This is a genomic window from Tabrizicola sp. (genome assembly GCF_016793705.1).
Taxonomy (GTDB): domain Bacteria; phylum Pseudomonadota; class Alphaproteobacteria; order Rhodobacterales; family Rhodobacteraceae; genus Tabrizicola.
The window spans coordinates 1-112255 of record NZ_JAEULO010000042.1 but is presented as its reverse complement, the minus strand read 5'-3'; the positions used below and the strand labels follow the sequence as shown (position 1 = coordinate 112255).

Below are 112255 nucleotides of genomic sequence, written 5' to 3'. Positions count from 1 at the left end.
GATCCCCCTCGGATAAAGACATCCCCTGAATAGAGCCAATGGCTCGACCGCGCAAGAATTGTTGACTACTTCGGGCTTCTTTTTGCCAGGATGCGTTGCAGCGTGCGGCGGTGCATCGACAGGCGGCGTGCGGTTTCCGAAACATTCCGGTCGCACATTTCATAGACCCGCTGGATATGCTCCCAGCGCACCCGGTCGGCCGACATCGGATTTTCCGACGGCTCCGGCAGATTGCCGCCCTTCGCCAGCAAGGCATTGGTCACGTCATTCGCATCGGCGGGCTTGGAAAGGTAGTCGACCGCTCCGATCTTCACCGCCGCCACCGCCGTTGCAATCGCGCCATAGCCGGTCAGCACGACAATCCGGCAAGAAGGCCGCTTCTCGCGCAGTGTCTCGATCACCTCAAGCCCGTTGCCGTCTTCCAGCCGCAGGTCGACCACCGCATAGGCCGGGGGCCGCGCGATTGCCTTGGCCCGTCCCTCGGCCACGCTTTGCGCGGTGTCGGTCTGGAAGCCGCGCTTCTCCATCGCCTTGGCAAGCCGTTTCAGAAAGGGCTCGTCATCATCGACAAGCAGAAGCGTCGGGTCCGGTCCCAGATCCATCGGGTCTTCGGTCATTCGTCTTTCCTGATCTTCGCAAGCCATGCCCTATGACCTAGCTTTGCCTGCCTTCACGAAACAAGCAACGCTTTCCGCCATCTTGTCGGAAGTCACTTCCTGCCGGAAGAAGTCCACAAATCCGGTGCCGGGAAGCACCAGGTAGGTGAAGGTCGAATGGTCCATGAGGTAATATTCGTCCCCGGTCTCGCGTTTCTTGAAGAAGGTCTTGTAGGCCTGCGAGGCCGCCCTGACCTGTTCGGGGCTGCCGGTGAGGGCAACGAGCTTCGGATGCATGTTATAGGCGTAATCCGCCAGCGCCTCGGGCGTGTCGCGTTCGGGGTCGATGGTGATGAAGACGGGGTTCACGTCGATGCCCTGCGCATCCAGCCTGTCCACCGCCTCGACATTGCGCGCCATGTCCAGCGGGCAGACATCGGGGCAGAAGGTATAGCCGAAATAGACGAGGCTGGGCTTGGTGATGACATCCTTGTCCGTCACCGTCTTGCCGCCGGTATCGACCAGCGTGAACGGCCCGCCGATATCGCCGCCAGCAACCTGCCCCTGGCGGCATTCGGCAAAGGCATCACCCGACTGGCTAACGAACTTGTTCCACCCCATCCATCCGACGAAAGCTGCGGCAACGATGGTCGCCACGATGGCGTAGACCTTGGTCATTCTTTCACTCCCCCGTCCTGTCGGGTCGCATTGATCTCAGATGCGCCGACCCGTAACAATGGTCAACCCGCTTGGGAAGACATCCGGTCACAGCATGGTCACCGCACTCCCCGCCCTCCAGTCCCCCGATGCCGGGGCGAACATGGTTCGCCTGCGCACGCTGATCCTGGTGCGCTGGATGGCGATTGCCGGGCAGATCGCCGCGATCCTGGTGGCAAGCCAGGCCTATGGCTTGCAACTGCCGCTTGGCCTCTGCGTGCTGGCGGTCGGGCTTTCGGTGCTGGCGAACCTGGTCCTGGGCGTGCTCTTCCCCGAGAACCGGCGGTTGAGCGAGACCGAGGCCTTCCTCACCCTGCTGTTCGACCTCTCTCAGCTGGCCTTCCTGCTGCTCCTCACCGGGGGCCTGACCAACCCCTTCGCGATCCTGCTCCTGGCCCCCGTCATCATTTCGGCCAGCGTGCTTGGCCTGCGCTCGACCATCGTACTCGGCGCGCTGGCGATCCTCGCAGTCTCGGTCGCGATGGTCTGGTATCTGCCCCTGCGCTTCGCTGACGGGACCGAACTGGTCACCCCCCGGATCTTCGGCTTCGGCTTCTGGCTCTCGATCGTGATCGGCATCCTCTTTCTCGGACTCTACTCGCGCCGGGTCGCGACCGAGATGCGGCATATGTCCGAGGCGCTGCTCGCCACCCAGATGGCGCTGGCGCGCGAACAGAAGCTGACCGACCTTGCCGGCGTCGTCGCCGCCGCCGCGCATGAGCTGGGGACACCACTGGCCACCATCAAGCTGGTCAGCGCCGAGCTGATCGACGAGCTGGAAAGCCAGCCGGACTTGCAGGAAGACGCCCGGCTGATCCGGGAACAGGCCGACCGCTGCCGCGACATCCTGCGCGACATGGGCCGGGCCGGGAAGGACGACCTCCACCTGCGGCAGGCGCCGTTGTCGGCGGTGTTGCGCGAGGCCGCAGAGCCGCATCTGGCGCGGGGCAAGCAGGTGGAGTTCACCTTCGGGCCGATCCAGGACGGGGCAGAGCCGCAGCCCACGATCCTGCGACGGCCCGAGGTCATCCACGGGTTGCGCAACCTCGTGCAGAATGCGGTGGACTTCGCCCGTTCGACCGTCTGGGTCGAGGGCGAATGGACCTCGGGCCGGATCGTCATCCGCATCACCGACGACGGCGACGGCTTTCCACCCAGCGTGATCGGGCGCATCGGCGACCCCTTCGTCCGCGCCCGCCGCCCGGAGCCCGAGGTCGAGAAGCGCCCCGGCTATGAGGGCATGGGCCTTGGCCTCTTCATCGCCAAGACGCTGTTGGAACGGTCCGGGGCCGAGCTGTCCTTCGCCAACGGCACCGACCCGTTCCTTCCGCCCGAGGACAGGCCCAGACGCTGCGGAGCGGTGGTCGAAGCCGTCTGGAATGCCGCCGACCTGGTGCCGCCGCCGTCCCCCGGTGGCCTCGGCGCGAACATCCGCATCGAGAGCTGAGGCGCGGTTAACGCGCGGTTAACCCTTGGCGGCCTAGCCTTGTGGGGTGCTTTCACTCCCGGAGGGTTCAGATGGCGGGCGATTGGATGATGGCTTTCGGGCTGGTGGTAACGGCGTTCCTGGTCGCGCTCTCCGCACTGCTGCTGCTTGCGGCCTGGCAGTCCCGCCGCCCGCAGTCGCGCCCCAGCATCTTCGACCAAGCCCCGTCGCAGGTGGCCTTCCTCTTCGACGGGGACCGCCTGCTCGATGCTTCGCCCACCGCGCGCGCGCTTTTGCCCGCAGGCGAGGACAGCCGGGCCTGGTCGCGGATGATCACGCGCTTCGGCCCGGACTTTCCCAATCTCTGCGAAAGCCTGGAAAGCCTGCCGCAGATCGGCCGGTTGCAGATTGCCTCGCGCCCCGGCACCGCGGATGCGCTGGTGCTGCGGGCCGAGCATCTCTCCGGTCTGACCCGGGTGACGCTGGAGGGCGGCCAGTCCGATGTTGCGGCGGGCCGGGGCGACGCGGCGACAGCGGCGGCCTTGCAGCAAGAGGTGATGGTGCAGCGCGCGGTCCTGTCGCGCGCGCCGGTGCTGATGTGGAAAGAAACGGCGGAGGGTGCGGTGATTTGGGCGAATCACGCCTATCTCATCCGCGCGGTAGAGCTTCTGCCCGAGGGCGACGACCTGTCCTGGCCGCTGCCAACGCTTTTCGGCCAGCCCGAAGAGCCGAAGACCCGCCTGCCCCGGCTGAAGCTTCAGATGCCGAACGGGGCGGAATGGTTCGACCTGATCCGCATGCCGCAGGGCGAGGAGGTGCTCTGCTATGCACTGACGGCGGACAAGGCGGTTCAGGCGGAAACGGCGCTGCGCGAATTCATGCAGACCCTGACCAAGACCTTCGCCGACCTGCCCATCGGCCTGGCGATCTTCGACCGCTCGCGCTGCCTTCAGATGTTCAACCCGGCGCTGGCCGACCTGACCACGCTCGCCCCGGAAATGCTGATCGCGCGCCCGACGCTGAATGCCTTCCTCGACGCGATGCGCGCCAAGGCGATGATCCCGGAACCGCGCGACTATCGCAGCTGGCGCAAGCAACTGGCCCGGCTGGAGGAGGAGGCGACGATGGGTCTCTTCGAGGAAACCTGGAGCCTGCCGGGCGGCCAGACCTACCGGGTGATCGGGCGCCCGCATCCGAACGGGGCGCTCGCCTTCATGTTCGAGGACATCTCGAACGAGATGTCGCGCACCCGCCGCTACCGGGCCGACCTTGAACTCGGCCAGTCTGTGATCGACGCGGTGGAGGATGCGGTCGCCGTCTTCTCGCAAGGCGGGCAGCTGGTGATGTCGAACCACGCCTATGCCCAGCTCTGGCAGCACGACCCGCAGGTGCTTCTGTCCGAGGCAAGCATCGCCACGCTCTGCGCCTGGTGGCGGGACCATGCCGCGCCCTCGCTCCTTTGGGACGACGCGACCGACTATGTGACCAGCGCCGGGGACCGCACCCCCTGGGAGGGGGAGGTGCGGCTTCTGGACGGGCGGCTCGTCTCGTGCCGGTTCCGCCCGCTGACCGGCGGGGCAACGCTGATCACCTTCCGGGCGCAGGCTGCGCTGGCGTTCCACACCGTGCGGGACGCAGCGCCGATGGGGCTCCTCTCGGCCTGAGGCTTGCGGCGGCCCGCCCCGCCGCTACAGTCGCCGCATGACGACTGCCGCCCCGCTTGCCCGTGACCTGCCCGACGCCGATGCGACGGAGGCCCTGGGCCGCAGGCTTGCCGGACTGGCCCGGCCCGGCGATGTGATCCTCTTGGAAGGACCTATCGGGGCCGGGAAAAGCTGCCTCGCCCGCGCCTTCATCCGCGCCCGTCTGGGGCGCGCGGAAGAGGTGCCCTCGCCGACCTTCACCCTGGTCCAGGTCTACGAGGCGGAGGGGGTGGAGATCTGGCATGCCGACCTCTACCGGCTGACCCACCCCGACGAGGTCTGGGAACTGGGCCTGGACGATGCCTTCCAGTCTGCAATCTGTCTGGTCGAATGGCCCGACCGGCTGGGCGCCCATGCCCCGCCCGAGGCGCTGCGGATCAGGCTGGACGCGGCGGGCGAGGGGCGGCGGGCGGTGATCGGTGGCGGGCGGGACGGGCTCGTGGAGGCGCTGGCCGATGGCTGAGCGGAGCGCCGAGATCAGCGGCTTCCTCGCCCGTGCCGGTTGGGGCAGGGCCGAGCGTCGCCACCTCGCGGGCGATGCCTCGGACCGGCGCTATGAACGGCTGCGGCTTGGCGGGGCGACCGCCGTCCTGATGGACAACCCGCCCGGCGGGGCCGACGATCCTGCCGCCTTCGCCAGCATGGCCCGGCACCTCTGCGCCCTCGGCCTCTCCGCCCCGGCCTTCCTGGCCGAGGACCTGCCGCTCGGCCTCATGCTTCTGGAAGACCTGGGCGACGACCTCTATGCCCGGCTTCTGGCCGCCGATCCCGGCCGCGAAGCCGAACTCTACGCCCCCGCGGTCGACGTGCTGCTGCGGCTGCATTCCGCCCCGCCGCCGCCCGGTTTGCCTGATCTGTCCGCCGGGGATTGGGCGACGGCGGCGGGCTTCGCGCTGGACTGGTACGCCTTCGCCGCCACCGGCGCCAAACCGGACGGGACCGATTTCCACGCCGCCCTCACCGCAGCACTGACCGCCCATGCCGACGGCCCCCGCGTGCTGATCCTGCGCGATTACCATGCCGAGAACCTGCTCTGGCTGCCCGGTCGCCCCGGCCTCGCCCGCGTCGGCCTCCTCGACTTCCAGCTTGGGCAACTGGGCCAGCCCGGCTATGACCTCGTCTCGCTCCTCCAGGACGCCCGCCGCGATGTCCGGGCGGAGACCGAGGCCGCAATGGTCGCCCGTTTCGCCGCCGCGACCGGGGCCGATCCGGCAACCTTCGCCGCCCACTACGCCACGCTTGGCGCGCAACGGGCGCTGCGCATCCTCGGCGTCTTCGCCCGCCTCTGCCTCGTCGCGGGCAAGCCGCAGTATCTGCGCCTGATCCCCCGCGTCTGGGGCCAGTTGCAGCAGAACCTCGCGCATCCCGCTCTCGCCTCCTTCCGCGCGATCTGCGACCGGCTGCTGCCCGAGCCCAGTCCCGAAATCCTGCACAGGATCGAACGGCAATGCCCGACTTCCCCTTCCCGCTGATGATCTTCGCTGCCGGGTTCGGCACCCGCATGGGCCGGCTCACCGCCGACCGGCCGAAGCCGCTGATCCCGGTCGCAGGCCGGGCGCTGATCGACCATGCGCTTGCCGTCGGTCAGAAGGCGGGCGTCACCCGGACGGTGGTGAACACGCACTACCTTGCCGACCAGATGGCCGCACATCTTGCCGCGCGCGGAATTGCGATCAGCCATGAGGCCGGACCCATCCTCGAAACCGGCGGAGGCCTGAAAGCGGCGCTGCCGCTCCTGGGTGACGGTCCGGTGGCGATACTGAACAGCGATGGCATCTGGACTGGGGCGAATCCGCTTCTGGAACTCGCCGCCGCCTGGGACGGTAGCCGGATGGAGGCGCTTCTCCTCCTCCTCCCCCTGGCCGACACGCTGGCGCACGGCCCGAAGGGCGATTTCCGCCTGGCCACCGACGGAAGGATTTCGCGCGGCGAGGGGGGCGAGGACCATGTCTACATCGGCGCGCAGATCCTGCATCCGGCCCGGATCAAAGCAACGCCGGACAGCGTCTTTTCCCTGAACAAACCCTGGAGCGGGATGATCGCCGCCGGGACCGCCTTCGGTCTAATCCACCAGGGCGGCTGGTGCGATGTCGGCCACCCCGAGGGGATTGCGGCGGCCGAGGCGCTCCTCCACTCTGCCCCGCATGACTGAGCCGAACCTTTTCGCCCTGCCGCCCGGCGTCGACTTTCCCGCCGAACTGGTTGAAGGCCTCATGACCCGCATGTCCGGCCAGCCGCCCGAGGCGCTGGCGCGGGTGGTGCTGATCGTGAACACACAGCGGATGCGCCGCCGGGTCACGGAATGCCTGCAGGCGAAGGGGGCGCTGCTCCTGCCCCGGCTGATGCTCGTCACCGAAGCCACCGCACTTGCGCAGCTCGCCCTGCCGCCCCCGATCTCGCCGCTGCGCCGCAGGCTGGAGCTGTCGGTGCTGCTCTACGGCCTCCTTGCCACCGGCTCCACCCAGTTCCCCCGCACCGCGCTCTACGATCTGGCCGACAGCCTGGCCGCGTTGATGGAGGAGATGCAGGGCGAGGGCGTCGACCCCGACCGCATCGCAAGGCTGGACGTGGCGAACCACTCCGCCCATTGGGCGCGGACACAGGCCTTCCTCGGGATCGTGACCGAGGCGCTGCGCGGTGAGGCTCCGGATGCCGAGGCCGTGCTGCGCCGGGCGGTGACGCAGCTGGCCGACCAGTGGTCCACCAAGCCCCCCACCGACCCGGTGATCCTGGCGGGCTCCACTGCCTCGCGCGGGACGACGGCGCTGCTGGTGCAGGCGATCGCCCGGCTACCGAACGGCGCGGTGGTCCTGCCGGGTTATGACTTCGATACCCCCGATCCGGTCTGGGCCGGCATGGACGACGCGCTGACCGCCGAGGACCACCCGCAATTCCGCTTCCGCCGGGTGATGGATCTGCTGGACTGCGGTCCGGGGGCGGTCCGGCGCTGGACCTTGGCGCAGCCGCCCGATCCGGGCCGGAACCGGCTGATCTCGCTCTCGCTCCGCCCCGCGCCGATCACCGACCAGTGGCTGACCGAGGGGCCAAAGCTGCCCGACCTGCGCCCCGCCACCGAAACGCTGACCCTGATCGAAGCGCCAGGCGAACGCGCCGAGGCCATCGCCATCGCGCTGATCCTGCGCGAGGCGGCGGAGACGGGCACCCGCGCCGCGCTGATCTCGCCCGACCGCAACCTGACCCGCCGCGTCACCGCCGCGCTCGACCGCTGGGGCATCCGCCCGGACGATTCCGCCGGGCGTCCGCTGGCGCTGTCGGCGCCGGGGCGGCTGATGCGACAGGTGGCGGCGCTCTTCGGCCAGAAGCTGACCGGCGATGCGCTGCTGGCGCTGCTCAAGCACCCGCTGGCGTTCTCCGGCCCCGGCCGTGGCCCGCACCTGATCCTGACCCGCGAGTTCGAGCTGCACCTGCGCCGCCACGGCCCCGCCTTTCCGACGGCGGAAAGCGTGCAGCGCTGGGCCGAAACCCAGACCCATGACCGCGCCGCCGACTGGGCGCGGACCGTAGCGGCGACGCTCTGCGGGCACGAGTCCATTCCGCGGCTGCCGCTGGAAGATTTCGTCGCGATGCATCTTGTCCTGACCGAAGCCCTCGCGCGGGGTTTTGCCGAAACCGGCTCCGGCGCACTGTGGGAGAAGGCTGCGGGGGAAGAGGCGCTGAAGGCCGTCGCCGAATTGCAGGCCGAAGCCGGGGCGGGGGGCGAGATGACGCCTGCCGATTATGCGGGCGTGTTCCTGGGCGTGCTCAACCGGCACGAGGTGCGCGAGACGGAAAGCGTGCATCCCGGCATCATGATCTGGGGCACTCTGGAGGCTCGGGTGCAGGGCGCCGATCTGGTGGTGCTCGGCGGCCTCAACGACGGCACCTGGCCCGCCCAGCCGTCGCCCGACCCCTGGCTGAACCGCGCGATGCGGAAGGAGGCGGGGCTTCTGCTGCCGGAACGCCGGATCGGGCTGTCGGCGCATGACTACCAGCAGGCCGTGGCGGCAAGGCGCGTGGTCCTCAGCCGGGCGAAGCGGGGGCCGGAGGCGGAAACCGTGCCCTCGCGCTGGCTGAACCGACTGGTGAACCTGATGTCCGGCTTGGCCGAGAGGAACGGCCCCGATGCGCTGCAAGCGATGCGTGACCGGGGTGACGACTGGCTGCGCAAGGCCGAAGGCTTCGACGCGGCGCCCGAGGCACCCCCGGCGCGGCGCCCCTCGCCCCGCCCGCCGGTCGCGGCCCGGCCGAGGAAGCTCTCTGTCACCGAAATCAAGACGCTGATCCGCGACCCCTATGCGATCTATGCCCGCCATGTGCTGAAGCTGAAACCGCTCGACCCGTTGCGCCCTGTCGCTGATCCCAGGCTGCGCGGCACGATGCTGCATGAAATCCTGGAGGTCTATCTGCGCAGCGGCGGCGGCGGGCGCGAGCGGCTTCTGGCGATCACCGGGAGGGTGCTGGCCGAAAGGGTGGCCTGGCCGTTGGCCCGGACGATCTGGCAGGCCCGTATCGCCAAGGCGGCGGATGCCTTCCTGGAGTTTTCCGCCACGACCGGCGGCGAGCCGGTACTGATCGAGGAGAAGGGCGCGGTCGCGCTGCCGGGACTCGACTTCACCCTGACCGGCAAACCCGACCGGATCGACCTCTTGCAGGACGGGCGGCTTTACCTGATCGACTACAAGACCGGCACGCCGCCGACCAAGCCGCAGCAGAAGCATTTCGACAAGCAGCTGTTCCTGACCGCTGCAATGGCGGAAGGTGGCGGGTTCAAGGGGCTGGACCCGGCAGAGGTGGCAAGGCTCTCCTATGTCGGGCTGAAGGCCGAACTGGCCATCGAGACGGTCGACTTGGAACCGGGCGAGGTGGCCGGGATCTGGGCCGATTTCGGCAGGCTGATGGCCAGTTATGCGCGCCCCGGCCAAGGCTACACCGCCCGCCGCGCACTGGAATCCGTCCGCGACGCCAGCGACTACGACCACCTCGCGCGCTTCGGCGAATGGGACATGACCGACGATTCCGCGCCGGAGGACCTGTCGTGACCGACGCCCTCACCCCCCAGATCACTGCCGCCGATCCCGCGCGGAACACCTGGCTTTCCGCCAATGCCGGGTCGGGCAAGACCCGCGTGCTGACCGACCGGGTGGCGCGCCTCCTCCTCGGCGGGGTGGAGCCGCAGCATATCCTCTGCCTCACCTACACCAAGGCCGCCGCCTCCGAGATGCAGAACCGGCTGTTCCGGCGGCTGGGCGAATGGGCGATGATGCCCGAGCCCGCCTTGCGCGACACGCTGGCCACGCTGGGCGAGGGTGCCTTGTCGCCCCAGCGCCTGTCCCGCGCCCGCCAGTTGTTCGCCCGCGCCATCGAGACGCCCGGGGGCTTGCGCATCCAGACCATCCACAGCTTCTGCGCCAGCCTGCTGCGCCGGTTTCCGCTGGAGGCGGGTGTGCCCCCCGGCTTCACCGAAATGGACGACCGCGTTGCCCGCCAGATGCGCGCCGAGATCGTCGAGGAAATGGCCGACGGCCCGGACGCAGCCGTGGTCCGCCGCCTGACCGAAGTGCAGGACGGCGAGGATTTCGCCAAGCTCGTCGACCAGATCGCCAGCCATCGCGCGGCTTTCGCGCACCCGATGGACCTTGCCTCGGTGCGGCGTCTGTTCGGCCTGCCTGCCGATGTCACCGACGACCATTTCGTGCGGCTTGCCTTCCGGGGTGGCGAGGACTGGCTGGTCGCCCAATGCCTGCCGCTTCTGCGCGCCGGGTCCGCTACGATGCAGGACCTTGCGGCGGCTCTGGCGGGGCTGCGGCTCGATGCGCCGGGGCGCGCCGATCTGATGGTGCTCTATGACTGCCTCCTGAAGAAGGACGGGCAGCCGAACTTCGCCAAGGTCCCGACCACCAAGGTCCGCACCGCCATGGGCGATCTGGTGCATGACTTCGACGACTTCATGCAGCGGGTATGCGAGGCGCGAGACGCGGAAAAGGCGCTCGCCGCCGCCGGGAAGACGCTGGCCCTGCACGACTTCGCCGCCGTCTTCCTGCCCGAATATGCCGCCCGCAAGGCCGCACGGGGATTCCTCGATTTCGACGACCTGATCGCCCGCGCCAAGGCGCTGTTGACCGACCCGTCGCTGGCGGCCTGGGTGCTCTACCGGCTGGATGGCGGCATCGACCATATCCTCGTCGACGAAGCCCAGGACACCAGCCCGGAGCAATGGGAACTGATCGAGGCCCTGTCCGCCGAACTGATCGCCGGCGAAGGCGCGACCACTCGCGCGCGGACGCTGTTCGTCGTCGGCGACAAGAAGCAGTCGATCTATTCCTTCCAGGGCGCCGATGTCGCCGCCTTCGACCGGATGCGCGGCCATTTCGGCAGCCGTCTGGCCGGGGGCCCGGGTCTTGCGACCAGCGCGCTGGAACATTCCTTCCGCTCCTCCCCCGCCGTGCTGGAGGTGGTCGACCGGACCTTCACCCCCGACCAGCACGCGGCGCTGGGCGGCAGCTCGCATCACCTGGCCTTCAACGCCACCCTGCCCGGCCGCGTCGACGTCTGGCCGGTGCTGGGCAAGGAGGACAAGGCCGAGCCCGGCCCCTGGTTCGAGCCGCTGGACACACCGCACCCGGAAGACCCCAACGTCGCGCTGGCGAACCGGATCGCCCGCTGGATTCAGGAGAGGGTTGAAGGACCGAATGGCAACGATCAAATCCCGCAGGCCAAGGATGGCAAGGTCACGTTCCGCCCCATCCACTATGGCGATTTCCTGATCCTGGTGCAGCGCCGGTCGGATCTCTTCCGCGAGATCATCCGCGCCTGCAAGACGCTTGGCCTGCCCATCGCCGGGGCCGACCGGCTGAAGCTGGGCGGCGAGCTGGCGGTCAAGGACCTCGCCGCGCTGCTCGCCTTCCTCGACACGCCCGAGGATGACCTCTCGCTCGCCGCTGTCCTGCGCTCCCCCCTCTGCGGCTGGTCCGAGGCCGAGCTTTTCCGCCTCGCCCATCCCCGCAAGGGCTATCTGTGGGAGGCGCTCCGCGACCATCCCGGCCACGACGATACCCGCGCCTTCCTGGACGACATGCGCGGCCAGGCCGACTTCCTGCGCCCCTACGACCTGATCGAGCGCGTCCTCCACCGCCACGACGGCCGCCGCAAGCTGATCGGGCGGCTGGGGGCCGAGGCCGAGGACGGGATCGACGAACTTCTGTCGCAGGCTTTGTCCTACGAGGCGACGGAAGTGCCCAGCCTGACAGGCTTCCTCGCCTGGATGGAGACCGACGAGGTCGAGGTGAAGCGCCAGCTGGACGGCGAAGGCCAGCGCATCCGGGTGATGACCGTCCACGGCGCCAAGGGGCTGGAGGCCGAGATCGTCATCCTGCCCGACACCTGCGACCGCACCCCGCAGGACCGCGACCAGCTGTATCGCCTGCCCGGTGGCCCGCCGGTCTGGAAGGTCGCCAGGGACGAAAGCCCCGCGCTGATCGCCGAAGAACGCGCCGCGCGGGCGGAGCGCGACGCGGCGGAACGGTTGCGCCTCCTCTACGTCGCGATGACCCGCGCGCGCTGCTGGCTGGTCGTCGCCGGGGCGGGCAAGACGACGCAAGATGCCTGCTGGCACAACCTGATTTCCGCCGGGGTGCGGGCCGCGGGGGCTGTGACCATCGAGGACGGCATCCAGCGTCATGCCTTCGGCGACTGGCCCGGCCCCGCCCCCCGCGCCCTGCCCACTGACACCCCCGTCGCCCTTCCCGTCTGGGCATCGCAACCCGCCCCCGAGCCCTTCCGCGCTCCGAAGGTGCTGTCGCCCTCCGATCTCGGCGGCGCCAAGGCCCTGCCGGGCGAGCCGCTTTACCCCGAGGCCGAGGCCCGCGCGCGCGGCACCGCGCTGCACCTGCTGCTCGAACGGCTGCCGGGCCTCGACCCCGGCCAATGGGACAGCTTCGCCGCCCCCCTCGTCCCCGATCCGCTGCACCTGACCGACGCTTTGGCAGGGGCGCGGCTGGTCCTGACGCATCCCGACCTCGCCCCCCTCTTCGGCTCCGAAACCCTCGCCGAAGTCGCCGTCACCGCGCCCTGGGGCGACCGCACGCTGGCAGGCACCATCGACCGGCTGGTCATCGCCCCCGACCGCGTGCTGATCATCGACTACAAGTCGAACGCCGTGATCCCGGATCGGCCCGAGGCGACGCCGGAAGGCATCCTCCGCCAGCTGGGCGCCTACGCGCATATGCTGGGCCAGATCTACCCCGACCGCCGGATCGAAACGGCAATCCTCTGGACCAGGGCCCCCAGCCTGATGCCCGTCGATCCCGACATCGTGAGGCAGGCCTTCCTGCGAACCACGATCCCTTGACGTTCTGGCGCCGTCTTCCTACCTTCCTTACCCGACAAATCCCGCAGGAGAACGATCATGGGCGCTGCCACCGTCGCAGTCACCGACGCCACCTTCGACACCGAGGTCCGCAAGTCCTCGATCCCGGTGGTCGTGGACTTCTGGGCCGAATGGTGCGGCCCCTGCCGCCAGATCGGCCCGGCGCTGGAAGAGCTTGCCACTCAGTATGCGGGCAAGGTGAAGATCGTGAAGGTCAACGTCGACGAGAACCCCGACAGCCCTGCGGTTCTGGGCGTTCGCGGCATCCCGGCGCTCTTCATGTTCAAGGACGGCCAGGTGATCTCGAACAAGGTCGGCGCCGCCCCCAAGGCCGCGCTGGAGAACTGGATCAAGTCGGCGATCTGATAGCCTGACACCACCCTTTGGTGCCCGGCACCCAAATCCGGGCATCATGCGCGACGCAAGAACATCCGATCCAGATCAGCTGTTCAGGATTGCTGCCCAGTTGGTCCGTCCGTGGACAACGCGCAGGATGTCCAGTTCCGTTGCGGTGAACTGGTAGATCACCATGTGAGATCGAAATGGGTAGATGCGGACCGGCGGCCGGAATTCGGGACGTTCCCGTGCGATTTCCGGTTGTGCCGCCAAGAGACTGAACAGACTTGCAAGGTCTTCAAGATAGATACGAGCCTGTCGTCGTCCCCAAAGCTCGACACCCTGCCAATACATCGCATCCATGTCGGAAATCGCGAAAGCCTTGACGATGATCTGCCGCTTCACCGACGTTCGCGTTCCGCCAGGAATGCCTGCATGTCAAAAGGCTGCGACGGCCCCGAGGCCAGCCCCTCGTCAATCAGCCCTTGAATTTCGCTGATCGCTTCGCGCCGCGCCTGATCACGGCGGATCAGGTCGCGCACATAATCGCTTACGTTGCTGTATCGCCCGTCACGGGCCTGCCCCTCGGCATAGGCCTTCATCTTGTCGGGCAGAGAGATGTTCATCGTCGCCATGTTTGAAGCTTAATGCGATGGCAAACCTTGTCAACCGCCTTCCCGCTTCCCAACCCGCCGGTTTTCCTGTAAGGCCCCCGCCATCTGAGACGTGAGGCCCGCCCCCGGGGCCCGTGCGAAGGATTTGGGGGATGGGCGGCAATGGGGCCGCCAGATATCGGGGGCACCGGCAGGGGCCGGGTCCTCAGAGGAAACGACATATGTTCAATGTGACCAAGAAATCGATCCAGTGGGGCAATGAAACGCTCACTCTGGAAACGGGGAAAGTTGCGCGCCAGGCCGATGGATCGGTGATCGCGACGCTGGGCGAGACCCAGGTGATGGCCAACGTGACCTTCGCGCGCGCCGCGAAGCCGGGCCAGGACTTCTTCCCCCTGACCGTCCACTACCAGGAAAAGTACTACGCAGCCGGCAAGATCCCCGGCGGCTTCTTCAAGCGCGAGGCGCGGCCGTCGGAGAAGGAAACGCTGGTCTCCCGCCTGATCGACCGGCCGATCCGTCCGCTGTTCGTCGACGGCTTCCGCAACGAAGTGCTGGTCATGGCGACCGTGCTGTCCTGCGACCTCGTCAATGACCCCGACATCGTGGCGATGATCGCGGCCTCGGCGGCGCTGACCGTCTCGGGCGTACCCTTCATGGGTCCGATCGGCGCGGCCCGTGTCGGCTTCGTCGACGGCCAGTATGTGCTGAACCCGGCGATGGACGACATGACCCAGCTGCGGCTGAAGCCCGAGCAACGGCTTGACCTCGTCGTCGCGGGTACCAAGGACGCCGTGATGATGGTGGAATCCGAAGCTTACGAGCTGACGGAGGAGGAAATGCTGGGCGCGGTCGTCTTTGGCCACCAGCAGATGCAGCCGGTCATCGACCTGATCATCGACTTCGCGGAGGCTTCCGCGAAAGAGCCCTTCGACTTCACCCCGCCCGACTATTCGGCGCTCTATGCCAAGGTGAAGAAGGCCGGCGAAGAGCAGATGCGCGCCGCTTTCGCGATCCGTGACAAGCAGGACCGCACCTCGGCCATCGAAGCCGCTGTCGATGCCATCAAGGCCGCGATGTCGGAGGAAGACCAGGCCGACGCGAACCTCTATCCGGCGATCAAGCAGCTGGAATCGGCGGTCCTGCGCGGCGACGTGGTCAAGCACGGCCGCCGGATCGACGGTCGCGACACCAGGACCGTCCGTCCCATCGTGGCGGAAACCGGCGTCCTGCCGCGCGCCCACGGCTCGGCCCTGTTCACCCGGGGTGAAACGCAGGGCCTTGTCGTCACCACTCTGGGGACGGGCGAGGATGAGCAGATCATCGACGCGCTGAACGGCAACTACCGCTCGAACTTCCTGCTGCACTACAACTTCCCGCCCTATTCGGTCGGCGAAGTTGGCCGCGTCGGTTCGCCCGGTCGGCGTGAGATCGGCCACGGCAAGCTCGCCTGGCGCGCGCTTCAGGCGGTGCTCCCGGCACCGACCGACTTCCCCTACACCATCCGCGTGGTGTCCGAGATCACCGAATCGAACGGCTCCTCCTCGATGGCGTCGGTCTGCGGCGGGTCGCTGTCGATGATGGATGCGGGCGTTCCGCTGAAGTCGCCGGTCGCGGGCGTCGCCATGGGCCTCGTGCTGGAAGATGACGGCGAATGGGCCGTGCTGACCGACATCCTGGGCGACGAGGACCACCTCGGCGACATGGACTTCAAGGTCGCGGGCACCGCTACGGGCATCACCTCGCTGCAGATGGACATCAAGATCGCCGGGATCACCCCCGACATCATGAAGCAGGCCCTCGCCCAGGCGAAGGACGGTCGTCTGCATATCCTCGGTGAAATGGGCAAGGCGCTGTCGGCCCCGCAGGGCTTCAGCGAATACGCGCCGAAGATCGAGACGATGCAGATCCCGACCGACAAGATCCGCGAAGTCATCGGCTCGGGCGGCAAGGTCATCCGCGAGATCGTGGAAACCTCTGGCGCCAAGGTCGACATCAACGACGACGGCGTGATCAAGATCGCCTCGAACGACCAGAAGGCCATCAAGAAGGCCCATGACATGATCTGGTCGATCGTGGCCGAGCCGGAAGAAGGCCAGATCTACACCGGCAAGGTGGTGAAGCTGGTCGACTTCGGCGCCTTCGTGAACTTCTTCGGCAAGCGCGACGGTCTGGTCCATGTGAGCCAGATCGCCAACAAGCGCCTGAACCACCCGAACGAGCTTCTGAAGGAAGGCCAGGAGGTCAAGGTCAAGCTCCTCGGCTTCGACGACCGCGGCAAGGTGCGCCTGGGGATGAAGATGGTCGACCAGGAGACCGGCGCGGAAATCACCGAGAAGAAAGAAGAATCCGCCGAAGGCTGATTGCCTTCGCTGGCGCGAACGTGAAGGCCCCGGGGGAAACCCCGGGGCCTTTTCCGTCTTGTCTCACGCCTTCTTGTGGTGCGCGTTACCTGCGTCCCCGCAAGGATCACTGAAAAAGGACAAGCGCATGACCCATCTCACCCGCCGCACCCTCGCTGCCGCTGGCCTCGCCGCCGTGCTGCCGTGGCGCGCCTTCGCCAAGACCGAAGAAGACTGGGTCATGCCCGAGGACTTCCTGCCCCGTCCCGTCCGCTTTCAGGATCCGCAGGAGCCCGGCACGATCATCGTCGACCCGGACTATTTCGCGCTCTACCTCGCCCTGACCCCGCGCCGGGGGATGCAATACAGCGTCGGGGTGGGTCGGGGAGATCTTTACGAATCCGGCTGGTTCAGCGTGGGGGCCAAGAAGGAATGGCCCAGCTGGACTCCGACCAGGGAGATGATCGCCCGCGACCCCGACCACTATGCGCAATACGCCGACGGAATGCCGGGTGGGCCGAAGAACCCGCTCGGCGCGCGGGCGCTTTACCTCTTCAGCGAGACCGGCGCCGATACCTTCCTGCGCATCCATGGCACGCCCGAGCCCTGGACCATCGGCACCGCCGTCTCGAACGGCTGCGTCAGGCTGGCGAACGAACATATCGCCGAGCTTTACGACCAGGTCGAACTCGGCGCCCCGGTGCTGCTGCTGCCGAAGGTGGAAACGGCGTGAAAAGGGGGCCCGCAGGCCCCCGATCCCTCACGCCTTGGCAAACCGCAGATAGGGCAGCTTGATGTCCAGATCGCCGTAGCGCTCTTTTGCCTGATCGTTGTTCAGCGCCAGCGCCACGATCACGTCCTGCCCGGGCACCCAGTTGGCGGGGGTCGCCAGCGGCACGCCGTCGGTCTTCTGCACCGCGTCCAGCGCGCGCAGGATCTCGGCGAAGTTGCGGCCCACCGACATGGGGTAAGTCATCGTCAGCCGCACCTTCTTGTCCGGCCCGACGATATAGACCGTCCGCACCGTGGCCGAATGGGCGGGCGTCCGTCCCTCGGTCGGCAGGTAATAGTCGGCGGGCAGCATGTCATAGGCCTTGGCGACCGTCAGGTCGCTGTCGTCGATGATCGGGAAATCGGCCGGGGCGCCGCCGAAGGCCTCGATGTCGCGCTTCCATTTCTCATGGTCGGCCTTGCCGTCGACCGACACGCCGATCACCTTGGTCTTGCGCTTTTCCCACTCGGCAGCCAGCTGCGCGACTGCCGCGAATTCCGTGGTGCAGACCGGGGTGAAGTCGCGCGGGTGGCTGAAGATGATGCCGTAGTTGTCGCCCAGCCAGTCGTGGAACCGGATCGTGCCAGCGGTGCTTTCGGCGGTGAAGTCGGGCGCGGTGTCGTTGATGCGGACGGCCATGGGAACCTCTTCGGTTGGAATCCTGTCTGGGGGCGAACATATGCCGATAGGAAAAAGGTTTCATCCCTCTGGATGGGTTGCCCGGCAAATAGGAATAGCGTTCCAGCAGACGCGGACGAAACGACAAGAACGTTCCACCCCGCTGCGGCCGCGATCAGTCGAATGTCCCCGTCACCCGACCGAACAGCATGAAGGCCCGCGCGGTGCGGGTGTCGGCCAGATCGGCCAGTTCGGCATCGGTTGCGTTCGGCTCGAAGGCCGCGAAGGTCTTGTCGAAGGCGCGCAGGAAATGATGCGCTGCGTCGCGGAACACCGGGTCCGATTTCATCCGCCCCGCCGTCAGCGCCAGCGAGGCCCGGTCGCGGATGCCCCCCAGCGCGGCGATGGACCGCCCGCGCTCGCCGCCCGCGAAGCGCCGCCACAGTTCCGGGTGGCAGAGGTCAGGTTGCAGGTCGTCCATGTAGATGCCGTCCTGGCTCAGCAGCGTCAGCACGTCCTGCGCTGCGCGGATCAGCTTCGACGAGGTCCGGTCCTCCAGCGCCAGGCGCAGGGCGCGGAAGCCCTCCTTGTCCTCGGGCGTTTCCGGGAATTGCAGCGCGCGGATGAAATCTGCGACCGACAGCGGCGGGCGGAGATCTTCGGCCGGGGTTCCCAAGGCAAGAGTCGGTTCTTCTGCGGCAGGCTCGGGACGGGGCGGGGTGAGGGCCGCCTTGCGGTCTGCCGAGGGCACCGACAGCGCGGCATCCCGGCGCGAGGTGAAGGTCGCCAGCACCGTTTCCGCCTGCTTGGTCGAGGCTGCAATCTCGTCCAGCCGCTTCTCGACCGAGGGCTTCAGGCCGTTGCCTTGCGCCTGCACATAGCTTGACCGCATCGCATCGACCGTGGCCTGCAGCCGCTTGGCCTCGGCCCGAAGTTCGCGGATCGAGCGCAGGGTAATGACAACCGCCCAGATCAGCGCGATGGGCAGGAAGACCATCAGCAGGGTCATCACCAGGCCCAGCGTCCGCGTCTCGCTGCCCGGCGGTGTGACCAGCACATAGACGAGGATCAGAAGAACCCAGCCCAGGCTGAGGCCCACGCCCGCGACTTCCATGCCGCGGCTCGGCGGATCGTTCAGCTGCGCCAGCGGACCTTTGCCCAGGCCCGCATCCCCTGTCGGCAAATCCTTGACCGGCGGTTTCACCCCGGTGCCCCCCCCGTCAGATGTAGCGGATCGACAGGATTTCGTAGGACCGGGTCCCCCCCGGCGTCTTGACCTCGACGCTGTCGGCTTCCTCCTTGCCGATCAGGGCCCTGGCCAGCGGCGAGCGCAGGTTGAGAAGCCCGTTTTCGATATCGGCCTCGACCTCGCCGACGATCTGGTAGGTCTTCTCTTCGTCGCTCTCCTCGTCGACCAGCGTCACGGTGGCGCCGAACTTGATCGGGCCGCCCAGTTTTGACGGGTCGATGACCTCGGCCAGCGACAGGGTGCCTTCCAGCTCCTTGATCCGGCCTTCGATGAAGCCCTGCTTCTCGCGCGCGGCGTGGTATTCGGCATTTTCCGACAGGTCGCCATGCTCGCGCGCCTCGGCGATGTCCCGGATGATCGCCGGACGGTCCACCGTCTTCAGCTGCTTCAGTTCAGCATCCAGCGCATCATATCCGCGCCGTGTCATCGGGATCTTTTCCATCGGTCTTCCACAGTAAAAGAAGAAGCCACGGGTCGGGGTGCGACCCATGACTTCGGAGAACTCCGTTCACCTCACCCGATGAACTGCACAAATGCAAGGGGTCATGCCGCGCCTGCGCGACGGCCTGTCGCGCGGAAGACGGAATGTTTCGCACCCGGCTGCGCCCGGGATTTGATGTTGCGTCATGGTTGACCTTGCGTCCTCCTTCCGGCAACAGGGGGCCGCAACTAGCCAGCGTTTCAGTGCCGGTATTGGCCGACCGGGGAGGGACAAGCGATGACTGCGATCCAACGCGAGAAGATGGACTATGACGTCGTCATCGTAGGCGCCGGGCCTGCGGGCCTCTCGGCGGCGATCCGGCTGAAGCAGCTGGACCCGGAGCGGTCGGTCGTGGTGCTGGAGAAAGGCTCCGAGGTCGGCGCGCATATCCTTTCCGGCGCGGTGCTGGACCCGTCGGGGCTGGATGCGCTGCTGCCCGACTGGCGGTCGATGGGCGCCCCGATCAGGACCGAGGTCAAGGAGGACAACTTCTACCTTCTCGGCCCGGCCGGCAAGGTCCGCATCCCGAACTGGCCGATGCCGCCCCTGATGTCGAACCACGGCAACTACATCGTCTCGATGGCCAACGTCTGCCGCTGGATGGCGGGCGCGGCCGAGGGGCTGGGCGTCGAGATCTTCCCCGGCATGGCCTGTTCGGAACTGGTCTACGAAGGCGACACCGTCGTCGGCGTGGTGGCTGGCGAATTCGGCCGCGACCCCGAAACCCGCGAGCCCGGGCCGTCCTATGAACCCGGCATGGAACTGCGCGGCAAGTATGTCTTCCTCTCCGAAGGCGTGCGCGGCAGCCTCGCCAAGCAGGTGATCGCGAAATACGACCTGTCGAAGGGCCACTGCCCGCAGAAATTCGGTCTTGGCATGAAGGAAATCTGGGAGATCGACCCCGCCAAGCACCGCGAGGGCACAGTCACCCACACGATGGGCTGGCCGCTCGGCAAGAACGCGGGCGGCGGCAGCTTCATCTATCACCTTGAAAACAATCAGGTCTATGTCGGCTTCGTCGTTCACCTGAACTACGAGAACCCCCACCTCTACCCCTACATGGAATTCCAGCGCTTCAAGCATCATCCGATGGTCGCGGACCTCCTGAAGGGCGGCAAACGTGTGGCCTACGGCGCCCGCGCGATCTCCGAGGGCGGCTGGCAGTCGATCCCGAAGATGGTCGCCCCTGGCGTCGCCCTCCTCGGCTGCACCGCGGGCCTCGTCAACGTCCCCCGCATCAAGGGCAACCACAACGCCATGCTCTCGGGCAAGGCCGCCGCCGAGGCCGCCCATGCCGCCATCACCGCAGGCCGCCAGGGCGACGAGCTTTCCACCTACGAGACCGAGGTCCGCAGCGGCCCGATCGGCAAGGATCTGAAGAAGGTCCGCAACGTCAAGCCGCTCTGGTCGCGCTATGGCCTTGTCGCCAGCCTGATGGGCGGCGGCCTTGATATGTGGCTGAACACCGCGGGCCTCACCGCCTTCGGAACGCTCAAGCACAAGAAATCCGACGCAGCCGCCACCGGCCTCGCCAAGGATTTCAAACCGATCGACTACCCCAAGCCCGACGGCAAGCTGTCCTTCGACCGGCTGACCAACGTCGCCTTCTCCTTCACCAACCACGACGAGAACCAGCCCGCCCACCTGGTGCTGAAGGATCCCTCCATCCCCATCGCCGTCAACCTGCCGAAATATGCCGAACCGGCGCAGCGCTATTGCCCGGCGGGCGTCTACGAGGTGCTGGGCGAAGGCCAGGACGCCACCTTCCGGATCAACTTCCAGAACTGTGTCCACTGCAAGACCTGCGACATCAAGGACCCTTCGCAGAACATCGTCTGGACCACGCCGATGGGCGGCGGCGGGCCGAACTACCCCAATATGTGACGTCCCGGCGGCACCGACTCACGAAAGCTTGTCCGAAACCGGGGGTCCCCGCCGCAAGGCCGGGTCCCTCTGCATTGCGCGCGCCCCGGCGCCGGGCTACCTTCGCTGCGACCCTTCGAGGAGAGGCCGATGCGCCAGATCATGTCCCGCACCCTGACCGCGCTGGTCCTGGCGGCAAGCCTTGCTGCGCCGCTCCGGGCGGAAGAGACCGTCGACAGCGGCGCCTATCTTGCCGCGCGCGTCGCCGAAAGCGAGAACGACTTCCGCTCTGCCGCCGCCTGGTATGCCAAGGCGATCATCGCCGATTCGCAGAACCCGCAACTTCTTGACGGGGCGATCCTGGCCGAGATCGGCGTCGGCGACTTCGCCCTTGCGATCGAGATTGCCGGGATGCGCAAGGGCCTTGCGGGCGATGCAAGCCAGTTGGCCGAACTCGCGCTGATCGCCGACCAGGCCAAGCGCGAGGATTACGCGGCTTTGATCGCCGGGGCCGAGGGCGGGCGCGACATCGGCGAGCTGGCCAATGCGCTGGTCCTCGCTTGGGCCAAGCTCGGCGAAGGGAAGATGTCCGAGGCGCTGGAGGATTTCGACGCTCTGACGAAGAAGAAGGGCTTCGAAGCCTTCGGCTACTACCACAAGGCCCTGGCGCTCGCCTCGGTCGGCGATTTCGAGGGCGCGGATGAAATCCTGTCCGGCAAGTCGGGGGGGGCCGTCACAGTGATGCGGCGCGGGGTCTTCGCCCATGCCGAGATCCTCAGCCAGCTCGAGCGCAATGCCGATGCCTTGGCACTCCTTGACAAGACATTCGGGACCGCCCCCGATCCGGTCGTGGACGCCCTCCGCCACCGCCTGGAAGCGGGCGAGCCGATCCCCTTCGACACCGTGACATCGGCCCGCGACGGGATCGCCGAGGTCTTCTTCACCATTTCGACCGCCCTGAACGGCGAGGCCGATCCGGTCTATACCCTCCTCCACCTGCGCGTGGCGGGCTACCTTCGCCCGGACCATTCCGACGTCCTGTTGATGACGGCCGACGTGCTGGAACAGCTGGGGCAGCACGATCTTGCCGCCGAAACCTATGCCGCCTTCCCGCCTGACGATCCCACCTATGTCACTGCCGAAGTCGGTCGCGCCTCGGCACTCAAGGCGCAGGGCAAGCCGGACGCAGCCATCGACGCGCTGAAGACGCTCGCTCGGGCACACGGCGACCTTCTGGGCGTGCAGTTCGCCCTGGCCGACCTCCTGCGCGCGGAAGAACGCTTCGACGAGGCCGAGGTCGCCTACTCGGCGGCCATCGAGCTTTCGGCGGAGGCCAAGGCCGAAAACTGGGTGCTCTATTTCTATCGCGGCATCTGCCACGAACAATCGAAGGACTGGGCGCCCGCCGAGGCCGATTTCCGCAAGGCGCTGTCGTTGAACGGGGCGCAGCCGCAGGTGCTGAACTATCTCGGCTATGGCCTCGTCGACCGCGGCGAAAAACTGGACGAGGCGCTGGGGATGATCGAAAAGGCCGTCGCCGCCGACCCCGAGCAGGGCTACATCATCGACAGCCTCGCCTGGGCCTATTTCAAGCTTGGCCGCTATGCCGATGCGCTGGAACCGATGGAGAAGGCCTCGCTGCTCGAACCCGTCGACCCCATCGTCACCGACCATCTGGGCGATGTCTACTGGATGAACGACCGCAAGATGGAAGCCCGTTTCCAGTGGCGCCGGGCGTTGTCTTTCGAGCCGACGGAAGCCGACAAGACCCGGATTCTGCGCAAGCTGGAGCTGGGGCTGGACGTTGTGATGACCGAGGAAGGCACCGCGAAGCCGCCGGTCAAGGCCGCCGAGAATGGCAACTGATGCAGTCAGCGAAGCCGCCTCGGCCAAGCTGAACCTCTGCCTGCACGTCACCGGTCGTCGCGGCGACGGCTATCATCTGCTCGACAGTCTGGTGGTCTTCGCCGATGTGGCGGACCGGGTCTCTGCCGCGCCGGGCCAGGGGCTTTCGCTGCGGGTGACGGGGCCGGAAGGTGCGGGCCTTGGCTCCGAACCCGACAATCTGGTCCTGCGCGCGGCCCGGTCGATGGGCGTGACCGATGCGGCGCTGCTTCTGGAAAAGCATCTGCCGGTCGCCGCAGGGATAGGTGGCGGTTCGGCGGATGCGGCGGCGGCGCTCAGGGCGCTGGCGCGATGGACGGGGCGGCCCCTACCCTCCGATGCCGAAGTCCTGCGCCTCGGTGCCGATGTTCCGGTCTGCCTTTCAGGGCGTCCCGCCCGGATGACCGGCATCGGCGAGGGGCTCACGCCATTGCCACCGCTGCCTGCGCTTTGGGTCGTGTTGGTCAACCCGCGCGTGGCTGTCCCGACCCCGCAGGTCTTTGCGGCCTTGACCCGCCGCGACAACCCGCCTCTGCCCGATCTGCCACCCTCGGCCCTTGCCTCTGCCGAAGCCTTCGCCTCATGGCTGACCAGTCACACCCGCAACGACCTCGTCGCTCCGGCCCGCTCGGCGGCCCCACTCCTGACCAAGGTGCAGTCCGCCCTGTCCGCCACCCCCGCCTGCCTCCTCGCCCGCATGTCGGGCTCCGGCGGCACCCATTTCGGCCTTTTTGCCTCCGCCGAGGCCGCCGAGACTGCGGCCCGGTCCCTGGTCTCAGCGCATCCCGGCTGGTGGATCACCGAGGGAAAAATCTCGTAGCGCGGGTGAAACGCTCCGCTCTCCGACGAAGCCACCGCTCTTCGAAAGCCCACCATTCTTCGGCGACATCCGCCGCTCTTCCCCATGAAATCGACCGTTAACCAATGCCTTTCCAAATGGTAAACGCCCACAATCAATCCATTGAAAACTCAACGATATCCAGAAATGTCCACCGTGGACACTTTCCCGCCTTCCCTCAGAAATAGCTCCTGACCAGCGCCCCTGAAACCAGCGCCCAGCCATCGGCCACCACGAAGAAGATCAGCTTGAACGGCAGCGAGACCACCGCCGGCGGGACCATCATCATCCCCATCGACATCAGGATCGCAGCGACCACGAGGTCGATGATCAGGAAGGGCAGGAAGATCATGAAGCCGATCTCGAAGGCGCGCTGGATCTCGGACAGCAGGAATGAGGGAACCAGCAGCGACAGCGGCGCGTCGGCGGGCGTGACGGCGGCGGTGGAGCGCAGGTCCTGTAGGGTCTGCAAGGTCTCCGGATCGACCCGCCCCGCCATGAAGACCCGGAACGGCGCGATGGCGGCCTGCAAGCCCGGCCCCACCTCCAGTGTTCCGTTCGTCATCGGCTCGATCCCCTTGACCCAGGCCTCGGTGAAGACCGGGTCCATCACGAACCAGGTCAGGAACAGCGAAAGGCTGATGATCAGCATGTTCGGCGGCGCCTGCTGCAAGCCCAGCGCCTGCCGCAGGATCGACAGCACCGTGACGATGAAGGGAAAGCAGGTGACCATCACCGCGAGCCCCGGCACGATGGACAGCACCGTGACCAGCAACAGAAGCTGCACCGACCGGAGCGAGAGCGACTCCCCCGCCCCGCCGCCGAGGTCGATCGACACCTGCTGCGCCAGCGCCGGCCCCGCCAGCAGCGTCAGCGCGACGGCAAGGCCGAGGCCAAGCCTCACAGCCCGCCCCGCAGGTTGGCGACCTCGGTCAGCCGCACGGCCAGCTGCCCGGCACTGTCACCCTCAAGCTCGGTCAGCTCCCCCCGCGCGATCAGCCGGTCGCCGACATACAGCTCCACCGGGTCATCCACCCGGCGGTCCAGTTGCAGGACGGCGTCCCTCGACAGCCGCAGAAGGTCGCGCACCAGGGGGCGGGCCCGGCCGACCGAGATCGTGACCTCGATCGGGACCTGGCTGAAGGGGTTGGCGTCAGTGATGTCTTCCATGATGTCTCCTCAGCTCTGGAGGGTGAAGAAGGCCCGGACCGCGATGGCGATGTCGGTCGTCACCTGGGCGAGGTCGACCTTGGTCTCGGATGTTCCCAGGCGGATGTAGACCCGGCCCTCGGGCATCGTCGGCTCTTCGTCGATGACCATCGGCAGGCCGGTTGCCTGCGACACGAGGTCCTCGACCTGTGCCCGGACGGCGGGGTTCAGGACCAGCGTCAGCGGAGCGTCGGCGAGGCTTTCCGCAAGGGGCATCACTGCGTCCAGCACTGTGGGCGCCAGCGTCTCGCGCGCGACTTCGGGCAGGAGCCGGTCGATCATTTGCAGGATCAGCGGCCGGATCGCCTGCAAGACATGGGCCCGCGCGTCCTGGAAGGTGAAGGACAGGCTTTGCAGGTTCCGCGCGAGGTCGGCCCGGATGCGGGACTGGTCGCCCTGCTGGGCCGCCACGGCATCGTCCCAGCCGGCGGAATAGCCCTGCTCGAACGAGGCGACCTTCGCCTCCTCGACCGCGGTCGCCTCGACCAGGGGCCGCATCGAGCAATCCGGGGCCGGGGCGGTATCGAAGACTTCCAGACGCAGGGCGGGCATCAGGCGGGCTCCTCCTCTTCCATCCAGCCGCGCAGGATCTCGATCGATTCGGTCTGACGCTGCTCGATCAGGCGGCGCAGGCGCGTGGCCGGGTCCTCCTCGCTGGCCTCGCCCTCGATCTGTCCACCACCGGGGCTGGCGAAGGCGCCATAGTCGAACCCGTCATCCACCACCCCGCTGATCGCCATCGCGCCCGAGGTCATCGCCGGTGGTAGGGCGAGCGGCGCCTCGGGAGCGGGCAGGGCGGCGCGATTGGCCGAGGTCAGCACGGGCCGGATAACGAACAGGCCCAGGACCAGCGCCACAAGGGCGAGGACGGCGGTCTGGATCATCGACATCAGGTCGATCTGGCCGATCTGCGGCAGGAGGCCCGCAGTGGCCTCGGTGCCTTCGGGGGCCGCGACGGGTTGGAATTCCAGCGATTTCAGGGTCAGGACATCGCCGCGTGTCTCGTCCAATCCGACGGCCGAGGCCACCAGCTCACGCAGTACCGCCAGCTCTTCCTCGGGGCGGGCCGCCCATGTCCGCGTGCCGTCGGCGGCGATGGTTGCCACCCCGTCGATCATGACCGCCACCGTCATCCGCCGCACGGCGCCCGGATTGCGCAGGATCTCGCGCGAGGTTTCGGAAACTTCATAGTTCACCCGCTCCCGGGTTTCGGAATTCTGGCTCTTGCCCTCGCCGCCCGCGCCCGCATCGCCTTCCGGAAGGTTCGAGGCGACTGTCACCGCGCCACCGGGTTCGGTGCTCGACCCGCTGCGCTCCTCGGTTTCCGAGGAAATCGCCACCCGGCCCTGCGGGTCGAGCTTCCGCTCGGTGATCGCCTCGCGTTCCGAGACGAGGTCGATGGAAACCTCGACCACCGCCTTTCCGGCGCCGACGCGGGCGGCCAGCAGACGCTCGACATTGCCCTTGATCGCGGCGGCGCGGTCGGCGGCATCGCCGGTGTCGAAGGCCTGTGCCTCTTCGCCGCCGATGAGGCCCGCGACGGTGTCGATGATCTGCACCGCGTCCGGCGTCATGCCTGCAACGGCGCTGGCCACCAGATGCCGGATCGCGCGGGCCTGCGCCTCGGTCAGCGCGCCGGACACCGTGGTCAGCGTGACCGAGGCGGTGGGCTTGGCTTCCGGCTGGAACACGCGGGTCGGTGCGCTGGCGATGTGGACCCGGGCGGCCTTGACCTCGGGCATCGCAAGGAGGGTGCGGGCGATCTCGCCCTCCTTCGCGCGCCAATAGGCGGCATTGTCCTTGGCGGTGGCGACCGACTTGCCGGTCGAGATGTCGGCCTGGGTCTTGTTCAGGTTGGCGTTGATGCCCTTCATCGTCTGCAGGGCAACCATCGCGCTGGTATTGGTCAGGATCGACGACATATTTCAGTCCTTCGCTCAGGGCCGCAGGTTTCACGGCCGGAAAGCCACGAGGCGTGGCGGTTTGGGCGTTCTGTCCGTGCCGCCGGAGGGGTCCGGCAAGCGCCGCCCCGGCATGGGACGCAAGGGCAGTGAAGCGGCAAACCAGCTAACCAATTCCTAAACGCCACCGGGGAAATGCCGGGCATTTGAAACAGATCAGACGCGTCTGGCCGGGATGCGGTCCAGGGTCGCGATTTCGGCCTTCTGCCCGCGTGCGTCATAGGTGGTGAGCGTCGGGCCACGGGCGATCTCGGTCATGCGCAGGCGCGCGGCCTTCACGCCACGGGTGGCCGCTTCCAGAAGCCGGGCGTTGCGCCGGGCCTTCATCTGCAACCGCTCGGCTTCGGCGCGGTTGGCAGGGGTGATTCGAGCTGCCTCGACCCCGGGGGTCAGCCGGGCAAGGGAGGCGAGATCGCCCGCCATCAGCGCGGCGGCGACCTGGTCGAGCAGGGTTTCAAGGGGCATTGTCTTCGGCCTTCACCATGGAGTTGAAGATCAGCTCCGCCAGCCCCAGCCCGCCTTTCTGGACGATGAGCCTGGCCTGCTCCTGGCGCAGGAACGAGGAAAACTGGGCCTCGCCCTCGCCGCCGCCGAAGCTGCCGTGCATTTCGCCCAGGCCGGAATGGGCAAGCATTTCGGAGAGGAAGGTGGCCTCCAGCTCTTCGGCCTTGGACATGAGCTGGTCGCGGTGCGAGGGGGGATGGGCGGTGATCGGCTGGATGTCCATCGGGGTCTCCCGGATCGGTCGGATTTTCCGCAACGATCCGCGAGGGGGGTAAAGAATGGGTAACTTCTCGGCGGGATAAGGGGGCGAATGCGGCAGAAGTCGTGGAATCATGCAAAGCGTCCAGACGATCCTTCCTGTGTCCATTGTCCCGGCAGGGGGGGCAGGCGATCCGGTTGCAGCGGAGGGTGCGGTCGGCCCGGCCTTCGGTGATGTGGTCGAGCAAGAGCGGGGCGAGGCGGGCACAGGGCGGGAGGCCGATTGCGCGGCGGCTGAAGTCTGGGCGGTGCCTGCCTGGGTGGCCGGGCTTGGGGCGATGGCTGAGGTCGAGGAGCGCGGCGAGGGGCTCATAGCCACTTCGGGTCGCGAAAGCGGCGCCGGTGCGGTCGGGCCGACGGACGGAGCAGGTCCGGCCAAGCCGGAGACCGGTGTCGATCTGCCTGCCTGGTCTGGGACGACCGGGTCGGCAAGGGACGGGCGGGTGACCGTAGGGACGGAGGTGGCGGTCCCGGATGGAGGGCAGGGGGTGGATGGCCCCGCAACTCGTCCGATGCGGGGGATTGGGCTATCGACTGGCCCGTTCGCGGCGGATTTGCCCGACAAACGGCAAGCCGAAGCTGCGGAAGGAATGACGCTGCCAGAAGGTGAAAGGCCTGCGCCGGGAATGTCTGGGGCAACTCCGGCGGCGGCGGGCATGCCGGGATCGGTTCCGCCGGCGCTTTCCTCGGGCAACCGGGAGATGCAGTCGGCGGCTCGTCCGTCCTTTGCGGCGGCAGATGCAGGTCACAGACCCGCCCCGACCGGTCTTGAAACTGCAGACGGGTCCGCTTCCGATCCAGCGGACGGGGCGGCTGGATTGGCGGCCCCTGCATGGGACGGGAGGGAGAGCGCAGTTTTTTCCGCAAGGACGGCGGAGCCGGGCCCGGGCAGGGCCGAGGTCGCCGGGACGCCGCCAAAAGCCGCGGCGCCGGGTCAGGGGCTTGCGACGGAAGGGCCGAAACCGGGGGAGCCCGGTGCGGCGGGGACGTCGACCGGGGCAGCTGAGGACATCAGCGTCCTGCCCAATGATCCTGAAGCGGAGAACGCCCCGGAGGGATCACCGGATCCGCTGCTGTCGGCATCGGCTTTGACCCAGAGGAAGGCCTCTCCGCCACCCGCCGCCCTAAAGCCGCCGGCAGGCGGTGCTTCCCGGACGCAGCTTGGCCCAACGATGCCCGCCGGCGATGCCACCCGGGCGCTGAATCCCGGTGTCTGGGAGTGGTTTTTCAGCGGAGTCATCGCTCCGTCCCCCACGCGAACGGATGATGTGGACGAAGCGCCAGCCATGGCTTCGATGCTGGCAGCAGTGGTCCCGTCGCTCAAGACCGTGGCCCCACTGTCTGTCGACGGGAGCGAACCGGATTCGCGTCAGGATGTTTCTGACCCGCAGCCCGCCGCGCCGCTTCCGGTGGCGCCGTCTTTCCCGAAGCCTGCGCTGCCGGGGACCGGCCTGCCGCGCCCTGCTCTAGAACCGGTCCCTATCGAAGATGTCCGGCGCGAATGGATGACCGATGCGGGCCTGCCGGGCTGGGCGGCAACCCTTCCTGCCAACCCCGGCACGACCAACGCAACTCTTTCACCGACGGTGGTCGCCCCGCAGGTTCCGCAGCTTGCCGCGCAGATTGGCGCTGCCCTGTCACAAAGCGCTGACGGGGCGACCGAACTGGCGCTTTCGCCGGAGGAACTGGGTAAGGTCCGGGTCAGGCTGAAGCCGGATGCCGCCAACCCGGACCGGCTTGTGGTGATGATCACTTTCGAGCGCCCCGAGACATTGGAGCTGTTCCGTCGTCACGCAGGCGAGCTGTCCAATGCCTTCCGGTCGGCAGGCTATGCCGGGGCCGACATCGGTTTCGGCCAGCAGGGCGGCGGACAGCCGGACCCGGACGGCCGTGAGACGACAGCAGGGCGAAGCCTTGGCAGCGTGCTCCGGCCCGATCCTGCCGGTGCCCCGCCGCCCTCGTCGCGACAGGACGGCGCGGCTTCCCTTGACCTGAGATTGTGAGGCCAGAATGGACGTCACCTCTGCCACTTCCGCGTCCTCGGCGACCGGCACTGCCGGTACGAGCGGAGCCGCGACGACGATCAGTTCCGATTTCAACACTTTCCTGCGGATGCTGACGGTGCAGATGCAGAACCAGGACCCGCTGAACCCGATCGATTCGGCGGATTACGCCGTGCAGCTCGCCACCTTTTCCGGCGTCGAGCAGCAGGTCAGGACCAATCAGTTGCTGGCCGACCTTCAGGGCCGGTTCCAGCAGCTCGGCATGGCGGAAATGGCAAGCTGGATCGGGAAGGAGGCTCGGTCGGCGGCGCCTGTCCGCTACGACGGATCGGCGGTCACCCTGTCGCCGAACCCGGCAGTGGGGGCGAACCGGGCGGTGCTGGTGGTGAAGGATGCGCAAGGCACCCTCGTCTCGCGCGAGGAGATTCCGGTCAGCGCGGAGCCTTACCAGTGGCTCGGCGCCGGGATCGACGGCAATCCCCTGCCCGCGGGCAGTTATACCATCGAGTTGGAAAGCCTGAATGGCGAGACGGTGATCGCGACGACGCCGGTCGAACACTATGCCCGGGTGATCGAGGCGAAGGGCGGGGGCACCAGCGGGACCCGGCTGGTGTTGCAGGGCGGCGCCGAGGTGCTGGCAACCAACGTCACTGCCTTGCGCGAACCGCAGGGGTGAGGGGGCAAGAATTTTCGAAAATTCTTGCCAAATTCCTTCGAAGGAATTTGGCCGCGGCGGTCAGAGCAGGCGGTCGATCAGCATCCCCGCCGCAAAGGCCGCCACCGCCAGCGTCCCCCAGAGGAGCGGCGCAAGCGTGCGTTGCGGCCTTGGCGGCAGCGTGGCGGGGTTCCCGGCGCGGATCAGTTGCGCCTCGACCAGGGCGGGAAGCTTCGGGCCGAAGCGGGCCAAGACGCGCGCGGTCTTCATCAGGTCGCGCAGCACGGCCTTCGGCCCCACATTCTCGCGGATGTAGCGCTCGACGACGGGCCGGGCGACCTGCCAGATGTTGATATGCGGGTCCAGGCTGCGCGCGACGCCCTCGACCACCACCATCGTGCGTTGCAGAAGGATCAGCTCGGTCCGCGTCTCCATCCCGAATCTCTCTGTGACTTCAAAGAGATAGGCCAGAAGTCGGGCCATCGAGATGCGGCTGGCATCCATGCCGAAGATCGGCTCGCCCACGGCCCGCAGCGCCCGGGCGAATTCGTCGATGTCGCGGTCCGCCGGCACATAGCCCGCCTCGAAATGCACCTCGGCGACGCGGCGGTAGTCCTTGCGGATGAAGCCCATCAGGATCTCGGCATAGACCCGGCGGGTGTATTCGTCGATCCGGCCCATGATGCCGAAATCATAGGCGATGACATCGCCGTTGGCCGCGACCTTCAGGTTGCCCTGATGCATGTCGGCGTGGAAGAACCCGTCGCGGAGCGCGTGGTTCAGGAAGAGTTGCAGCACTCGGGCGGCGATGACCCGGCGGTCGAGGCCGGCTGCGTCGATCAGGTCGTTCTCGTTCAGCCCGATGCCCTCGGCCCAGCCCAGCGTCATCACGTTGCGCGAGGAGAGGAACCAGACCGGCTTCGGCACCTGGAAACCCTCGTCCCTTTCCGTGTTCGCGGCGAACTCGGCCGCCGCGGAGCTTTCCAGCCGCAGGTCCAGCTCGCCCGTGACCACACCCTCGAAATGGGCGATCACGTCGACGGGGCGCAGGCGGCGGGAAAACGGCGCAAGGCGTTCGATCCAGCGGGCGGCGAGGTAAAAGGCGTCGATGTCCTTGCGGAAGGCGCGCTCGATGCCGGGGCGGAGGACCTTGACGGCGACCTCCTCGCCGGTGTCGGCCAGCCGCGCGCGGTGGACCTGGGCGATGGAGGCGGCGGCGACGGGTTCGGAGAAATCGGAGAAGAGCGTGGCGACGGGCAGCTCCAGCTCGGCCTCGATCATCGCTTTCGCGGTGTCGGTCGGGAAGGGCGGCAGCTTGTCCTGCAGGACCTTCAGCTGCTGGGCCAGTTCCTCGCCCACGATGTCGGGGCGGGTCGACAGCACCTGGCCGAACTTGATGTAGGCGGGGCCGAGGGCGGTCAGCGCCCTTGTGGCGGGGGGAAGTGCCGGGTCGCCCTTCAGGCCCAGCCATTTGAACGGCCAGCCCAGCGTCCGCGCGGCGAGGCGCAGGTGGGGGGGCGCGCGAAAGGCCTCCAGCACCACGTCCATGGCGCCGGTTCGTTCCAGCGTGGCGCCGGTGCGGATCAGGCGGATGATGTTGTGGGGACCCTTCACAGTTTCCAGCCGGAATGGAGGGCCGCGATGCCGAGGGAGAGGTTGCGGTATTTCACCTGGCCGAAGCCCGCGGCACGGATCATCGTTGCGAAGGTCTCCTGATCGGGGAACTTGCGGATCGATTCGACGAGGTATTGGTAACTGGCCCGGTCGCCTGCGATGATCTGGCCCATCACCGGGATGACGTTGAAGGAATAAAGGTCGTAGGCCTTCTGCATCAGGTCGTTCGGGATCTGGCTGAACTCCAGCACCATCAGCCGCCCGCCGGGATGCAGGACGCGGTAGGCCTCGGACAGGGCGTCGGGGATGCGGGTCACGTTCCGGATGCCGAAGGAGATGGTGTAGGTATCGAAGCTGTTGTCCGGGAAGGGCAGCGCCATCGCGTCGCCGACCACCCAGTCCAGGCTTTGCGCAAGGCTTTCGGCCTCGGCCCGCTTGCGGCCTTCGACCAGCATCGGTTCGGTCATGTCGCAGACGACGGCGGTGGCGCCCGGCGCGCGTTTCAGGAAGCGGAAGGCCACGTCGCCGGTGCCGCCCGCCACGTCCAGCAGGCGCTGGCCGGGCCGGGGGGCCAGCCAGTCCATCATCGCGTCCTTCCAGAGCCGGTGGATGCCCATCGACATCGCGTCGTTCATTACGTCGTATTTCGAGGCCACGCGGCTGAAGACGCCATGCACCATCCCGGCCTTCTCGGCCTCGGGCACGTCCTGGAAGCCGAAATGGGTGGTCTTTTCGTCCGTCATGAGGGCTTGCGGTCCTTCGCTTTGACCCCTCCTTATAGTCCGCCACCCCGCGCCCGCAATGCGCTGAACTGTCATGAGGCGATGATGCCCGAACTGCCCGAGGTCGAAACCGTGCGCCGGGGCCTGCTGCCGGTGCTGGAAGGCGCGGTCATCGCGCGGGCCGAGGTCAACCGGCCCGATCTGCGCTGGCCTTTGCCGGAGCGGATGGCGGAGCGGCTGGAGGGCCGCCGGGTCACGGCACTGCGGCGGCGGTCGAAGTACCTGCTGGCGGACCTCGATTCCGGCGAGACGCTGCTGGTGCATCTGGGCATGTCGGGGCGGATGCTGGTGTCGGGCGTCACGCTGGGGCAGTTCCACCACGACCATCCGGTGCCGCAGAAGCATGACCATGTGGTGCTGCATATGGCCTCGGGCGCTCGGATCACCTTCAACGACGCCCGCCGCTTCGGGGCGATGGATCTGATGCCGACCGACCGGGCCGCCCAACACATGCTGCTCAAGGGGCTGGGGCCGGAGCCCTTCGGGAATGACTTCAATGGGCCGTATCTTGCCGGGCGGCTGAAGGGGCGCAGGACGCCGATCAAGGCGGCCCTCTTGGACCAGCGCATCGTCGCGGGGCTGGGCAACATCTATGTGGCCGAAACGCTCTATCGCGCGCGGATCAGCCCGCTGCGGCTGGCGGGGGAGCTGACGGAAACGCAGGCGCAGGGTCTGGTCCCGGTCATCCGCGAGGTGCTGGCCGAGGCGATCGAGGCGGGCGGGTCGAGCTTGCGCGACTTCCGGCAGGCCAATGGCGAACTGGGCTATTTCTCCAAGCACTTCCAGGTCTACGACCGCGAGGGCGAACCCTGCGAAACCCCCGGCTGCAGCGGCACGATCACCCGCACGGTCCAGTCCGGCCGGTCCTCCTTCTGGTGTCCGGCCTGCCAGAGGTGACTTGCCAAGCGCCGGTTTGGTGGTAGGAGTCCCCTCTGATTGCCACCAAGGAGGCCGCCATGGCCTATGACACGCTGATCGTCGAGATCGAGGACTATGTCTCGGTGATCCGGCTGAACCGCCCCGAAGCGATGAATGCCCTGAACTCCACGCTGATGCGCGAGCTGGCGGCGGCGGTGACGGCGGCGGAAGCGAACGACCGGGTGCGCTGCATCGTGATCACCGGCTCGGAAAAGGCCTTCGCTGCCGGGGCGGATGTGAAGGAGATGGCCGAGAAAAGCTTCATCGACGTCTATTTCGACGATCTGTTCGGCCCGGAGGTCCGCGTTATTGCGAATGCCCGCAAGCCGATGATTGCGGCCGTCAGCGGCTATTGTCTTGGCGGTGGCTGCGAGCTGGCGATGCTGGCCGATTTCATCATCGCCGCCGATACGGCCAAGTTCGGCCAGCCCGAGATCAACCTCGGCATCGTTGCCGGGATGGGGGGCACCCAGCGGCTGACGCGGGCGGTGGGCAAGTCGAAGTCGATGGACATGCACCTGACGGGCCGCTTCATGGATGCCGCCGAGGCAGAGCGGTCCGGGCTGGTCAGCCGGGTGGTTCCGGCGACCCGGCTGATGGAAGAGGCGATGAAGGCCGCGCAGAAGATCGTCGAGAAATCGGCCCTGACCGCGATGGTGGTCAAGGAATGCGTGAACCGCGCGCAGGAGACCAGCCTCGCCGAGGGGCTCTTGTTCGAGCGCCGCATGTTCCACGCAGTCTTCGCCTCGGAAGACCAGAAGGAGGGCATGGCCGCCTTCCTGGAAAAGCGCCAGCCGCAATTCCGCGACCGCTGAAGGGGTCTTCTCGTGCGCCTTCGGCTTCTCGTCGGGGGTGCCCCGCGAGGAGGAACGAAGGCTCCGACGAGCTTTCCTGCGAAGGGACTTTCCTTTCCCGCCGAACTGCCCTATAGGCCAGCCCCACATGCGCGTGGGCCCGCTTAGGCAAGAATCAGACCCTTCCTTCGGGACGGGGCCTTCTGGTCTTTCGTGCGACAGAATTGAAACCGACAGACCGCAAGGAAGCCACCCATGGCCAATACTGAACAGTCCAAGAAGCGCGCCCGCCAGTCGGAAGCCCGCTACGCCGTCAACAAGGCGCGCCGCTCGCGCATCCGCACCTTCCTGCGCAAGGTCGAGGAAGCCATCGCCTCGGGCAACGGTGAAGCCGCCCAGGCTGCGCTGAAGGCCGCACAGCCGGAACTGGCGCGTGGCGTGACCAAGGGCGTGCTGCACAAGAACACCGTCGCGCGCAAGATGTCGCGCCTCGCCTCGCGCGTGAAGGCCGTCGTCAAGGCCTGATCCCCGGCGGACCGAATCCGGAACAGCGAAGGGCGCGCCCGCAGGGGCTGCGCCCTTCGGCATTTTCACACCGCTAGATTTCCCGGAAACCGGCCCTCCGTTGCCGATTTGCCAGAGTCTTCGGATTCGATTTTGGGGAATCTCTGTCAAGCGCGTTGTTCGGTTGCAGACGCCGCGCGGGGCTTGCTAGCGTGATGCTGCGATTCACTTCGTCCTGGGGGACAAGAACGGGTTGCAAAGGGAAAGCTGCTGCACGGATTGGGCGCCTGCCGCGCCAAAGGATCTGAGTTTTCCGTTTGCGATCAAAGAGCTGGAGGCAGCATCCAAGCTGCCCCACCACGCACGGCAAGGCTGCTGGTCATCCGGCAGCGTAGGTGTGCGTCGTTCCGTCCCACTGACAAGCCGTTGTTTCCCGGCGCCCGCAGGCGGCCTTGGGACGGCTTGGTCGGGGTGGCTCGTTCAACCACGGAACAGGGCAGGGCCGGGTTTCACCGGTTCGTATTTTGACAGGTCAAAGAATGACGAATGAAACCTGGGGGCAGGTTCGGGAAGAGCTGATCAAACGGGTCGGCAAGCACAATTACGCCACCTGGATCGAACCGCTGAAACTGTCGCAGCTGAAGAACGGGGTCGCGCGATTCGAGGTGCCGACGATCTTCTTCGGCGACTGGGTGCAGCGCAATTACGGCGACCATATCCGCTCGCAGCTGGCCAGCACCGGGGCCACGGTGGATCGCGTCGAATTCGCCGTGGGCGCCGCGCCCGCCCCGGCGCGTGCTGCGAAACCTGCCGCCAGGACCGTCCCCCCGCGCGCTGCGAACGAGGATCTGCCCGGCGCGCCGCTCGACGCCCGCTTCACCTTCGACAGCTTCGTCGTCGGCAAGCCGAACGAGCTGGCCCATGCCGCCGCCCGCCGGGTGGCCGAGGGCGGGCCGGTGACGTTCAATCCGCTTTTCCTCTATGGCGGCGTCGGTCTGGGGAAGACCCACCTGATGCACGCCATCGCGCATGAGCTGCAAGTCCGCCGCCCTGAATTGCGCGTGCTGTATCTCTCGGCCGAGCAATTCATGTACCGCTTCGTGCAGGCGCTGCGCGACCGTCAGGTGATGGACTTCAAGGAGTTGTTCCGCTCGGTCGACGTGCTGATGGTCGACGACGTGCAGTTCATCGCCGGCAAGGATTCGACGCAGGAGGAATTCTTCCACACCTTCAACGCCCTGGTCGATGCGAACAAGCAGATCGTCATCTCGGCCGACCGCGCGCCCGGGGAGATCAAGGATCTGGAGGAGCGCATTAAGTCGCGCCTGCAATGCGGGCTGGTGGTCGACCTGCACCCGACGGATTACGAACTTCGGCTGGGCATCCTGCAACAGAAGGTCGACTTCTATCGTTCGCAGTACAAGGGGCTGGTGCTGGCGGATGGCGTGCTGGAGTTCCTCGCCCACCGGATCACCACCAATGTCCGCGTGCTGGAAGGGGCGCTGACCCGGCTTTTCGCCTTCGCCTCGCTGGTCGGGCGCGAGATCACGCTGGACCTTGCCCAGGACTGCCTGGCCGACATCCTGCGCTCCTCGGACCGGAAGCTTTCCATCGAGGAAATCCAGCGCAAGGTGGCGGAACATTACAACGTCCGCTTGTCCGACCTGATCGGCCCGAAGCGGCTGCGCACCATCGCGCGGCCGCGTCAGGTGGCGATGTATCTGTCGAAACAGCTGACCCCGCGTTCGTTGCCCGAGATCGGCCGTCGCTTCGGGGGCCGCGACCACACCACGATCATGCATGGCGTGCGCAAGATCGAAGAGCTGATAACCACCGACAGCCAGCTTTCCGACGATCTTCAGCTTCTGCGCCGTCTTCTGCAAGGTTGAGACCGGGGCCGCCCTTGACGGCCCCGACAATCCTACGCACAGTCCACAAAACGGTTGTGACCCGGTGAAAACCGGACAAATTCGCTGTCCCTGATGGGCCGGCAGGGGGAAATGATGAAGCTCAGCATCGAACGCGCCACTTTGCTCAAGGCGCTGGCGCAGGCGCAGTCGGTGGTCGAACGCCGCAACACGATCCCGATCCTGGCGAACGTGCTGATCGAGGCCGAGGGCAATCAGGTCAGCTTCCGCGCCACCGATCTGGATATCGAGGTGGTGGACCGCGCCCCCGCGATGGTGGAACGCGCCGGGGCGACCACGGTTTCGGCGGTGATGCTGCACGAGATCGTCCGCAAGCTGCCCGACGGCGCGCTGGTGAGCCTGACCGAGGATGCCGCCTCGGGCCGGCTGACCATCATGGCGGGCCGGTCGACCTTCAGCCTGGCAACGCTGCCGAAGGAAGATTTCCCGGTCATGGCGACCAGCGAGTATTCCTCGAACTTCTCGGCCAAGGCGCCGGACCTGCGGCGGTTGTTCGACAAGGCGAAATTCGCGATCTCCACCGAGGAGACGCGCTATTACCTGAACGGCGTCTACATGCACGTCAGTCAAGGCGAAGGCGGCAAGGTGCTCCGCTGCGTCGCGACCGACGGTCATCGTCTGGCCCGCATCGACGCCTCCTTGCCCGAAGGGGCGGACGGGATGCCCGGCGTGATCGTTCCCCGGAAGACCGTAGGCGAATTGCGGAAGCTTCTGGATGACGACGAGGCGACCATTGCCGTCTCGGTTTCCGAAACGAAAGTCCGCTTTGCCACTCCGGCGATCACCCTGACCTCCAAGGTCATCGACGGCACCTTCCCGGATTACACCCGCGTGATCCCGACGGGGAACACCCGCAAGCTGGAGGTCGACGCCAGCGAATTCGCCAAGGCGGTGGATCGGGTGGCGACCGTGTCCTCGGAACGCTCCCGCGCGGTGAAGCTGTCGCTGGAGGAGGATCGGCTGGTCCTGTCGGTGAATGCGCCCGACTCTGGCGCCGCCGAGGAAGAGCTTGCCGTGGCCTATGGCGATGACCGGCTGGAGATCGGCTTCAACGCGAAATACCTGCTGGAGATCGCCAGCCAGGTCGACCGCGAGAATGCGGTCTTCCTGTTCAACTCCTCGGCCGACCCCACCCTGATGCGCGAAGGCAATGACACCTCGGCGGTCTACGTCGTCATGCCGATGCGGGTCTGACGCCCTCAATCACCCGGGCTGAAAGGGAGATCCGGTGGGCGGTCTGGCGATCGAAACCCTCGCGCTCACGCATTTCCGCAGCCACCGGCTGACGCGGCTGGCTTTCGATGGCCGTCCCGTTGCCATCACCGGCCCCAACGGCGCGGGCAAGACCAACATTCTGGAAGCCGTGTCGCTGCTCTCTCCCGGCCGTGGCCTCCGCCGCGCTGCCGCCGAGGACCTCGCCCGCCGCCCCGAAGCGGTGGGGTGGAAGATCGGCGCTTCCGTTCATGGCCTGACCGCCGCGCATGAGCTGGAAACCTGGGCCGAACCCGGCGAGGCGCGGCAGGTCCGCATCGACGGCAAGGCCGTCCCGCAGGCGGGCCTTGGCCGTGTGCTGCGTGTGCTCTGGCTGGTTCCGGCGATGGACCGGCTCTGGATCGAGGCTGCCGAAGGCCGCCGCCGCTTCCTCGACCGGCTGACGCTGAGCTTCTTCCCGGAGCATGCCGAACAAACGCTCACATATGAAAAGGCGATGCGCGACCGAAACCGGCTGATCAGGGATCAGGTGTCGGATGCGCATTGGTATGCGGCCCTTGAATCGCAGATGGCCGAGGCCGGGCAGCAGATCACCACGCACCGCCGCGCCGCCATCGCCCGCATCGCCGCCGCTGCCGACCCGGCAAGCGCCTTCCCCTCTGCCGAGCTGACGCTGACGGGGCCGGAAGGAGCCGAGGAGCCGGAGAATCTCGCCCTTGCGCTTGCCGAGGGCCGCCGACGCGACATTGCCGCCGGGCGCACGCTGGTCGGACCGCATCGCGCCGATCTGCTGGCGCGTTACATCGCCAAGGACGTGCCCGCCGACCAGTGCTCGACGGGGGAGCAAAAGGCCTTGCTGATCAGCCTGATCCTCGCCAATGCCCGCGCTCTGGCGCAGGACCTGGGCCGCGCGCCGATCCTTCTTCTGGATGAAGTCGCTGCGCATCTGGACGAAGGCCGCCGCGCCGCGCTGTATGACGAAGTCTGCGCGCTCGGCGCTCAGGCCCTGATGACCGGCACCGAGGCCGACCTCTTCGCGGCCCTTGGAGGCCGGGGCCAGACCTTCACCCTGCGCGATACCGGCACCGGATCAGAGATCACGATGGAATAACCGAATGACCGTTTCCTTTCACGAACTCCTCCTCTACGCGCTTGGGATGGCAGGCCTCTGGGCGGTGCCAGGGCCGGTCTGGGTGGCTCTGATCGCCCGCGCCTTGTCCGGCGGATTTGCCGCCGCCTGGCCGCTGGCCATCGGGGTTGCCATCGGCGATCTGGTTTGGCCGCTGACCGCGATCCTGGGCCTTTCCTGGATCGAAAGCGCCTATGGCGACTTCCTGTCGATCCTGCGCTGGGTCGCCGCTGGTATCTTCCTGATCATGGGTGTCCTGCTGATCCGCAAGCCTGCCGTCCCGCTGAACGCCGACAGCCGCCTGACCCGCCCCGGCATGTGGGCGGGGTTTTCCGTCGGCGTCGCGGCGGTGATCGGCAACCCGAAGGCGATCCTGTTCTACATGGGCGCCCTGCCCGGATTCTTCACACTGGAGCGCCTGACCGCCCCCGACATCGTCGCGATCATCGCCATTTCAGCGGCGATCCCGATGGTGGGGAACCTTGGTTTGGCGCTCTTCCTCGACAGGGCGCGGCAGCTTCTGTCCAGCCCGGAAAGCGTGCATCGGCTGAACGTCGGCTCGGGAGTTCTGCTCCTCGGCGTCGGGCTTGTCATCCCCTTCCTCTGACACCAAATCTGGTGGCCAAGGGGTGACATTCCTGCCCTGAAACGCTATAAATCGCGCGCAACGACAAGGGTTCCCCACGCATGGCCGAAGCGCCCAAGAAGCCCGCCGAATACGGCGCCGATTCCATCAAGGTTCTCAAGGGGTTGGAGGCGGTTCGCAAGCGCCCCGGCATGTATATCGGCGACACCGACGATGGCTCGGGCCTGCACCATATGGTGTATGAGGTCGTCGACAACGGGATCGACGAGGCGCTGGCCGGTCACGCGACTGCCGTGGTGGTCAAGATCCACGCCGATGACAGCATTTCCGTCTTCGACAACGGTCGCGGCATCCCGGTCGACATGCACCCCGAGGAGGGCGTTTCGGCGGCCGAGGTCATCATGACCCAGCTGCACGCGGGCGGGAAGTTCAACAACACGGATGAGGGCGGCAACGCCTACAAGGTCTCGGGCGGTCTGCATGGGGTAGGCGTGTCGGTGGTCAACGCGCTGTCGGAATGGCTGGAACTGACCGTCTGGCGCAACGACACCGAATACCGCGCCCGATTCGAGGATGGCGATTGCGTGGTGCATGTCCACGAGGTCGGCCCCGCCCCCGGCAAGCGCGGGACCGAGGTGCGCTTCCTGGCTTCGGCCAAGATCAACCGGCCCGACGGCACGTTTTCCAACCTCGACTACAGCTTCAAGACACTGGAAACCCGCCTGCGCGAGCTGGCCTTCCTGAACTCGGGCGTGCGGATCATCCTGGAGGATGAACGCCATGCCGAACCGCAGAAGGTGGAGCTGTTCTACGAAGGCGGCGTGCGGGAATTCGTGAAATACATCGACCGCTCCAAGACCAGCGTGATGCCGGAACCCATCTACATGGTGGGCGAAAAGAACGGCATCGGGGTCGAGGTCGCGATGTGGTGGAACGACAGCTACCACGAAACCGTACTTCCGTTCACAAACAACATCCCGCAGCGCGACGGCGGCACGCATCTGGCCGGGTTTCGCGGCGCGCTGACCCGGACGATCACCGGCTACGCCCAGTCCTCCGGCATCGCCAAGCGCGAGAAGGTGGATTTCACCGGCGACGATGCGCGCGAGGGGCTGACCTGCGTGCTGTCGGTCAAGGTGCCGGACCCGAAGTTCTCGTCCCAGACGAAGGACAAGCTGGTGTCGTCCGAAGTTCGCCCGGCGGTCGAGAATCTGGTGAACGAGAAATTGGCCGAATGGTTCGAGGAGAACCCCGGTCCGGCCAAGATCATCGTCGGCAAGATCATCGAGGCGGCGCTGGCCCGTGAAGCCGCCCGCAAGGCGCGGGAGCTGACCCGCCGCAAGACAGCGCTGGACGTGGCCTCGCTGCCCGGCAAGCTGGCCGATTGCCAGGAACGCGATCCCTCGAAGTCGGAGCTTTTCCTGGTCGAGGGCGACAGCGCCGGAGGCAGCGCCAAGCAGGGGCGCAGCCGCGCCAATCAGGCCGTCCTGCCGTTGCGCGGCAAGATCCTGAACGTTGAGCGCGCCCGCTTCGACCGGATGCTGTCGTCGCAGGAGATCGGCACCCTCATCACCGCGCTTGGCACCGGGATCGGGCGCGACGAATTCGACATCGGCAAGCTCCGCTACCACAAGGTCGTCATCATGACTGACGCCGATGTGGACGGCGCGCATATCCGCACGCTGCTCCTCACCTTCTTCTTCCGCCAGATGCCGGAGCTGATCGAGGGCGGCTATCTCTATATCGCCCAGCCGCCGCTGTACAAAGTCGCCCGCGGCAAGTCGGAGGTCTACCTGAAGGACCAGGCGGCGCTGGACGACTATCTGGTCGAGATGGGCACCGAAGGCGCGGTGCTGCGGCTGACCGATGGCACCGAGATCGCGGGCAACGACCTCGCCCGCGTCATCGACGGCGCGCGCCAGTTCCGCCGGGTGCTGGACGCTTTCCCGACGCATTACCCGCGCGCGATCCTGGAACAGGCGGCGCTGGCCGGGGCCTTCGATCCGGGCCGCGCCGATGACGATCTGCAGGCGGTGGCCGACACGGTCGCCCGGCGCCTGAACCTGATCGCGCCGGAGTTCGAGCGCGGCTGGCAGGGCCGCATCACCCAAGACCACGGTATTCGCCTGTCCCGGATCCTTCGGGGGGTGGAGGAGCTACGGACGCTGGACGGCGCTGTCCTCCGCTCGGGTGAGGCGCGGAAGCTGAGCCAGATCGCCGGCCAATACCGCGACATCTACCGCGATCCCGCCCGTCTTGTCCGCAAGGACCGCGAGCAGCCGATCCACGGGCCCATCGACCTGTTGAAATCCATCCTGGCCGAGGGCGAGAAGGGCCTGACCCTGCAACGCTACAAGGGTCTGGGCGAGATGAACCCCGACCAGCTTTGGGAAACCACGCTCGACCCCGAGGCGCGGACGTTGTTGCAGGTCAAGGTCGACGATCTGGCCGAGGCTGACGACATCTTCTCCAAGCTGATGGGCGACGTGGTGGAGCCGCGGCGCGACTTCATCCAGCAGAACGCGCTGTCGGTGGAGCACCTGGACTTCTAGAGCCACCCCAAGGGATGCGCCGAGAACCCGTGGCAGGCCGAGCCGTCGGGGAAGTCGATCGACCAGTTCTCCGGCGTGGTCGGGCGACCTTCCAGCACCCATCGGCCCCAGCGGGCGGCGATGATGGCTTGGATGTCCTTGCGGCGGCCAAGTATTTGCAGAGCAAGGAAAAGATAGTGGTGCATGAAGGGGCTGGCGAGCACCGGCTGACCGGGGAGCGGCCCATCGTCGAGGTTCAGCGAGCGCGCGGTGATCCGGTCGGCAAGGGCCTCGGCTTCCGCCCCCTCGACCATCCCGGTCAGGATCAGCAGCGCCAAAGCCAGCTGGCTTGCCGCCTCTCCGTCCGGGCTTTCGCGCCAGCCGTCTGCCGCCCGGTGGCCCTGCAACGCCCGTGCCAACTGGCCCGCCTCTTCGGCCCAATCCGCCGTCCGCCCGACCCGCTCCGCCATCCCCGCCGCCAGCCGCAGGGCATGGAGATAGCGCAGGTTCAAGGTCAGGTTCGGCTCCGCCCGGCTCATTGGCGACCAGTCGAGGAAAAGCCTGCGCCCCGGCGGATTGCGCAGCAGACCGTCCGGCCCCTGCTGCGCCGCCATCCGCTCCAGCATCCGCATGAGCGTTCCCCAATGCCGCTGCCAGACCGCCTCCGGTTCGACGATACCGGGATGCGTCGCGCAGGCATCCATGAGTTCGACCCAGCTGAAATTGTAGTCCGTCACCGCATAGGCCGGAACCTCGCCCGGCAGGACGCTCGGCAGAAGCCCCTCGGAATCCACCCCTTCCGCCGCCATGTCGATCGTGAAAAGGAGAGGTCTGGGATCGTCCGAGATCGCCCGCAGCGCCCAATCCTGCGCCACCGCGTCGCCCAGCCAGAGGCTTGATTCCCGCCAGACCCCATCCACGAACCCGTCCTGCAAACAGGCCAGCGTCGTGCGACGGCACATCTCTGCCACGCCGTGCAGAATGCCCTCCCGTTTCGGCAGCGGCCATTCCACCACCGGCGTCACCGGCAGGCGGGCATGGAATTTGGGCGCGGGCGACACCCCGCCGCCCTCCAGCGCGAAGATCAGATAGCGGACACCGCGGGCGGTGAAGCCCTCCACCACCTGCCGGCCGGGCCGCAAGGTGAAGCGGTCGGTCGGGCGCATCCGGCAATAGGTTGCGGGGTCCGGGAGCAGCAGATCGCCGTCCCGCAGCTTCTCGGCGTAGGAGATCAGCAGACGCTCGCCTCCCGCCGCCGTCAGTTCCGCGCCGCCCAGACAGGCCCGGCTTTCGCCGAGGTCGAAGATCCAGATCGCCGAGGTCCCGCGCGGAAGCAGGGTGGGGTCGCGGCCTGGCGCAGAAAGTGAAAACACTTTTCGTAAATCGGCATGAGGGTCTTCCGACGCGGAAACCGCCGCCCCGACGCGCACTTGCCAGGGTGCATCCAGCGCATGCCTTTCCTCAAGCGGCAGGGCGGTCGCCCGGGACCGCAGGCATTGCCAGATCGGTCCCCCGGCCCCCTGTACCACCCGTGCGGCGTCCCAGGCCGACGCGTCCGTCTCCATCCAATCCTCGGCCAGGCGCAGGTCCTGATCCTCGACTCCGGTGCCGTAGATCGACACCCGATCCACCCGCGCCGCCCATGAAGTATCTCGCCGCACTTTCCAGCCGGCGCCGGTGGACAGAACCTCCTCCCCATCCACCTCCAGCCAGCCGATCAGTCCGCAAGCACCACGATGGACATAGGCGAAATGGGAATAGCCCGGCGAATAGACCTGCACCGCGATCCGGTTCATTCCGAGCTTCAGAAACCCTGTGATCCATCGTTCATCCACGGCTATGGAGGACGGCCAGGACCGCTCCGGCCCCCGCCCGACGAACGCGCCGTTGATCCAGAGCCGATACCGGCTGTCCGCGCTCAGGCGGAAGAGGGCGCGTTCGGGAATCGCGTCCAGCACAATATCCGAACGAAAATTCAGATACGCCTCATGCAGATCGAACGGATGCGCCCCGCCGATCCAGGCCACCCCGTCCGGAACGGCCAGGCCCTCGGTCAATTCAGCGTCCCGTATTGCGCCGCGAGCTTGTTCACCAGCCGATAGGCCCGAACCAGGCGCATTGGGGGAATGTCCGGCTGGATGAAATGCCCACCGTTGAAGATGAACCCGCCGCCCGGCGCGTAGATGCCGAAGCGTTCGGTGATGTATTCGTCCAGTTCCTCGCCGTCATACTTCAGCAAGCCGTCGATCACGTCGAGCGACCCGTAGATCACGATCTTGTCGCCCCATTTCGCCTTGACCTCGCGCGGGTCGATCCCGGCACTTTCTTGCACCGGGTGCCAGGACGTGTAGCCCATCTCGATGATGTCATCGACGACCTGCAGGATATAGCCGTCGGAATGCAGATTCACCGGCATTCCCCGACTGCGGGCATGCTGTACCACCCGCATCGCATAGGGCTTGATCAGCGTCCGCCAGGATTTGGGCGAGAACAACATCGTCCCGTTCGACCCCCAGTCGTCCGAGAGCGTCATCATGTCCACCCCCGCCTCGACCATCAGGTCGACCTGGACGCAAAGCCAGTCGGCGTAGCGGTCGAAGAAGGCGGCCATTAAGTCGGGGTTGCCGCCCAGGTTCATCCAGCAATTCTCGATCCCCAGGAAGGACGACGTCCCTTCCACCATCCCCCAGCAATGCGCCAGCACGCAGCGCTTGCCCTTGTGGTCGCGGATCGCGGTGGCGATATTGGTGCCTCCGAAATCGTAGTTCCAGTCGGTGAAGTTCAGCCATTTCGGATCGCGAGGGTCCTCAAGCGGAACCTCGGCGAGCTCATGAATGTCGAACCTGCGGCCGTGCTGGTTGGGGAAGGGCATCAAACCGACGAAGACGTCGATCCCGAATTCCTCGATGAACTTCTCGCGCGGGCCATAATCGGCCTCCAGCCGCTCCAGGAACTGCTTCTGGTAGAGCCAGCAGTCGATGGGCGTGCGGTCCACCGGCTTGTGGTTGATCGTGGCCATCACCCGTTCATAACCGTTCATTCCCATTCCTCCAGAAGCAGCATCCGCCGCCAGTCCTCCAACCCCACCCCGGCGACGAATTCAGAGTGGAAACCCTCCCAATGCACCTGCTCCCATTGCGGGACGATGCCCCGGATCTCTGCCGGGCATTTGCGGATCAATTCGGCATAGGCCGATTCAAGCAGCCGATAGCCGGATGTTGCCGAGACCTTGTAACGCGGATGCGGCGCAATCAGCCCGTCTTCGACCATCGCGGCGTCCAGCACGTCGGACATCTGGTGCAGCAGGTCCAGCTTCCTCTCCCAAGGGGTCGAAAGCTTGGGCGCTTCCTCGACGATGTGGGTCAGCCGCGCACCCATCCGGGGCAGGCGGTGAAACATCACGGTCAGCCATTTGTCGTAGGGGTAGTACTGGCGGTCCAGCAGGAAGGCCATCTGCACCCCCCAGCGAAGGCTCCTCGCAAAGGTCGTGCTGGCGTAAAGTTCGTTGTTCCGCAGAAGCGCCCGCTTCAGCGCATAGACCCCCATGCCGCTGAAATACCGGCACCAATGCGCCAGCCGCCGAAGCCGCACTTCCTCCGGATAATACCCCGCAAGTGCCTGACGCACCGCCGAGAACCGGCCCGAAGGGTCATGCCAGACCTCACCGGCGGTGATGTGCATCACGTCTTCCTCGGGGATCGAAAGCCATTCCGAATGGCTGTTCGGCGGATGGTCGAGGCCGATGGTCGACCGCAGGTGATGCTCCAGCGAACCGAGCGCCACGCCCCTGGTTCGGGTATACCCCTCGCGCAGCTCGCGACCGCGCCACGCGGAGGGCAGCCCCTCGGCCAGCGAGTCCTCGATCAGCGCCCCACATGCGGTCATGACCGCCGCCGGCAGAAGCACGTTCACCCGCAGCCCGAAATGATGGTCGGTGGAATACTCGTCATCCAGCCGCAGCACTTCCGACCCATAGCCGAACACCCCCGCCGCCATCTGCGCCGTCTCCTCCGGGAAGCGCGCGGCCAGGAACGGATGCACCACCTCGTCCCAGAAGGCGTGGCTTTCGTCGATGATCGAGTGCCTTGTCATCCTCCCGGCCTCCCTTCCGGTGCGGAATCATACGATGCCGGACGACGACCCCTTCACCTCCGGCCGCTCCTGCGCCACCCGGCCGCGGTAGCCCGAGGCGCGGTAGGCCGCGATGGGATCATAGGCCCCGCCCTGCCGCATCCGCGCCTCGGCCAGGATCGGCGAGACATCGGTCAGGAACCCGGCCTTCAGCGTGCGATGCGCGGCCATGACGTCATTGGCTTCCTGCGCCTCGGCCAGCGCTTTCCGGTCCACCAGCGAGGCCTGCACATAGGCCCGCGCGATCTCCACCGCGCTGCCCATCAGGCTTTCGATCGGGTCGGTCACGTTGTGGCTCTGGTCGATCATGTAGCTGGGCGCGAATCCCTTGGCCCCGCGCAGTTCCGCCTCCACCAGCTCGTTGAAGACCAGGAACAGCCGGAACGGATCGACCGAGCCGCTGTCCAGGTCGTCATCCCCATACTTCGAATCGTTGAAGTGGAACCCGGCCAACCGCCCGACATGGACCAGCCGGGCCACGATCTGCTCGATGTTCACGTTCGGCGCGTGGTGGCCGAGGTCGACGAGGCATTTCGCCTGCGGCCCCAAGGCCTGAGCCGCCATCAACGAGGAACCCCAGTCGCTGATCACCGTCGAATAGAAGGCGGGCTCGTACATCTTGTGCTCGATGAACATCGCCATCCCGGGGGGCAGCGCCGCATAGACCTCTTCCATCGCCGAAAGGTAGTTCTCGAACATCTTCGACAGGCTCTGCTGCCCGGCGAAGTTCGTCCCGTCCCCGATCCAGACCGTCAGCGCCGGGGCGCCCAGGGCCTTGCCGATCTCGATGCATTCGAGGTTGTGCGCCACCGCCTGTGCACGGATATCCGAACGGGCGTTTGCCAACGAGCCGTAGCGGTAGGACAGAGCCTGATCCGCCTGGTCCTGGAAGGTGTTGGAGTTCACCGCATCGAACCCCAGCCCATATTGCGCCGCTTCCTGCCGCAGGGCGTTGTAGTCGGACACCTTGTCCCAGGGGATGTGCGGGGAAACCGTCCGCGTCCCCCGCGTCAGCTGCTGGATCATCCCGCAATCGGCCAGCTTGTCGTGGATATTGCGCGGCTCTCCGCGTCCGGGAAAGCGGGCAAACCGCGTGCCCCCGGTGCCCACGCCCCATGTCGGCACCGCGACCGACCACGCCATCGCACGGGCCACCACGGCTTCAATATCCACCCCGCGCCGAGTAAGCTTCCGCCCCAAGGCGCCGAATTCATCCTCATGCGCCACCCGCACGGCCTCGTTCAGCGACCCGACAAGATCCTCGGAAATCAGCATCCCCGCCCCCTCAGCGCGTAAAGGACACGGCGTTGCCCGCGTCCACGTTCAGGAAATTGCCCGTCGACTTGGCCGACAGGTCCGAGGCAAAGAAATACACCGCCTCTGCGATGTCCTCGGGGAAGACCGACCGCTGCAACAGACTGCGCTTGCGGTAATGCTCCTCCAGCTCGGAAACCGCGATCTTGTTCGAGGCTGCGCGCTGCTCGCTCCACTCACCCTTCCAGATCTTCGACCCCCGCAGCACCGCATCGGGGTTCACCACGTTGACCCTTATCCCCAAGGGCGCGCCTTCCAGCGCCATGCAGCGCGCCAGGTGGATTTCCGCCGCCTTCGCGGTGCAGTAGGCCGAAGCGCCGGGTGAGGCCGCGACCCCGTTCTTCGACGAGATGAACACCATAGAGCCGCCGATCCCCTGCGCCTTCAGGATGCGATAGCCCTCGCGACCGACCAGGAAATAGCCGGTCGACAGGATGTCCATCGTCTTGTTCCACATCGCCAACGTCGTGTCCTCGACCGGCGCGGCGCTGGTGATTCCGGCATTGTTCACCAGCACGTCCAGCCCGCCATACTCGGCCACGGTGTATTCCACCGCCGCGATCACCGCCGCCTCGGAGGTCACGTCCATCAGGACGCCCCGCACCATGTCGCGGCCATAGCGCTTGCCGAAGCCCTCCACGACCTCATCCAGCGCCGTCTGGTCGATGTCGGCCAGGACCACGTTGCAGCCCTCGCGCAGCAGGCGTTCGGCGCTTGCCGACCCGATCCCGCCCGCGCCGCCGGTGATGAAGGCCACGCGGCCTGCCATCGGTTTCGGCTTCGGCATCCGCTGGAGCTTGGCCTCTTCCAGCAGCCAGTATTCGATGTCGAAGGCCTCCTGCTCCGGCAGGCCCTGATACTTCGAGACACCCGAGGCCCCCCGCATCACGTTGATCGCGTTGACGTAGAACTCCGCCGAAATCCGCGCCGTCGCCTTGTCCTTGGCGAAGGACAGCATCCCGACGCCCGGCACCAGGTAGATCACCGCGTTCGGGTCGCGCATCGCGGGGGAGTTTGGGCGTTTGCAGCGGTCGTAGTACGCGGCATAGTCCGCCCGATACCCCGCGATAAGCCCGTCCAACGCCGCAGCATCAGCATCGGCGGGCACCACCAGCGGCTTGATCTTCGTCCGCAGGAAGTGGTCGGGACAGGAGGTCCCCATCGGCGCCAGGTCGGCAAGCGAACGGGAGTTCACGAATTCCAGCACCTCCGGCGCATCGGTGAAATGCCCCACCATATGCGCGCCCGCCGAAATCCGCCCCCGGATCAGGGGCATCAGCCGCCGTGCCGTCGCCTTCCGGTCATCGGCAGCCATCGCCGAAACCTTCTCACCCCCGAACACCGGGCGCTTGACGTTCGCATCCAGCCAGACTGCGGCCTTGTTGATCATCTCCAGCGTCAGCAGGTAGCAGTCCTTCGCCGTCCCCGCCCAGGTGAAGAGCCCATGCTGTCCCAGCACCACGCCCTTCAGCTTCGGGTTCTCCTCCGCCATCCGGCCCAGCTTGATCCCGAGGTCGATCCCCGGCCGCTGCCAGGGCAGATAGCCCAGCTCTCCGCCGAAGATTTCCTCGGTCAGCCGCACCTGATCGGCGCTGGCCGCAATCGCGATCACAGCGTCGGAATGCACATGGTCCACATGGGTGTAAGGCACGAACCCATGCAACCAGGTATCAATGGAAGGCGCGCGGGGGTTCAGGTTGAAGATCGTGTGCCCCAGTGCCTCGACCATCGCGTCTTCCTGGTCGAGCCCGCGGTACTGCGCCCGAAGCTGCATCAGCCTGGACATATACAGCGTCGCGAACCCGTCCAGCTTCATCGACCCGATGTCCCCGCCCGAGCCCTTGACCCACAAGACCTCCACCGGCTCCCCGCTCAGCGGATCGCTCGCGCTGATCTTGGCGCTGGTATTCCCCCCCCCGAAATTGGTGATTCGCAGATCCGACCCCAGCAAGTTCGACCGATAGAGCAGCTTGCCCGGCTCATCCAATGCGGCGGCGTAAGCGTCGTCCCACAGGGACTTTAGGGTGATTTCCTGGGTCATCGGTCCGACTTTGGCTGAAAGGATTTTGTCCCAAGGATAGGTGTGAAACGATCACAGTCAATCAAGAATGCGCATTCTGCGTCGCAGAGAATCTTCCGCAATGCAGCATTGCGATTGTTTGTTGACGGATATGAGCGATTCTGACAGCCTTCCGGTCATGATGCACGAACGCGAAAGATGGCAGCTGATCCTGACCCGCCTGCGGGACAAGGGGATCGTTCGCGTCGCCGATCTGGTCGGCGTGACCGGCGCCTCGGTCGCCACCCTGCGCCGCGACCTGGCGAAGCTTGAAGACTCCGGCCAGTTGAGGCGCGTCCACGGCGGCGCAGAATCGGTCGCCTCCGGCCAGACGCCCCTCACCGCACCCTCCTTCGACGCCAGCCAGACGCTGAACGCCGACCTGAAGCAGGCCGTCGCCCAAGGCGCCGCCAACCTCTGCCAGGACGGCGACTCGATCATCCTCAATGCGGGCTCGACGACCTGGTTCCTCGCGCAATGCCTGCGCCGGCACCGGATGCAGGTCCTGACCAACTCCTTCCCCATCGCGCAGGAGCTGATCGCCCATTCGGCAAACCGCGTCGTCCTGCCGGGCGGCGAGCTTTACCGCGAGGCCGGAATCATCCTTTCCCCCTTCGACGAGGACGCGATCCAGCATTTCGCCGCCTCGAAGATGTTCATGTCCTGCTATTCGATCACCCCCCTTGGCGTGATCGAAAGCGACCCGCTGATCGCCCGGGCCGAGGCGAAGCTCCTCAGCCGCACCGAGAAGCTGATCGTCGTCGCCGACAGCACCAAGTTCGAGGCGCGCGGCAACATGGTTGTCTGCCCGCTGGCCCGGGTGACGACGCTCGTCACCGACACCGGCGCGCCGCCGCACATGCTGGATCATCTCCGCCAACAGGGCGTGGAGGTGTTCCTGATCGACCCGAAGGAAGCCAAGGTCCTGACCGCAGCCTGAGGAGGGGGCGGCAGGAGAAACATAACGGGAGGAGACGAAAAGATGATGATGAAGCTGACCGGCCTTGCCCTTGCGGCTGGCCTTGCCACCCTGATGGGCTCGACCGCGATGGCCGACCCCGTCACCGCGACCCCCGGCCAGGAAGTGAACGCAGTCCTCTTGCCGAAGTTCCTCGGCATCCTGCCCTTCGACCAGGCCAACCGCGGCGCGCAGGAAGCCGCTGCCGAGCTTGGCTCGACCGGCAAGCTGGAGTTCATCGGCCCCACGCCCGAAAACTCCGCCGCCGGGCAGATCGAGATGCTGACCACCGCGACCACGCAGAAGCAGCATGTCGTGATGCTATCGAACAACGCGGGCGACCAGATCGCCCCCGCCGCCGAAGCCGCCGCCGCGGCGGGCACCAAGGTCGTGACCTGGGACAGCCCGATCCCGAACGGCGCCGGCGAGGCCTTCTTCGTGGCCCAGGTCGACTTCGGCTCGATCGGCACCGTGATGGCCGACATGGCTTATGACCTTGCCGGAGGCGCGGGCGAATTCGCCGTGCTGTCCGCCAGCCCGGATGCCGCGAACCAGAACGCCTGGATCGACGCGATGAAGAAGGTCCTGGCCGAAGACGCCAAGTACAAGGACCTGAAGCTGGTCGACGTGGTCTACGGCAACGACCAGTCCGAGGAGAGCTACAATAAGGCCCTCGGCCTCGTCGACAAATACCCTGACCTCAAGGTCATCATGGCCCCCACCACCGTCGGCATCGTCGCCGCTGCCAAGGCAATGCAGGACGAGGGGCTGTGCGAGAAAGTCAAGGTCTCGGGCCTCGGTCTGCCCGCCGAGATGGTCAGCTACTCGCTGAACGGCTGCGCCCCGCAGTTTGCCCTGTGGAGCTTCGTCGACCTTGGCTACCTGACCTACCAGGCGTCCTATGCGCTCGCCACCGGGGCGATCAAGGGCGAAGTCGGCGAGGAATTCACCGCCGGCCGCATGGGCACCTTCAAGATCGAGGAAGATCCGGGCCGCGCCGGTGCCAAGCGTATCCTGATGGGGCCGTTCACGGTCTACACCAAGGACAACGTCGAAGCCGCTGCGAACTGAGGCCGCTTCCCGTTCGGGGCCGCACGCTCCCGCGGCCCCGGTCCGTTCCTCTCACGCCAGACGCAAGTCTAAGAATTTTTTATAAAATTCTTAGACTTGCCCCTTCCCGATGGACTCCCGCCCGTGACCCAGCCAGTCCTGGAACTTCAAGGCCTGTCCAAGTCCTTCGCCGCCACCCAGGCGCTGAAGGACATGAGCCTGTCGGTCCTGCCGGGCGAGGTCCATGCCATCGTCGGCGAAAACGGCGCGGGGAAATCCACGCTGATCAAGATCATGACCGGCGTCCACCAGCCCGACACCGGCACGATCCGGGTCGAGGGCCAGCCCGTCACCCTGCGCTCGACCGAGGCCGCGCAAGAGGCCGGGATCGCCGCGATCTACCAGGAACCGATGGTCTTCCCTGACCTGAACGTCGCCGAGAACATCTTCATTTCGAACCGCGCCAAGGGCCGGATCATGCGCTGGTCCGAGATCTATCGCGAGGCGGAGGCGCTGATCGCCCCCCTTGGCGTGAAACTCGACGTCCGCCGCGCCGCCTCGGGCCTGACGCTGGCCGAACAGCAGACAGTGGAGATCGCCCGGGCGTTGTCCCTGAAGGTCAAGGTCCTGATCATGGACGAACCGACCGCCAGCCTTTCCGCCCATGAGGTCGCCCGCCTTCTGGACATCGCCCGCGCGCTGAAGGCGCAGGGGGTGGCGGTGATCTACATCTCCCATCGCCTCGACGAGATCTTCCGCATCGCCGACCGCGTCACCGTGATCCGCGACGGCCAGCACATCTCCACCAAACCCATCGCCGACGTCACCGAAGACGGCCTCGTCAAGGACATGGTCGGCCGCGCGCTCGAAAGCTTCGCCGTCAAGACCGCCGCCAATCCGCATGGCGAGACGCTGCTCTCGGTCCGTGATCTTGGCTGTGCAGGCGTCTTCAAAGATATCAGCTTCGACCTGCACAAGGGCGAAGTCCTGTGCCTCGCAGGTCTCGTCGGCGCGCGCCGCACCGATGTTGCCCTCTCCCTCTTCGGCATTGTCCCTGCGACGGAAGGGATCATTAATCTCGCCGGCCATGATGTCCGCATTGCGACCCCGCAACAGGCGATGGATCTCGGGATCGCCTATGTGTCGGAAGATCGCCGCAAGCTCGGCCTCGCCATGCCGCTGTCGATCTTCGCCAACATCTCGTTGGCCAGTCTCAAGAAACTCCTCAAACCCTTCGGCCTCATCGACGCCCGCGCCGAGGCCGCAATGGCCGAGACCTACCGCAAGCGCCTCGCCATCCGCTCGCCCGACAGCCTGATCGAGGTCGGCAAGCTCTCCGGCGGCAACCAGCAGAAGGTGATGCTGGCGAAATGGCTGGAGACGAAGCCCAAGGTCCTGATCTTCGACGAACCCACCCGCGGCATCGACGTCGGCGCCAAGGCCGAAGTCCACGCCATCATCCGCCAACTCGCCAGCGAGGGCGTCGCCATCCTCGTCATCTCCTCCGACCTGCCCGAGGTGCTGGCGCTGGCCGACCGTGTCCTCGTGATGCGCGAGGGCCGCCAGGCCGGAATCCTCCCCATCGAACAAGCCACGCAAGAGCGCGTCATCGCAATGGCCGCCGGGCAGGCCAGCATAGAGCGACCCGCCGCATGACCATGCCTCCCTCTCATATGCTTTCATCTGGCACCAAATATCCCCGCCGGAGGCATTCCGAGCGTTCTTGTGCGTCCTTCACGCACGAGACCGCGAGACAAAAGGACTTCGCGCGGAACGCGCTCCTTACAATAGACGCCCCAACCCGCGCGACGGGAGGCCAGGAATGACCACCCTCCTCACCCGCGCCTCGCCGCAGACCCTGCGCCTCCTCGCCCTCGGCCTCGCGCTCCTGGCCACGGTACTGTTCTTCGCCACCCAGATCGAGGGCTACCTCTCCCCCCGCATGTTCACCCGGATCTCGACCTCCGCCGCCGTCGTGCTGCCCATCGCCGTCGGCCAGGCCATCGTGATCATGACCCGCAACATCGACCTCTCCGCCGGTTCGGTGATGGGCGTCACCGCCTACATGACCGGGCAGCTTCTGGGCGCCATGCCCGATCTGCACCCCGTCCTCGCCGTCCTCTTCTGCATGGCGCTTGGGGCCGCTTTCGGCGCGCTGAATGGCATCATCATCGCCTTCGGCCGCGTCCCTTCCATCATCGTCACCCTCGGCACGCTGGCGCTCTATCGCAGCTTCCTCGTCGAATGGTCCGACGCCAGGACCATCACCACCGCCAGCCTGCCGCAATGGCTGGTCGACCTGCCCTCGGCCAACGCCTTCTCCCTCGGCCCCATCGACATCCGCGTCACCGTCCTCCTCGCCTTGGCCGCCTGCTTCGTCACCGGCCTCGCGCTGACCTTCTACCGCCCTGCCCGGCGCTTCTACGCCGTCGGCTCCAACCCCGATGCCGCCGTCATGGCCGGGATCAACGCCCGCCGCGTGGTCCTTACCGCCTTCATCCTCTCCGGCGCCTTCGCCGGCCTCTCCGGCTTCCTTTTCCTCGCCAAGTTCGGCAACATCACCGTCGTCGCGGGCATGGGGTTCGAGCTGAAGTCCATCGCCGCCGTGGTCGTGGGCGGGGTCTCGATCATGGGCGGCTCCGGCTCGATGATCGGCGTCCTGATCGGCGCGCTCCTCGTCGACACCATCGACAACTCGCTCACCCGCTGGGCCGTGGTCAGCGAATTCTGGCGCGACGCGCTCCTCGGTGGCCTGATCATGGCCGCCGTCACCCTCGACACGCTCGCCAACCGCCAGCTGGCCCGGCTGAGGAAAGGGGGAACGCAGTGACCAAATTCCTCACCCCCTGGGAAACCGGCCTCCTCGCCGTCTTCCTCGCCACCCTCGCGCTCAACGCCGGTTTCGCGCCCGAATTCCTGACGGTGCAGAACCAGATCAACCTGTTCCAGCTCTCCATCGAGAAGATCATCGTCGCGCTGGTCATGACCCTCGTCATCCTCAACGCCGAGATCGACCTCTCCGTCGCCTCGATCATGGGCCTCTCCGCAGCCCTCTTAGGCTATCTTGTGAACGCAGGTACGCCGGGCGGGTTCGCCATCCTCATCTGCCTCGCCGCCGGCCTGATCGCCGGAGCCGTCAACGCCATTCTCATCGCCCGTGTCGGCATTCCCTCGCTGGTCGTCACGCTGGCGATGCTGATCGGCTTCCGCGGCCTCGCGCGCGTGCTGGTCAAGGACAACTCCCTTGGCAACTTCCCGCAATGGTTCACCGACCTCGGCCAGAAGGGCCTGATCGGCCCGATCCCGCTCTCCATCCTCCTCTTCTTCGTCCTCCTGATCCTCCTCGGAACGGTGCTCCACCGCTCCGGCTTCGGCCGACAGGTCATCGTCATCGGCACCAATGCCGAGGTCGCCCGCTTCTCCGGCCTGAACGTCGCCCGCATCAAGACCACCCTCTTCCTCCTCTCCGCGCTGATCTCCGCCCTCTGCGGCCTCCTCTACGCCGCCCGCCTCGGCTCGGTCCGTGGCGACACCGCCTTCGGGTTCGAGCTGGACATCATCACGATGGTCCTCCTCGGCGGAGTCTCGATCTTCGGCGGCAAGGGCAGCATGGTGGGCGTCTTCCTCTCGATCCTGATCATCCTGAACCTGCGGAACGGCATGGGCCTGATGAACATCACCGGCCATATGCAGACAGGGGTGATCGGCATCCTGCTGATCGCCTCGGTCCTGCTGCCGAACCTCCTGAGCGACCTCCGCGCCCGCCGCAGAAAGGAAGCGTAATGCAACGCCACGCCTTCAAGATGCGCCTCAACCCCGGCATGGAGGCCGAATACACTCGCCGCCATGACGAAATCTGGCCGGAGCTGGTGCAGCTTCTGATGGATACCGGCATCTCGAACTACTCAATCCACCTCGATCGCGAGACGATGACCCTCTTCGGCTACCTCGAACGCCGCGACGATCATGCGATGGACGACCTGCCCAACCACCCGGTGATGCGGCGTTGGTGGGCCTTCATGGGCGACATCATGGCCACCAACCCCGATGGCTCCCCGGTGGCGATTCCGCTGACGGAAACCTTCCACCTGCCCTGACTGCTCCTCGTGCGCTTCGCCTCCTCCTCGCTTGCGACGAGAAGCGAAGCGCACGAGGAGCAGTCACCACCGCGCCACCGCCTCCCGCCACGCGCCGACATAGCCGGTCCACAGCGGATCACTCTCTGGCTCAACCTCCAGACCCTTCGGCCCTTCAACCGCCAAAGGCCCCGCCAACAACGCCGCTCCCAGTCCCGTCCCCGCCCCTTGTCCTGCCCCCCGCACGACCCGACCTGTCGCCGTCGCCAGCATCCGCAGGAAAGCCGCATTCCCGCCGAACGACCCCTCCACGATCAGCGGACCCTCGGCTCCCGCCAGATCCAGACACTCCGCTCCCATCAACGCCGCATAGAAGGACGCCGCCGCCATCCGCGCGCCGCCCTCAGGCTCGCCCCCGATCCAGCCGAAGCGCTTGCCCGGAAATGGCCCCGTCTCGGGGTGCAGAGACGGCATCGCCATCACCCGCCGCTCCAGCACGCCAAGCAGATCACCCTCGGACGGTTCCACGATCCGCCCACCCATGACCTCCTCCATCTCGCGCCCGCCCATGAACCGCGCCGTCGGCACCGGCTGGCCCAGAGCGTTCACGTTCACCAGCACATCCCGCGCGGGGTCCAGCTCGACTACCCGCCCGCCCAAGGCCATCACGATCATCCAGGTCCCGGTCGAGATCACCCCGCAGGGCGCCTTGGCCAGATGCGGCACCAGGGATGCGTTGGAATCGTGGATACCGCACAGCACCGGCGTCCCGACAGGCAATCCTGTTGCCGCCGCCACCTCGGGCAGGATCGGCCCCAGCACTTCCGCTGCCTTGCGGACCGGGGGGAACAGCCCCTCCCAGCCCAGCCGCGAAACCAATGACGAAAGCCGCCCCTCCCAGGGGTTCCACAGATCGGTATGACAGCCCAAGGAGGTCGCCTCGCTCGCCGCCACGCCCGACAGCCGGAACGACCAGTATTGCGCCAGCATCAGCACATGCCGGGCCCTGGAAAAATCTGCCGCAAAGGCCCGGGACAGCCAGAACAGTTGCGCCCCGACATTCAGTCCGACCGGCAGCCGGGGCGATCCCGTCTCGGCAAAACCTGGCCGCACAGCGTCATAACCGGCGGCAACCGAGTCTGGTCCGTCATGCTCGTAGTCCAGCATCGGCAGCGCCAACCCGCCGTCCGCATCGATCAGCACACAGGCCGCCCCATGCGTGGTGATCGAAACCGCATCCACCCCGCGCGCCGCGGCCAGTTTCAGACCGGACAGCGCAAACTGCCACAGCATCTCCATGTCATGATGTGGAAAGGCTCCGCTCCTGACCACCGCATTCGGCACCCGCGCCAGCACCTCCTCGGCACCCGTAGCCAGGTCCGCGACCAGCAGCTTGGCATTGGTCTTGCCGATGTCCAGAACCGCGATCCGCCGCATAAGAGCCGCCCTCCGCCCACGTTTGCGGATAGCCTATCCGATTGATTTCAGTGCGGGAAGCAAAGGATGGGCGGGAAGCAAAGGATGGTGACCCCGGATGGATTCGAACCATCGACCTGCCGCTTAGGAGGCGGCCGCTCTATCCCCTGAGCTACGGGGCCCCGTGGCGGAACCTGCGCCCGTCATGCGACGAAACGCAGCCCATTTCAACCATCCGCAAAAGAAAAGGGGAGGCAAGTTTGGCCCACTACCTCCCCCTTGGTCCGTCGCATCCAGTTTGAGAGCTTGCAGGACACGCCAGATATGGCCAGCACTTGTGGCTGTTAGCGGTAACAGTAGCAGGTGAAACCGGCTTGGACAAGCCTTCTCTTTGACGCTAACAAAGGGGAACCGATGAATTCCGGACAAGCGCCTTGACCAAACCCACGCCCGACCCGCGCCACACCCTCACCCTTCGCGACGTGTCCGAGGCGTCCGGGGTCAGCGAAATGACGGTCAGCCGGGTGTTGCGCAACCGGGGCGATGTCTCCGCCCCCACGCGCGAAAAGGTGCTGGAGGCCGCCCGCGCGCTTGGCTACGTCCCGAACAAGATCGCCGGTGCGCTGGCCTCCCAACGCGTCAATCTGGTCGGAGTGGTGATCCCTTCGTTGTCGAACATGGTCTTCCCGGAAGTGATGACCGGCATTTCCGAAACGCTGGAAGGCACCGGCCTGCAACCCGTGGTCGGCGTCACCAACTACCTGCCCGACCGGGAAGAGTCGGTGATCTACGAAATGCTCAGCTGGCGCCCATCGGGCATGATCATCGCCGGGCTCGAACATTCGACCGCCTCCCGCGCCATGCTGGCCCGCGCGGGCATCCCCATCGTCGAAATCATGGACATCGACGGCACGCCGATCAACCACGCCGTCGGCATTTCCCACCGCCGCGCCGGGCGCCAGATGGCCGAGGCGATCATCGCCGCGGGCTATCGCCGCATCGCCTTTCTCGGCACCCAGATGCCGAACGACTTCCGAGCCAAGAAGCGGCTGGAAGGCTTCGAAGAGGCGCTGTCCAAGGCGGGACTCACCCTCGTCGACCGCGAATACTATTCCGGCGGCTCGGCGCTCCTGAAGGGCCGCGAGATGACGGCGGCGGTGCTGAACCGGACGCCGGACGTCGATTTCCTGTATTATTCCAACGACATGATCGGGGCAGGGGGCCTGCTCTACTGCCTTGCCCAGGGCCTCGACGTCCCCGGCCGCATCGGCCTTGCCGGGTTCAACGGCGTGGAACTGCTGGACGGTTTGCCCCGCAAGCTTGCGACGATGGACGCCTGCCGGCTGGAGATCGGCAAGATGGCCGCGAAGATCATCGCCGAAGCGCCTGCGGGCCCACAGGTCGAGGAACTGTTCCCGACGCTGGAGGCAGGGGATACGATCCGTCGTTCGTAGGGTGCGTTACAGCACACCAGCACGCATCCTTACCGCCCGGTTAACGCCCGCAGCCAACCCATTGAGATCACGGGTCTCGCCTTCCTTGTCCTGCGTGGACAGCCAACTCCTCCCACACGATCCCCGCCCGCCGCTGCAACTCCGGCACGGCCCTTGGGTGCCCAAGGAAGCCATCGACCGGCATCAGCTCCCAGCCTTGCCCCTCGTCGCCGAAGCGGATCCGGCCGATGTCCGCGCGGGTCAGCCAGCCACCGAAGAAGACCGATTGCCGCCCCGGCTCGACCATCGACGGAAACACGCGCCGCCAGACCAGCCGGTCGGGCGAAAGCCGCAGTCCGAACTCCTCGTGAAGCTCACGCAGAAGGCAGTCCTCCGGCCCCTCGTCGCCCTCGCGCCCGCCGCCGGGCAGGTCCCAGAGCCCTGGCCAGCGCAGGTCCGGCTTCTCGTCGCGGAGATAGCTGAGGATGGCAGCCCCGCAGAACAGCGCCGCCTTGGCCCCGGTGAAGTCCACGCCGTGAAGCCTCAGGGTTTGTCGTTGATGTCGCGGTCCCAGATCTTCACCTGACCCTCGCGCACCCCCATCGTCCGGCGCAGGACCAGCCAGGCCACCACCGAGACCACCGCGAAGACCAGGATCAGTGCGGCGGGCCCGGCGGGGATGCCGATCCCGACCAGCACCCCGGTCACGACCGCCCCGATGGCGAAGCCGAGGAAGATGAAACCGGGCGCCAGGACTTCCAGCACGCCCAGGGCGAAGCCCAGGATCACCCAGGCCCACCAGGTTCCGGTCAGTGTCGCCAGCATCTTATGCCCGTCCTTTCAGCATCTTGAACGCATCGCCGAAGGCTTCCAGCGCGTTGGCGGGCACCAGGATCGTCTGCTTGCCCTGCCCCGAGGCCACTGCCTGCAAGGCCTCGACCTGCTTCAGCGCGACCTGGAACTGCGCCGCTTCCAGCCCGTTCTCCTTGATTGCCCCGGCGATCACGCTCGTCGCATAGGCTTCGGCATCCGCCGTCACCCGCCGCGCCTTGGCGGCCTGTTCGGCGGCGTAGAGATCGGCGTCCGAGGCCAGCTCGACCGAGCGTTTCTTGCCCTCGGCCTCCATCACCTGCGCCCGCCGCGCGCGCTCGGCGTTCAGCTGTTGCAGCATCGCCGCGCGGGTCGCCTCGTCCAGGTTGACGTCCAGGATTTCCGCCCGCGTGACCTCGACCCCCCAGTCGTCGACCATGGCCGTGACCTGCTCGCGCACCCGCTCGATCAGTTGCGCCCGGTTCGACTGCACCTGGTCCAGCTCCAGCTTGCCGATCTCGGACCGGACGATCCCGGCGACCGTCGTGGCGATGGCCCCATCCACGTCGCGGATGCGGTAGACGGTCTTTTCGGGTTCCGTCACCCGGTAGAACACCGAGGTCTCGACCTTGACCAGCACGTTGTCGGCGGTGATGGCGTCCTGCGAGGCGTTCGGCAGCTGGCGTTCCAGCACCGAGACCTTGTGCGCGATCCGGTCGAGGAAGGGCACCACGAAGTTGATCCCCGGCCCCAGCACGGCGCGCAGCCGACCGAAGCGTTCCACCACATGCTTCTCCGACTGCGGCACGATCCGCACACCCAGGAAGATGCAAAGGATGATGAAAAGCGCGATGGCCAGGTAGACCCCAGGCCAGCCGATGAGAAAATCTGCGTCCACGTCAACTCCTCCATTTCAAATCCGCAGCGGCCCCGCCGTCTGCGCTGACGGAAATGTGAGCCGAGATGCCGCCACGCGCAAGTCCCAAGCCCCTTTCGCCTGCGCGCGAGGGGGTAAGGTGTCCCGCCATGGACTTCCCCCCCCGGGCGGAACCGGATAGGGTCCGCGCGGTCGAACCAGAGGGAGCCCACGATGACCCAGCGCCTGCATCTCGTCTTCGGGGGCGAGCTGACGGACCCCCAGACCAACGTCTTCCGTGACGTGAGCCGGATCCATATCGTCGGCATGTTCCCGGACTACGAAAGCGCGTTCAAGGCCTGGAAAGCCGAGGCGCAGCGCACGGTCGACAATGCCCACATGCGCTACTTCATTGCCCATATCCACCGGCTGCGCGACGAGGCGAAGCCCGGCTCTCCCACCGAGGAGCTGGGCGACTGAGCCATGGCCTCCCCGCTTGGCCTGACGCTTTACAACCTGGGCCAGCGGCGCGAGCCGGGCGAGGGCGCATCCCGCCCGTCCCGTCCCGCCGGGCGGCTTCTGTGGCTGCACGCGCCGGGCGAGGGGCTGGTCAGCCCGATGCGGGCGCTGGCCCGGCGCCTGGTCGAGGAGGACGGGCTCCCGGTCCTTTTGACCGCCCCGGTCGCGATGCCGCCCCTGCCGGGGGTGATCCTGCAGCCGCCGCCGGTGGACAGCCCGGTCGATGCGCGGGCTTTCCTGGACCATTGGCGTCCCGAGATCGCACTGTTCGCCGGGGGCCAGCTGCGCCCCGCCGTGATGCATGAGGCGGGCGAGCGGCAGATCCCGATGCTTCTGGTAAATGCCAAGGCCCCAGCCTTCCTGCGCGAGCGCGACGGCTGGTATCCCGGCCTGATGCGCTCGGCGCTGGCGCGGTTCCGGGCGATCCTGGCGGTGGACGAGGCGGCGGCGCGGGCCTTCCGCAAGGGCGGCGCGGCGCTCTCCTCGGTCGCGGTGACGGGCCGGATGGAGGAGGAAGCCATCGTCCTGCCGGGGCTGGAGGCCGAACGCACGGCGCTGACCCGGCTGCTCGCCGCCCGCCCGGTCTGGTTCGCCGCGGGAGTGATCGAGGCCGAGGAGGCAGCGGTCCTGCACGCTCATCGCAAGGCGCTCCAGCATTCGCACCGGCTGCTCCTGATCCTGATGCCAGAGGACCCGGCCCGCAGCGTCCCCCTTTCCGTGCGGCTGGAAGCCGAGGGCTGGGCGGTGGCGCAGCGCGCGCAGGAAGAGGAGCCGGAGCCCGAGATCGAGGTCTTCATCGTCGACAATCCCGCCGAATACGGGCTCTGGTATCGCCTCGCCCCGGTCTCGTTCCTGGGCGGCACCCTGCTGGGCAAGGGCCCGACCCGCAGCCCGATGGAGGCGGCGGCGCTCGGCTCGGCAATCCTGCACGGACCGCGCACGGGCGTGACCGGGCCGGTGTTCGGGCGTCTCGGCGCGGCACGCGCGACACGGGCGGTGGCGTCGGCCAATGACCTGGGCGACGCACTGGGCGATCTGCTCGCGCCGGACCGCGCAGCCCGGCTGGCGCAATCGGCCTGGGAAGTGGCGAGCGACGGGGCCGAGGTGACCGAGGGCATCCTGGGCCGCCTCCGCGCGATCATGTACGGGGAAGACTGATGCGCGCGCCCGCCTTCTGGTGGCGCCCGCCCGCCCATCCGGGCCTTCTTCCGCGCCTTTTGGCCCCGCTCGGCTGGCTCTATGCCGCAGGCACCGCGCGCCGGTTGCGTCAACCGGGCTATGCCCCGCAGGTCCCGGTGATCTGCGTCGGCAACCTGACCGTCGGGGGCGCGGGCAAGACTCCGACGGTCATTGCGTTGGTCGAGCGCTTGACCGCCCGGGGCCGCAAGGTTCATGTCGTCAGCCGGGGCTATGGCGGGCGGCTGGAAGGCCCGGTGCGGGTGGTGGAGGGCCGCCATTCCGCGGGGGAGGTCGGCGACGAGCCCCTGCTCCTGTCCGCCTTCGCCCCGGTCTGGGTGGCGAAGGACCGCGCCGCCGGAGTCCGCTCCGCCGAGGCGGCCGGGGCGCAGGTGATCCTGTTGGACGACGGGTTCCAGAATCCTGCCGTGAGGTCCTTACTCTCCCTTGTCGTCGTTGATGCAGCGCGCGGCTTCGGCAACGGGCGCTGCCTTCCCGCCGGCCCCCTGCGCGAGCCCGTCGCCACCGGCCTTGCCCGCGCCGATCTCCTGCTCACCATCGGCGACGCCGCCGCCCAGACCCGGTTCGACGCCCAGTGGGACCCAACCGGCCTCCCCCGCCTGCGCGGGCAGTTGCAGCCCCTGCGGATGGGCATGGACTGGAAAGGTGAGCGCTTGCTCGCATTTGCCGGGATCGCCGACCCGTCGCGCTTCTTCGCTTCGTTGCGGGCCGAGGGGGCGGAACTGGTGCGCGGCGAGGCGCTGGGAGATCATGAGACCCTGTCGGAAACGTTGTTGCGGCGGCTTGAGATGGAAGCCGCCGCAGCAGGTGCTCAGCTTGTCACCACGGAAAAGGATGCCGCCCGCCTGCCGCCGCAGTGGCGGGCGAAGGTGCTGACACTGGTGGTGCGGCTAAAGGTCGAGGACTGGTCGGCGATGGATGCAGCCTTGACGAAGGTTGGTGTCTAAAATTTTTCTAGAAGAATTTTAGACACCCGATTTCAACACCTCATCCTGATGCTGCCCCAACCTTGGCGCAGGCCGGTCCAGTGCCAGTTCTGCGCCCGAGAAGGTCATCGGGCTGCGCACGCCCTTCATTCCTTCGGGTGTGATCTGCATCCCGCGCGCCACGACCTGCGGATCGGCGAAAACCTCGGCCAGATCGTTGATCGGTCCCGCCGGGACGCCCTCCGCCTCGCAGGCCGCCAGCAAATCCACCTTCGCCCAGGTCTTCGTTGCCGCCGTCAGCCGCGCGGTCATCTCCACCCGGTTGGCGATCCGGTCGGCGTTGGTGAGGAATTTCGGGTCCGATACCATCCCCTCCAGCCCCAGGATCCGGCACAGCCGCTGGTACTGCCCGTCGTTCCCGGTGGCCAGGATCAGCCAGCCGTCCTTGCAGTCGAACGCCGCATAGGGCGCGAGGTTCGGATGCGCGTTCCCCATCAGGCCCGGCGCCTTGCCCGAGGCCAGATAGTTCATCGCCTGGTTCGCCATCACGCTGGTCGCCACGTCGAGCAGCGCCATGTCGATCTGCTGGCCCTCGCCCGTCCGCCCGCGCTGCACCAGTGCGGCAAGGATCGCCGTTGCCGCATAGATTCCGGTGAAGATGTCGGTGACGGCGACGCCCACCTTCTGCGGCTGGCCGTCCGGCGCGCCGGTGACGCTCATCAGCCCGGACATGCCCTGGATGATGAAGTCGTACCCCGCGCGATGGGCATAGGGCCCGTCCTGCCCGAAGCCGGTGATCGAGCAATAGATCAGCCGCGGGTTCACCTTGCCCAGGCTCTCCCAATCCAGCCCGTATTTGGCCAGCCCGCCCACCTTGAAGTTCTCGATCACCACATCCGCATCCGCCACCAGCTTGCGGACGATCTCCTGCCCCTCGGCGGTGCGGAAATCGCAGGTGATCGAGCGCTTCCCCCGGTTCGCCGAGTGGAAATAGGCGGCGGTTGTCTCGCCGTGGCTTTCGATGAACGGAGGTCCCCAGCGGCGGGTGTCGTCGCCTTCGGGCGCCTCGACCTTGATCACGTCGGCGCCAAGGTCGGCCAGCGTCTGCCCGGCCCAGGGGCCAGCCAGAATCCGCGCCAGTTCGATGACGCGGACCCCCTCCAGCGGTGCAGCCATCTACTTCGCCAGCTCGGCGTCGAGGATCGGCTTCAGGTCCTCATAGGCCATGTTGGAATATTTCGTGCCGTTGACGAACAGCGTCGGCGTGCCTTCCACCCCGTCGGCCTCGAAATTGGTCTGGAACTGCTTGATCAGCGCCTCGGCATTGGCGGTGTCGTTCAGGCAGGCGTCCATCGCCGCATCTTCCAGCCCGGCAGAGCGGCCGAGGGTCTTCAGGTTCGCGACCACCTGCGCCGGATCGTCGGACCCGGCCCATTCCGCCTGCTTGGCGAACAGCATGTCCTGGATGCCGAAATACTTCATCTCGCCGCCGCAGCGGGCGATCAGCGCGGCCCAGAGGCCGTAGCGGTCGAAATAGACCTCGCGCAGGGTGAAGTGGACCTTGCCGGTGTCGATATAATCCTTCTTCAGCTGGCCGAAGACGGTGTCATGGAAATGCGCGCAATGCGGGCAGGTGAAGCTGGCATATTCCACCATCTTCACCTTGGCATCGGGCGAACCCAGCGAGAAGTCGCCGGGGCCGGCGGCAGCGGGCGTCTCGGCGGTGGTGGTTTCCTGCGCCAGCGCCGGGGTCATCGCCGCGGTGGCGGCTGCGGCAAGGGCGATCATCGCCCGGCGGTTCAGTTTCATCATGGGTAAGGGTCCTTCGTGCATTCCGGATCTCAGGATCGCGGGCGAGTTAAGATGTTTTGTGCCAGCTGTTCAAGCGCGCCGCGCAACGAAGGGTCCGTCACGCCCTCTGCCACGGCCTGCGCCCTGGCGGTGGTGGCCGGATCGGCGGGCTTCGCGGTCTTCGGTGCCGGGGTGAATTCCGCCTGCCCCTCGGCAAATCCGGTGGCCGCCGTCTGGGTCAGGTGGATATGGCTGATGGCCGAATAGCCGTAGACGGCGTTCACCCGCTCCTTCAGCTGCGGCAGTTCCATCTGCACCATCGGCGCCTCGGCGGGTTTGACCAGAAGCGTCAGCGTCGCGCCCATCCCGCCCTTGCCGTAGCCGATCTTCACCGGCCGGGTCTTCCGCGCCATCTCCTCGCCCACCGCCTCGGCCCAATGGGTGAGCAGCCGGGCCACGGCGAAGCCCCGCGATTCCCCCGCCGCGCGGACGGCGTCCTTCATCAGCCCGAAGGCCGGTTCGAACCCCCGCATCCGGTGGTCGGCACTGGGAGAGGGGAGGGGCTTGCGGCTCATCTGGGGTTCAAGGGGCTCCTGTCCTTGCCCCGCATTCTACCGCAAGGGGCCGCCCCCGCCAGAGCGAAGGCTGAAACAGGAATAAACATTGCGTCATTCGAGGGTTATCGGAGCCCCGCGCAACTCCTCTGGCCCGCCGCCGCCCGTCCGCTATCTTCGCCCCGATGCAGGACCCCGAATCCCTCTCCACGCAACTCCTCGCCTGGTACGACCGCCACGCCCGGGTGATGCCCTGGCGCGTCAGCCCGCTGGACTGCGCCGCAGGCATCCGTCCCGACCCCTATCGCGTCTGGCTGTCCGAGGTGATGCTGCAGCAGACCACGGTGGCAGCCGTGAAGGACTACTTCCACCGCTTCACCGCCCGCTGGCCCACCGTCGCCGCGCTCGCCGCTGCGCCGGACGCCGATGTCATGGGCGAATGGGCCGGCCTCGGCTACTACGCCCGCGCCCGGAATCTGCTGAAATGCGCCCGGGCCGTCGTGGCCGATCACGGGGGCCGGTTCCCGGACACCCGCGAGGGCCTGCTGACCCTTCCCGGCATCGGCCCCTACACCGCGTCCGCCATCGCCGCCATCGCCTTCGACGAACCCGCCACCGTGGTCGACGGCAATGTCGAGCGGGTGATCGCCCGCCTCCGCCTGGTCGAAACCCCGCTCCCCGCCGCCAAGGCGGAACTCACCACGCTGGCCGCCCGCCTCACCCCCGCCATCCGCCCCGGAGACTATGCGCAGGCGATCATGGACCTCGGCGCAACGATCTGCACCCCGCGCTCCCCCGCCTGCGGCATCTGCCCCTGGACCCATGCCTGCCTCGCCCGCGCCGAGGGCGTGCAGACCGACCTGCCCCGCAAATCCCCGAAACCCGAGAAACCCACCCGCCACGGCACTCTCTGGCTCGGCCACCGCGACGGGGCCATCCTCCTCGAACGCCGTCCCGACAGGGGCCTCCTCGGCGGGATGCTCGGCATTCCGGGTGACGGCTGGGACGGGCAGGGCGGCCCCGCCCCAGCTTCCGCCGACTGGCACGCAATCGGCGAGGTCCGCCACACCTTCACCCATTTCCACCTGATCCTGACCGTCCTCACCGCCCGCCTTTACGGCCCTCCAACACGCGGCGACTTCGTCCCCCGCCATGACTTCCGCTCCGGCGCCCTGCCCACCGTCATGCGCAAGGCCTGGGACCTCGCCCGGCATGAAATCGAGAGCTGAAACCTCGCCAAGCGCCTCCCCTCCCCCTCGTGGGGAGGGGTTGGGGGTGGGGGGTAACCGCGACACCCTCGCCCGTTGAGCCCGCCGCCCGTTCCGCTACACTCCCGGCCCATGAGCCCGCTCCCCAAACCCCTGCCGTTCTGGCTGTCCCTCGGCCTGCCGCCCCTCGCCGTCCTCGGCATGATCATGGGCGGCTGGACCATCGCGCTTTTGCCGCTCGTCACCTGGTGGCTCTTCACCCTTCTCGACGCGATCACCGGCCGGAACACCGACAACCCCGACCCGGCAACGCCCGAGACCGCGCTCACCGCCTACCGCGCCGTCACGCTGGTCTGGTTCCCGATCCAGTTCGCCCTCCTCGTGACGATGCTCTGGTATGTCCCCCGCGCCGCCCACCTTGCCCCCGGCGAGAAGATCGGTCTCTTCTTCGGCATGGGCGTCGTCTCCGGCACCATCGGTATCAACTACGCGCATGAGCTGATGCACCAGAAATCCCGCCTCGAACGCTGGCTGGCCGACCTCCTGCTCGCCTCGGTCCTCTATTCCCACTTCCGCTCGGAACACCTGCGCGTCCACCACATCCATGTCGGCACCCCGCGCGACCCGGTGACCGCGCGCTACAACGAGGGCTTCCACCGCTTCTTCCCCCGCGTCCTGGGGCAATGCCCGCGCTCAGCCTGGCACGCCGAGGCCGCGATGCTGGCGCGGAAGGGGCTGCCGTGGTGGCACCGGACCAACCCCTTCTGGCGCTATGCCGCGCTGCAAGCCGCCTTCCTGGCGCTGGCCCTCGCCTTGGGCGGCTGGACCGGCCTCGGCCTGTTCATGGTCCAGGCCGTCACCGCGATCTGGCAGCTGGAGCTGGTGAATTATGTCGAGCACTACGGCCTGACGCGCCGCCACCTGGGCGAGGGGAAATACGAACGCGTCCTGCCCCGCCACAGCTGGAACGCGGACCACAAGGCCTCGAACTGGCTTCTGATCAACCTCCAGCGCCATTCCGACCATCACTACAAGCCCGACCGCCGCTTTCCCGTCTTGCAGACCTATGGGCAGGACGAGGCCCCGCAGCTTCCCTACGGCTATCCGCTGATGACCATGGCCGCGATGGTGCCGCCCTTGTGGAAGCGGATCATGAATCGCCGGGTGAAGGACTGGCGCCGCCAGCACTATCCCGATATCGCCGACTGGCACCCCTACAACAAGGCGCTGAACCCGGTCGCCTGATTCCGACTCTCAAATTTCTTGAGCAAGAAATTTGCCAAAATCCTTGCTCAAGGATTTTGTCCCCGGATCAACCGTTCAGCACACCACCTCGATCAGCCGCGGACCCTTCTGCCCCATCGCCTCGGCAAAGGCCGCGTTGAACCCGGCCATGTCGCTGACCCTTACTGCCTGCACGCCATGGCCCTGCGCCAAGGCCACCCAGTCCAGCACCGGCCCCTCCACGTCGAACATCCGCGCTGCGTTGCGCCCGACCTCGTTCACCCCCATTGCCGCCAGCTCCTCGCGCAGGATCTGGTAGCCCCGGTTGGCGAAGACCACCGTGGTCACATCCAGCCGCTCCCGCGCCATGGTCCACAGCGATTGCAGCGTGTACATCCCCGATCCGTCGCCCTCCAGCACCACCACCTTGCGGTCCGGGCAGGCCACCGCCGCCCCCGTCGCGCAGGGCAGGCCAAAGCCGATGGAGCCGCCGGTGATGGTCAGCACGTCATGCCCCGGCCCCCGCCGCAGCGCGGGCGCGAGATGCGCCGAGGCGGTGATCCCCTCGTCCACCAGCACCGTATCCTCCGGCATCAGCGCCGCAATCGCCTCGCCCAGCTTCGGCAGCGTCAGCGGCCCCTCCGGCATGGCGGGCCGATCCAGCGGCACGAAATCCTCCGGTCCAAGTTCCGCTTCCCCCAGTTCCTCCGCCAGCGCTTGCAAACACCATGCGATGTCCATTTCGCGGCTGCACAATTCGATCAGCCGGGTGTCCGGGTCGTCCGGCGTGGAAGGCAGGCCGGGGTAGGCGAAGAACCCGGCAGGCCGCGCCGTGCCGCAGAGTACCAGTGCCGGCGCCCCGGCCAGCAGCGCCTGGTTGTCCGGCAGGCGGTAGGCCATCCGCTCCATCTTCACCGCCCCCGCCCCGCGCCGGAAGCGGGCGGCGAAGAAAGGCTGCATCAGCCGCGCGCCGCAAGCCTTGGTCAGGCGCTTCGCGGAAAGCCCGAGGTCGGTGTAGAGCGCCGGGCCGTCGATCATCAGGATCGCCCCCGGCTGGCGCAGGGCGCGGGCGGCCGCCGCGATTTCGTCTCGGGACGGACGACGGAGCGCCGGAGGTGGCGGCGCGACGGCAGCGCCCGGCGCCTCTTCCCACGCCGTGTTGGCGGGCAGGATCAGCGTGGCGATCTGGCCGCCCCCGGCCCGCGCCGCCTGCACGGCCTCGGCGGCGTCGCCCGCGACCTTATCTGCCGAAGCGCAGACCCGCGTCCAGTGCGAGACGGCCCGCGCCACCCCCACCGTGTCGCCCTTGAGCGGTGCCTCGAAGCGCAGATGGTAATCCGCGTGGTCGCCCATGATGTTCAGAACCCCGCTCTGCGCCTTGCGGGCATTGTGCAGGTTGGCAAAGGCATTGCCGAAGCCGGGGGCAAGGTGCAGCAGCGTCGCCGCCACCTCGCCTTTCATCCGGTAATAGCCATCCGCCGCGCCCGAGACGCCGCCCTCGAAGAGGCAGAGGATGCAGCGCAGTTCCGGGTGGCGGTCGAGTGCGGCGACGAAATGCATCTCCGATGTGCCGGGGTTGGCGAAGCAGACCTTCACGCCGGAGGCCAGCAGGGTCTGCACCAGGGTTTCCGCACCGTTCATTTCAATCCTCCTTGGTCCCGCTTGCGGCGGCGTCACGGCGGGCCAGCCGCGCCGCGCGCTGTCGTGCCCGCAGGCTGTGATAGGCTTCGATCATCGGCAGGCTCAGCCAGTAGGCAAGGACGGCGGCAAGCAAGGCCGGTCCGATGCTGCCGACCAGATAGGGCAGGAAGACCTCGTGCCCGAACTGGTCCAGCTTGTCCCAATGCGCGACGGCGGGAGTGAAAACCGCCTTTATATTGCGGGTGATCTCGTCCCCGGCCTGGCCGAAGGCGGTCATGATCTCGCCGAAGGGCAGCGAAAGCCCGTCGCCCAGGATCGCCCGGCCCAGGTCCAGCGACAGGACGGCGAGAAGCGGGATGGTGACGGGATTGCCCGCAGCCGTCCCGATCAGCGCCGCGACGACATTGCCGCGAAAGGCCCAGGCCAGGGTGGCGGCGAGCGGCAGGTGCAGCCCGAAAAGGGGGGTGCATCCGACGAAGACCCCGCAGGCAATGCCACGCGCCACCCGATGCGGCTGGTCGGAAATCCGCGTCAGTCGCAGCCGCAGATAGCTGAGCGCGCGGCTCCAGCCCCCGGGCGGCAGCACCAGGGCGCGCAGCTTCTGCGGCAGGGTAAGGGGGGTTCGCCGTCGAAAGACCATGCCCGCCGCAGTATCAGGATCGACCCCGGTTAGGGAAGCGCTGGCCCATGCCTGCCCAAGCTTCAGGACAGGAAAAAACCCCGCCGAGACATCTCGGCGGGGTAAAGGTGTCCCCCAGGCGGTCCGGGGGACAGGCGTGTTCCAATGTCAGTGCGGGCGCGCCCCGTCGGCCTCCATCTCGGCCCGGATCTGCTGCCGCAGGATGTCGATCGGGACCATCTTGCCGTCCCGCTTGAAGTGCCAGTAGGTCCAGCCGTTGCAGGAGGGCGCCCCCTCCAGCGCCGCGCCGACCTGGTGGATCGACCCCTTCACGTCGTTGCCGATCAAGGTGCCATCCGCCCGGACCTTCGCCTTGAAGCGGTTGCCCAGGGAGAACAGTTCCTCCCCCGGCCGCAGCATGCCGCGTTCGACGACCTGTCCGAAGGGCACGCGCGGTTCGGCACGTTTCGACCCGGAGACCTCCAGCGCCGAGGCATCGAAGCGGCGCACTCGCTCGATCCGTTCGGCGGCGGCCTTGCGGTAGGCGGCCTCGCGTTCGATCCCGATGAAGTCGCGGCCCAGCATCTTGGCCACCGCCCCCGTGGTCCCCGTCCCGAAGAACGGGTCCAGCACCACGTCGCCCGGGTTCGTCGTCGCCACGATCACCCGGTGCAAGAGCGCCTCGGGTTTCTGGGTCGGATGGGCCTTGTCGCCGTTCTCGTCCTTCAACCGCTCATGCCCGGTGCAAAGCGGGATCACCCAGTCCGACCGCATCTGCACGCCGTCGTTCAGCGCCTTCAAGGCTTCATAGTTGAAGGTGTATTTCGCCGCCTCGTCGCGGGAGGCCCAGATCAGCGTCTCATGCGCATTGGTCAGCCGCTTGCCCTTGAAGTTCGGCATCGGGTTCGATTTCCGCCACACGACGTCGTTCAGAAGCCAGAAGCCCTGGTTCTGCAACTCCGACCCCAGCCGGAAGACGTTGTGGTAAGAGCCGATCACCCAGATCGCCCCGTTCGGCTTCAGAAGCCGCTTCGCCGCCGCCAGCCAGTCCTTGGTGAACCCGTCATAGGCGGCGAAGCTGGAGAACTGGTCCCAGTGGTCGTCCACCGCATCGACCTTGGAATTGTCCGGCCGGTGCAGATCGCCGCGAAGCTGAAGATTGTAGGGCGGGTCGGCGAAGATCAGGTCGACGCTGCCCGCCGGGAGCGAGTTCATCACGTCCACGCAGTCGCCCGCAAGGATCTGGTTCAGCGGAAGCACCCCTTCCGCCGCGGTATTCCTGGTCGCCATTCTCTGCCTCTGTCCACGGCATCATTGTCGTGCCGTCGTTGTCAGGAATCATGAGTCAGTGGCGATTCGCCGTCAAATTCTTTTTTGAATCAAGAGCTTACAGAAATCACTTGATACAATATGTTGTGGACCGGCTTGAATGAACGCCTATGCCAAGGGGTCACGCCTAGATTTTGCAACGCCTCCAGATGCGCCCGAGTCGGGTATCCGGCGTTGGCTTCCCAGCCATAGCCGGGGTGCTGTTGCGCCAAATCCACCATGATCCGGTCGCGCGTGACCTTGGCCACGATCGAGGCCGCCGCAATCGACAGGCAGAGCGCATCGCCCCGGATGATCGCCGTCGCCCCGCAGCCCAGTCCGCGCGGGATCAGGTTGCCGTCGATCAGCGCATGATCGGCCTTCAGGCCCGCCACCGCGCGCTCCATCGCCAGATGGCTGGCGCGCAGGATGTTCAGGCTGTCGATCTCCTCGACGCTGGCATGGGCGACCGAAACCTCGGCCACCTCGACGATCTCCAGATACAACTCCTCGCGCCGCGCTGCCGTCAGCATCTTGGAATCGCGCAGGCCCTTCGGCACCCGGTCGGGGTCGAGCCGCACGGCGCAGGCGGTGACGGGACCAGCCAGGGGTCCGCGCCCCACCTCGTCCACCCCCACGACCGAGAGCGCGCCGCGCGCGCGGGCCGCCATTTCATGCGTGAAGTCGGGGAGGACGTTATCCATGCATCCCGGAGTAGCGCGGAACGCAGCGCAGAAAAAGGGGGCGGGAGCTGCTCACCCTCCCGCCCCCAGCAGGAAGCGGGGCAAGGGCCGTCCCGCTTCGGTCCAGACCGCCTCGGCGGCCCGATTGATGGGTGCTGCGTCAGCGTCCCGGAACCCGGAAGCCCGCCTCGCGCAGGCATTGCGCCGAATAGACCCGGTCGCGCTTGCCGAAGATCGTTGCGCTGTTGGCGCAATAGCGCGGCAGGCGGTAATCGAAGCCCTCCTTGCGCAGGCAGCTTTCGGGAAACAGCGTCACCGACCGCTCTGCTCCGTCGATGGAAATCGCGCAGACGGCAGGTACGCGCTTGGTCTTCACCGGCTCGGGCAGCGGCGCGGGCTTGTCCTTGTCCTTCAGCTCATGCGCGATGGCGCCGACCACCAGCGCCGCGATCAGCGCCTTGGTCAGGTCGTTCGTCTCGGCCCTGGCCGGGATCGCCGTCGCCAGCACCAGGGCCAGCGCCGCCGCACCTCCGGTGATCATGGCAGCGAGCCGTCGACCGGAGAGAGTGGTCTCGCCGATCCCGTGACCGATGATGCGGTAGGGCTTGCTTCTGAATGTGACGGACATGGTGGCCTCCTGCTGCGGGCTTCTGGCTGGAAGGTCCGCCGCCGGTGGCCGTCGGACCCGATGGCCAACCCTCGCCCCCCGCTTCCGGCGTAAGCAATATCGCCGGGTCGCTAGGCCATAGCAGCGCGGCGAATCCGACTTGCTATTCGATAGCAATGCGCCGAAATTTCGCGTGATATTGAATAACAACGCAGCCCCGCGCATTCTCCGTCGGCAATCGAGCAGCCTCCTTGCCGGAGCCAGGAAAATGAAACGACTGATCACCCTCGCCGCCCTCGCGCTGGTCCTGGCCGGACCGGCAGCGGCGGAGTGTTACGCAGACTACAAGGCCAAGCGTGACGAGCCGCTGCAACTGCACTACGGTGTCGCGCAGGTTTCGGATGCCAACTGCTCGCCCGGCGCGGCCGAAGGCGAACTGGCGCCGAGACTTGCCGCCGATGGCTGGACGCTTCTGAACGTTCTGTCCACATTCGGGCCGGAAGGTCTTGCAGAAAGGAAAGCGAGTGCCGGAGACTACTTCCTCCGTTACTGAAAGCCTCAAGGCCGGCAACCGCGTCGTCGCCTTCGGAATTGCTGCTATCGTCCTCATCCTTCTGGCTGCGGCGTTGTTCCTGTTCCTGAACCTGCCCGATGCGAACGCCTTCAACGCGCGCGTGGAGCGGTTGTTCGTCGAGAACGACGACCTGAACACACTGGCCGAGATCAAGCTCCTGGAAATCCTGGCGCAGTCGGGCACTTCGTTCTCGGAGGTGCTGGCCAGCTACCGCAGCGTGATCTTCGTGCTGCTGCTGTTCTCCACGGCATTGCTGGTGGCCGCGCTGGTCTTCCTGGTGATGATCATCGCGCTGAACCGCCGGATTTCCGCGATCCAGCGATCGGGCATCCAGGTGGCCAGCCTGATGATCAGCCGCGAGGCACGGGCGGTCTACATCAACGACCTGGAGTTCCAGTTGACCGAGGCAGCGCTGGAGACCCTGTCGGTCCTCGCCGAGGCGCGGATGGACGACGAAGTGCTGACCGGCGCGCAGATCGAGGCGGTGATCTCGGGCCGCAACGAGGCCGACTGTGACGAAGCCGCCGGGGCGACCCGGGTGAAACGCCTGCGCGACGCGCTGGGCAACCAGCTGGTCAGCGAGCTTCTGGTCAAGACCATCGCCCGGCGCGGCTACATGCTGGCGGTGGGCAAGGATACGATCAAGATGATCTGAAACGCGGAAGGCCCGGACCTTGCGGACCGGGCCTTCCGATGTAGGTGGTGAGCCGGACAGGATTCGAACCTGTGACCCGCTGATTAAAAGTCAGCTGCTCTACCAACTGAGCTACCGGCCCCACGAGGCGGCTGATTAGGCAAGGCGGGGACGGGGGTCAAGGGCAAAATCGTGCGGCTCTGGCGAATCTTGGTCGCCGGGCGTATATGCGCGGAATGATGGATACCCTGGCCAAGACCGGCCTTCCGTTCATGAAAATGCACGGCGCGGGCAATGACTTCGTGGTGATCGACTCGCGCGGGCGCGGGGCGGTGATGACGGCTGGCCTCGCGCGGGCGCTGGGCGACCGGAACCGGGGAGTGGGCTTCGACCAGCTGGCCGAGATCACCGATGCGGAAGGGGCCGACTTCGGGTTGGTATTCTGGAACAGTGACGGCTCCCAGGCGGGGGCCTGCGGGAATGCGACCCGCTGCGTCTCGGACTACATGATGCGCGATCTGGGGGCCGAAAGGGTCTCGCTGGTGACGGCGCGTGGCGGGCTCAGGGCGGAACGGGGAGGGGACGGCCGCGTCTGGGTCAACATGGGCCAGCCGCAGCTGGACTGGCAGTCGATCCCGCTGGTGCGGGACGTCGACCATCTGCACCTGCCGCTGCCGGGCGATCCGGTGGCCGTGGGGATGGGCAACCCGCATTGCGTCCATTTCGTGCAGGACGCGGAAGCTGTGGACCTTGCCACGCTGGGCCCGAAGATCGAGCATGACCCCCTCTTCCCGCAGCGCACGAACGTGGAGTTCGCCTCGCTGGTCTCGCACTGCCGGATGCGGATGCGGGTCTGGGAGCGGGGGACGGGGATCACGCTCGCCTGCGGTTCGGGCGCCTGCGCGACGGCGGTGGCGGGGCATCTGCGCGGGATGATCGGTCCGCGCGTGACGCTTGAGGCGGACGGCGGACTGCTGGAGGTCGACTGGCGCGACGACGGCGTCTGGCTGACCGGCCCGGTGGCGCGGGTGTTCGACGGGGTGCTGCCGGCCGATTACGTGGCGGCGCAGCGATGAACGTCCCGCAGAAGCCCCCGGTCTTCGCGACGCTGGGCTGCCGGCTCAACGCCTACGAGACCGAGGCGATGAAGGAGCTTGCCGCCGCTGCGGGCCTGTCGGAAGCGGTGATCGTCAACACCTGCGCGGTGACGGGCGAGGCGGTGCGGAAAGCCAAGCAGGAGATCCGGAGGCTGTCGCGGGAACATCCCGACGCTGCGATCATCGTCACCGGCTGCGCGGCGCAGATCGAGCCGGAGACCTTCGCGGCGATGCCCGAAGTGGCGCGGGTCGTCGGCAACCACGAGAAGATGCAGGCGGAGACCTGGCGCGGTATAGCGGCGCCAGACCTGATCGGCGAGACGGAGCGGGTGCAGGTCGACGACATCATGTCGGTGCGCGAGACGGCGGGGCATCTGATCGACGGCTTCGGGCGGCACCGGGCCTATGTGCAGGTCCAGAACGGCTGCGACCACCGCTGCACCTTCTGTATCATCCCTTTTGGTCGGGGCAACTCGCGGTCGGTCCCGGCGGGGGTGGTGGTGGAGCAGATCAACCGGCTGGTGGACCGCGGCTTCAACGAGGTGGTGCTGACCGGGGTGGACCTCACTTCCTGGGGGGCGGACCTGCCGGGGGAGCCGCGGCTGGGCGATCTGGTACGGCGGATATTGAAGCTGACCTCGGTGGCCCGCCTGCGGATTTCGTCGATCGATTCCATCGAGGCGGACCCGGCGCTGATCGAGGCGATCGCGACCGAGGCGCGGCTGATGCCGCACCTTCACCTGTCCTTGCAGGCGGGGGATGACCTGATCCTGAAACGGATGAAGCGGCGGCATCTGCGGGACGACGCGATCCGGTTCTGCCGGGAGGTGAAAGCCTCGCGGCCGGAGATGGTCTTCGGGGCGGACATCATCGCGGGCTTCCCGACGGAGACGGAGACGATGTTCCAGCGGAGCCTCGATCTGGTGGCGGATTGCGGGCTGACCTTCCTGCATGTCTTTCCCTTCTCGCCCCGCAAGGGGACACCCGCCGCCCGGATGCCGCAGGTCCGGGGGCCGGAGATCAAGGAGCGGGCGGCGCGGTTGCGGACGCTGGGCGACCGGGTGCTGGGCGAGCATCTGGCGGGGCAGGTGGGGCGCGTCCACCGGGTGCTGACCGAGGGGGCCCGGGTCGGACGGACCGAGGGGTTCGCCGAGGTGGCCTTCGGTGCCGACCAACCGGAGGGGGCGATCCTGGAGGTCCGGGTCACGGGCCAGGACGGGGCGCGGCTGCTGGCCTGATCTGTCCACGGTGGACAGTTTTTGATTTCTGTTTTAAATCAGCATCTTGAGATTTTTCGTTAAGGATTTGGCAAGAATTTCCTGCCGGTGTGCCCCCGGGGGACGGGCGCTTCGGAAACTGAGCGCTACGCGCAGGCCTTTTGTCTCGCCTCTGGCGCAAGCGCCAACCGGCTCGGGCGTCGGGGGTTTTCCACCCCCGAACCCCCGGAGGATATTTGGAGCCAGGTGAAAGGACGAGAGCGGGCCGAGCGCCGCGCGGTGCGGCTGTGGGTCCCCGCTTTCGCGGGGATGACAGGGTGGAGGCCTTGCGTGAAATCACGCACCCTACCGGGCGATCGTCCTGGGAAGGGTTGGTCGGTCAGGTCAGCGCGACGAGGTGGTTGTCCCATTGGGTCTCGTCGGTGGCGAGGGGGGTGAGGCCCTGGACGTCGGCGGACCAGATCGCGCCCTGGCCATCGGTGACGGTGAAGGTCCCGCCGCTGGCGGAGGCGCCGCAGAGGTCGGCGCGCAGGTGGGTGGCGACGGGGGTGCCGTCGGCGGCGAAGATCATCAGGGCGCCGCCCTTGGGCGAGGTGATCAGGATGCGGTCGGCGGTGGCGGCGATGGAGCCGGCATAGCCCTGCATGGTGAAAGCCTCGGCCGCGGCAGGCGGGCAGAGGACCGGCGCGGTGCCGGGGGTCCAGAGGCCGAGCTGTGACACGGGTTCTGCCGGATCGCCTTCCCATTGCATCGCGAAGGCGATGGTGTCGCCCTGTAGCGCGAGGTGGCGGATCGAATTCTGGCGGAGGTCGAGCAACTCGATCTGGTCGATCAGAGCACCGTCCTCGGCCAGCAGCGTCAGGTTCGGACGCATGTCCGGGATGTTCAGCTTGGTGCGGTCGACCGGGTCGGTCTGGATGCCGCCGTTCGCCACCACCAGCCTGCCATCGGGCAGGCGCTTTATCTCATGCGGGCCGATGCCGTGGCTGGGCCAGTCGGTCAGGCGGGTATAGTGCGCGGTGTCCCAGAGCCCGATGCGACCCTCCGAGGTCTCGGCCACCACCTCGGAGGTCATGAGGAGCGTGCCGTCCAGCGAATAGGCGCCGTGGCCGTTGAACTGCATCCCCTCGGGCGGGGCCAGGCGGTGGCGGGTCTCGCCGGTGGCGCAGTCGATCACCAGGGCGAAGGTGCCGGGGCGGCGGGCGAAGGCGACGGCCTCGGCCCGGACGGGATGGGCGGCGGCGGCATGACCCCGGCCCGGAAGGGCGATCCGGAAGAGGCTGGCGCCGCTGGCGGAGAGCCCGTGCAGGAAGAAATCCTCGCCCCGTTTCCCGGCGGCGAGGAAGGCGGGGGCGCCGATGTCGGCCCAGGTCAGGCGCGGGGCCAGCGTGGCGGCGAAGCTGGCGAGAAAGGTCCGGCGCTGCATCAGTCGCCGTCCTGCGAGTTGAAGCCAAGCTCGACGCCAAGCGCCGGGCCGATCTCGGCGATCGCCGCATCGCGGGTGGCGCGCACCGCCTGTTGCAGGATTTCCAGCTTCAGCCAGGCCTGCGGGTCGGTGATATGGTCCAAGAGGGGATCGTTCAGCGTCTCGGACAGGTTGATCGCGTGGTCAAAGGCGGCAAGCGTCCTCGCGCTGTCGGGGCTAAGGCTGACGGCAAGCCCGCGCAGACCTTTCAGCGACAGGGTGATGTTGGCCAGCGCGCGACCGGAAGCCTGGCCCTCGGCGAGGTCGGGGCGGGGCTTGTCGAAGGTGGCAAGCGGGCGGCCGATGCGACGGTCGGCGATGAATTCGAGACCGGTCGCCAGTTGGGTGAAGAGCGCCTGGGTCGCCTCTTCCGGCTTGAGGAAGCGGGTGTTTCCGGCCTGCCCCGCCGAAAGCAACGTGTCGCCGAAGGGGCCCCAGTCGGCGGAGAGCACCGCAGCCTGGCGGGCGAGGTCGTCGATGGTGACCTGGATCAGCGGGCAGGGATCGGCGGCGAGCGGTTTTGTCGGGAAGAGCAGGCGTTCGAGGCCGGAAAGACCGCGCGCGGCGACGGATTGCTGGGCCATGCCGTCGAGGCTGAGGCTTGCCGGGTCGGCCTTGAGCAGCGCGGTCTGTGCCTTGGCGCCCAGGCCCTTGGGGTCGGGCCAGAACAGGATGGAAAGCGCGCGGCCGTCCTCCTCGGAGGGGCCGAGATGCAGGTGCTCCACCGCCATCCAGGCGTCATAGGCGACCTGGAAGGCGGGGCGCAGCGCCTCGGGGTCGCAGCTTTCGACATCGGCGAGCCGGGCGACGGCATCGTCGAAGGCGGCATAGCCGGGGCGGGCATGGTCGGCGACAACTGCGGCGGTGTCGGCGGCGGCGGGACCGGAGAGGAGGAGCATCAGGGCCAGCGAGGGGAGCCCCCCCACCCCGGCCCTCCCCCACAAGGGGGGAGGGAGGCGCGGGATGGCGATTGTTGCGAGCGGGGGCCGGTCGGTCTGGGGCATCAAAGGCTTCCAAGGAAGGCGAGGAGCGCGTCGCGATCCTCGGGCTGCATGGCGGCGACGGCGTCGCGCTGCGATTGTGCCTCACCGCCGTGCCAGAGGATAGCCTCCAGCAGGCTGCGGGCACGCCCGTCATGCATGAATTCATTGTGACCGGAGACCTGTCCGGTCAGCCCGATGCCCCAGAGCGGCGGCGTCTTCCATTCGCTGCCCGTCGCACGGCCCTCGGGGCGGTTGTCGGCAAGGCCCGGCCCCATGTCATGCAGGAGAAGGTCGGTATAGGGCCAGATCAGCTGGAAGCTCTGCTCGGGCTGGTCCTTCAGGCGGTTGGTGACGTATTTCGGCGTATGGCAGCCCTGGCAGCTGGCAGCATAGAACAGCTCCTTGCCGCGCAGGACCTGCGGGTCGTCGACGCCGCGGCGTTCCGGCACGCCAAGGTTCCGGGCGTAGAAGGTCACGAGGTCGAGGCTTTGGCCGTCGACTTCCAGCCCGTCGCGGATGCCGGGTTCCTGGCCGTGCGGGGCGTCGATGCAGGTCGGCTCGCCCGTGGTGCAGTCGCCCCAGGGGTCGGGGTGCAGCGCGGTGGAGAGCCCCATGTCGCCCGAGAAGGCCCCGGCGGATTGCTCCCTGACCGTGGGGGCGCCGCCCTTCAGCCCGAAGCGGCCGAGCATCGGGGTGCCGAATTCGACCGAGGGCACGATCTGCGGGCGGCCGGAGATGCCGTCGCCGTCGGCATCGTCGGGGTCGGCCCTGGCGAGGATGTCGGCGGCGGGGATGGCTTCGAGAAGGCCGAGGCCGATCATCTGGGGCGCGACGCGGGGCGAGAGCATCAGGTCGGGAGACGGGGCGCCATAGGCGGGGTCGGCGAAGCTGTAGGAGGGCGCGCGCAGGTTGACGGTGGTGCCGTCGCCGAGGGTGACGGGGGTCTCTTCCCATGTCACCTCCATCCGCCCCTCGGCGGGGTGGCCGGGGGCGGCGAGGTCCTGAAGCTGGCCGCCATAGGTCGGATCGGGCGAGGTGGCGATCCAGTCGGCGATGCCTTCGGGGGCGGGGCCGCCGGGGATGGAGAGGCGGAGGAACATCGACACGCGGCTTGCGTCGGGGGTGGGCGGCGTGTGGCCGCGGCCGTCCTTCAGGTGGCAGTCCTGGCAGCCGCGGGCGTTGTAGAGCGGGCCGAGGCCGTCGGAGGCGAGGGTGGAAGACGGTGCGGCGACCCAGGTCTTGCGGAAGAGCGCATTGCCGAGCTTGAAGTCCATCTCGCGCTCGAAGGCCATGTTGCCGGAATGCTGGCTGAAGGCGTCGGCGGTGGCGATGGCGCGGACGGTGGCGGCGCCGGCTGGCTTCGCCTCGAAGGGTTCGGGCCTGGTGAAATCGGTGGGCGGGGTGAGGACGGCGGCGATCTTCGCTTCTTCCCCAGGCGTGCGGGGGATCACGGGCAGGTGTCGGTCGTCCAGGTCTTGCGCAAGGGCGGGGGCGGCGGCGAGGCAGAGGATCAGGGCAAGGCGCATGAGAGACTCCATTGCGGGGGAGTCATACGCTCGTTCCCGAGTGTTTCAATCGGAAAAAGCGGGTCGCGGTGTCGCAGGGGACCGCGAGCGGCGGGAGGTCTGCCACTTGTCGCGACGCGACGCTGCGGCATCGTCGCGGATCATGCCGCAGGGCGATGTCCATCATTCTGGGCGCAAGACAGATTCGATCGCTCAAGGTCCGCCGCCTTTTCATCGCAGAGGGTTGCGGCAGGGTCGGGAACAGGACGGAAAGGTTCACCGGCGCTCAGGCAACCAGCGCCTCGGCCTTCTTCAGGTCGACGCTGACCAGCTGGGAAACCCCCTGCTCCTGCATCGTCACGCCGAACAGGCGGTCCATCCGGGCCATGGTCACGGCGTGGTGGGTGATGATCAGGAAACGGGTCTCGGTGCGCCGGGTCATTTCGTCCAGAAGGTCGCAGAAGCGGGTGACGTTGGCGTCGTCCAGGGGCGCGTCCACCTCGTCCAGCACGCAGATCGGGGCGGGGTTCGCGAGGAAGACGCCGAAGATCAGCGCCAGCGCGGTCAGGGTCTGCTCGCCGCCGGAGAGGAGGGAAAGCGTCGCCAGTTTCTTGCCCGGTGGCTGGCAGAGGATCTCCAGTCCCGCTTCCAGCGGATCGTCGGATTCGACCAGTACCAGCCGCGCCTCGCCGCCGCCGAAAAGGTGGGTGAAGAGGGTGGAGAAGTTGGCGTTCACCTGCTCGAAGGCGGTCAGCAGGCGCTCGCGCCCTTCCTTGTTCAGGCCTGCGATCCCGGCGCGCAGCTTCTTCACCGCCTCTTCCAGGTCGGATTTCTCGGTCGCCAGCGCGTCATATTCGGCCTCGACTGCCTTCGCGTCTTCCTCGGCGCGCAGGTTGACCGCGCCCAGGGCCTCGCGCTGGCGCTTCAACCGGCTGACGTCGTGGTCTAGCGTCTCGGCATCTGGCATCTTGTCGGGGTCGGTGCGCAAGGAGGTCAGGAGTTCGTCCGGCGTCCGGTCGTCCTCCTCGGCGATCCGCTCTGCCGCCAGCGCCACGCCTTCGCGCGCCGCATCGAGCCGCGCTTCGGCACGGGCGCGGGATTCGCGCGCCTCACCCGCCAGCCGCTCCGACTCGCGTTCCGCCATCGCTGCGTCGCGCAGAGCGCCCTCGGCTTCGGCGAGCGCATCCGCCGCCTTACGCCGCCGCTCCTCCGCCGCCTCGATCGCCTCCACCAGCTCCTCCCGCTTGGCGGCGATTTCCTCGGGCGCAAGCATCGCCTCGGCCAGTTCCTCCTCGGTCTCCGCCCGGCGTTCGGTCAGTTCCTCGGTGCGGCGCGAAGCGGTTTCCAGCCGGTGCTTCCAGCCGGACAGTTCCTTCACCGCCTCCTGCCGCCGCCGGACCCGCGCTTCGCCTTCGCGGCGGACCTCGTCCTGATGCGAGCGGCGGGTCATCATGGTGATCCGCGCGGCCTCGACGGTGATCTTCGCGGCCTCGACCGCCCCGCGTGCCGCATCCAGATCGCCGAGGTCCGACACCGCCGCCTCGGCTTCCTTCAACCGGGCGCGGGCGGCCATCGCCTCGTCCTCGAAGCGGCTGACAGCGAGCTTCGCCGCCTCCAGCTTGCCCCCGGCGATGGAGCGATCCGCCTCGGCCCGTGCCAGCGCCCGGTTGGCCTCGGCCAGACGGGCATCGGCGGCACGCCGGGCATCGCGGGCGCGCTGATCGGCGATGGCCAACTCTGCCAGCCTCGCCTGCAAGGCCTCGTGCGCCTGACGCGCGCCATCGGCCCGGGCCGCGACCTCTTCCAGATCGCGCTTCAGTTGGACCAGACGGTTCAACTGCTGCAAGCGCAGGGCAGCGGCGGAGGGCGCATCCTCGGCCCCGGCGCGGAACCCGTCCCAGCGCCAGAGATCGCCCTCGACCGAAACCAGCCGCTGTCCGGGGCGCAGTGCCGTCTGAAGCTGAAAACCCTTTTCACGACTGACGAGCCCGATCTGCGACAGCCGCCGTGCCAGCACCGGCGGGGCCTTTACCCGCGCGGTCAGCGCCTCGGCGCCGGGGGGCAAGGCTTGCGGGTCGTCATAGCCCGGCAGCACCGCCCAGCCTGACCGTGCGTCGGCGCCGACCTCGGGCGCGCGCAGGTCGTCGGCCAGCGCCGCGCCCAGGGCCTTCTCATAGCCCGGCTCCACCTTGAGCCGGTCCAAGAGCTGGTGCCCGGCCTGCGCCTCGCGCTCCACCAGCCGGGCCAGCGCCGCGACTTCGGCGCGGAGCGCGTTGGCCTCGCCCTCGGCGGACGACCGCGCCGCACGGGCCTCGGCTTCGCGGCCCTGCGTCTCGGCCCGCGCGGCTTCGGCTGCCTCCAGCGCGGCTTCGGTCGCCTCGCCCTCGGCCAGCGCGGCCTCCTGTGCCTCCTCCGATGCCTCGAAGGCCTCGCCCGCCGCCTCCACCGCGTCCGCAGTCGCCGCCACCGCCTCGCGCGCCGAAGCGGCCTGCTCCTCGGCCCGGTCCAGCACCGAGCGCGAATCCGCCAGCATCCGTTGCGTCGACTGGTGCCGCGCCGCCAGCCGGGCGGCATCCTCGGTGAGTTCCGAGAGCGCGGTCTCGCGTTCGGCCAGCACCGCCCCCGCCTCGCGCGCCGCTTCCACCGCTTCGGCCAGCTTCTCGTCATGCCCGTCATGGGCGCGGGCCAGCTGTTCGATCTCCCAGTCCAGCCGCTCGATCACCTCGCCCGCGTCGCGGTTCAGGCCCGCCTCGCGCTCCATGTCGCGGCTGAGCTGGTCGATCCGGCCGCGCAGGGCGTCGATCTGCGCCAGCGCGCGGGCCTCCTGGTCGCCCAGGGCATCGCGCTGCAACACCAGTCGTTGCAGGATGGCGCTGGCGATCGCCTCCTCCTCGCGCTTCGGCGGCAGCGCATCCTCTGCCGCTTCCCGCGCCTTGCCCGCGCCCCGCGCCGCCGCCTCGGCCTGTCCCTGCGCGATCAGACGTTCCCGCAACGCCCCTTCCGCCGCCGACCGCGCCTCGTCCGCCTCGCGCCAGCGCCGCCAGAGGAGCATGCCTTCCGACTTCCGCAACTCCTCGGAAATCTCGCGGTAGCGCGCCGCCTGTTTCGCCTGCCGGGTCAGCACCGACAGCTGCTGCGCCAGTTGCTCCAGCACATCGTCGACCCGCAGAAGGTTCGCTTCGGTCCCCGCCAGTTTCAGCTCTGCCTCATGGCGCCGCGCATAAAGCCCGCTGATCCCCGCCGCCTCTTCCAGCACCCGGCGGCGGGCCTTGGGCTTGGCGTTGATCAGTTCGGAAATCTGCCCCTGCCGCACCAGCGCCGGGCTGTGCGAGCCGGTGGAGGCGTCGGCGAAGAGCATCTGCACGTCGCGCGCCCGCACGTCCTTGGCGTTGCAGCGGTAGGCCGACCCCGCGTCGCGGGTGATGCGGCGGACGATCTCGATCTGGTCGGCATCGTTGAAGCCGGAAGGGGCCAGCCGGTCCTGGTTGTCGATCACCAGAGCGACCTCGGCGAAATGCCGGGCGCCCCGTGTGGCGGCGCCGTTGAAGATCACGTCCTCCATCCCCCCGCCGCGCATCGCAGAGGGGCGGTTCTCGCCCATAACCCAGCGCAGGGCTTCCAGCAGGTTGGATTTGCCGCAGCCATTGGGGCCGACCACGCCGGTCAGCCCCTCATGGATCACCAGATCCGTGGGGTCGACAAAGCTTTTGAAGCCGTTCAGCCGCAGTTTGGTCAGGCGCACGAGGGTACTCACGAGTCGGATGTGCGATGTTCCTGCCGGGGGGCGCAGGAGTCAACCCGACCCCCCGCATCTGGGCGGCCGGCACCGGTTTATCCCCAAGATGTTGCGGCTCGCTTCCTGCTGGCGCAAATACTCTACCGGGGGTGCGGGGGTGGAAAACCTCCTCCCTTGCCGGTTGCCCCGCGCTGCGGCAGTCTGGGGGAATGACCCCTCAGCTTGCCACCGATCCCGCCGTCTGGCCCCCGATCCTTGCGCTTCTGCAGGAGGCGTTCGCCTATATGGAGGGGCGGATCGACCCGCCGTCTTCCCTGCGGGACCTGACGCCCGAGGCGCTGACCCGGCAGGCGGAGGTGGGGGAGATCTGGATCATCGGCGCCCCGGTGGCCTGTGTCTTCCTGACGCCGAAACCGGGGCGACTCTATATCGGCAAGCTGGCGGTTGCGGCCTCTCACCGGGGCCAGGGATTGTCTCGGCTTCTGATCGACCAGGCCGAGACGCGGGCGCGGGAGATGGGGATTCCGGCGCTGGAGTTGCAGACGCGGGTGGAACTGGTGGAGAACCAGGCCGCATTCCGGACCATGGGGTTCGTCGAGGTCGGTCGCACGGCGCACAAGGGCTATGACCGGCCAACCTCGATCACCTATCGCCGGGCGGTTTTCTGAAGCAGCGTGTCGAGGCGGAACTCCGGCGGAATGGCATCGCGGCCCTCCAGCACGAGGTCGGTCATCACCTCGGCCACTTTGGGGGCCATGCCGAAGCCGATCTTGAAGCCGCCATTGGCCACGAAATGCGCCACGCGGCCCGGCCAGGTACCCAGCACCGGGGCGCGGCTGGCGGCCTTCGGGCGCACACCGGCCCAGCGGGAGACGACATCCGCCCCGGCCAGGGCGGGAACGGCGGCGATGGCCTTCTCCAGCAGGCCATCCAGTTGCGCGTCCGGCCCGTCCTCGGTCCATGTGGCCTCGGAGGTAGAGCCGATGGCGACCGTCCCGTCGGCATGGGGCACGATGTGCAACCCGTCGACGAAAAGCTGCGGCCGGTCGCGGGCGTCATGGCGCAGGGACAGGGCCTGCCCCTTGACGCCCGACCCGAGCGGGGCGCCGAAGGCCTGCGACAACTCTGCCAGCCCCACGATGCCGGTGGCATGAATCACCGCGCCCACCTCGCTGTCGTCACCAAGCACAAGATCGGCGCCGGAGGCCCTGAGCGCGCCAAGCAATGCCGCCAGCCCCATCCGGGGCGACAGCCGGGCCGAGAGCGTGTCGTGGACCAGCCAGCCGGAGGGCGTCTTCGGTTCCCATGCGCTGCCGGTCGCCGGGATCACCCGCCACTCCGCCTTGCCCTGCCACAGGCTTGCTGCCTTGCCCGCGCGCCGTCTTGCCGCCTCGACGGCGCGATCATCGGCGAGGGGTTGAAGCCGACCCAGCCGAGCATAGCCCGAGGGCAGGCCGGAGGCCGCCTCGACCGCCGTCCACCAGTCACCCGCCATCAGCAGGCTTTCCAGCTGGAAGGCCTTCTTTGCGTTCCAGGCCTCGGGCACATGCGGCGACAGCGCGCCGACGAGGCCGCCCGAAGACCCTGCGCCCCAAGCGGCGGTCTCGATCACCCGCACCCGGGCACCGCGCCGCAGGCAGGCCCAGGCGATGGAGAGGCCGAAGATTCCTCCCCCGCGCACGGTAACATCCACCCTTGCCATTTGCCTGCCCCAAGCCCATCACCTTCGGCGAAAGGACTACCCCCGATGGCCAGCCCCGACCAGCCCCCTGCCCCGGCACCTGCCCTCGACTGGCGTGACGGGATGATCCCGGTCTCGCGCCGGTTCGACGACCCGTATTTCTCGCTGGAGGGGGGCCTGGACGAGACGCGGCATGTGTTCCTGGCCGGGAACGGCCTGCCGGGGCGGTTCCGCGACGGGTTCCGCATCGCCGAGCTGGGCTTTGGCACGGGCCTGAACCTTCTGGCGGTTCTACAGGCGCATCAGGGGCCGGGGCATGTCTCCTACACCAGTTTCGAGGCCTTCCCGATGCCCGCCCCTGACATCGCTCGGGCGCTTGCGGCCTTCCCCGAAATCGCCGGGCTGGCAGAGCCCTTCCTGCGGCAATGGGAAGCGGGCAAGACCACGCTGCACTTCCCCAACCTGACCGCAACGATCCTTCTCGGCGATGCGCGCGAGACGCTGGCCCGATGGGAGGGCGAGGCCGACGCCTGGTTCCTGGACGGGTTCTCTCCGGCAAAGAATCCCGAGCTTTGGTCGCCCGATCTGATGACGCAAGTCGCCCGCCACACCGCGCCAGGCGGGACCTTCGCCACCTATACCGCCGCGGGCCATGTCCGCCGCGCGCTGGCCCAGGCCGGCTTCACCGTCACCCGCGCGCCTGGCTTCGGGCGGAAGCGGCACATGACGACCGGCGTGCTGGCTGCGATCCCGCCTTGCCAAGGCGCCGAATAGCGCGTACCCGCCCGCCTTCGGTTGAGATTGCCCGCCCCCGGTGCTAGTCTTGCCCGCAAGGCCCGGCGCGGGGGCCGCTTGTCCGCGCTTTCCTGGAGGACAAGGTCCTGTCGCATTCTGATCCCGCCACCGGCCTGCCTGTCGGTCCGCGCCCGAAAACCCCTGACATCGCCGAAGGCGAGCACCGCTCCGAGGAGGTCCTGGCCCTGGTTCTGAAGTCGGTCGACGACGACAAGGCCGAGGATGTCGTCGAGATCGACCTGCGCGGCCGGTCGGACGTGGCCGATTACATGGTGATCTGCTCGGGCCGGTCCTCGCGGCAGGTCGCGGCGATCTCGGAAAAGCTCGCCGACCGGCTGAAGCAGGAGCTGCGGATTTCCGTCCGCATGGAGGGCAAGGAAACCGGCGACTGGGTGCTGATCGACGCGGGCGACGTGATCGTCCACGTCTTCCGCCCGGAAGTGCGCGAGTTCTACCAGCTTGAGAAGATGTGGCTTCCGGCGGGGGCGACCCGCGCCGCCAAGGCCTGATGCGCCTGCACCTTTGCGCCGTGGGCCGCCTGCGGGCGGGGCCGGAGCGCGATCTGGTCGACGACTACCTGCAACGGCTGGACCGGACCGGGCGACCCTTGGGCCTTGGGCCGGTGACGGAGCATGAGGTCGAGGACAAGAAGGGCGGGGGAATGGCGGCGGAAGCGGCGCTTCTGTCCCGCGCGATCCCCGAGGGCGCGGCGCTCTGCGTGCTGGATGAACGCGGCAAGACGCTTTCCAGCCCGGAGTTTGCGCAAGTTCTGGCGGGTTGGCGCGATGGAGGGCGGCAGGATGCGGCTTTCGTCATCGGCGGGGCGGACGGGGTGGACCCCTCGCTTCGCGCCCGGGCCGATCTGGCGGTCAGCTTCGGCCGGATGGTCTGGCCGCACATGCTGGTCCGGGTGATGCTGGCCGAACAGCTTTACCGGGCCGCGACGATCCTGGCAGGGTCGCCCTACCACCGGGTTTAGGAAGGCAAGCGGTCAGAACCTGTACGAATAGGTCAGGCTTGCCGTGTCGACGTCCTGTCCGCTTTGGTAGTCGCTTTGCGACGTCTCGAAATCGAGACGCGAGCTTTCGTTGATGTCCCAGCCGATCCAGAACGCCTTTGCCTCGCCGGTGAAGACGGAAAAGAACGTCGGCATCTGCTTGGCCCGCGCAAGGCCCAGGTCAAACCGGCCAAAATCATAGGATGCCGAATATCCGCGATATTCGAGATCATAGTCGATCGAACCGAAATCCGGAGCCTGGCGGATCGAATTGGCGACAAGCTTGAGGCCCTTGAACCGGAAGGCCGCGCTTGTCGAACGGTAGTTTCGGGATGGCCCGTCCTCGTAGGCATAGCCCAGCGCGACACCGAATTCGCCGAAGTCCCGATCCCATTTGACGCCGGCGCTGTCGGCTTTTCCGCGCTCGTTCTTTGAAACCGATACGGTGAAAACGAAGTCGCCAAGGGTCAGATCGGCGCGGGTCGTCCGGGAGTCGTAGAACCGGGGCTCCACCGATGACGTGTCTGAAAGCGGAATTCCGGACGTTCCCAGGCCGCCGCCAAGATTCATCAGCACCGCGCCTCCGGCAGGGATCGGCGACGCTCCCGACTCGATTTCAAGGGTCGCAAGGCTGAATGACGATTCCATGTCGCCGTAAGTCAGCAGCAGAGGCCCGACCGAGACATAGGCCGCGAGATCCAGCTCGAACTTGCCGAACTTGCCGGGCTGCTGCCCGAACATCAGATTGATTCCATCGTAGCGAGCCTGCGAGCCCTCGCGCGCGGTCACTCTGCCGATCAGGCCCAGGCTGATCGTCTCGGAGACAGCATAGTCCGCCGAGGCGTTGCCCTCGAAGGCCAGCACCGGGCCATTGTAGCCATAGCCGCTGAATGTGGCGGATCGCAGGTCCAGCCATCCACCCGCGACCGTTCCGTCAAAGCTGAGCGTAAGGGGTTCATCGGCAAGGATTGGTGTGCCGAATCCCAGCATGGAAAGAAGTGCAGCCGAAAGTTTCATGCATACGGCTCCTCATTGCTGCGGAAACGCTGTCAATAAGTAAAAAGGTGCACCTTTGGTGACAGTCCGACAATAAACGGATGTTCGGCGGCCTTTGCCGCAACGACAAGTGATGCAGCAGCGTCACATGGGTTTTGCCGGAGTTGGGCCGGTTTCGTCCTACAGGAGCGCCCGTTCCGCCGCCGATCCCAGCCGCAAGAGCCGCGCTTCCCCGTCCGCCGCTCCCATCAGCGTGATCCCGCAGGACGGCTGCGCGGTCGGCAAGGTCAGCGCGCAGACGCCCATCAGGTTGGCGATCCTCGTGTTGCGCAGCGCCAGCAGGTTTTCGGTGACGTAATAGGTGTCATCGGTCATCAGCCGGTCGGCATCCGGCGGCAGGATCGGTGAGGTCGGCAGCAGGATGGCGTCGAAGGCTGCCGTCCGTTCGGCCCAGCGACGGCGGATCGCCTCCAGCCGCCGCCAGGCGGCGACATAGTCCACGGCAGAGACATTGGCGCCCGAGCGGAAGCGCTCCAGGATGCGGGGGAACATCTTCTGCGGCGCGGCCTCGATCACCTCGCGCCAGATGCCATAGGCCTCCGAGGTGAAGACGACGGCCGCCATCGCCATCGCCTCGGCCACTTCGGGCACCTTGATCCGGACGATCTGTGCCCCGCCCCGGCCCAGCCGCGCGACGCCATCCTCGAAGCCCTGTGCCGGGCGGTCGCGCAGGTCGTCCAGCGCCACCGTCTCCAGCACGGCAAGCCGGGCGCCGGAGAGATCCGCCCCCGCAAGGTCGGCGACCGGCTCGCCGCTGAGCGCCGTCAGCAGATGCGCGCAATCCTCGACAGAATGAGCGAGCGGCCCGATGGTGTCGAACCGCTCGCACAAGGGCACCGTGCCTGTCATCGGCAAGGTTCCGGCGGTGGTCTTCAGCCCCACGAGGTCGTTCCAGGCCGCCGGAATCCGCACCGAGCCGCCGGTATCGGACCCGATCGCCGCCGGGGCCAGCCCGAAGGCCACCGAGGCCGCGGCGCCCGAGGAGGAGCCGCCCGGCACCGCCTTGTCGTGGTTCAGGCAGGGTGGTGTTGCCGTCACCGGGTTGAGCCCAAGGCCCGAGAAGGCCAGCTCCGACATATGCGTCTTGCCGAGGCACACCAAGCCCTGAAGCGTCGCGGTTTCCAGAACCGCCGCATCCCGGCCCGGCGTCCGGCCCTTCAACAGAGCCGAGCCCGCCTCGGTCGCCACGCCTGCCGTGTCGAAGAGGTCCTTCCAGCTGACCGGCACCCCGTCCAGAAGCCCCTTGCGCAGGCCCGCCTTGGCGCGCGCCGCCGCCGCCATCGCCTCGCCCCTGGCGCGCGCCGCCGTGGCGCGGGCGTAGATGCGGGGGGCGAGGGGATGCGTCTCGATCCGGTCGAGGAAGGCCTCGGCCAGTTCGACCGGATTGATCTTCCCCGCGCCGATCCCGCGCCCGAGGTCCGCCGCCGTCATGTTCGCCCAGGTTCCGCTCATCCCCGCCCCCCGTTTTCCGAGAACGGTAGCGGCTTGCCGACGCATGGACAATCCGTCGTGGCGGGCTAAGAAGAGCCTATGAGCTGGGACACCGATATCCTGATCGCGGGCGGCGGGCTGAACGGCCCGGCCCTGGCGCTGGCCTTGGCGCAGGGCGGCTTCCGCGTGACCGTGGTCGACGCCCGCCCGGCCCGGACCCGCGCCGAAGCCGGGTTCGACGGGCGGGCCTATGCGCTGGCCATCGCCTCGGTGCGACTTCTGACGGCCATCGGGATCTGGCCCGCCGTGGCCGACAAGGCGCAGCCGATGCTGGAGATCAAGGCCAGCGACGGGCGGGCGGGGGAAGGCTCCGCGCCCTTCTTCCTGCATTTCGACGCCGCCGAGATCGAGGAAGGCCCGATGGGGCACATGCTGGAGGACCGGCACCTCTATGCGGCCTTCCTGAACGCCATGGAAGCAGTGCCGGAGATCACGCTGCTGTCCGGGGAAACCGTTCAGGCGCAGGAGGTTGGACCCTCCGGCGTGACGGTGACGCTGGCCTCGGGGCGGCGGCTCACCGCCGGGCTTCTGGTCGGCTGCGACGGGCGCGGATCGGGCGTGGCGACGCGGGCGGGCATCCGGCGGATCGGCTGGGGCTACGGGCAGACCGCGCTGGTCACGGCGATCCGGCATGAGCGCGACCACCATGGCATCGCGCATCAGTTCTTCATGCCCTCCGGCCCGCTGGCGATATTGCCGCTGAAGGGCGGGCATCTTTCCAGCATCGTCTGGAGCGAGACTGACGCCAATGCCGCCGCGATCCAGGCCTTGCCGGACGAGGCCTATCTGGAAGCGCTGCGCCCCCGGTTCGGCGACTTCCTGGGCGAGATCAGCCTTGCCGGCGACCGTTTCACCTACCCGCTGTCGCTGTCGCTGGCCGAGCGCTTCATCGCCCCCCGCGTGGCTCTGGTGGGCGACGCGGCGCATGGGGTGCATCCGATTGCCGGGCAGGGGCTTAATCTTGGCCTGCGCGATGTGGCGGCGCTGGCCGAGGTGCTGATCCTGGCCCGCCGCCGCGGCGAGGAGCCCGGCAGCCCAGCCGCACTGGAGGAGTACCAGCGCTGGCGGCGGTTCGATTCCACGGCGCTTGCCCTGGGGATGGACACGGTCAACCGATTGTTTTCCAGCGACAATCCCCTGCTGCGTCTGGGGCGCGACCTTGGCATGGGCGTGGTGAATGCCCTGCCCGGCTTGCGGCGCGGCTTCATCCGGCAGGCGGCGGGCTTGACGGGAGAGCTTCCGAAGCTGCTGACGGGGCGGCAGGTCTAGGCGGATCGTCCGCGACGTCGGGATCCGTCCCCTCGGGGGCGGCGCCCGCGGCTTCGGCAGCGGCCGCCGCGGCAAGCGCCGCCTTCCGCGCCTCGCGCCGGTCAAGCAGGTGGAACAGAAGCGGGTTCGCCAGGATCGACAGCATGGCCCCCGCCACCACAAGGTCGCGCGCTTCGGTGGGCACGATGTCCAGCGTCACGCCCATGCTGATGAGGATGAAGGAGAATTCGCCGATCTGCGCCAGGCTGGCCGCGATGGTCAGCCCCTTGTCATGGTCATGGCCGAAGCCGCGCACGATGTAATAGGCGGCGACCGACTTGACGAAGATGATGATCGCCACTGTCCCGATCAGCGCCAGCGGGGCCGAAAGGACCACGGTGGGGTTGAACAGCATCCCGACCGAGACGAAGAACAGCACGGCGAAGGCATCCCGCAGGGGCAGGGTTTCCCGCATCGCCTGCTGTGACAGGGTCGAGGAGGACATCACCATCCCGGCGAAGAAGGCCCCGAGTGCGAAGGACACGCCGAAGAAATGCGTTGCGCCATAGGCGACGCCCAGGGCGATGGCCAGCACCGACAAGCGGAACAGCTCTCGCGATCTGGTCTGGGACACGAAGTGCAACACCCATGGGATCACGCGGCGACCGATGATCAGCATCAGCGCAACGAAGGCAGCTGCCTTGGCCAGGGTGATCAGAACGGTGGCCGCGATCGGACCGATACCGATGTTGCTGGTGACTTCCGCCACCGCCTCGGCCTCTTCCGCGACGGGTATGGCCGTACCGCCCAGAAGACCGGCCAGCGGCGGGATGAGGACGAGGCAGAGAACCATCAGCAGGTCCTCAACGATCAGCCAGCCCACGGCCACCCGGCCCTTGTCGGTGGTGATGAGGTCACGGTCCTGCAACGCGCGCAACAGCACGACAGTCGACGCGACCGACAGGGCAAGGCCAAAAATCAATGCTGCGCCAAGGTTCCAGCCGATCAACCAACCCATCGCGGTGCCGAAGGCGGTGGCCACCAGTACCTGTCCCAGCGCCCCCGGCACGGCGATGGCCTTCACTGCCATCAGGTCGCGCGGCGAGAAGTGCAGCCCGACCCCGAACATCAGCAGGATCACCCCAAGCTCCGCCAGTTCCGAGGCAAGTCCCGTGTCGGCGACGAAACCCGGTGTGAAGGGGCCGATCACCACGCCCGCCAGAAGATAACCCGCGATCAGCGGCAATTTCAGCCGTTGCGCGAGCAGGCCGAAGACGAAGGCCAGCCCGAACCCGGCGACGAGGATCGTGATCAGGGGCGTTTCATGCGGCAATGCGGTCTGGTCCTTTCCGGTCGACGCCCGGAAGATCAGGCGCGGCCAAGCTGGCTTTTGGAATTTGTGTCAGGAGACAATGGGATAGTAGGTATTGATTCGCCGTTTGCAATCGCGACTGCGACGCTACTTGTCACAAATCCTCCATTTGCCGAAACAGTCTGAAATGTTACGCCTTGGCGATGCCCGAGCTGATCCCGAACCCCCGCGCCCGTCGCCTGTTCCTTGACCGCCACGCGCTCTCCGAACCGCCTGCGGGACCGGCCTCGGGCGAGGCGCTGCATGATCTGATCGAACGGATCGGCTTCGTGCAGGTCGACAGCATCAACACCGTGGCCCGCGCGCATGAGATGATTCTCTGGTCGCGGCGGCAGTCCTTCCGGCCCCCGGCGCTGAAGCGGCTTCTGGAGCGGGACCGCAGCCTCTGGGAGCACTGGACGCATGACGCCTCGATCCTGCCGGCGCGGCTGCACGGGGTCTGGCAGCACCGCTTCCAGCGCGACGAGGAACGGTTGCACAAGAACTGGCGGCGCTGGTTCCGCGAGGGGTATGAGGCGCAATTCGATGGCATCCTCGACCGGATAGCCAGGGATGGGCCGGTGGGAACGGCGGATGTCGGCGAAGGCGAGGTGCGCGGCAAGGGCGGCTGGTGGGACTGGCATCCCTCGAAGACCGCGCTGGAATGGCTGTGGCGGACGGGGCGGATCGCCGTCACCCGGCGGGACGGCTTCGCCAAGATCTACGATCTGACCGAGAGGGTGATTCCGGAGGTCCACCGGACGCCGGTGCCGGTGGAGGAGGTCTGCGACTGGGCCTGTCGGACCGCGCTGCGGCAACTGGGGTTCGGGACCAGCGGCGAGATCGCGGCCTACTGGAATGCGGTCGGGCCGGAGGCGGCGAAGCTGTGGTGCCGCGAGGCCCTGGCGCGGGGCGAGATCATCGAGGCGGAGGTCGAAGGCGCGCAGGGCCAGCGCCGCAGGGTCTTTGTTCTCCCGGAAGTCCTGGATGAACTTCCCCCGGACCCCGTCCCCCGCCTGCGCATCCTGTCGCCCTTTGACCCGGCGCTGCGGGACCGCGACCGGGCCGAGTTCCTGTTCGGCTTCTACTACCGGATCGAGGTCTTCGTGCCCGAGCCGAAGCGGGTCTGGGGCTACTATGTCTTCCCGGTCATGGAGAGCGAAAGGCTGGTCGGCCGGATCGACGTGAAGGCCTTCCGCGATACAGGTGCGCTGCGGGTCAAGGCGTTCTGGCCGGAAGCCGGGGTGAAGCTGACCAAGGTCCGGCGGGCGAAGCTGGAGGCCGAGCTGGACCGGCTGGCCCGGTTCGCGGGGTGTGAACGGGTGGAATTCCTGGACGGGTGGGAGAGGGAGACGCTGGCGCGGCCAAGGGATTGAGAACGCTGCGGTAATCCGGCGGTTTCAGGCCGGAAGCGCTGTCCGGTTCCGGTATGGACTGCATATGGAAAGCGTCCATACGCCCGCGATGGGATTGCGTTAACCCTGCTGCGCGAATCGGTTCTGAAAGGGCGTTGGGCGGATCGCCCACCCTACACCCTACACCCAGCCGTCGATCACGCTGACCGCCTCTTCCGCCGTTTCCACCATCGCGAAGAGCGACAGATCCTCGGGGCTGATCACCCCGGCGTCGGCGAGGTGGGTCCAGTTCACCACGGTTTCCCACCACTCACGCCCGAAGAGCAGGAAGGGGATCGGCTTCATCCGGCCGGTCTGGATCAGCGTCAGGCTTTCGAACATCTCGTCCAGGGTTCCGAAGCCGCCGGGGAAGACGCAGACGGCCTTGGCGCGCATCAGGAAATGCATCTTGCGGATGGCGAAGTAGTGGAAATTGAAGCTGAGATCCGGCGTCACATAGGCGTTTGGGGCCTGTTCATGCGGCAGCACGATGTTCAACCCGATGGACTGGCCCCCGGCCTCGTCCGCGCCGCGGTTCCCCGCCTCCATCACGCCGGGGCCGCCGCCGGTGCAGATGACATTCTCGCGTCCGTAGCTTTCAAGGCTGCGCTCGGTCATGATCCGGGCAAAGCGGCGGGCCTCCTCGTAATAGTGCGAGAGATCGGCGAGCGCCTTGGTGCGCGCGGTGTCGCGGTGTTCGGGCGCGGGGATGCGGGCGCCGCCGAACATGACGATGGTCGTCTCGATCCCGCGCTCGTCCATGATCAGCTGCGGCTTCAGCAGTTCCAGTTGCAGGCGGACCGGGCGCAACTCCTCTCGCGTCAGAAAATCGCGGTCGGCGAAGGCCAGGCGGTAGGCGGGGGCGCGGGTCTGCGGCGTGTCGGGAATGCGTTTGGCCGCCGCGATATCCTCGACCGAATCGCGGAACGGGTGGCTTCGGGGTTCGTCTTTCATGAGGTATCCGACCCTGGTTTCTCTAAGCACAGGCTTATCCGGTCTTGGCCAAAGAGGCCAGTTCGGGTCTGGGTGCCGGACTCACGCGGGAGTGACTTGCGGCACCAGAGGGGCGGGGAGCAGGTGGTCGCGCGCAACTCATGGAGGACGCGACGTGAGGCAGCTTCTTTTGGCGACGGTGTTGATGGTGGGCGCGGTGGCCGCCTTTGCTGCGGGACGGGTGTTGCTTGTCCCCTCTGCCGGGCAGGTGCTGGGGGATCTTCAGCCGATGCAGGCCATCGTGACCGATGTGCAAGGCATCGTCGGCAGCGGCGATCTTGACCGCGCCGCGACCCGGATCACCGATCTTGAGACGGCATGGGACGATGCAGAGGCTGAAATGCGCCCGAAGAGCCCGGAGGCCTGGGGACGGGTCGATGACGCCATCGACGCGGCGCTGTCGTCGCTGCGGGCCGAGACCCCCGATGCGGCGGCGGCCTCCGCGGCACTTGCCGGCGTGCAGCAGGCGATGACGGACCCGGGCGCGGACAGCACGGGCGGGCCGGTGGACGTGGAGGGGATCCTCGTGACGGATGCGACGGGCCATCCCCTGCCCTGCGAGGCGATGCTGTCCAGCATCCGGGACAAGCGGACGGGCAGGGCCGCAGTCGCGGACGCTGCCGCTCTGGATGATCTGGTGGCAAAGGCGACCGAGCGCTGCAATGCCGACGATGACCGCAATGCCGATGCGTTCAGCGCAAAAGCCCTGAAGCTTCTGGGCCAGGGCTGACCCTGCATCCGTCTGGAAAGGACAATCCCGATGAAAAGCGATTTCGCAACGGCCCGGCCGAACCGGGTGCCCGAGGTGACGCTGGATTTCTGGCTGATCAAGCTGATGGCGGTGACAATGGGTGAGACTGCGGCAGACTATCTGGCGGTGAACCTTGGTCTGGGGCTGACGGTCACCTCACTTCTGATGACCAGGGTGCTGGTGATCGCGCTGGTCCTGCAATTCGCCCAACGGCGCTATGTGCCCTGGGCCTACTGGCTGGCCGTGGTCCTGATCAGCATCGTCGGGACATTGGTCACGGACAATCTGGTGGACACCTTCAGGGTGCCCCTGACTGTCACGACGGCAGTGTTCACCGTGGCTTTGGCCGTGACCTTTCTGGTCTGGTACCGGGTCGAGGGGACGCTTTCCATCCACGACGTCACCAGCTTCCGGCGCGAGGCGTTCTACTGGCTGGCGATCCTGTTCACCTTCGCTTTGGGCACGGCGGCGGGCGATCTGGTGGCCGAAGAGTTCGGGCTGGGCTATCTGGCGACCGGCATCCTGTTCGGGATGATCATCGCTTCGCTGGCGATCGGATATTTCTTCCTGGGCCTCGATGCGATCCTGGGGTTCTGGCTGGCCTATATCTTCACCCGGCCGCTGGGGGCATCCTTCGGTGATCTCTTGTCGCAACCGGGTGACTATGGCGGGCTCGGCTTCGGCACCATCATCACCAGCGCGCTGTTTCTGGCGGCGATTGCGGGGATCGTGGTCTTCATGACGCTGAGGACCACACGGCAGCCTGCCTGATGCCGGGTCGGGCACGGTGATTGTATGCCGGAGCGGCTGTCGCTATAGGCTGGTCCGGCAACGATCTATCGGAAAGGCCCGCCCCATGTCGAACGCCGCGCTGGAAGCCGCCATCGAAGCCGCCTGGGAGGCGCGCGAGGGCATTTCTCCTGCGACGAAGGGCGAGAGCCGCGATGCCATCGAGGCCATCCTTTCGGCCCTGGACAACGGCAGCCTGCGGGTGGCCGAGAAGCGCGGCAATGACTGGCATGTGAACCAGTGGGCGAAGAAGGCCGTCCTTCTGTCCTTCCGGCTGACCGACATGCACGAGATCTCCGGCTCGAACGGCGGGTCGAACTGGTGGGACAAGGTCCCGTCGAAGTGGCAGGGCTGGACGGCGGCGGATTGGCGCGAGGCCGGGTTCCGGGCGGTGCCGGGGTCGATCGTGCGGCGGTCTGCCTATATCGCCAAGGGCGTGGTGCTGATGCCGAGCTTCGTGAACATCGGGGCCTATGTCGATGAAGGCGCAATGGTCGACGGCTGGGCCACGGTCGGGTCCTGCGCGCAGATCGGCAAGAACGTGCATCTGTCGGGCGGGGTCGGGATCGGCGGCGTCCTGGAGCCGATGCAGGCGGGGCCGACCATCATCGAGGATGACTGCTTCATCGGGGCGCGGTCCGAGGTGGTGGAGGGCTGCATCATCCGCGAAGGCTCGGTCCTCGGGATGGGGGTCTTCATTGGCAAGTCGACCAAGATCGTCGACCGGGAAACCGGCGAGGTGATGTATGGCGAGGTGCCTAGCGGGTCCGTGGTGGTGGCGGGGTCGATGCCGTCGAAGGGGGGGATCAACCTCTACTGCGCGGTGATCGTGAAGAAGGTCGATGCGCAGACACGGTCGAAGACCAGCATCAACGAGTTGCTGCGCGACTGACCGGCTGCGGGCGCGGGCGGACGGGCCTTCCCGCCGCCGTGCTGGCGCGATATCCCTTGGGAATGGCGATCACCCTTTCCGCGCTGACCGACCTGGCCGCGATGGGCTTCGATGACATCATCGACGCCCGCGCCCCTGCCGAATTTGCCGAAGATCACCTGCCCGACGCGATCAGCCTGCCGGTGCTGAACGATGCCGAACGCGCCCGGGTGGGCACGATCTACAAGCAGGTCTCGCCCTTCGACGCGCGCAAGCTGGGCGCGGCGCTGGTGGCAGAGAACGTGGCGCGGCACCTGCAAGGACCGCTGGCGGGCAAGGGTGGGGGCTGGCGGCCGCTGGTCTACTGCTGGCGCGGCGGGCAGAGGTCGGGGTCCTTCGCGCTGATCCTGTCGCAGGTCGGCTGGCGGGTGGAGACCCTGGCGGGCGGTTACAAGGCCTGGCGCGGGCTGGTGGTCCGGGCGCTGCACGAGGCGCCGTTCCCCTGCAAGGTGGTGGTGCTGGACGGCAATACCGGGTCGGCCAAGACCGAACTGCTGAACCTGCTGCCCGCCCGGGGAATGCAGGTGCTGGACCTGGAGGGGATGGCGCAGCATCGCGGCTCGCTCTTCGGGGCGATGGGCGAGCAGCCGTCGCAGAAGGCGTTCGAGGCGCGGCTGGCGCTGGCGATGGCGGCGCTGGACCCCGCGCGCCCGGTGGTGGTGGAGGCGGAAAGTGCCAAGGTGGGCGGCTTGGGCCTGCCGACGCGGCTGTGGCAGGCGATGTGCCGGGCCCCCCGGCTGGCGCTGGAAGTGCCACGGGCGGCGCGGGCGAACTATCTGACGCGGGCCTATGCCGATGTGACGACTGACCCGGCCCGGCTGGCCGCCACCATTGACAAGCTGCGGCCCTGGCATCCGAAAGAGCGGATCGAGGACTGGCAGGCTCTGGCCGGGGCAGGCGCATTCGCCGCGCTGGCGGACGAGTTGATGCAGCACCATTACGACCCGCGCTATGCCCGCCACCGCGCGCGGATCGCCGTTCCGGTGACACCGCTGGAATGTGACCTGACCGACCTGCCCGCGCTGGCCGACCGGCTGGCCGACACCCTTCCCCGCCTGACAGGAGCCCCCGCATGAGCGCCGCCGAAGAACCTCGCCTGACCTCGCTCTCCCATGGCGGCGGCTGCGGCTGCAAGATCGCGCCCGGCGTGCTGTCGGGCATCCTGCGCGGCACGGCGGCCCTGCCGGTGCCCGAGGCGCTGCTGGTCGGGATCGAGACTTCGGACGATGCCGCTGTCTACCGGCTGAACGACCGGCAGGCGCTGGTGGCGACGACGGATTTCTTCATGCCCATCGTGGACGACCCCCATGATTTCGGCCGCATCGCCGCGACCAATGCGATTTCGGACGTCTACGCGATGGGCGGGACGCCAATCCTGGCTCTGGCCGTGGTGGGAATGCCGATCAACGTGCTGTCGGTGGAAACCATCGGCCGCATCCTGGAAGGCGGGGCCGAGGTCTGCCGTGCGGCGGGCATTCCCATCGCGGGCGGCCATACCATCGATTCGGTCGAGCCGATTTATGGCCTGGTCGCGCTGGGGCTGGTCGACCCTTCGCTGGTGAAGAAGAACGCGGGGGCAGAGCCCGGCGATGTGCTGGTGCTGGGCAAGCCCCTTGGCGTGGGCATCATGTCCGCCGCACTGAAGAAGGGCGCGCTCGGGGCAGAGGGCTATGCCGCGATGATCGCCGCGACGACGAAGCTGAACACGCCCGGACCGGACCTTGCGGCCTTGCCGGGGGTCCATGCGCTGACCGACGTGACCGGCTTCGGTCTGGCGGGGCACGCGCTGGAGATGGCGCGGGGCGCGGGCTGCGACGTGCGTCTCGACTGGGCCGAGGTGCCGCTCTTGCCGGGAATGGCTGCACTGGTGGAGCAGGGCTGCGTCACCGGTGCGTCGGGTCGCAACTGGGCCAGCTACGGCGCCGAGGTGGTGCTGCCGGACGGGTTCGCCGCGCAGGCGCGCGCGCTGTTGACCGATCCGCAGACGGCTGGGGGGCTTCTGGTCGCCTGCGCGCCGGAGACGGTGGGCGAGGTGCTGGCGCTGTTTGCCGCGCATGGCTTTGACGCCGCTGCCGTGGTGGGCGGGGTCGGCCCAGCCTCGCAGGCGCCCCGCTTGAGGCTCTGACAACGGGCGTCGGCTTGCATGATGGGCTGCGGCCTGTCATCTCTGCGGCGATGCCCGAAAGGATGCGGACATGGCCGAGGATGACACCCCGAAGAAGGAAAAGCGGCCGCAGCAGGTCTATTCCCTGATCGTCGAGGTTGGCCGCAAGGAAGGCGACGGTTTGCCCCCCAAGGCCACAGGGGCGGCGCTTCTGTGCTATGCCTCGGGCGTGGACGAGGCGGAAGCCGTTCGGGAGACGGTGGCGATCCTGAAGGAGGCCGACCTGTCGCCGCTGGAGGTGCAAGGACTGGGCACGCTGGAGGAACGGCTGAAGGCGGGCGACGAGATCGACGAGGCGGAGCAGGCGCTGATGCAGCGGGCGCTCGAGGAGAATTCGGTGATCGTCGCCGAGATGACGCCGTTCTTCGACTGACGCAGCGACGCACCCACACGCCTTGCGGTTGCAGGCACGCGCCCAAGCGGTTAGGGATCACCAGCGCCCGAACCTGGACCCGACGATGCCCTTCGATCCCGTAGACCCGGTGGAACTGACCGCCAAGCTGATCCGCTGCCCCTCTGTCACGCCAGAGGAAGGCGGGGCGATCACGCTTCTGGAAGCCGTGCTGGGCAAGGCGGGCTTCGCCTGCACCCGGGTGGACCGGGGGGGGATCGCCAACCTCTATGCGCGCTGGGGCAAGGCGGGGGCGAACAAGGCCTTCGGCTTCAACGGGCATACCGACGTGGTGCCGGTGGGCGATGCCGAGGCCTGGACTTACGATCCCTTCGGAGCCGAGATCCGCGACGGGTTCATGTACGGCCGGGGCGCCTGCGACATGAAATCGGGCGTGGCGGCCTTTGTCGCGGCGGCGGCGGATTTCGTGCGCGAGACGCCGCCCGACGGCGCGGTGATCATCGCGATCACCGGCGACGAGGAGGGCGAGGGCAAGGACGGGACGGTGGCGATCCTGGACTGGATGGCCTTCAACGGCGAGCGGATGACGCATTGCCTGGTGGGCGAACCCACCTGCCCGCACGAGATGGGCGACATGATGAAGATCGGTCGCCGCGGCTCGCTGACCTGCGATATCGCGGTCGAGGGGGTGCAGGGGCATTCGGCCTATCCGCACCGGGCGAAGAACCCGCTCTCGGCGATGGTGAAGCTTCTGGCGCGGCTGGAGGCGGAGCCCCTGGACCGGGGGACGCAGCATTTCGATCCTTCGACGCTGGCGATCACCACCATCGACTGCGGCAATCCGGCGGGGAACGTCATTCCGGCCAAGGCCACGGCCCGGATCAACATCCGCTTCAACGACACGCATTCGGGCGACACTTTGTCGGCCTGGCTGCGGCACGAGGCGGAAGCGGTGGCAGAGGCGACGGGTACGGACATCCGGCTGAAGATCAGCGTCTCGGGCGAAAGCTTTCTGACCCCGCCGGGGGACTTGTCGGCGATGGTGGCGAAGGCGGTACAGGCCGAGACGGGGCGGAAGCCGGTGGCCTCGACCTCTGGCGGCACCTCGGATGCGCGCTTCATCAAGGACCATTGCCCGGTGATCGAGTTCGGGCTGGTCGGCAAGACCATGCACCAGGTGAACGAGCGGGTGGAGGTCGCCCAGATCGACCAGCTGAAGGCGATCTACGCCCGTATCCTGCAGGAGTATTTCGCGTGAGCCGCCCCGATCCGATCCGCATCGAGGTGACGCGAGACATCCCGACCTGCCAGGCCCTGCGCAAGGTGGTGTTCATCGACGAGCAGGGCGTGAGCCAGGCGGAGGAGGTGGACGGGCTGGATGGCAAGGCCATTCACCTTCTGGCCTGGGACGGGGATTGCCCGGTCGGCACGGCGCGGATCCTGATGAACGGCGCCGTGGGCAAGATCGGGCGGGTCTGCGTGCTGCCGGAAGCGCGGGGCATCGGCCTTGGCGAGGCGCTGATCCTTGCCGCGCTGGAGGAGTTGCGGCGGCAGTCGGGGATCAGCGAGGCCTATCTCGGCTCGCAGAGCCATGCCACCGGGTTCTACGAAAAGCTGGGCTTCTCTGTCGAAGGCGAGGAATTCCTGGACGCCGGCATCCTGCACCGGCACATGCGCCGCGCCTTGTGACCGGCGGTTTTCAAGTGGAGCGCTGACGCGCAAGTCTTTCCTCTCGTCGGCGCGCTTGCGCGCTTCTCCTCGGGGGCCTCCGGCGGGGATATTTCGTGCCAGGTGAAAGCCCTGTCGGGTAGTCTTGTCTGGCCCGGCGTGCTAGGTCTGCGCCATGAAACCATTGCCCTCCAAGGATGAAATCCGCCAGTGGATTTCCGAAAACCCCGGCCTTTCGGCCAAGCGCGACATTGCCAAGGCCTTCGGCATCAAGGGCGATGCGCGGATCGAGCTGAAGCGCCTCTTGCGCGAACTTGAGGATGAAGGCGTGGTGGAGAAATCCGCCCGCCGCTTCCGCGAGCCGGGGGTGCTGCCCCCGGTGGCGGTGTTGCAGGTGCTGCCTCCGGATGCGGCAGGCGATTTGTATGCCAAACCGCTGGAAGAGGGCGTGGACGAGGGGCCGCGCATTCTGGTCATTCCGAAGAAGGGCGATCCGGCCTTGGGGGCCGGGGATCGCATTCTGGCGCGGCTCAGCAAGGTCGATCTGGACGACTACGCCTATGAGGCTCGGCTGATCCGGCGGCTGGGCTCGAACCCGCGCAAGGTGCTGGGGGTTTTCCGGCTTGGCTCGCAAGGAGCCAGGATCGTGCCGGTCGAGAAGGGCGACGACAAGGAGTGGCGCGTCTCGACCGACATGACGATGGGCGCGAAGGATGGGGAACTGGTGGAAGCCGAGGCCGTCGGCGGCCGACGGCTGGGCCTTCCGGCGGCGCAGGTCGTGGCGCGGCTGGGCGATCCTGCCGGGCCGCGGGCGGCGAGCCTGATCGCCATCCACCAGCATGGCATCCCGGACGTGTTCCCGGACGCGGTGATCGCCGAGGCCGACCGGGCCGAGCCGGTGGGCATGGCGGGCCGCGAGGACCTGCGCGAGTTGCCGCTTGTCACCATCGACCCGGTGGATGCGCGCGACCGGGATGACGCGGTCTATGCAGAGGCGGATACCGACCCCGGCAATATCGGCGGCTTCGCGATCTGGGTTGCGATCGCCGATGTGGCACATTTCGTCACTCCCGGCAGCGCACTGGACCGCGAGGCGCGCAAGCGGGGCAATTCGACCTATTTCCCTGACCGCGTGGTGCCGATGCTGCCGGACATCCTGTCGGGCGATCTCTGTTCGCTGCACGAGGGGGTGGATCGCGCCTGCCTCGCGGTGCGGATGGTGATCGACGCAGCGGGCGCAAAGCGCAGCCACCGCTTCGTGCGGGGGATGATGCGCTCGGTCGGCTCGCTGCATTATGCGCAGGTGCAGGCGGTGGTGGATGGCGCGCCGGATGACAAGACCGCGCCTTTGCTGGAGCCGGTGCTGAAGCCCTTGTATGCCGCCTATGCCGCGTTGAACCGGGCTCGGGAGTTGCGGCAGCCGCTGGACCTTGAGCTGCCGGAGCGGAAGATCGAGCTGGATGAAGAGGGCCGCGTGAGCTCGGTCGCCTTCAAGGAGCGGCTCGCGGCGCACAAGCTGATCGAGGAATTCATGATCCTCGCCAATGTTGCGGCGGCGGAGGAGTTGATCCGGCTGAAGCGGCCCTTGCTGTTCCGGGTGCACGAGGAACCCTCGCCCTTGAAGCTGGAGGGCCTGCGCGAGGTGGCCGAGGGGGCGGGGATGACGCTGGCCAAGGGGCAGGTCCTGCAGACCAAGCACTTGAACCGGCTCTTGTCCCAGGCGCAGGGGACAGAGTTCGACGAGCTGATCAACCTGTCCACCTTGAGGTCGATGACCCAGGCCTATTACCACCCGGAGAATTTCGGTCATTTCGGGCTGGCCTTGCGGAACTATGCCCATTTCACCAGCCCGATCCGGCGCTATTCCGACCTGATCGTCCACCGCGCGCTGATCTCGGCGCATGGCTGGGGGAAGGACGGGCTGAGTGCGTGGGACGAGGAGAACCTGGAGGAGACCGGCAAGCTGATCTCGGAGGCCGAGCGGCGCAGCATGGCGGCAGAGCGGGACACGACGGACCGCTATCTCGCCGCCTATCTGGCGGACCGGGTGGGCGCGGAGTTCGCGGGGCGGATTTCCGGGGTGCAGCGCTTCGGGGTCTTCGTCCGGCTGGACGAGACCGGGGCGGACGGGCTGATCCCGATCCGGGCGCTGGGGCGGGAGTATTTCCAGTATGACGAGGGCAGCCAGACGCTGATGGGCTCGGAGACGGGGCTGGTGCTCGGGATCGGGCAGAAGGTGGTGGTGCGGCTGTCCGAGGCGGTGCCGGTGACGGGCGGGCTGATCCTGGAGCTTCTGTCGGTGGAAGGGGCGGTCGTGCGACCGCCTAAGCGGAAGGGTGGGAAGTATCAGCCCCGGAAGCCCGCGCAGGCGGCGGCGAAGCGGCGGCTGGTGCGCAAGCGGAGATGAGGGGCGCAAGACCTTTCGAAAAGCCTTGCAAAATCCTTCGAAGGATTCTGGTCGCGCCCGGCATGGGCGTTGTTCTTGGTCTTTCGACCGCACAAGGGCAAACGATCCTGCCTGATCCGGTGGATGGCGTGGAGGTGGAGATGGGAACGCAGGCGGGGCTTGATGCCTGGGTGGTGGGGTTCCGGCCCCGCGCCATTGCTGCTGGCATTTCGGCATCTACCTTCGACGCCGTGATGCGGGGAGTGGAGTTCAACCCGAAGGTCGTGGAGCGCGACCGGAACCAGAACGAATTCTCGAAGACGATCTGGGACTATCTTGATACGGCCGTGTCCGAGGACCGGGTGGCCCTGGGGCTGAAGGCGATCGAGAAGAACCGCGCGCTGCTGGAGCGGATCGAGGCGGACTACGGGGTGAAGAAGGAGGTCGTCGCGGCGGTCTGGGGGCTGGAGAGCGCCTATGGCACCTACCGGGGCGATCTGCCGGTGCTGGGGTCCTTGGCGACGCTGGCCTATGAGGGGCGGCGGGGGGCCTTCTTCGAGGCGGAGCTCATTGCCGCCTTGAAGATCGTCGAAGGCGGGCATGTGGAGCGGTTCGAGGGGTCCTGGGCGGGGGCGAGCGGGCACACGCAGTTCATGCCGTCCAGCTGGGAGAAGTTCGCGGTCGATTTCGACGGGGACGGGAAGAAGAACCTGTGGGGGGATGACCCGGCGGATGCGCTGGCCTCGACGGCGAATTACCTGCGGTATTGGGGCTGGGTGAAGGGCCAGCCCTGGGGGGTGGAGGTGACGCTGCCCGCGGGGTTCGACTATGACCAGTCCACCGAGCGGGTGGTGAAGCCTGTGGCCGACTGGCAGGCGATGGGGGTGCGGCTGGTCGGCGGGGCGGACCTGCCGGATCACGGGCCGGGGTCGATCCTGCTGCCGGGGGGGCATCGGGGGGCGGCTTTCCTGATCTGGCCGAACTTCCAGGTGATCGAGAAGTACAACACGGCGGACGCCTATGTGGTGGCGATCGGGTCGCTGTCGGACCGGCTGGCGGACGGCCCGGCGATCCGGCATGGCTGGCCGCGCGAGCTCAGGGCGCTGACGCTGGCGGAGCGGCGGGAGTTGCAGGAGCTGCTGGGCCGCGCCGGGTTCGATCCGGGCGGGGTGGACGGGCGGATGGGGCCGAAGACGGTGGCGGCGGTGAAGGCGTTCCAGAAGGCGCGGGGCCTCGTTCCGGACGGGTATCCTTCGCTGGAGGTGCTGGGGTTTCTGCGGTAGGTGTCCACGGTGGAAAAAACCTGTTGATCTTTTGGAATCAATGGGTTGGTTGCGGGCGTTAGGGGTTTCTTAATCTGTGGCGCAGGCTCCTTCCCTTTGCGGGGACAGGGCGCGCACGGGGGTCCGCAGCGCCGGGGTTTCCGGCGTTGCGCGGGTTGGGACGGTTGCTGAATCGAGCGCTGGCGCGCAAGCCTTCTGTCTCGCCTCTGCGCGTGAAGAACGCGCAACCGGCTCGGGCCATTGGGGGTTTTCCACCCCCAAACCCCCGGAGGATATTTGTCACCAGGTGAAAGAGCATCAGGTCGAGCCAACCCGGTTGCGCCTGCCCGGTTGCGCGCGGTTGGCCGGGGTCAGCCGGGCTTGCGCAGGCGGGCGAGGAAGAAGCCGTCCATGCCACCCCGCTCGGCCCAGTGGTCGGGGCGGAGGCGGAGGGCGCCGTCCGGGGTCCACCAGTCCGGGTGGATGCCGGGGAGATCGGCGCGTTCCACGGTGAGGCTCGGGTGGCGGGTCAGGGTGGCAGCGAGCTGGGCCTCGCCTTCCTCGGGCAGGAGCGAGCAGGTGGAGAAGACGAGGCGGCCTCCCGGCTTCAGCCAGGTGAGGGCGCGGTCGATCAGTTGGGATTGCAGCGCGGTGAGGGCGGGGAGGTCGCTGCCGTCCTTGACGAAGGGCAGGTCGGGGTGGCGGCGGATGGTGCCGGTCGCCGAACAGGGGGCGTCGAGGAGCACGGCGTCGAAGGGAGCTTCGGGCTGCCAGTGCAGTGCGTCGGCGGTGACGAGGGTCGCGGTCAGGCCGGTGCGGGCGAGGTTTGCTTGCAGGCGGGTCATGCGGGGGGCCGAGATGTCGACGGCGGTGACATCTGCCCCGCTGGCCGCCAGTTGCAGCGTCTTGCCGCCGGGGGCGGCGCAGAGGTCGAGGATGCGCTCTCCCGGCATCGGTTGCAGGAGTTGCGCAGGGAGAGCGGCGGCGGCGTCCTGGACCCACCAGCCGCCGTCGGCATAGCCGGGAAGGGTGGAGAGCTGGCCGGGGTTGCGCAGGCGCAGACTGCCGGTGGGGAGAAGGTCGCCTTCGGGGGCGGGGAAACCCTCGCGCAGGGTGAGGTCGAGCGGGGGTTCCTGCGCCTGCACGGCCTCGATGGCGGTGACGATGTCGCGGCCATAGGCGTGGACGAGGGGTTGGCGGAGCCAGCGCGGCAGTTTCTGCACCGGCAGGACAATGGTCTCGGGCAGGGCGCGGAGGACGGCGTTGACGAGGCCCGCCAGATGGGCGGTGCGCTTGCCGCCTTTGCGGGTGATCTCCACCGCCGCGTTGACCACGCCATGCGCGGGGGCGCCTTGGGCGCGTTCCACCACGGCGAGACGCAGGGTGTTGCGGACGGTCAGGGGGGGCGCTTTCCGCAGGTGCTTGTCGAGAAGTTTGTCGGCAGGCTCGATGTGGCGCAGAGTGGTCTCGGCCAGCCGCAGGGCACGGGCGCGGTCGGCGGGGGCGAGGCCCTCGCCGGAGAAATCGGAGAGCATCCGGCCTTCGCCGAGGACGCCGTCCAGGATTGCCACTGCGGTGGCGCGCGCCACGACGCCTTCGGCCATTGCCGTTCCCTTGCTGGTTCGGCATGCGGCCTATATCAGGAAGTGACGCCACACAAGGAAACCCGAGGATGGATGACGACCTTGCACCTGCCGCCAGACGCGCTCTGGCCGAGGCCGAGGCGCGCCGGAAGGCCGCCGAAGCGAAGGCGCCGCTGCCGAAGGAGCTGGGCGGGCGCGAGGGGCCGGAGCCGGTGCGCTATGGCGACTGGGAGAAGAAGGGGCTGGCCGTCGATTTCTGATTGCGGGCGGAGTGGTGCGCTGTAGCACACTCTACGGGGTGGGCATCGCCCGAAATTCACCTTGGCGGAGTTGCCGCCAAGGTGTGTCAGCACTTGCTAGAGGCACAGGTAAAGGTGTTGCGACTGATAGGTATATGAGTTGTAGGACGACGAGGCATATTCGGCGCGCTGTTTCCCCCCCGCCTTGCAGATGCGGGTCGCCTCTGCCTGGTTCTCGGGCGTCTTTCCCGAAGCATAGTCGACCAGCTTGACGCTGGCGCCGTTGTAGTCGGACACCACCGGCGTGGTGACACAGGCCGAGAGGGCAACGATGGGCAGGGCAAGAACGAAGCGCATGTAAACTCCTGGACAGCGGGAATCGCCTGGCGGGTTTCGCGGCCGATCACGGCAAGATCATGGAAATATTTGGAAAACAATACATTCTTCAGGCTTGATCCTACCGGTGCCGCAGTCCGAAGCGCGCCTTGTCGCAGGCGAAAGGCGGCGCTTCCCCCTTGTCCTTTGTCGAAGGCCGAGCGCAGTCAGGTTCGCCCGCTCAGATCCCCAGCACGTCCATCATGTCGTACTGGCCCGGCTTCTGCCCCTGGCCCCAGAGGGCGGCGCGGAGCGCACCGCGGGCGAAGATGGCGCGGTCGGTGGCCATGTGGCGCAGGATGACGCGCTCGCCCTCGCCGGCGAAGATCACGTCATGCTCGCCGACGATGTCGCCGCCGCGGATGGCGGAGAAGCCGATGGCTCCCTTCGGACGGGCGCCGGTGATGCCGTCGCGACCGGAGACCTTGGCGTCCTCAAGCGCAACGCCCCGGCCTTCGGCGGCGGCCTGGCCGAGCATCAAGGCTGTGCCGGAGGGGGCGTCGACCTTCATGCGGTGGTGGGCCTCGACGATCTCCACGTCCCAGTCGGCGTCCAGCGCGGCGGCGACCTTCTGCGTCAGGCGGGTGAGGAGGTTGACACCGAGCGACATATTCCCGGCGCGGATGATCACGGCATGGCGGGCGGCAGCTTCGATCTTTGCGAGGTGCTGGGGTTCCAGCCCGGTGGTGCCGATGACATGGACGGCGCGGGCCTGGGCGGCCAGCGCCGCGAATTCGACGGTGGCGGCGGGGGCGGTGAAGTCGACCACGGCTTGCGCTTTCGAGAAGGCCTCCAGCGCATCGTCGGTGACTTTCACGCCCACGGGGGCGCCGCCCATCGCCTCGCCCACGTCGCGGCCGATCCAGGGGTGGCCGGCGCGTTCGACACAACCCACGAGGCGCAGCTTGTCCGAGGCCTGGGCGAGGCCGATCAGCGTCTGCCCCATGCGGCCCGAGGCCCCTGTCACTACCAGTCCCGGCTGATCCATGCCCTTGTCCCCCGTCTGGCCCCTTCCCTAGCCGGTTCGCGCGGGCGTGAGAAGCCCGGCGTTGCGGGCGGGGGCGAAAGGGCATATGGGAACGCCATGTCCAAGCGCTTCAACACCGGGTCCGGCCCGTCGCAACGCCAGCTTCGGGTGGGGGAACTGATCCGCCGCACGCTTTCGGACGTGCTGAACCGGGCCGAGATCCACGACCCGGAGCTGAACGCCATGTCGATCACGGTGGGCGAGGTGTCCTGCTCGCCCGATCTGAAGGTGGCGACGGTCTATGTGATGCCGCTGATGGGCTCGGTGCCGGTCGAGAATGCGATTGCGGCGCTGGCGCGCAACAAGGCCGAGCTTCGGCACCGGGTGGCGTCGGAACTGACGCTGAAATACGCACCCGACCTGCGGTTCCGCCCGGACGAGACCTTCGACCGGCTGGACGAGACGCGGCGGCTGTTCGCGGACCCTTCGGTGCAGCGTGATCTTGACGCTGCGGACGGCGAGGAATGAGGCTTTTCGCATTGGCCCTGCTGCTGGCACCGGTGGCGGTCGAGGCGGCGGAGTGCCGGGATACCACGTTCGAAGGGGCGTCCTATTCGCTGTGCGAGGTCGTGGCGGGCGAGGACCTGCGGCTGTTCCACTCCGGGCCGGACGGGGCCTATGGCAGTTTCAAGAACGTGGATGAGGCGCTGGGGGCCGAGGGCAAGGCGCTGGGCTTCGCGATGAACGCGGGGATGTACCATCGCGACCTGGCGCCGGTGGGTCTTTATGTCGAGGACGGGGTCGAGGTCGCGCCGCTGATCACCAGCGACGGGCCGGGGAATTTCGGGCTGCTGCCGAATGGCGTGTTCTGCATCGGCGACAGCTTCCGGGTGATCGAGAGCCGGGCCTTCAAGAAGACCAGGCCGGACTGCCGCTATGCCACGCAATCGGGGCCGATGCTGGTGATCGATGGGAAACTGCACCCGAAGCTGCTGGCCGACAGCGACAGCCTGTATGTCCGCAATGGCGTGGGGGTCAGCGCGGACGGAAGCCGGGCGGTTTTCGCGATATCCAACGACGCGGTGAACTTTCACAGCTTTGCGCGGTTTTTCCGGGATGAACTGGGGCTGAAGGACGCGCTCTATTTCGACGGCAACATCTCGCGGCTTTATGCGCCTGCGCTCGCCCGGCATGACGGGGGCTTTCCGATGGGGCCGATCGTCGGCACCGTGGTTCCGAAGGGCTGACGCATGGGCCGGATCAAGAAGGGCCGGGCGGTCAGCGGCTGGCTGGTGGTGGACAAACCGGCGGGGATCACCTCCACCGCGGTAGTGAACAAGGTGAAATGGGCGCTCTCGGCGCAGAAGGCGGGCCATGCGGGGACGCTCGACCCGGATGCGACCGGGGTGCTGGCCGTGGCGCTGGGGGAGGCGACGAAGACCATCCCCTGGATCACCGATGCGCTGAAGTGCTATCGGTTCCGGGTGGTGCTGGGGGCGGCGACAGAGACGGATGACGCCTCGGGCGCGGTGATCGCGACTTCGGATATGCGCCCGACGGCTGCGGAGATCGAGGCGGCGCTGGCGGCGTTCAGGGGCGAGATCCTGCAGGTGCCGCCACAGTATTCGGCGGTGAAGGTGGATGGCGAGCGGGCCTATGACCTTGCGCGCGAGGGCGAGGCGATGGAGCTGGCGGCGCGGCCCCTGTGGGTGGAGCGGCTGGTGGTCACGGGCCGCCCGGATGGGGATCACGTCGATCTGGAGATGGTCTGCGGCAAGGGCGGCTATGTCCGGTCCATCGCGCGGGACCTTGGGGCGGCGCTTGGGTGCCTGGGGCATGTGGCCTGGCTGCGGCGGGAGTGGTCTGGGCCGTTCCGGGCGGAACTGGGTGTGACGCTGGAGCAGGTTGAAGCCGAAGCGAAGACCGAGGCGCTGGATGCGCGGCTGCTGCCGCTGGAGCTGGGGTTGCAGGACCTGCCAGAGTTCCGGGCGACGCCGGAGGGTGCGGTGCGGCTGCGGAACGGCAATCCGGGGCAGGTTCTGGGCCATGCAGATTGGGGCACCGAGGGCTGGGCCAGTCTGGAAGGGCAGGCGGTGGCCGTGGGGCATTACCGGGGTGGAGAGCTGCACCCGAGCCGGGTGTTCAACCGATAGGGCCGCGCCGACCTCCAGATGCCGTTTTGAGCCCCATTGTGGACAGTCGAGCATCAAGCCTAGTGTGACGGAGATCACACGAAGAGATAAAGAATGGGCGCTTCTTACGATAGCTATATCATTTGCGGCACTCCTCGGACTGGTAGCACCCTGCTCTGCGATCTTCTCGCTTCGACTCGTTTTGCGGGGGAGCCGGACTCTTTCTTTATGCACGATGTTGATCCGATCTGGGCTGAACGATGGGGGCTGCCTCCGCGCGAGGGGAAGGGCACTGCGGATCATTCTTCGGCCTATCTGAAGGCGACCATTGCCGCCGGGCGCGGGCAGACGAAGATATTTGGTCTGCGACTGATGTGGGAGAGCCTGCCCGATCTGATGGCCATGCTCGATCAGGTCCACCCCGCCATGCCATCCGACAAGGCGCGCTTACAGGCGGCGTTCGGCAGGGTGCTCTACGTTCATCTCTCGCGTCATGATAAGCTTGCCCAAGCCATTTCAATGGTGAAGGCCGAGCAAACCGGCCTGTGGCATATAGCGCCGGATGGATCGGAGCTGGAGCGACTGGGTCCTTCGAAGGAGCCGGAGTATGATTTCGTTCGGATAAAAGCGAAACTCGACGAGCTGGCGAGCTATGATGCCAAATGGGTGTCGTGGTTCTCAGAGCAGAAAATCGAGCCGCTCAGGATTACCTACGAAACTCTGTCGGAACGTCCGGACGCCGCGATACTGGCGATCTGTGAGGAACTTGGGGTTCCAAAGCCTTCACCGGGCGCTCTGGCGCCAGGAGTGGCGAAACTCGCCGATGCGGTCAGCCGCGAATGGATCGCAAGGTTCCGGGCAGACGCCGCCGGTCGGGGGGTGGTGCAAGGTCTCTAGACGCAACCGGAAGCAATGGTCTGCCTAGCTGCCGCTCGTCGATCTGGTGGCATCCAGTACGGGGCGATGCTTCCCGACCCATCCTTGAATCTATGGTTGCCCCACTCTGGCACGAGACAAAGCAAAAGGCCCCGCGTCACCGCAGGGCCTTTTCCAAACTCAATCGGCCTGAAACCTCAGACCAGCGCGGCCTTCGCCTGGCCGGCGATGGCGTTGAACGCTTCGGGCTCGTGCACGGCGAGGTCGGCGAGGACCTTGCGGTCGACCTCGATCCCGGCTTTCGCCAGGCCGTTGATCAGGCGCGAATAGGTCATCTCGGCGTCGAACAGACGCACGGCGGCGTTGATCCGCTGGATCCACAGCGCGCGGAAGCTGCGCTTGCGGGCCTTGCGGTCGCGGGTCGCATACTGGTTGGCCTTGTCGACCGCCTGGGTGGCGGTGCGGAAGTTGGTGGAGCGGGCGGCATAGTAGCCCGAGGCGGCCTTGATGACCTTCTTGTGACGGGCGTGCGTCACCTTGCCGGATTTAACGCGGGACATCGGGTGCTCTCCTTACCGGTCGTAGGGCATGTATTTCTTGACGATGTTCGCATCGCTCTCGCACAGGATCATGGTCCCGGCCGAGTTGCGGACGAATTTCGCCGTGCGCTTGATCATGCCGTGGCGCTTGCCGGCGTTGCCAGCCTTCACCCGACCGGAGGCCGTGAAGCTGAAGCGCTTCTTCGCCGCCGACTTGGTCTTCATCTTGGGCATTTCCATCTCCGTGGTTTC

Annotated in this window: 106 protein-coding genes and 2 tRNA genes; 60 read left to right on the top strand and 48 right to left on the bottom strand. The window is 67.3% G+C overall.

From position 1 onward, the window contains the following. Positions 1-65: 65 nt before the first annotated feature. The gene (locus JNJ68_RS11875; protein WP_294982588.1) at positions 66-617 is read right to left on the bottom strand and encodes an ActR/PrrA/RegA family redox response regulator transcription factor; all 552 of its coding nucleotides are present in this window, start codon (positions 615-617) and stop codon (positions 66-68) included. Between the two features lie 30 nt (positions 618-647). Further along, complete coding sequence (locus JNJ68_RS11870) at positions 648-1274, bottom strand: SCO family protein (protein ID WP_294982587.1); 627 nt, start codon at positions 1272-1274, stop codon at positions 648-650. A 94-nt stretch (positions 1275-1368) separates the two neighbouring features. Here JNJ68_RS11870 and regB point away from each other — a divergent pair, with 94 nt between their 5' ends. The 8 genes from regB to trxA all read left to right on the top strand — a co-directional run bounded on the left by regB (position 1369) and on the right by trxA (position 13173). After that, the gene (gene regB / locus JNJ68_RS11865; RefSeq protein WP_294982586.1) at positions 1369-2760 is read left to right on the top strand and encodes a sensor histidine kinase RegB; all 1392 of its coding nucleotides are present in this window, start codon (positions 1369-1371) and stop codon (positions 2758-2760) included. Between the two features lie 71 nt (positions 2761-2831). Continuing rightward, positions 2832-4403, top strand: a complete 1572-nt coding sequence (locus tag JNJ68_RS11860; RefSeq protein ID WP_294982585.1) for a PAS-domain containing protein — start codon at positions 2832-2834, stop codon at positions 4401-4403. Between the two features lie 37 nt (positions 4404-4440). Further along, entirely contained in the window at positions 4441-4905 is a 465-nt protein-coding gene (gene tsaE / locus JNJ68_RS11855) for a tRNA (adenosine(37)-N6)-threonylcarbamoyltransferase complex ATPase subunit type 1 TsaE (RefSeq protein WP_294982584.1), read from the top strand. Next, positions 4898-5914 carry a phosphotransferase gene (locus tag JNJ68_RS11850; RefSeq protein WP_294982583.1) on the top strand — a complete coding sequence of 339 codons (1017 nt, stop codon included), beginning with the start codon at positions 4898-4900 and terminating at the stop codon, positions 5912-5914. Before tsaE ends, JNJ68_RS11850 begins: the two co-directional genes overlap by 8 nt. Beyond that, positions 5890-6594, top strand: a complete 705-nt coding sequence (locus JNJ68_RS11845; RefSeq protein WP_294982582.1) for a nucleotidyltransferase family protein — start codon at positions 5890-5892, stop codon at positions 6592-6594. Before JNJ68_RS11850 ends, JNJ68_RS11845 begins: the two co-directional genes overlap by 25 nt. Continuing rightward, on the top strand, positions 6587-9481 hold the full coding sequence (addB, locus tag JNJ68_RS11840; RefSeq protein ID WP_294982581.1) for a double-strand break repair protein AddB: 2895 nt from the start codon (positions 6587-6589) through the stop codon (positions 9479-9481). The genes JNJ68_RS11845 and addB overlap by 8 nt, the downstream gene beginning before the upstream one ends. Further along, a complete protein-coding gene (addA, locus tag JNJ68_RS11835; protein ID WP_294982580.1) occupies positions 9478-12789 on the top strand; it encodes a double-strand break repair helicase AddA in 3312 nt (1103 codons plus the stop codon). The genes addB and addA overlap by 4 nt, the downstream gene beginning before the upstream one ends. Before the next feature lie 57 nt (positions 12790-12846). Continuing rightward, a complete protein-coding gene (trxA, locus tag JNJ68_RS11830; RefSeq protein WP_294982579.1) occupies positions 12847-13173 on the top strand; it encodes a thioredoxin in 327 nt (108 codons plus the stop codon). Positions 13174-13248: 75 nt separating this feature from the next. On the opposite strand, the gene JNJ68_RS11825 is transcribed toward trxA, so the two are convergent. Then, a complete protein-coding gene (locus tag JNJ68_RS11825) occupies positions 13249-13548 on the bottom strand; it encodes a type II toxin-antitoxin system RelE/ParE family toxin (RefSeq protein WP_294982578.1) in 300 nt (99 codons plus the stop codon). Continuing rightward, positions 13545-13778, bottom strand: a complete 234-nt coding sequence (locus JNJ68_RS11820; RefSeq protein WP_294982577.1) for a type II toxin-antitoxin system ParD family antitoxin — start codon at positions 13776-13778, stop codon at positions 13545-13547. The genes JNJ68_RS11825 and JNJ68_RS11820 overlap by 4 nt, the downstream gene beginning before the upstream one ends. A gap of 200 nt (positions 13779-13978) precedes the next feature. On the opposite strand from JNJ68_RS11820, the gene pnp reads away from it, so the two are divergent. Then, positions 13979-16120: a polyribonucleotide nucleotidyltransferase gene (gene pnp / locus JNJ68_RS11815; protein ID WP_294982576.1), complete on the top strand. Its 2142-nt coding sequence runs from the start codon at positions 13979-13981 to the stop codon at positions 16118-16120. Positions 16121-16247: 127 nt separating this feature from the next. Next, positions 16248-16832, top strand: coding sequence for a L,D-transpeptidase (locus JNJ68_RS11810; protein ID WP_294982575.1), 585 nt, complete (start codon positions 16248-16250; stop codon positions 16830-16832). Positions 16833-16859: 27 nt separating this feature from the next. Here the strand turns inward: JNJ68_RS11810 and JNJ68_RS11805 are convergent, their stop codons facing one another. The 3 genes from JNJ68_RS11805 to greA all read right to left on the bottom strand — a co-directional run bounded on the left by JNJ68_RS11805 (position 16860) and on the right by greA (position 19180). Further along, on the bottom strand, positions 16860-17510 hold the full coding sequence (locus JNJ68_RS11805) for a peroxiredoxin (RefSeq protein WP_294982574.1): 651 nt from the start codon (positions 17508-17510) through the stop codon (positions 16860-16862). 154 nt (positions 17511-17664) lie between these two features. Continuing rightward, complete coding sequence (locus JNJ68_RS11800) at positions 17665-18693, bottom strand: hypothetical protein (RefSeq protein WP_294982573.1); 1029 nt, start codon at positions 18691-18693, stop codon at positions 17665-17667. Positions 18694-18709: 16 nt separating this feature from the next. Further along, positions 18710-19180 (bottom strand): transcription elongation factor GreA, encoded by a 471-nt coding sequence (gene greA, locus JNJ68_RS11795; RefSeq protein ID WP_294982572.1) that lies wholly within the window; start codon positions 19178-19180, stop codon positions 18710-18712. A gap of 276 nt (positions 19181-19456) precedes the next feature. Between greA and JNJ68_RS11790 the strand changes: the two genes are divergently transcribed. The 3 genes from JNJ68_RS11790 (at position 19457) to JNJ68_RS11780 (ending at position 23786) form a co-directional block, all read left to right on the top strand. Further along, the gene (locus JNJ68_RS11790; RefSeq protein ID WP_294982571.1) at positions 19457-21103 is read left to right on the top strand and encodes an electron transfer flavoprotein-ubiquinone oxidoreductase; all 1647 of its coding nucleotides are present in this window, start codon (positions 19457-19459) and stop codon (positions 21101-21103) included. A gap of 129 nt (positions 21104-21232) precedes the next feature. Then, positions 21233-22948 carry a tetratricopeptide repeat protein gene (locus tag JNJ68_RS11785; RefSeq protein WP_294982570.1) on the top strand — a complete coding sequence of 572 codons (1716 nt, stop codon included), beginning with the start codon at positions 21233-21235 and terminating at the stop codon, positions 22946-22948. After that, positions 22938-23786: a 4-(cytidine 5'-diphospho)-2-C-methyl-D-erythritol kinase gene (locus tag JNJ68_RS11780; RefSeq protein ID WP_294982569.1), complete on the top strand. Its 849-nt coding sequence runs from the start codon at positions 22938-22940 to the stop codon at positions 23784-23786. Before JNJ68_RS11785 ends, JNJ68_RS11780 begins: the two co-directional genes overlap by 11 nt. Before the next feature lie 196 nt (positions 23787-23982). Here the strand turns inward: JNJ68_RS11780 and fliP are convergent, their stop codons facing one another. From fliP to JNJ68_RS11750, 6 genes are all read right to left on the bottom strand, one after another. Continuing rightward, positions 23983-24708: a flagellar type III secretion system pore protein FliP gene (fliP, locus tag JNJ68_RS11775; RefSeq protein ID WP_294982568.1), complete on the bottom strand. Its 726-nt coding sequence runs from the start codon at positions 24706-24708 to the stop codon at positions 23983-23985. Then, positions 24705-24974, bottom strand: coding sequence for a FliM/FliN family flagellar motor switch protein (locus JNJ68_RS11770; protein ID WP_294982567.1), 270 nt, complete (start codon positions 24972-24974; stop codon positions 24705-24707). The genes fliP and JNJ68_RS11770 overlap by 4 nt, the downstream gene beginning before the upstream one ends. Before the next feature lie 9 nt (positions 24975-24983). After that, positions 24984-25565, bottom strand: a complete 582-nt coding sequence (locus JNJ68_RS11765; RefSeq protein WP_294982566.1) for a flagellar biosynthesis protein — start codon at positions 25563-25565, stop codon at positions 24984-24986. Further along, the gene (gene fliF, locus JNJ68_RS11760; protein WP_294982565.1) at positions 25565-26935 is read right to left on the bottom strand and encodes a flagellar basal-body MS-ring/collar protein FliF; all 1371 of its coding nucleotides are present in this window, start codon (positions 26933-26935) and stop codon (positions 25565-25567) included. The genes JNJ68_RS11765 and fliF overlap by 1 nt, the downstream gene beginning before the upstream one ends. Before the next feature lie 195 nt (positions 26936-27130). After that, on the bottom strand, positions 27131-27439 hold the full coding sequence (locus tag JNJ68_RS11755) for a hypothetical protein (protein WP_294982564.1): 309 nt from the start codon (positions 27437-27439) through the stop codon (positions 27131-27133). Continuing rightward, positions 27429-27701, bottom strand: coding sequence for a rod-binding protein (locus tag JNJ68_RS11750; protein ID WP_294982563.1), 273 nt, complete (start codon positions 27699-27701; stop codon positions 27429-27431). The genes JNJ68_RS11755 and JNJ68_RS11750 overlap by 11 nt, the downstream gene beginning before the upstream one ends. A 1207-nt stretch (positions 27702-28908) precedes the next feature. Between JNJ68_RS11750 and JNJ68_RS11745 the strand changes: the two genes are divergently transcribed. Both JNJ68_RS11745 and JNJ68_RS11740 read left to right on the top strand, forming a co-directional pair. After that, positions 28909-29739, top strand: coding sequence for a flagellar hook-length control protein FliK (locus tag JNJ68_RS11745; protein WP_294982562.1), 831 nt, complete (start codon positions 28909-28911; stop codon positions 29737-29739). Between the two features lie 7 nt (positions 29740-29746). After that, positions 29747-30415: a flagellar hook capping FlgD N-terminal domain-containing protein gene (locus tag JNJ68_RS11740; RefSeq protein WP_294982561.1), complete on the top strand. Its 669-nt coding sequence runs from the start codon at positions 29747-29749 to the stop codon at positions 30413-30415. A gap of 60 nt (positions 30416-30475) precedes the next feature. On the opposite strand, the gene ubiB is transcribed toward JNJ68_RS11740, so the two are convergent. Together ubiB and ubiE are read right to left on the bottom strand one after the other, a co-directional pair. Further along, the gene (gene ubiB, locus JNJ68_RS11735) at positions 30476-32008 is read right to left on the bottom strand and encodes a 2-polyprenylphenol 6-hydroxylase (protein WP_294982560.1); all 1533 of its coding nucleotides are present in this window, start codon (positions 32006-32008) and stop codon (positions 30476-30478) included. Continuing rightward, complete coding sequence (gene ubiE / locus JNJ68_RS11730; protein WP_294982559.1) at positions 32005-32751, bottom strand: bifunctional demethylmenaquinone methyltransferase/2-methoxy-6-polyprenyl-1,4-benzoquinol methylase UbiE; 747 nt, start codon at positions 32749-32751, stop codon at positions 32005-32007. The genes ubiB and ubiE overlap by 4 nt, the downstream gene beginning before the upstream one ends. Positions 32752-32835: 84 nt before the next feature. Here ubiE and mutM point away from each other — a divergent pair, with 84 nt between their 5' ends. The 8 genes from mutM to gyrB all read left to right on the top strand — a co-directional run bounded on the left by mutM (position 32836) and on the right by gyrB (position 42413). Beyond that, positions 32836-33687: a bifunctional DNA-formamidopyrimidine glycosylase/DNA-(apurinic or apyrimidinic site) lyase gene (gene mutM, locus JNJ68_RS11725; protein ID WP_294982558.1), complete on the top strand. Its 852-nt coding sequence runs from the start codon at positions 32836-32838 to the stop codon at positions 33685-33687. Between the two features lie 59 nt (positions 33688-33746). After that, the gene (locus JNJ68_RS11720) at positions 33747-34523 is read left to right on the top strand and encodes an enoyl-CoA hydratase (RefSeq protein ID WP_294982557.1); all 777 of its coding nucleotides are present in this window, start codon (positions 33747-33749) and stop codon (positions 34521-34523) included. A gap of 234 nt (positions 34524-34757) precedes the next feature. Then, positions 34758-35027 (top strand): 30S ribosomal protein S20, encoded by a 270-nt coding sequence (gene rpsT / locus JNJ68_RS11715; protein WP_294982556.1) that lies wholly within the window; start codon positions 34758-34760, stop codon positions 35025-35027. A 518-nt stretch (positions 35028-35545) separates the two neighbouring features. Further along, positions 35546-36895, top strand: a complete 1350-nt coding sequence (dnaA, locus tag JNJ68_RS11710) for a chromosomal replication initiator protein DnaA (protein ID WP_294982555.1) — start codon at positions 35546-35548, stop codon at positions 36893-36895. Positions 36896-37009: 114 nt separating this feature from the next. Then, positions 37010-38128, top strand: a complete 1119-nt coding sequence (gene dnaN, locus JNJ68_RS11705) for a DNA polymerase III subunit beta (protein ID WP_294982554.1) — start codon at positions 37010-37012, stop codon at positions 38126-38128. Positions 38129-38162: 34 nt separating this feature from the next. Then, positions 38163-39257: a DNA replication/repair protein RecF gene (gene recF / locus JNJ68_RS11700; RefSeq protein ID WP_294982553.1), complete on the top strand. Its 1095-nt coding sequence runs from the start codon at positions 38163-38165 to the stop codon at positions 39255-39257. A 4-nt stretch (positions 39258-39261) separates the two neighbouring features. Beyond that, the gene (locus JNJ68_RS11695; protein ID WP_294982552.1) at positions 39262-39882 is read left to right on the top strand and encodes a LysE family translocator; all 621 of its coding nucleotides are present in this window, start codon (positions 39262-39264) and stop codon (positions 39880-39882) included. Between the two features lie 80 nt (positions 39883-39962). Continuing rightward, complete coding sequence (gyrB, locus tag JNJ68_RS11690) at positions 39963-42413, top strand: DNA topoisomerase (ATP-hydrolyzing) subunit B (protein WP_294982551.1); 2451 nt, start codon at positions 39963-39965, stop codon at positions 42411-42413. Here the strand turns inward: gyrB and JNJ68_RS11685 are convergent. The 5 genes from JNJ68_RS11685 to JNJ68_RS11665 are packed head-to-tail and all read right to left on the bottom strand — an operon-like array spanning position 42410 to position 49878. Then, positions 42410-44449: a hypothetical protein gene (locus tag JNJ68_RS11685; RefSeq protein WP_294982550.1), complete on the bottom strand. Its 2040-nt coding sequence runs from the start codon at positions 44447-44449 to the stop codon at positions 42410-42412. The genes gyrB and JNJ68_RS11685 overlap by 4 nt on opposite strands. Continuing rightward, positions 44446-45432, bottom strand: coding sequence for a uroporphyrinogen decarboxylase family protein (locus JNJ68_RS11680; RefSeq protein WP_294982549.1), 987 nt, complete (start codon positions 45430-45432; stop codon positions 44446-44448). Before JNJ68_RS11680 ends, JNJ68_RS11685 begins: the two co-directional genes overlap by 4 nt. After that, entirely contained in the window at positions 45429-46484 is a 1056-nt protein-coding gene (locus JNJ68_RS11675; protein ID WP_294982548.1) for a DUF4037 domain-containing protein, read from the bottom strand. The genes JNJ68_RS11680 and JNJ68_RS11675 overlap by 4 nt, the downstream gene beginning before the upstream one ends. A 27-nt stretch (positions 46485-46511) precedes the next feature. Continuing rightward, positions 46512-47798 carry an L-rhamnose catabolism isomerase gene (gene rhaI / locus JNJ68_RS11670; protein WP_294982547.1) on the bottom strand — a complete coding sequence of 429 codons (1287 nt, stop codon included), beginning with the start codon at positions 47796-47798 and terminating at the stop codon, positions 46512-46514. Between the two features lie 10 nt (positions 47799-47808). Next, entirely contained in the window at positions 47809-49878 is a 2070-nt protein-coding gene (locus tag JNJ68_RS11665) for a bifunctional rhamnulose-1-phosphate aldolase/short-chain dehydrogenase (RefSeq protein ID WP_294982546.1), read from the bottom strand. Positions 49879-50008: 130 nt separating this feature from the next. On the opposite strand from JNJ68_RS11665, the gene JNJ68_RS11660 reads away from it, so the two are divergent. The 6 genes from JNJ68_RS11660 to rhaM all read left to right on the top strand — a co-directional run bounded on the left by JNJ68_RS11660 (position 50009) and on the right by rhaM (position 56001). Next, on the top strand, positions 50009-50836 hold the full coding sequence (locus tag JNJ68_RS11660; RefSeq protein ID WP_294982545.1) for a DeoR/GlpR family DNA-binding transcription regulator: 828 nt from the start codon (positions 50009-50011) through the stop codon (positions 50834-50836). Positions 50837-50878: 42 nt separating this feature from the next. Then, on the top strand, positions 50879-51925 hold the full coding sequence (locus JNJ68_RS11655; RefSeq protein WP_294982544.1) for a rhamnose ABC transporter substrate-binding protein: 1047 nt from the start codon (positions 50879-50881) through the stop codon (positions 51923-51925). A gap of 123 nt (positions 51926-52048) precedes the next feature. After that, positions 52049-53560, top strand: coding sequence for a sugar ABC transporter ATP-binding protein (locus tag JNJ68_RS11650; RefSeq protein WP_294982543.1), 1512 nt, complete (start codon positions 52049-52051; stop codon positions 53558-53560). 166 nt (positions 53561-53726) lie between these two features. Further along, positions 53727-54734: an ABC transporter permease gene (locus JNJ68_RS11645; protein ID WP_294982542.1), complete on the top strand. Its 1008-nt coding sequence runs from the start codon at positions 53727-53729 to the stop codon at positions 54732-54734. Beyond that, entirely contained in the window at positions 54731-55687 is a 957-nt protein-coding gene (locus JNJ68_RS11640) for an ABC transporter permease (RefSeq protein WP_294982541.1), read from the top strand. Before JNJ68_RS11645 ends, JNJ68_RS11640 begins: the two co-directional genes overlap by 4 nt. Beyond that, positions 55687-56001 (top strand): L-rhamnose mutarotase, encoded by a 315-nt coding sequence (rhaM, locus tag JNJ68_RS11635; RefSeq protein ID WP_294982540.1) that lies wholly within the window; start codon positions 55687-55689, stop codon positions 55999-56001. Before JNJ68_RS11640 ends, rhaM begins: the two co-directional genes overlap by 1 nt. 63 nt (positions 56002-56064) lie before the next feature. Here the strand turns inward: rhaM and JNJ68_RS11630 are convergent, their stop codons facing one another. Both JNJ68_RS11630 and JNJ68_RS11625 read right to left on the bottom strand, forming a co-directional pair. Further along, entirely contained in the window at positions 56065-57417 is a 1353-nt protein-coding gene (locus tag JNJ68_RS11630; protein ID WP_294982539.1) for an FGGY-family carbohydrate kinase, read from the bottom strand. Between the two features lie 85 nt (positions 57418-57502). Next, positions 57503-57578: transfer RNA gene (locus JNJ68_RS11625), tRNA-Arg, on the bottom strand. A gap of 252 nt (positions 57579-57830) precedes the next feature. On the opposite strand from JNJ68_RS11625, the gene JNJ68_RS11620 reads away from it, so the two are divergent. Then, positions 57831-58850 (top strand): LacI family DNA-binding transcriptional regulator, encoded by a 1020-nt coding sequence (locus JNJ68_RS11620; protein WP_294982538.1) that lies wholly within the window; start codon positions 57831-57833, stop codon positions 58848-58850. 67 nt (positions 58851-58917) lie between these two features. Here the strand turns inward: JNJ68_RS11620 and JNJ68_RS11615 are convergent, their stop codons facing one another. Genes JNJ68_RS11615 through JNJ68_RS11605 form a run of 3 tightly spaced genes read right to left on the bottom strand, consistent with a single transcriptional unit; the run spans position 58918 to position 60537 of the window. Next, a complete protein-coding gene (locus JNJ68_RS11615) occupies positions 58918-59361 on the bottom strand; it encodes an NUDIX hydrolase (protein WP_294982537.1) in 444 nt (147 codons plus the stop codon). 11 nt (positions 59362-59372) lie between these two features. Further along, entirely contained in the window at positions 59373-59654 is a 282-nt protein-coding gene (locus tag JNJ68_RS11610; RefSeq protein ID WP_294982536.1) for a hypothetical protein, read from the bottom strand. A gap of 1 nt (position 59655) precedes the next feature. Then, positions 59656-60537 carry an SPFH domain-containing protein gene (locus tag JNJ68_RS11605; RefSeq protein ID WP_294982535.1) on the bottom strand — a complete coding sequence of 294 codons (882 nt, stop codon included), beginning with the start codon at positions 60535-60537 and terminating at the stop codon, positions 59656-59658. A 192-nt stretch (positions 60538-60729) separates the two neighbouring features. Here JNJ68_RS11605 and JNJ68_RS11600 point away from each other — a divergent pair, with 192 nt between their 5' ends. Genes JNJ68_RS11600 through lpxK form a run of 3 tightly spaced genes read left to right on the top strand, consistent with a single transcriptional unit; the run spans position 60730 to position 63158 of the window. After that, the gene (locus JNJ68_RS11600) at positions 60730-60975 is read left to right on the top strand and encodes a DUF4170 domain-containing protein (protein WP_294982534.1); all 246 of its coding nucleotides are present in this window, start codon (positions 60730-60732) and stop codon (positions 60973-60975) included. A gap of 3 nt (positions 60976-60978) precedes the next feature. Next, positions 60979-62172, top strand: coding sequence for a glycosyltransferase N-terminal domain-containing protein (locus JNJ68_RS11595; protein WP_294982533.1), 1194 nt, complete (start codon positions 60979-60981; stop codon positions 62170-62172). Continuing rightward, positions 62172-63158, top strand: coding sequence for a tetraacyldisaccharide 4'-kinase (gene lpxK, locus JNJ68_RS11590; protein WP_294982532.1), 987 nt, complete (start codon positions 62172-62174; stop codon positions 63156-63158). The genes JNJ68_RS11595 and lpxK overlap by 1 nt, the downstream gene beginning before the upstream one ends. Before the next feature lie 18 nt (positions 63159-63176). Here lpxK and JNJ68_RS11585 read toward each other — a convergent pair whose 3' ends face one another. The 3 genes from JNJ68_RS11585 to JNJ68_RS11575 are packed head-to-tail and all read right to left on the bottom strand — an operon-like array spanning position 63177 to position 65503. Further along, positions 63177-64313: a CaiB/BaiF CoA-transferase family protein gene (locus JNJ68_RS11585; RefSeq protein ID WP_294982531.1), complete on the bottom strand. Its 1137-nt coding sequence runs from the start codon at positions 64311-64313 to the stop codon at positions 63177-63179. Then, positions 64314-64925: a DsbA family protein gene (locus tag JNJ68_RS11580; protein ID WP_294982655.1), complete on the bottom strand. Its 612-nt coding sequence runs from the start codon at positions 64923-64925 to the stop codon at positions 64314-64316. A 53-nt stretch (positions 64926-64978) separates the two neighbouring features. After that, positions 64979-65503, bottom strand: coding sequence for a DUF721 domain-containing protein (locus JNJ68_RS11575; protein WP_294982530.1), 525 nt, complete (start codon positions 65501-65503; stop codon positions 64979-64981). Positions 65504-65667: 164 nt separating this feature from the next. Between JNJ68_RS11575 and mutY the strand changes: the two genes are divergently transcribed. Both mutY and JNJ68_RS11565 read left to right on the top strand, forming a co-directional pair. After that, positions 65668-66711, top strand: coding sequence for an A/G-specific adenine glycosylase (gene mutY / locus JNJ68_RS11570; RefSeq protein ID WP_294982529.1), 1044 nt, complete (start codon positions 65668-65670; stop codon positions 66709-66711). A gap of 111 nt (positions 66712-66822) precedes the next feature. Further along, positions 66823-67935 (top strand): alkane 1-monooxygenase, encoded by a 1113-nt coding sequence (locus tag JNJ68_RS11565; protein ID WP_294982528.1) that lies wholly within the window; start codon positions 66823-66825, stop codon positions 67933-67935. A 75-nt stretch (positions 67936-68010) separates the two neighbouring features. Here the strand turns inward: JNJ68_RS11565 and JNJ68_RS11560 are convergent, their stop codons facing one another. From JNJ68_RS11560 to JNJ68_RS11540, 5 genes are all read right to left on the bottom strand, one after another. Beyond that, the gene (locus tag JNJ68_RS11560; RefSeq protein WP_294982527.1) at positions 68011-69555 is read right to left on the bottom strand and encodes an acetolactate synthase large subunit; all 1545 of its coding nucleotides are present in this window, start codon (positions 69553-69555) and stop codon (positions 68011-68013) included. Position 69556: 1 nt separating this feature from the next. Beyond that, complete coding sequence (locus JNJ68_RS11555) at positions 69557-70195, bottom strand: DUF2062 domain-containing protein (protein ID WP_294982526.1); 639 nt, start codon at positions 70193-70195, stop codon at positions 69557-69559. Positions 70196-70342: 147 nt separating this feature from the next. Next, a complete protein-coding gene (locus JNJ68_RS11550; RefSeq protein WP_294982525.1) occupies positions 70343-71464 on the bottom strand; it encodes a site-specific DNA-methyltransferase in 1122 nt (373 codons plus the stop codon). A gap of 89 nt (positions 71465-71553) precedes the next feature. Then, the gene (locus tag JNJ68_RS11545) at positions 71554-72186 is read right to left on the bottom strand and encodes a ribonuclease HII (protein WP_294982524.1); all 633 of its coding nucleotides are present in this window, start codon (positions 72184-72186) and stop codon (positions 71554-71556) included. A gap of 139 nt (positions 72187-72325) precedes the next feature. Next, entirely contained in the window at positions 72326-72793 is a 468-nt protein-coding gene (locus JNJ68_RS11540; RefSeq protein WP_294982523.1) for a hypothetical protein, read from the bottom strand. 247 nt (positions 72794-73040) lie between these two features. Between JNJ68_RS11540 and JNJ68_RS11535 the strand changes: the two genes are divergently transcribed. After that, positions 73041-73325, top strand: a complete 285-nt coding sequence (locus JNJ68_RS11535) for a hypothetical protein (protein ID WP_294982522.1) — start codon at positions 73041-73043, stop codon at positions 73323-73325. After that, positions 73297-74001: a hypothetical protein gene (locus JNJ68_RS11530; protein ID WP_294982521.1), complete on the top strand. Its 705-nt coding sequence runs from the start codon at positions 73297-73299 to the stop codon at positions 73999-74001. Before JNJ68_RS11535 ends, JNJ68_RS11530 begins: the two co-directional genes overlap by 29 nt. Positions 74002-74046: 45 nt before the next feature. Here JNJ68_RS11530 and JNJ68_RS11525 read toward each other — a convergent pair. Continuing rightward, positions 74047-74122: transfer RNA gene (locus JNJ68_RS11525), tRNA-Lys, on the bottom strand. A gap of 94 nt (positions 74123-74216) precedes the next feature. On the opposite strand from JNJ68_RS11525, the gene dapF reads away from it, so the two are divergent. Both dapF and mtaB read left to right on the top strand, forming a co-directional pair. Next, positions 74217-75056, top strand: coding sequence for a diaminopimelate epimerase (gene dapF / locus JNJ68_RS11520; RefSeq protein WP_294982520.1), 840 nt, complete (start codon positions 74217-74219; stop codon positions 75054-75056). Further along, positions 75053-76315 (top strand): tRNA (N(6)-L-threonylcarbamoyladenosine(37)-C(2))-methylthiotransferase MtaB, encoded by a 1263-nt coding sequence (gene mtaB / locus JNJ68_RS11515; protein ID WP_294982519.1) that lies wholly within the window; start codon positions 75053-75055, stop codon positions 76313-76315. Before dapF ends, mtaB begins: the two co-directional genes overlap by 4 nt. A gap of 358 nt (positions 76316-76673) precedes the next feature. On the opposite strand, the gene JNJ68_RS11510 is transcribed toward mtaB, so the two are convergent. The 4 genes from JNJ68_RS11510 to smc form a co-directional block, all read right to left on the bottom strand. Next, positions 76674-77720 carry a DUF1513 domain-containing protein gene (locus JNJ68_RS11510; RefSeq protein WP_294982518.1) on the bottom strand — a complete coding sequence of 349 codons (1047 nt, stop codon included), beginning with the start codon at positions 77718-77720 and terminating at the stop codon, positions 76674-76676. Next, positions 77720-78685, bottom strand: a complete 966-nt coding sequence (locus JNJ68_RS11505; protein ID WP_294982517.1) for an imelysin family protein — start codon at positions 78683-78685, stop codon at positions 77720-77722. The genes JNJ68_RS11510 and JNJ68_RS11505 overlap by 1 nt, the downstream gene beginning before the upstream one ends. A 77-nt stretch (positions 78686-78762) precedes the next feature. Beyond that, on the bottom strand, positions 78763-80268 hold the full coding sequence (locus JNJ68_RS11500; protein WP_294982516.1) for a di-heme oxidoredictase family protein: 1506 nt from the start codon (positions 80266-80268) through the stop codon (positions 78763-78765). Positions 80269-80533: 265 nt separating this feature from the next. Continuing rightward, positions 80534-83989, bottom strand: coding sequence for a chromosome segregation protein SMC (gene smc, locus JNJ68_RS11495; protein ID WP_294982654.1), 3456 nt, complete (start codon positions 83987-83989; stop codon positions 80534-80536). A gap of 203 nt (positions 83990-84192) precedes the next feature. Here smc and JNJ68_RS11490 point away from each other — a divergent pair, with 203 nt between their 5' ends. After that, positions 84193-84651, top strand: coding sequence for a GNAT family N-acetyltransferase (locus tag JNJ68_RS11490; protein ID WP_294982515.1), 459 nt, complete (start codon positions 84193-84195; stop codon positions 84649-84651). On the opposite strand, the gene JNJ68_RS11485 is transcribed toward JNJ68_RS11490, so the two are convergent. Then, positions 84630-85685: an FAD-dependent oxidoreductase gene (locus JNJ68_RS11485; protein ID WP_294982514.1), complete on the bottom strand. Its 1056-nt coding sequence runs from the start codon at positions 85683-85685 to the stop codon at positions 84630-84632. The two genes, JNJ68_RS11490 and JNJ68_RS11485, sit on opposite strands and share 22 nt — an antisense overlap. 45 nt (positions 85686-85730) lie before the next feature. Between JNJ68_RS11485 and mnmD the strand changes: the two genes are divergently transcribed. From mnmD to rlmH, 3 genes are all read left to right on the top strand, one after another. After that, a complete protein-coding gene (mnmD, locus tag JNJ68_RS11480) occupies positions 85731-86438 on the top strand; it encodes a tRNA (5-methylaminomethyl-2-thiouridine)(34)-methyltransferase MnmD (RefSeq protein WP_294982513.1) in 708 nt (235 codons plus the stop codon). 200 nt (positions 86439-86638) lie between these two features. Further along, on the top strand, positions 86639-86968 hold the full coding sequence (gene rsfS, locus JNJ68_RS11475; protein ID WP_363165866.1) for a ribosome silencing factor: 330 nt from the start codon (positions 86639-86641) through the stop codon (positions 86966-86968). After that, positions 86968-87438 carry a 23S rRNA (pseudouridine(1915)-N(3))-methyltransferase RlmH gene (gene rlmH, locus JNJ68_RS11470; protein WP_294982512.1) on the top strand — a complete coding sequence of 157 codons (471 nt, stop codon included), beginning with the start codon at positions 86968-86970 and terminating at the stop codon, positions 87436-87438. Before rsfS ends, rlmH begins: the two co-directional genes overlap by 1 nt. Before the next feature lie 12 nt (positions 87439-87450). Here the strand turns inward: rlmH and JNJ68_RS11465 are convergent, their stop codons facing one another. Together JNJ68_RS11465 and JNJ68_RS11460 are read right to left on the bottom strand one after the other, a co-directional pair. Further along, positions 87451-88473, bottom strand: coding sequence for a hypothetical protein (locus JNJ68_RS11465; RefSeq protein ID WP_294982511.1), 1023 nt, complete (start codon positions 88471-88473; stop codon positions 87451-87453). A 159-nt stretch (positions 88474-88632) separates the two neighbouring features. Next, the gene (locus tag JNJ68_RS11460; protein ID WP_294982510.1) at positions 88633-89964 is read right to left on the bottom strand and encodes an amidase family protein; all 1332 of its coding nucleotides are present in this window, start codon (positions 89962-89964) and stop codon (positions 88633-88635) included. A 78-nt stretch (positions 89965-90042) separates the two neighbouring features. Here JNJ68_RS11460 and JNJ68_RS11455 point away from each other — a divergent pair, with 78 nt between their 5' ends. Beyond that, positions 90043-91272, top strand: coding sequence for an FAD-dependent monooxygenase (locus JNJ68_RS11455; RefSeq protein ID WP_294982509.1), 1230 nt, complete (start codon positions 90043-90045; stop codon positions 91270-91272). Here JNJ68_RS11455 and JNJ68_RS11450 read toward each other — a convergent pair. Then, complete coding sequence (locus tag JNJ68_RS11450) at positions 91208-92584, bottom strand: cation:proton antiporter (RefSeq protein ID WP_294982508.1); 1377 nt, start codon at positions 92582-92584, stop codon at positions 91208-91210. The two genes, JNJ68_RS11455 and JNJ68_RS11450, sit on opposite strands and share 65 nt — an antisense overlap. Positions 92585-92766: 182 nt before the next feature. Between JNJ68_RS11450 and JNJ68_RS11445 the strand changes: the two genes are divergently transcribed. Then, entirely contained in the window at positions 92767-93978 is a 1212-nt protein-coding gene (locus JNJ68_RS11445) for a crosslink repair DNA glycosylase YcaQ family protein (RefSeq protein WP_294982507.1), read from the top strand. 159 nt (positions 93979-94137) lie between these two features. Here the strand turns inward: JNJ68_RS11445 and JNJ68_RS11440 are convergent, their stop codons facing one another. Then, positions 94138-94950 carry an LOG family protein gene (locus tag JNJ68_RS11440; protein WP_294982506.1) on the bottom strand — a complete coding sequence of 271 codons (813 nt, stop codon included), beginning with the start codon at positions 94948-94950 and terminating at the stop codon, positions 94138-94140. Between the two features lie 154 nt (positions 94951-95104). On the opposite strand from JNJ68_RS11440, the gene JNJ68_RS11435 reads away from it, so the two are divergent. The 10 genes from JNJ68_RS11435 (at position 95105) to JNJ68_RS11390 (ending at position 105313) form a co-directional block, all read left to right on the top strand. Further along, the gene (locus tag JNJ68_RS11435) at positions 95105-95719 is read left to right on the top strand and encodes a hypothetical protein (RefSeq protein WP_294982505.1); all 615 of its coding nucleotides are present in this window, start codon (positions 95105-95107) and stop codon (positions 95717-95719) included. Positions 95720-95749: 30 nt separating this feature from the next. Next, positions 95750-96511 (top strand): hypothetical protein, encoded by a 762-nt coding sequence (locus JNJ68_RS11430; RefSeq protein WP_294982504.1) that lies wholly within the window; start codon positions 95750-95752, stop codon positions 96509-96511. 85 nt (positions 96512-96596) lie between these two features. Continuing rightward, complete coding sequence (gene dapD / locus JNJ68_RS11425) at positions 96597-97421, top strand: 2,3,4,5-tetrahydropyridine-2,6-dicarboxylate N-succinyltransferase (protein WP_294982503.1); 825 nt, start codon at positions 96597-96599, stop codon at positions 97419-97421. Between the two features lie 62 nt (positions 97422-97483). After that, entirely contained in the window at positions 97484-98536 is a 1053-nt protein-coding gene (gene mnmH / locus JNJ68_RS11420; protein WP_294982502.1) for a tRNA 2-selenouridine(34) synthase MnmH, read from the top strand. Beyond that, the gene (gene selD / locus JNJ68_RS11415; RefSeq protein WP_294982501.1) at positions 98533-99585 is read left to right on the top strand and encodes a selenide, water dikinase SelD; all 1053 of its coding nucleotides are present in this window, start codon (positions 98533-98535) and stop codon (positions 99583-99585) included. The genes mnmH and selD overlap by 4 nt, the downstream gene beginning before the upstream one ends. A 70-nt stretch (positions 99586-99655) precedes the next feature. Further along, positions 99656-99997 carry a hypothetical protein gene (locus JNJ68_RS11410; RefSeq protein WP_294982500.1) on the top strand — a complete coding sequence of 114 codons (342 nt, stop codon included), beginning with the start codon at positions 99656-99658 and terminating at the stop codon, positions 99995-99997. An 85-nt stretch (positions 99998-100082) separates the two neighbouring features. After that, positions 100083-101234 (top strand): succinyl-diaminopimelate desuccinylase, encoded by a 1152-nt coding sequence (dapE, locus tag JNJ68_RS11405; protein ID WP_294982499.1) that lies wholly within the window; start codon positions 100083-100085, stop codon positions 101232-101234. A gap of 14 nt (positions 101235-101248) precedes the next feature. Beyond that, a complete protein-coding gene (locus JNJ68_RS11400) occupies positions 101249-101665 on the top strand; it encodes a GNAT family N-acetyltransferase (RefSeq protein WP_294982652.1) in 417 nt (138 codons plus the stop codon). 154 nt (positions 101666-101819) lie between these two features. Beyond that, on the top strand, positions 101820-104051 hold the full coding sequence (rnr, locus tag JNJ68_RS11395; RefSeq protein ID WP_294982498.1) for a ribonuclease R: 2232 nt from the start codon (positions 101820-101822) through the stop codon (positions 104049-104051). 62 nt (positions 104052-104113) lie between these two features. After that, complete coding sequence (locus tag JNJ68_RS11390) at positions 104114-105313, top strand: lytic murein transglycosylase (protein WP_294982497.1); 1200 nt, start codon at positions 104114-104116, stop codon at positions 105311-105313. A 350-nt stretch (positions 105314-105663) separates the two neighbouring features. Here the strand turns inward: JNJ68_RS11390 and JNJ68_RS11385 are convergent, their stop codons facing one another. Continuing rightward, positions 105664-106896, bottom strand: a complete 1233-nt coding sequence (locus tag JNJ68_RS11385; protein WP_294982496.1) for a transcription antitermination factor NusB — start codon at positions 106894-106896, stop codon at positions 105664-105666. Between the two features lie 68 nt (positions 106897-106964). On the opposite strand from JNJ68_RS11385, the gene JNJ68_RS11380 reads away from it, so the two are divergent. Next, positions 106965-107135, top strand: coding sequence for a DUF1674 domain-containing protein (locus JNJ68_RS11380; protein WP_294982495.1), 171 nt, complete (start codon positions 106965-106967; stop codon positions 107133-107135). 96 nt (positions 107136-107231) lie between these two features. Here JNJ68_RS11380 and JNJ68_RS11375 read toward each other — a convergent pair whose 3' ends face one another. Together JNJ68_RS11375 and dapB are read right to left on the bottom strand one after the other, a co-directional pair. Beyond that, complete coding sequence (locus JNJ68_RS11375; RefSeq protein WP_294982494.1) at positions 107232-107471, bottom strand: hypothetical protein; 240 nt, start codon at positions 107469-107471, stop codon at positions 107232-107234. Positions 107472-107670: 199 nt separating this feature from the next. After that, the gene (dapB, locus tag JNJ68_RS11370) at positions 107671-108477 is read right to left on the bottom strand and encodes a 4-hydroxy-tetrahydrodipicolinate reductase (RefSeq protein ID WP_294982493.1); all 807 of its coding nucleotides are present in this window, start codon (positions 108475-108477) and stop codon (positions 107671-107673) included. Positions 108478-108573: 96 nt separating this feature from the next. Here dapB and rbfA point away from each other — a divergent pair, with 96 nt between their 5' ends. From rbfA to JNJ68_RS11350, 4 genes are all read left to right on the top strand, one after another. Continuing rightward, positions 108574-108984, top strand: a complete 411-nt coding sequence (gene rbfA, locus JNJ68_RS11365; protein ID WP_294982492.1) for a 30S ribosome-binding factor RbfA — start codon at positions 108574-108576, stop codon at positions 108982-108984. After that, on the top strand, positions 108981-109703 hold the full coding sequence (locus JNJ68_RS11360) for a phosphodiester glycosidase family protein (RefSeq protein ID WP_294982491.1): 723 nt from the start codon (positions 108981-108983) through the stop codon (positions 109701-109703). Before rbfA ends, JNJ68_RS11360 begins: the two co-directional genes overlap by 4 nt. Positions 109704-109706: 3 nt before the next feature. Next, positions 109707-110609, top strand: coding sequence for a tRNA pseudouridine(55) synthase TruB (gene truB, locus JNJ68_RS11355; RefSeq protein WP_294982490.1), 903 nt, complete (start codon positions 109707-109709; stop codon positions 110607-110609). Between the two features lie 93 nt (positions 110610-110702). Next, a complete protein-coding gene (locus tag JNJ68_RS11350) occupies positions 110703-111485 on the top strand; it encodes a Stf0 family sulfotransferase (protein WP_294982489.1) in 783 nt (260 codons plus the stop codon). 176 nt (positions 111486-111661) lie between these two features. Here JNJ68_RS11350 and rplT read toward each other — a convergent pair whose 3' ends face one another. Both rplT and rpmI read right to left on the bottom strand, forming a co-directional pair. Next, positions 111662-112024 carry a 50S ribosomal protein L20 gene (gene rplT, locus JNJ68_RS11345; protein WP_294982488.1) on the bottom strand — a complete coding sequence of 121 codons (363 nt, stop codon included), beginning with the start codon at positions 112022-112024 and terminating at the stop codon, positions 111662-111664. Positions 112025-112036: 12 nt separating this feature from the next. Further along, positions 112037-112237: a 50S ribosomal protein L35 gene (gene rpmI / locus JNJ68_RS11340; RefSeq protein ID WP_294982651.1), complete on the bottom strand. Its 201-nt coding sequence runs from the start codon at positions 112235-112237 to the stop codon at positions 112037-112039. Positions 112238-112255 lie beyond the last annotated feature (18 nt).

Coding starts and splice junctions, on each gene's coding strand:
- JNJ68_RS11875 (WP_294982588.1), bottom strand. CDS start 617: ATGACCGAAGACCCGATGGATCTGGGACCGGACCCGACGCTTCTGCTT.
- JNJ68_RS11870 (WP_294982587.1), bottom strand. CDS start 1,274: ATGACCAAGGTCTACGCCATCGTGGCGACCATCGTTGCCGCAGCTTTC.
- regB (WP_294982586.1), top strand. CDS start 1,369: ATGGTCACCGCACTCCCCGCCCTCCAGTCCCCCGATGCCGGGGCGAAC.
- JNJ68_RS11860 (WP_294982585.1), top strand. CDS start 2,832: ATGGCGGGCGATTGGATGATGGCTTTCGGGCTGGTGGTAACGGCGTTC.
- tsaE (WP_294982584.1), top strand. CDS start 4,441: ATGACGACTGCCGCCCCGCTTGCCCGTGACCTGCCCGACGCCGATGCG.
- JNJ68_RS11850 (WP_294982583.1), top strand. CDS start 4,898: ATGGCTGAGCGGAGCGCCGAGATCAGCGGCTTCCTCGCCCGTGCCGGT.
- JNJ68_RS11845 (WP_294982582.1), top strand. CDS start 5,890: ATGCCCGACTTCCCCTTCCCGCTGATGATCTTCGCTGCCGGGTTCGGC.
- addB (WP_294982581.1), top strand. CDS start 6,587: ATGACTGAGCCGAACCTTTTCGCCCTGCCGCCCGGCGTCGACTTTCCC.
- trxA (WP_294982579.1), top strand. CDS start 12,847: ATGGGCGCTGCCACCGTCGCAGTCACCGACGCCACCTTCGACACCGAG.
- JNJ68_RS11820 (WP_294982577.1), bottom strand. CDS start 13,778: ATGGCGACGATGAACATCTCTCTGCCCGACAAGATGAAGGCCTATGCC.
- pnp (WP_294982576.1), top strand. CDS start 13,979: ATGTTCAATGTGACCAAGAAATCGATCCAGTGGGGCAATGAAACGCTC.
- JNJ68_RS11810 (WP_294982575.1), top strand. CDS start 16,248: ATGACCCATCTCACCCGCCGCACCCTCGCTGCCGCTGGCCTCGCCGCC.
- JNJ68_RS11805 (WP_294982574.1), bottom strand. CDS start 17,510: ATGGCCGTCCGCATCAACGACACCGCGCCCGACTTCACCGCCGAAAGC.
- greA (WP_294982572.1), bottom strand. CDS start 19,180: ATGGAAAAGATCCCGATGACACGGCGCGGATATGATGCGCTGGATGCT.
- JNJ68_RS11790 (WP_294982571.1), top strand. CDS start 19,457: ATGACTGCGATCCAACGCGAGAAGATGGACTATGACGTCGTCATCGTA.
- JNJ68_RS11785 (WP_294982570.1), top strand. CDS start 21,233: ATGCGCCAGATCATGTCCCGCACCCTGACCGCGCTGGTCCTGGCGGCA.
- JNJ68_RS11780 (WP_294982569.1), top strand. CDS start 22,938: ATGGCAACTGATGCAGTCAGCGAAGCCGCCTCGGCCAAGCTGAACCTC.
- JNJ68_RS11770 (WP_294982567.1), bottom strand. CDS start 24,974: ATGGAAGACATCACTGACGCCAACCCCTTCAGCCAGGTCCCGATCGAG.
- JNJ68_RS11765 (WP_294982566.1), bottom strand. CDS start 25,565: ATGCCCGCCCTGCGTCTGGAAGTCTTCGATACCGCCCCGGCCCCGGAT.
- fliF (WP_294982565.1), bottom strand. CDS start 26,935: ATGTCGTCGATCCTGACCAATACCAGCGCGATGGTTGCCCTGCAGACG.
- JNJ68_RS11755 (WP_294982564.1), bottom strand. CDS start 27,439: ATGCCCCTTGAAACCCTGCTCGACCAGGTCGCCGCCGCGCTGATGGCG.
- JNJ68_RS11750 (WP_294982563.1), bottom strand. CDS start 27,701: ATGGACATCCAGCCGATCACCGCCCATCCCCCCTCGCACCGCGACCAG.
- JNJ68_RS11745 (WP_294982562.1), top strand. CDS start 28,909: ATGCCCGCCGGCGATGCCACCCGGGCGCTGAATCCCGGTGTCTGGGAG.
- JNJ68_RS11740 (WP_294982561.1), top strand. CDS start 29,747: ATGGACGTCACCTCTGCCACTTCCGCGTCCTCGGCGACCGGCACTGCC.
- ubiE (WP_294982559.1), bottom strand. CDS start 32,751: ATGACGGACGAAAAGACCACCCATTTCGGCTTCCAGGACGTGCCCGAG.
- mutM (WP_294982558.1), top strand. CDS start 32,836: ATGCCCGAACTGCCCGAGGTCGAAACCGTGCGCCGGGGCCTGCTGCCG.
- JNJ68_RS11720 (WP_294982557.1), top strand. CDS start 33,747: ATGGCCTATGACACGCTGATCGTCGAGATCGAGGACTATGTCTCGGTG.
- rpsT (WP_294982556.1), top strand. CDS start 34,758: ATGGCCAATACTGAACAGTCCAAGAAGCGCGCCCGCCAGTCGGAAGCC.
- dnaA (WP_294982555.1), top strand. CDS start 35,546: ATGACGAATGAAACCTGGGGGCAGGTTCGGGAAGAGCTGATCAAACGG.
- dnaN (WP_294982554.1), top strand. CDS start 37,010: ATGAAGCTCAGCATCGAACGCGCCACTTTGCTCAAGGCGCTGGCGCAG.
- JNJ68_RS11695 (WP_294982552.1), top strand. CDS start 39,262: ATGACCGTTTCCTTTCACGAACTCCTCCTCTACGCGCTTGGGATGGCA.
- gyrB (WP_294982551.1), top strand. CDS start 39,963: ATGGCCGAAGCGCCCAAGAAGCCCGCCGAATACGGCGCCGATTCCATC.
- JNJ68_RS11680 (WP_294982549.1), bottom strand. CDS start 45,432: ATGAACGGTTATGAACGGGTGATGGCCACGATCAACCACAAGCCGGTG.
- JNJ68_RS11675 (WP_294982548.1), bottom strand. CDS start 46,484: ATGACAAGGCACTCGATCATCGACGAAAGCCACGCCTTCTGGGACGAG.
- rhaI (WP_294982547.1), bottom strand. CDS start 47,798: ATGCTGATTTCCGAGGATCTTGTCGGGTCGCTGAACGAGGCCGTGCGG.
- JNJ68_RS11665 (WP_294982546.1), bottom strand. CDS start 49,878: ATGACCCAGGAAATCACCCTAAAGTCCCTGTGGGACGACGCTTACGCC.
- JNJ68_RS11660 (WP_294982545.1), top strand. CDS start 50,009: ATGAGCGATTCTGACAGCCTTCCGGTCATGATGCACGAACGCGAAAGA.
- JNJ68_RS11655 (WP_294982544.1), top strand. CDS start 50,879: ATGATGATGAAGCTGACCGGCCTTGCCCTTGCGGCTGGCCTTGCCACC.
- JNJ68_RS11645 (WP_294982542.1), top strand. CDS start 53,727: ATGACCACCCTCCTCACCCGCGCCTCGCCGCAGACCCTGCGCCTCCTC.
- rhaM (WP_294982540.1), top strand. CDS start 55,687: ATGCAACGCCACGCCTTCAAGATGCGCCTCAACCCCGGCATGGAGGCC.
- JNJ68_RS11630 (WP_294982539.1), bottom strand. CDS start 57,417: ATGCGGCGGATCGCGGTTCTGGACATCGGCAAGACCAATGCCAAGCTG.
- JNJ68_RS11610 (WP_294982536.1), bottom strand. CDS start 59,654: ATGCTGGCGACACTGACCGGAACCTGGTGGGCCTGGGTGATCCTGGGC.
- JNJ68_RS11600 (WP_294982534.1), top strand. CDS start 60,730: ATGACCCAGCGCCTGCATCTCGTCTTCGGGGGCGAGCTGACGGACCCC.
- JNJ68_RS11595 (WP_294982533.1), top strand. CDS start 60,979: ATGGCCTCCCCGCTTGGCCTGACGCTTTACAACCTGGGCCAGCGGCGC.
- lpxK (WP_294982532.1), top strand. CDS start 62,172: ATGCGCGCGCCCGCCTTCTGGTGGCGCCCGCCCGCCCATCCGGGCCTT.
- JNJ68_RS11585 (WP_294982531.1), bottom strand. CDS start 64,313: ATGGCTGCACCGCTGGAGGGGGTCCGCGTCATCGAACTGGCGCGGATT.
- JNJ68_RS11580 (WP_294982655.1), bottom strand. CDS start 64,925: ATGATCGCCCTTGCCGCAGCCGCCACCGCGGCGATGACCCCGGCGCTG.
- JNJ68_RS11575 (WP_294982530.1), bottom strand. CDS start 65,503: ATGAGCCGCAAGCCCCTCCCCTCTCCCAGTGCCGACCACCGGATGCGG.
- mutY (WP_294982529.1), top strand. CDS start 65,668: ATGCAGGACCCCGAATCCCTCTCCACGCAACTCCTCGCCTGGTACGAC.
- JNJ68_RS11565 (WP_294982528.1), top strand. CDS start 66,823: ATGAGCCCGCTCCCCAAACCCCTGCCGTTCTGGCTGTCCCTCGGCCTG.
- JNJ68_RS11560 (WP_294982527.1), bottom strand. CDS start 69,555: ATGAACGGTGCGGAAACCCTGGTGCAGACCCTGCTGGCCTCCGGCGTG.
- JNJ68_RS11555 (WP_294982526.1), bottom strand. CDS start 70,195: ATGGTCTTTCGACGGCGAACCCCCCTTACCCTGCCGCAGAAGCTGCGC.
- JNJ68_RS11550 (WP_294982525.1), bottom strand. CDS start 71,464: ATGGCGACCAGGAATACCGCGGCGGAAGGGGTGCTTCCGCTGAACCAG.
- JNJ68_RS11545 (WP_294982524.1), bottom strand. CDS start 72,186: ATGGATAACGTCCTCCCCGACTTCACGCATGAAATGGCGGCCCGCGCG.
- JNJ68_RS11540 (WP_294982523.1), bottom strand. CDS start 72,793: ATGTCCGTCACATTCAGAAGCAAGCCCTACCGCATCATCGGTCACGGG.
- JNJ68_RS11535 (WP_294982522.1), top strand. CDS start 73,041: ATGAAACGACTGATCACCCTCGCCGCCCTCGCGCTGGTCCTGGCCGGA.
- dapF (WP_294982520.1), top strand. CDS start 74,217: ATGATGGATACCCTGGCCAAGACCGGCCTTCCGTTCATGAAAATGCAC.
- mtaB (WP_294982519.1), top strand. CDS start 75,053: ATGAACGTCCCGCAGAAGCCCCCGGTCTTCGCGACGCTGGGCTGCCGG.
- JNJ68_RS11510 (WP_294982518.1), bottom strand. CDS start 77,720: ATGCAGCGCCGGACCTTTCTCGCCAGCTTCGCCGCCACGCTGGCCCCG.
- JNJ68_RS11500 (WP_294982516.1), bottom strand. CDS start 80,268: ATGCGCCTTGCCCTGATCCTCTGCCTCGCCGCCGCCCCCGCCCTTGCG.
- JNJ68_RS11490 (WP_294982515.1), top strand. CDS start 84,193: ATGACCCCTCAGCTTGCCACCGATCCCGCCGTCTGGCCCCCGATCCTT.
- JNJ68_RS11485 (WP_294982514.1), bottom strand. CDS start 85,685: ATGGCAAGGGTGGATGTTACCGTGCGCGGGGGAGGAATCTTCGGCCTC.
- mnmD (WP_294982513.1), top strand. CDS start 85,731: ATGGCCAGCCCCGACCAGCCCCCTGCCCCGGCACCTGCCCTCGACTGG.
- rlmH (WP_294982512.1), top strand. CDS start 86,968: ATGCGCCTGCACCTTTGCGCCGTGGGCCGCCTGCGGGCGGGGCCGGAG.
- JNJ68_RS11465 (WP_294982511.1), bottom strand. CDS start 88,473: ATGAAACTTTCGGCTGCACTTCTTTCCATGCTGGGATTCGGCACACCA.
- JNJ68_RS11460 (WP_294982510.1), bottom strand. CDS start 89,964: ATGAGCGGAACCTGGGCGAACATGACGGCGGCGGACCTCGGGCGCGGG.
- JNJ68_RS11455 (WP_294982509.1), top strand. CDS start 90,043: ATGAGCTGGGACACCGATATCCTGATCGCGGGCGGCGGGCTGAACGGC.
- JNJ68_RS11445 (WP_294982507.1), top strand. CDS start 92,767: ATGCCCGAGCTGATCCCGAACCCCCGCGCCCGTCGCCTGTTCCTTGAC.
- JNJ68_RS11440 (WP_294982506.1), bottom strand. CDS start 94,950: ATGAAAGACGAACCCCGAAGCCACCCGTTCCGCGATTCGGTCGAGGAT.
- JNJ68_RS11430 (WP_294982504.1), top strand. CDS start 95,750: ATGAAAAGCGATTTCGCAACGGCCCGGCCGAACCGGGTGCCCGAGGTG.
- dapD (WP_294982503.1), top strand. CDS start 96,597: ATGTCGAACGCCGCGCTGGAAGCCGCCATCGAAGCCGCCTGGGAGGCG.
- mnmH (WP_294982502.1), top strand. CDS start 97,484: ATGGCGATCACCCTTTCCGCGCTGACCGACCTGGCCGCGATGGGCTTC.
- selD (WP_294982501.1), top strand. CDS start 98,533: ATGAGCGCCGCCGAAGAACCTCGCCTGACCTCGCTCTCCCATGGCGGC.
- JNJ68_RS11410 (WP_294982500.1), top strand. CDS start 99,656: ATGGCCGAGGATGACACCCCGAAGAAGGAAAAGCGGCCGCAGCAGGTC.
- dapE (WP_294982499.1), top strand. CDS start 100,083: ATGCCCTTCGATCCCGTAGACCCGGTGGAACTGACCGCCAAGCTGATC.
- rnr (WP_294982498.1), top strand. CDS start 101,820: ATGAAACCATTGCCCTCCAAGGATGAAATCCGCCAGTGGATTTCCGAA.
- JNJ68_RS11390 (WP_294982497.1), top strand. CDS start 104,114: ATGGGCGTTGTTCTTGGTCTTTCGACCGCACAAGGGCAAACGATCCTG.
- JNJ68_RS11385 (WP_294982496.1), bottom strand. CDS start 106,896: ATGGCCGAAGGCGTCGTGGCGCGCGCCACCGCAGTGGCAATCCTGGAC.
- JNJ68_RS11380 (WP_294982495.1), top strand. CDS start 106,965: ATGGATGACGACCTTGCACCTGCCGCCAGACGCGCTCTGGCCGAGGCC.
- JNJ68_RS11375 (WP_294982494.1), bottom strand. CDS start 107,471: ATGCGCTTCGTTCTTGCCCTGCCCATCGTTGCCCTCTCGGCCTGTGTC.
- dapB (WP_294982493.1), bottom strand. CDS start 108,477: ATGGATCAGCCGGGACTGGTAGTGACAGGGGCCTCGGGCCGCATGGGG.
- rbfA (WP_294982492.1), top strand. CDS start 108,574: ATGTCCAAGCGCTTCAACACCGGGTCCGGCCCGTCGCAACGCCAGCTT.
- JNJ68_RS11360 (WP_294982491.1), top strand. CDS start 108,981: ATGAGGCTTTTCGCATTGGCCCTGCTGCTGGCACCGGTGGCGGTCGAG.
- truB (WP_294982490.1), top strand. CDS start 109,707: ATGGGCCGGATCAAGAAGGGCCGGGCGGTCAGCGGCTGGCTGGTGGTG.
- JNJ68_RS11350 (WP_294982489.1), top strand. CDS start 110,703: ATGGGCGCTTCTTACGATAGCTATATCATTTGCGGCACTCCTCGGACT.
- rplT (WP_294982488.1), bottom strand. CDS start 112,024: ATGTCCCGCGTTAAATCCGGCAAGGTGACGCACGCCCGTCACAAGAAG.
- rpmI (WP_294982651.1), bottom strand. CDS start 112,237: ATGCCCAAGATGAAGACCAAGTCGGCGGCGAAGAAGCGCTTCAGCTTC.